This is a genomic window from Campylobacter concisus (genome assembly GCF_050447485.1).
GTDB classification, from domain to species: domain Bacteria; phylum Campylobacterota; class Campylobacteria; order Campylobacterales; family Campylobacteraceae; genus Campylobacter_A; species Campylobacter_A concisus_BQ.
Window position 1 is genome coordinate 1,551,824 of the sequence record NZ_JALMFY010000001.1, and the last position, 115,343, is coordinate 1,667,166.

Sequence of the window (115,343 nt, forward strand, 5' to 3'; positions counted from 1 at the left end):
TCAAGTAGCAGCAGCTGCAAAAGCAGCATCTAACTGGTATACATTTGGCTTTAGCGTAGGAGTAGCAGCTAGTGTAAATGGCCACAAATCAAAATCAAACTCAAATGAAGTAATCTCTAATCCGTCAAATTTAATGGCAAATAACATCAAGATACTAACTCCAAATGATACAACTATTACTGGTTCAAATTTAAGCGCTAATAATCTAATAGATATAAATACAAACAACTTAAACATAAACTCTAGCAAAAATACCTATACATCAGGAAGTAAAGACAAAAGCATAGGTGGAACTATGAGATATACTATGTATGGTGGTGGCGGCGGAAGTGCTGGGCTTAACTACTCTACTAGCAGCAGCGACACTGAAAGCCTAACAAACAACAACTCTCATCTTTACTCAGCTAAAGATATGAATATAAATACAGCTAATGACGCAACCATCAAAGGAGCAAATTTAAGAGCTGATGAGAGATTAAATTTAAAAGTAGGAAATAACCTAAGCTTAGAGAGCGTAAGAGATAAGTATGCTCACAACGAAAGAGGATATAGTGTAGGTGTTGGCATAGGATTTAGCGCAGATAAGTCACCAAACTCAAGCTTTGCTAATCCATCTAGCACAAAGACAACTAGCTCTAATGCAAATTTCTCTAGATCAAGATCAAATACTATAACTAAACAAACCGTACTCTCATCCATAACAGCAAATGAGCTAAACGTAGAGGTAGGTAAAAACACTCATCTAAAAGGATCACTTCTAGCAGCAGGAGAGTATGATAAAGATAATACCTTTATAGATAACCACAACCTAAATTTAAAGACAAATACCCTAAGCTATGAGAACCTATCAAATACAAGCTATAACAAAGGAACAAACTTTAGTATAGGTGCTAACTATATATTAGAAGATAAAAACAATAAAGATAGCAAATCAAATAACAATCAAGAAGATAAATTTACAGGTCTTAAATCAATAGATCTATCTAACCATAGAAATCTAAGCTACACACTATCTAAAAACCTAGCAACTCTAGGTAGTGGCAACATAGAGATAGCAAATAAAGAGAACTCTGATGATCTAACAAGACTAAATAGAGATACCACTAAACTAACAAAAGATCTAGTAAATACTAGCATAAGCTCAAATGTAGATGCTAGTATGGATTTAAGGGTGCTGACTAAGAGTGGGCAAAAGGATATCAAGGATGAGTTTAATACAGCCACTGCCATAACAAAAGCACTAAATGCCATTATAGAAACAGGCGAGTTTAACTTTAACAGTGAAGTAAAAGAAAATGTTGCACAGTATGAAGCTGGAAAACTATTAGGCAAGGAGCTTGCTCAAAAACTAATAGATGATAGTGTTACCATAGAAGAAAAAGAGGCCTTAGGAAATAAATTTATACAGCTATTTGCAAGTATGTCAGGTCTTGATCTAGATGGCATATCTTTAAGAATAATTGATGATAAATTCGCAAAAGGAAAAGACGATGAAAAATTTCTAGGACATTTTAATAGTGGCTCAATAATACTAAATTTAGCTCACATTAAAAATGTTGATCAGTTTGTGAGCACTCTAGGTCATGAGTTAAAACATGCTATGGATTATAAAGCTGGCAAATTTATACCAGGAGATAGTAAGCAAGATAGATATGCAAAACTAAAAGAAGATAGTTTTAGTGACTATCTAAGTAAAGCTCTAAATTTACAAGATAGTGGCATCAATACCAAAGATGCAGCGATAAACTATATTAAAAATCAAAGTAGCTTAAATACCCTTCTTTTAAATTCTTATATGTTTAATGGACTAGATAAGAGTAAGGGGGATAATAGACAATTTAGTCAGCCAGAAATAGACTGGCTAAAGGCTAATGGCAATAATTTCGCCAACTTCATTAGAGAGAGAACAGGTATAGACATTTCTCAAGATGAAGCCATTTCAAGACTTTCAGTGCAAGCACTAAAGCAAAGTGATAATGTTTGGTCTTTGATGTTTAATAAAGATGATGCCTTAGCAAAAGAGTTTTTGACAAAATCTGACAACAAAGAGGGTCTATTTGTTGTTGATAAATTTGATAATAGAAATAATAGATTAAATTTAGATGTAGCTATTAATAATATAGATTTTTACAATAAATATATTCATCCAAACATAGACTCTTTACCGCTAGAAACAGTTAAAAATAGTATATTAAACTTGGCATCTAATGCAGATAAAATACCAAGCAACTTGCAAAACTGGTATAAAGATCAGACTTTTACCGCCGCTAGCTTGCGTGACGGTGCTATATCTTTAGCAAAAGATATAGCAGTAAACGGAGTAAGTGGCGTAAGAAATATGTACTATAATATATTTAACAACGATAAAAAGATTTTAGAAAAAGTTTATGACTATAATGGCATAAGCGATGATATAGCATTAATATCAGGATTTGATACATCTAGTTTGACTGGTGTAGCAGCAATAGGAAAAGAAGTGGGTGTTGGTCTTGGAAAAGGGGCTGTATATGTAGCTAATGGTCTAAAAGCTCCATTTGTAGAGATGGAAAAGAGAGTGGCTGCAAAAGTAGTAGCCAATACCCCAAAAGGTGGAACATTAGGTAGTGATGGTATACTAAGACACAATGGCAAAGAGTATGTAGCTCGCAGTCTTGATCTATCAGGAAATAAAGTGATATATGAACAAGTAATAAACAAAAAAGGCACTGGAAATTTTAAAACTACCAACGATAAAGGTTACTTCATAACAGCCAGTAAGCCAAAACAAATAACTGAAGGTGTCAGTTATCAGTTTGGAAATTTTATTTATGATCCAAAGACTTGGGCGTACGGTGTTGCTTTAGAAGAGATAGTTAATGGGTATCTATCTCCAGAGCCACCAACGAATGGATTTCAAGCAATTGGCGGTGGCATATATAAATTTATAGAAATGCACAACAAATGAATTATTTAATAGGCTTTATTATTTTTATCGAAGGAGTATCTATTATGATAGATCCTGCCCCATCAATAAATCCTTTTGGTATACCAAAAGGAGATACTATCCCTTATGGTTTAAATATACCAGCAGGATTGCTCATGATATTACTTGGTATTTTTTTTATATACAGGGAAATAAAAAGAGATTAACAGGATAAGTAGAGGTATTTTTGTTAACCCACCTGCAGAACTATACTCTCAACTTAAAGATAGATCAAAAGATGTGGATAAAGATAGAATTCTTATAAAGGCTGGAGTTGGTGGACTTATAGGTTATGGAGCGAGTCACATGGGAAAAATAGGAGAAAAAATACCAAGAGGTAGGGACGGTAATTACAAGACCATACTGGAGAATACAGCAGGAGCAGCCATGGGTCTTATGCAGGCCGAAGTAGATAATAGGCAATAAAACAATGAAGAAATTCTTTAAAAAACTATTTTTTACACTTGTTGTCGCTATAATATTCGGTCTTGTTCTAAATGGCTTTTTGCATATATTAAAATACTTTTTCGGAGAAATTTATTATATAGATGCACTAGGTTTTATCTTGGTATGTTTTTATGGATTTTTTGCAATAAAAAATGATATTAAAAAAAGCGACCTTACCAAGAAGAACCTAGAAAATATAGAGATAAAGTATGGAAGTGTGGCGTTATTTTACACGATCGTAATTCTTCTAATTTGGTTGATGCTAATTTGTATAAGATATTTCTAAAAAAGAATTTTAAAACAATGGACGTCACAATAGGTGGCGTCTCTTTGGTACAAGCTATATTTGTATTTATAATGTGGGTTGGTTACAATGCAACAAGAGGATAAGCATAAAATTTGGCGATGGAGATTTACAGACTGTAGCAGAAGTAGAAACAAATTTTCTTACTACAACAGGACAAGCTATTGCAGATAGTGTAGAAAGCAAAAAAGATAAAGCAAAAAAAGCAGATAAGCAATGAAGAAGAATTGGATTGTATTTTTTTGGTCAATAGCATTTTTTATAGTAGGTGCTATTTGCATAATAATCCTAAAACTTCTCTTTGGAGAATACTACGGTGATGTTATTTTTGCTGGGATAATCTTGACCAATATATATTACATAATTAAAAACGGTATAAAAAAGAGTGACTTTAGGAAAAAGAATTTTAAAACAATGGACGTCACAATAGGTGGCGTCTCTTTGGTACAAGCTATATTTGTATTTATAATGTGGGTTGGTTACAATGCAACAAGAGGATAAACATAAAAGTTGGTATAGTATCTTGTTACAGGAACGGGTCAAGCAGTAGCCGATAGTATAAAAAGCAAAAATGACAAAGATAAAAAAGATAACAAAAAGTGAAAAAATTTCTAATTATTTTTTTTGGTAGCATATTATGTCTCGGCTTTATAGTAATCCTAAAACTTCTCTTTGGAGAATACTATATTGATGCCATGGCTGTATTGCTAATATTTGCCAATGTATGTTTTATAATAAAAAATGGTATAAAAAAGAGCGATTTTAAAAAAGAATATATACAAAAAATGGAAATAAAAAGAGGTGGTGTTGCTTTAATCCACTCCTTTTTAGTTTTTGTATTTTGGCTTCTTTACAATGCCACAAGAGGATAAATATAAAAGTTGGCGTTTTTGGATAAAACAACGTTTAAATCTGTTAAATTTAAGCAAGAGTTAAATGCAAAAATCCAAATGACATCAACAAAGCTAAACCTAAATTCTTTAGAATTTCTCGATTAAAAAGCCATAGGGAGAAATTTAGGGAATGGATATGATAGTAAATAAAAATGATAAGCAGCACCATCTAACAAAAGGGCATTTGGTACAAAAAGTATGAAACAAATGAACTATTTAATAGGTTTTGTTATTTTTGCCGAAGGGCTGTCTAACCTAGTGGATCCGGCCCCGCCGATAAATATTTTTGGTCTGCCAAAAGGAGATGTTATCCCTTATGGTCTAAATATACCAGTCGGATCGATCATGGCGTTACTTGGCTTGCTTTTTATATATAGGGAGTTAAAAAAGTAGTTGAGGAGCTGTAAATTTGACCCTTGTTGGCTTAAAGGCAATGAAAAATGAGTAATTTCTTTATATCTATTGGATTTTTGATAACTGCTATTCAAATTTTTACTAGCAAGAAAATAGCAAGAGCATATGATAGTACCGACTACTCTTTGATGGGAGATTTCTACTTGCTTTCTGGTGTGACGGCATTAGCGGGCGCCATATTATTTTTTTGGCTTGGATATAGGTCTATTAAATTTAAAAATATCAAGAAAGAATTTGAAGACAAATGGTGTAATAGCTGTGGCAAAATCATTAAAGTCAGCAAAGATGTCTCTTGGTGCCCAGATTGTGGCAAGTCACTAACTAAATTTAACGACAAGCACGGTAAAAAAGCATCTAAAGTATAGCGTTCTTTCATCGGCTATGTAAATTCCATATAAATTCATTTAAAAATTTAGGCGATATTACCAAGATAGGAAGTAATATGGAGAAAAGTCAAAGAATAGCTGCGGGTTGTATATCATTTGTAGAGCTTGTTTTGTGTATGATCTATGGGAAGTACTATATTAGAGGTTGGAGCGAAGCTAACCTTCTTTCGGTCTCCTTTTTTATTTGTGTTTTTGTATATTGCGCTATGCCCTTTTTCATCAAAGGTAATATTGCAAGTTCATTAATTAAATTTGATATTTTGTCAACAATTACACTTTTTTTAATATATTTGCTTGGTTTTAAATTTATCTATGATAGTTTTGAAGGATACATACGATATATTGCTATTTTTATACTTATTATAGTTATAAAGACATCGCTTAAAATATTTAATAAAAATGGGCAAAAAGATGAATGATAGGCTAAGATACATGATCATCCTGGGGTATTTTTTAGTTATATACTCTGGGATTATCATGGCGTATCTTGGCTATTCCTATAAGATTTCTCTACTATTATTTTGTTTATTTAATTTAATTGTTTTCTTAAAAATATTTTATATTATAAATTTTAGAGATGAGCCATTAAAAATTGTTACAGTTTTTCTTAGCATACTCTTGTTTGCTGTTTTTATGGTTATTTTTGTATTTGTGGAAAGACTGATAATGAATGCAATTTTGTGCGGTATGGATGGGTATGGGTATTTGCGTAGACATGGCTATATAGATTGTAGTTGTGCAGGTCTATCACCAGGTGATCATCTTTTTTGGGATGTTTTGTCAACTTTGTATTATCCGATATACATATTTATATTCATCAAACCTTTTGTAGGATATTTAAAAAAGAGCACACAAATATCTAAAAAAACATTATAAAATCAAAATTTATATAGAAATAGTAGAAAGTTAAAGCAAGAAAGTAGATAAAAATGAAAAATAATTTATTAATACTTTTAAAAGTTTGGCTACTACTATTTTTTGTCTATCTTATTTTTAGGATATTTATTTATTTTTTTTGGTGAACAAAGGCTGTATATGTTGATTTTGTGCCCTATTTTGTTTAACGGATATTATGTGATAAAAAATGGCATTAAAAGAAGTGACATAACTTTGTATAAATAAAAAACGATCAAGTAAAAAATAATGGATTTGTAGCATTTGTATGGTTTGTTTTTTGCATTTTTGTATTAGTGTTTTGGATAGTTGTTAAGTGAAATAGGTCAAATAATTTTTGTATTAGCATGGAATTTGGTAATATTTATATCGTATTTTGAGCAATTGCTATCATCCAAAGGGGATATAATGACCAGAAAATACAAGGTTCTACAAGTTTGCAAATTTTCATTGGGCAAACTGTGGTTTTCGTAATGTAGTAAAGATAAGACTATTGGTGGCAATGGTAATGAATGAGTTTTTCAGTGCTTTCTGGCGAGAATTTCAATATAAAATTGTAGATTTGATCGTATATTTGGCTAATCAGTACTCAATTGTTGCTTGGATCATCTTATATCTTATTGGTTTACCTGTGCTGTATTTTAGTTTCAAGTTTATTCGTCATAGCTTTATAATTTATAGCAGAAATAAAAGTATAAAAATTTTAAAAACAAATATTTTACTTTTAATTTCTATTGTTATTGTTTTTTACTTTCTCATTAAATTTACAATTTATAAATCAGATGGCTATTTAATCTATTTGTGTATTTTTTCATGGATTTCTGCTGTTGGTGTGATTATTTGGATTTTGTGGCCTGAAAAATTTGTGGAAAATAAACCACAAAATAGAAAACCAAAAAAACAAAAGAAGTCAAAAGTTAAATTTGAAAAAAAGAATTCGCTTAATTTTACAAATGTAAAGTTAAAGAATAAACAATGCAGCAGTGGTGATGATACGGTGGCATGATCCATTAATTAAAAACTATATAATAAGACTGATTGAGCCTATAAAAAAGAAAAGATGCTAGTTTAAAATCATTATGAAGTTACGCAAGATTGGCTTTTGGCTGTTGGGAAAAACGCATTGCAACGATCAGGTATAAAAACTATCTCAAAACAGGAATTTAAGAAAGCTAGCGATTTAAGCATGATAAATTATGCGCGATGGGGAGAAGATTTTATTACAAGTTATGCCCCGACTAGGATACCAGAAGCTATTGGGCTGGCATTGGTGGCTGGATTGCTTCTGACCCAAGAGAACAGATAAAAGATACTTATTATTTTTTTAAAAAAGGCATAATAAATACTATAAATTCAATACAAGAAATTAATACAAAAGAGAGAAAGTAGTGGATAGAATTTTTGCGTTTTTTGTGGGTGTTATGTGTTTTTTGCATGTGTTTAGTCTGCTTGTTAATCAAAGCGTAAAGATAGGTGAAAAATTTATTGATTTTAGAAATATGGGGGATTGGTATCTTCTATCAGTACTTGCATTTTTTATTTTAGGCTGTATTGGATTTTATTTTGCCTTGCGTTCCACAAAAAACATCAAAAAATACCCAGAGTATTTAGTATGCCTTAAATGTAAAACTACTTGGTGGTTTGGGCATTTACGCGATAAAAGTAAATGCAATTTTTGTGGTGGCGAGGTGATGGATGCAAATAAATATGGTGACTATATAAGAAAACTAGAATTTTTAGAAAAAAGGAAAAAAGGACCCAAAAGAAGAAGCATTAGAAATAAACGAAAAAAAGATAAAGGCAATGTTGATGATTGATGTAAATTTACGAGTAAATAGGCTTAAGTCATGATTAAAATACGGATCGTGATAGCAATATTTTTTACATTGTTATCATCTTTAAATTTATATAAACTATTAACAGACGAAGGCTATAAAGGAGGAAAAGTATATGTAGTATCAACTGCGCAGTCTATAATCATGCAGATAGTTTTAATTATTTTGTTGATCACATATACGATATATTTGATAAGGTTAAATTCTAAAATACCAGAATTTACAAAGTGCCCAAAGTGTAAAAATAGTTATAATTACGCTAATACTAAAAATGGCAAATGCCCTAAATGTAATGTTGAAACAATAGAAGTTGAAAAATATTATAGACAGTTTCCAGATGAGTTGAAAAATTTAGAAAAAGATAAAAGTGTTTAGACATTCTCTTGCTTTGGGCAGTAGGAGCTGGCTTGTGTGGAGTTTATAAAGAGTGGAAAAACGACAAATGAGAACTAAGATTTTTTTGATTTTTATATCTATTAGTTCATATATTTACGCTTTTAGTTTTTTGGAATTTAATTATATTTCATATCGTGGATTTAAATATTACTTTTCAAATGATGTTGAAAAATTTATATTTTTTGCGTTATTTTTTATATTTGCGAGTTTTTGTATTTTTGGTATTTTTTATAAAGAGAAGCCTAAATGAATAAAATGTTGCAAAAAGATATAAGTAGATCGCATGCATGGGAACAAATAGGCAAAATAGAACCTAGATATTAAATTTGCAAAAGATTGTTTAATGATAATATAGTCTTTGTTTAACAGGAGTAACAATAAGTGACTTATTCTTTTGATAATATAGCAATATAAAAAAATACTTGGAATAGAAAATGAACACTAAATTTGAATTTATCTTTTTAGGTTGTATTTTTCTTTTGGAAGCCATTTGGGCTTTATTTGGTGGCAAAATTTATTTTAGGTTTCATGGTTGGCAAACAATTGATGAAAAAAATATTTTTGGATTTTTCATTGTTGGGTTATTTTTTATATGTTTAGGATTTTTCTACAAATCCAAAGAATAAGTCAAATTTAAAGATGCAAATTTAGAAAACAGCAAAAACAATAACAACAAATTCAAGGAATAACTATGTTTTATAAATTTTTGCTATGGATTTATTGGCTTTGGATTTTTATTTATGTCTATTAGAATATTTGTAAATAAAAAATTCGAAAGATTTGCAATAGAGCATGATTTTTCTAGTTTGGGTGATACTTATTTTATTCCAGCTATTATTAGCTTGGCAGCTAGTTTTGCATTTTTTTATCTTGCCTTCCGTTCCACAAAAAACATCAAAAAATACCCAATTACAAAAATGTCCGAGTAATGCAAATTTTTATTTTATAACACCAAAATCCAAAAAGAGAAATCAAAAAAAGAAAATCAAGAATTTGCTAAAGGTTAAAAATGTAAAATTAAAGGATAAAAGCAAAAGTTGGCGGATTTTGAACTAATTGACAAGGTTTGGAGTAAATCCATTTTTCAGCTTACAAAGTGACAGGATAACAAGTGGACTTAATATCTATTTTTTTAATATCAAATTTAGTGCTTTATTTAATACTATATATAAGTAAGCGATTTATGCTAAATTTCATATATAAATTTCTGAGATTTTTATCTATTTTATGTATTTTTATAGGTTTTGCCATACTTGTTTATTTTGCTTGCTATATTGTCTATTATCACAACAATTGGTCAGAAACAAGCACCGGAATATTAATGGCTATGATAGTTGTTTTTTTTATGAATATGATCTGGCCAGCCATTATATTGATAGATTGGCAAAATAACCCTAAGCACTTTTCTGGCTATTATCAACTATTTTTGAATATATTTCTGATAGTTACTGTTTTTTTGATGGGAGATAACGTTGGCTTTTAATAATATTGGTCTAATTTGCGGATCTGTCGCAAGTTTTATATTTTTGATTTTTTGGCTAAAAGAGTCTAAAAACAAGGGCAGAAAGTTTATTATTAGGTATTTTTTCGTTTTTCTTGGTGCTATAATGATCATCCTGACAAATTTTATAAACATTCCTCAATTTTTTGCATACGACCTAGGTGATAGAAATTTACTCTATATCGCATTTGCTTGTTTATGTCTTCAGCTCATAGTTGATATTTGCTATCTTGCTTGTTCTTTTTTTTGTAAATTTAAACAAATTGATGTGTGAATATAAATAATACTTTTATGAGTCTTAAGCTGGTGGATTCGAGGGGCAATAACAAAAATAGAAATTCTGGAACAAGCGGAGAGTCTTTAAAGTAGGCTAAAAAAGATGTAAAAATTAGTTATTACTCAAAGTGCTAGAAATTTACATCAACAAAATACTGGCGATTTATGTAGTCTTATGCTGGTAGCATATTGATAATAAAGGTAGGCATTTGGGAGAGGCTAATGGGTAGGGGTGCAAAAAGTGAAATCTAAACCAGAATCTAATATTTGTGTTATTTATTATAATAAATTTGATGATAGTTCTGTAAAATCTATCCCTATTGAAAATTGTACGTTAAATGATATTGAGAATGTTTTATTAAATGTATATCCATATGAAAAACATATCCAATTAGATGAAAATGGGAATGAATACCTAAGTGGAGCCTACGATATAACGCCAGAGATAAACAAGATACTGTTTGAAAAATTTGGTATTAAAATAGATATAGAAAATTTCAGTTGCCAATTAGAAGAAGAATATGAGTAAAATGAGTTAAATATGACTACTAATATTTATGTAAAAATACTAAATGAAGATATACCTGTTTGGCGTCCAGTCAAAGCAGTTTATTTAAAGGAAAATATCTTTAAGATAGTAGATAAGACCGATTTTGAAAAACTTGATGAGATGCTAGAATTTAGTTTTGATGATACTGTTGTATGCAAAAATAGCAATGGCAATTTTTATGCTGTAAAACTATATTCATAAAAGGAGTTAGTATTGGCGATTTGGCAATGTGATTTTTACATTTTACCGAGTAACAGCGATGAGGCGGTTTTAAATTTAAAAACATTTGATGATTCTATCCTTTGGCATAAAGTATCAGTTAATAAAGAAATTTTTAATAGTGTTGCTTCTATTTTGCCACAAGTAAAATCATGGTCGGACAGCTTGGACATTTATGGCAATCTAGAGGATAGCTGCCTGCAGATCTCTTTTGACAACAATGGATTGGTAGATGGGGCATTGCTGCGTATAAATTTCACTAGTGAATATAAGGATATTTTAAAATTTATCATATCGTTCTGTGTCAAAAATGATTTTGAGATACTAACTAGCGATCTTCAAAAACTGCCACTTTTATATTCACAAATAGATCAATATATTTCGGGTTCTAAACAAAAAGAAAAATTTATGAAGTTGCAGAAGCTTATTTAATTGATTTTAAGTAGCAAAGAAGGCAAGGTACTAAGAAAATGAAGCTTAAGGATATTTCAAATTTAGCGACTACTGGCTCATAAAGTAATGTAAAAACGAAAAGACAATGACAAAGGAGGTATGGTACAGTGTGGTTACAGATAAGATTTTTATTTATTATCTTATTTTTGTCGGGATGCGGTATTGTTACGAGTGTAGATGATGACAATAAAGAATCTAAAATTTTGAGTATAGATCAATGGATAGACAAAAGATGCGTCAGCATGGGTTATTATTTAATACAAAATCAAAGGAGATAAAATGGAAATAAAAAAATTAATCATGTTTGCTTTGTTAGCATTTGTTTTTACAGCTTGCGCTGAAAAAGAATATATATGTCAAGACCATGAAAAAGATGGTGCAGTATGTGGATATAGACCATAAGTGGCCATAAATATTTAGAAAGGTAGAATTTAAATTTATAGGACGGGCTCAACAAATCCTTGTTTGTATAGAGAACTAGATAAAAAGTAGGTGCTAAGTTATCTAAGCGAATTATATTAAAAATATGGCGACAAATACGAAATAGTGGATGATTTGCGTTAAAATAAGCTTTTAAATTATGATTAATAAATCTCATAATAGATACAATAACAAGATTTCATTATCAGAATAAAAGGAACTCTAATGAAAAATTTAAAACTTATTGTTATATCCACATTACTAATCACATCAAACCTCTACTCAAGTGAAAAAATTCAGCCTAGCTTTGATTGCTCTAAAGCTAAAACAAGAGTAGAAAAGCTAATATGTTCTGATGAAGATATATCAAGAGTAGATAGAGATATGCAAAAAGCTTATGATCTAATGATGGGTAAATATGACCTTGCTTATATGAATGAAGAAGCTAAAGAGGAGATAAAGCCATATTTAGAAAAGCTAAAACAAAGTCAGATCGACTGGGTTAAGTATAGAGATAGGTATTGCAATACAAAAAAAGATGAAAAAGAATTTAATAGCTGTGTCTTTAGTAGATATGTTAATAGAATACAATCTATAGTACCAAGATACGATTGGAGAACAGGTTTTTCAATAAATGATAAAAATAGCACAAATGATCTATGCTATAACTACTTTACTCAAAAATTCTGGATGGACTCCCCAAAGCCCGTAAATAAAGATAATCCACCTTATGGAGAAGATAAAGAGTTTTATGAGAAATTTCTAATCGATGCTCTTGATGAAGATGTTGCAAAAAGAGAGCTAAACACCACCAAGAACTACTACTACACTAAGCTTGACTTTGCTCCAGTTGGAAGCTTTATCATGTGCGTAGGCATAGGCGGAGAAGAAAAAGATATATATGATCTAAGAAGTAAAACATATAAGCCTTATTGCAGACAGTCTAGTTTGCAGTTTAGTGATTTTTTGGATGGTGAGTATATAAGACCTGGGAAAAAACCAGAGTCTGGACTTAAATTTAAAGAGGTAGAAGAGACCAAGGAAGAGTTTAAAAGAAGAGGCTTAGACTATAAAAAGGATGATAACTTTTCAACAGAGGTCTATAAAAAAGCAATAAAGAATGATGCAGATAGTTTTAGTAATGCAATATATAGTACCGATAAAAGCTATGATGCAAACATACTTTCAGATGGGATGGTAAGAATAATATATGCTTCAAATTTAGAGTGGGAAAAAAGAAAGGAAAAATTTGGAGAGTATACATATTCCAATGGTCATTCCAATTCGCCAGCTTTTATAGTTGCTGATAAATTCTTTTTTAGAGTTTATATGGATAAATACGGAAATTATCTGGTTTGTAGAATGCCTATCCAAAGCAGGTTTAAAGATAGAAATGATACTAAGCTTATAAGAGAGTATCTTGAGCAGTTTAAGGAGTTTTAATGAAAAATTTTATAGTTATGTCAATACTACTAATCTCGTCACATCTTTACTCAAACGATCGTATCCAGCCTAGCTTTGATTGCTCTAAAGCTAAAACAAGAGTAGAAAAGCTAATATGTTCTGATGAAGATATATCAAGAGTAGATAGAGATATGCAAAAAGCTTATGATCTAATGATGGGTAAATATGACCTTGCTTATATGAATGAAGAAGCTAAAGAGGAGATAAAGCCATATTTAGAAAAGCTAAAACAAAGTCAGATCGACTGGGTTAAGTATAGAGATAGGTATTGCAATACAAAAAAAGATGAAAAAGAATTTAATAGCTGTGTCTTTAGTAGATATGTTAATAGAATACAATCTATAGTACCAAGATACGATTGGAGAACAGGTTTTTCAATAAATGATAAAAATAGCACAAATGATCTATGCTATAACTACTTTACTCAAAAATTCTGGATGGACTCCCCAAAGCCCGTAAATAAAGATAATCCACCTTATGGAGAAGATAAAGAGTTTTATGAGAAATTTCTAATCGATGCTCTTGATGAAGATGTTGCAAAAAGAGAGCTAAACACCACCAAGAACTACTACTACACTAAGCTTGACTTTGCTCCAGTTGGAAGCTTTATCATGTGCGTAGGCATAGGCGGAGAAGAAAAAGATATATATGATCTAAGAAGTAAAACATATAAGCCTTATTGCAGACAGTCTAGTTTGCAGTTTAGTGATTTTTTGGATGGTGAGTATATAAGACCTGGGAAAAAACCAGAGTCTGGACTTAAATTTAAAGAGGTAGAAGAGACCAAGGAGGAGTTTAAAAAGAGAGGATTAGACTATTTTGTAAAGGAAAATTATGCTGATTTTGCAACAGAAGTCTATAAAAAGACAATAAAAAATGATATAGGTGGCTTTAGTAATAGAATATATGCTACCGATAAAAGCTATGATGCAAATATACTTTCAGATGGAATGGTAAGAATACTATATGCTTCAAATTTACATGGAAAAGAGAGAAAAGATAAATTTGGAGAATATATAGATTCAAGTAATTTTCCTAATGTGCTAACTTTTATGGTAGCTGATAAATTTTTCTTTAGGGTTTATGCTGCGGAAGGTAGTGGAAATCGTTTAGTTTGTAGAATGCCTATCCAAAGCAGATTTAAAGATAGAAATGATACTAAGCTTATAAGAGAGTATCTTGATCAGTTCAAGGAGTTTTAATGCCAATCAATGAGAGAAATGCTAGTAATTTTAAAAATGAGCTAGGAGATACATTAGAAAAAGCTGAAGGCTTTAGAGAAAAACTATATTATGATGGTAAAAATATTGCCACCATAGGTTGTGGTTTTAATGTGACCTTAAAAGAGATACTAAAAAAGTTTGTGACGAGATCTACTCTGATCCTAAGATGAGTGAAGAAGAATTTACTGGGTTACTTAATACCATTAATGGAGTAGGGGTAAAAACTGATGAAAATTTAAGATCTAAGGTATCAGAATATCTAGAGGGTATAAAAACAGAAGATAAAAAGAGCACGAAATTTGGAAAATTTGAGCTAGATGATGATCAAATCATTAATATATTGCCAGAGGTTGTTGAAATATTTAGAGATGGTCTAAATAAAAAACTAGCTTATACCTCTATAAGCCCGCAAGAGAGTAAAATAGATAAATATAGCATAGGTAGTAAAGAATATATAGCTCTAATGAGCATGACATATAATAATCCAAGCCTTGTAGGAGACGGTCTAAAAGCTCACTTAAGAGCTAAAAACCGCTTTGGAGCTTGGTATGAGATAAGGTATAAGAGTAATGGTGATAATGAGATAGGCATAGCCAAACGAAGATTTATAGAGTCGAATGAATTTGGACTTTTTGAAAGTAATGCTAACAATAATGCGGTTAAGCAAAATACCCTAATAGACATAAGCATAAACGCAATATCCTTTGAAGAGTGTTTGGATCTATTCTCTCTTTTAAATGTAGCAAAGATAAAAGATAAAGATGAGCCATCTATAACCTATCTACAAAACGCTATAGCTTATGAGACTACTAAGGAATTTAAAGGTAATAGAACTATAGCTGGCTACTCAAGTGGTAATGCTGACTTTAACGAACACTACAGAAAATACAACACTATCTTGCAATTTTTCGCAGATAAGATAAATGCCCTTTTAAAAGATGTCACCCAAAAGAGCTTTAAACTAGAAGATATCTATGTGATCACCACAAAAGATGATAATAGCCATAATATCTCAAGGATAAATAAGCTCTTAAAGATAAGAGCAGAAAATGGTGAGTTTAGGCCTGAAGCTAAGAGAAATATCTTGCTTATATATCCAACAGCTTCAGCTCTTCCTGTAATGCCTATCCAACCAAAAAACACAACCTTTACTATCGTCTTAGCGGATAATACATCGCTTGATTGTTCAAATTTAAATCCAAATGGAAATAGTAGTGAGAGCGAGATAGTGCTTATGGACTATAAGCAAGACGTAAGAGAGCCTAATAAAAACTCAAGAGATGAAGAGATAAGCTTTATAAAGCCTTCTACAAATGGTGAAACCATCATCTACAAAAATACTAACGACATTTTCATATCACAAGATGAGGGATACGCCTTTAATAGTGGCAATGTAATAACTCTTAACTTCTTTGAAAAAATGAGCTTTAATCTCTTAAATTTCGCCAAAGAAAACAGCTATAGTATAAGAAGCGACAAGGCTTCAAGTATGTTTGATATAAAGCTAAGGCTACCAGATACTACTGATAGTATCTCAACTAAAAGCGAAGGAAATTTCCACTTAGTGGTCACTAATCTAATCATAGAAGATGAAGAGGGCAAAAGCTGTGATATAAAAGAGGTATATCTTCATAATGGTGAAGATAAAAGGGTCTATCCCTCTTACTACCTAAAGAAAAACGATGATAAAGACGCAGATAGTAATAGTAGCTCTAAAAACTCATATACGGCTAAATTTAGAATAAATATAAATTTAGACAAAAACTCTTCAGGCTTTAAAAAGACTTCAAAATTTATCATAGCTACATTTGATCTAAGCAAAAGGTATGACACTGGCGAGATACATGCCAAAGAAGATACTGCTGTTGTAACTTTGGCTAGTAAAGATAAAAAAGATGGGGGTGCTGAGTTTAACATCAAAGTATCTACGGTCGTTTATCAAAAAAATATAACTGAGATAAGGTTAAATACCTTAGAAAACACTAGCGCTACAAATCTAACCACAAATGATACTTTAAATTTAGAGGCTGTTTATCTACCAAATAAGGGAGATGATGACTACAAAGAGGTAAGCTGGGCATATAAGGTGATAAGAGAGGATAAATATAATAGTGAGGTTATGGTAGATAAGGTAGCAGGGGCGATAAATTTAAGCGAAGAGAAATTTAAAGGTAAAAAGATCACCTTTAGCCCAAAAGATGATATAAAAGATAAAGAGTTACTAAAAAGACTAAATCATGGCAACCATATCATAATGTTTTTTGCCTATCTAAGATTACCTGCGTTTAAGACTAAATTTGGAAAGACACATATTAGAGTAGATATAAAAGCACCTATCTATTTAAAATACTCTAATGGCAAGCTTTGTATATATGAGTTTGGGCATACTGATGCCACTATGTGCTTTGATACAAGCTTGTCTGGCGGTATCTTTGATAAAGAGAGCAAAGATGAGAAAGTAGAGCATATGCCTAAAGGAACGTACTATATAAACTCGAATTTAAGCAGTGGTGATATAGATATATATGAAGATGATAAGCTAAGTGAGACATGCTACCAAAGCATAGATGGCAAAGATAGATCATATATAGAGCCATGCAAAATTTATGCAAGAGATAGCAATATACAAAGAGCATCATCTATAAAAAGCGGAATAAATTTGATAGATAGTGAGAATAAAAACAGATTTATCCAAAAATTTAACGAAGTAAAACAAAGAGTTGGACTAGATAGTAAAGAGGTTAAGTTAGAGGTTGAGTAAGGAGCTATATTCTAGTTTTATATTTTGGCATTTGTAATAACAGACAAGCAAATTAGCTAAATTTTAGCTATCTCTTAATGTATTTGCTACTACTTTCCATTCGCATTTGAGCTTTTCAAAGCTAAATTTAGCATTTGCAGGGCTGGTTGATGGTAGTTTTGTTACCTCGTTTTTTGTCGCTTTTATGATCTCATCTTCTAAGTATTTTTTACAAATTTCATAAGCTTTGCCGCCGTTTGCGAATACCTGTGCTATGCGCGCGCCGCTAAAAATCGGCTCTAAATTTACAGGTATGATCTTGCTCATTTTTGCGTCGCTTGAGCCCTCTATCTCGCATGATATCGCCGCGTCATATATCGCGATGTGATGAGAAAGTAAAAATTTTATCTTTTCGTCCGTACTTTCTGGCACGGCAGCGTTTAAAATCGCAGCTAACACCCTCCAAAAGCGGTTTTGCGGATTTGTATAGTAAAAGCCAAATTTACGAGATATGACAGAGGGAAATGAGCCTAGGATCAAAATTTTAGAGTTTTTATCAAAGATTGGCTTAAAAGGGTGTGTTTGGCTCATATTTTACCTTTTAAATTTATGGGTAATTTTAGATAATGATATATAAAATTTGCTTTAGAAGTTAAATTTAAGGAGCTGCAGTGCCTTGGTGCAAGATGAGGTTTTTCGATAAGGGTTGGATAAGTGGCGATCTAGACGATGATGGGTTTGAAAAGAGGATAGAGGATTATGGCTCGTATATAAGGTCTTTTTATGGCGAGCTAAAGACGCTTGAGAGAATTTTTGTAGATATAAATTTTAGTGACGCAAAGATAGTATCTTTTGCCCTTATGAAAAGCGGCGCTAGGGTTAAATTTTACATCGGAGACTTGCAAAATGGCTACTACGAGCTAAGTGCCCTTTTTAAAAATTTTCATATAGATGATAGCGCTCTTGGAGAGATCATAGCCAGTGAAGTGGCTTTTGTGGAGAAGAAATTTTATTTTTCATATATGATGGGCGATCTTAAGGAGCGTCATTTTGCCTTTGACGAGATATTCAGTATTAAATTTAAAAAGATTTCAAGCAAGATGTATTCTAGCTGCTAGAGTAAATTTTAGGTGCAAAAGCACCTAAAATTTAATTGATTTCGTCGCTAAAGTCTGCTAGGCTAAGGCGTTTTAGCTGGCGGTAGCGTCTTTGCGCGTCGGCCTTGTTTTTAGCTAATAGCTCGTCTGCATGCTCAGGGTTGGTTTTCTTAAGCGAGTTGTAGCGAACTTCGTTTAGCAAAAACTCTTCATAAAGTGACCAATCAGGCTCTTTTGAAGTGATTTTAAGCGGATTTTGTCCCTCTTTTAAAAGGCGCGGATCGTATAGGTATGTCGGCCAGTATCCGCATTTTGTAGCGAGTTCGCCCTGGCCGCCTGACTGTGACAAGCCGCCTTTGATGCCGTGAGCGATGCACGGAGAGTAGGCGATGATGAGGCTTGGGCCATCATACGCTTCAGCCGCTGCGATCGCTTTTATCACGTTTGCTTGGCTTGCGTTTGAGTTGATCTGCGCTACGAAAATGTTGCCGTAAGTCATCGCGATGTAGCCAAGGTCCTTTTTCTGAGCTGGCTTGCCACTGGCTGTAAACTGCGCTATCGAGCCTGCGCGGCTTGATTTTGAGCTTTGGCCGCCAGTGTTTGAATAAACTTCGGTGTCAAGCACTAGCACATTTACGTTCTCGCCGCTTGCTAGCACGTGGTCAAGTCCGCCAAAGCCGATGTCATACGCCCAGCCGTCGCCGCCGATGATCCATTGGGACTTTTTGACTAGGAATTTCTTAAGCTCTAAAATTTCTTTAACGCCTGGCGCGCTTAAATTTTGCTCTAAAATAGGCAATAAATTTTTCGTGATCTCTTGTGTTTTTTCGCCATCATTTTTGAAATTTATCCAGTCGTTGTAAAGCGCTGAAAGTGCGTTTGGCACGCTATCTATATTGTTTCTCATTATATCTTCAATGCGGTGGCGCATAGTCTCCATCGCTACGTTCATACCCATGCCAAACTCGGCGTTATCTTCAAATAGCGAATTTGCCCACGCAACGCCCTTGCCTTCGTCATTTGTGGTGTATGGAGTAGATGGGGCTGAGCCGCCATATATTGAGCTACAACCAGTCGCGTTTGCCACGATCATACGCTCGCCAAAGAGCCTTGTAATAAGCGTGATATACGGAGTTTCGCCACATCCCGGGCAAGCGCCGTGGAATTCAAAGAGCGGCTTAGCAAAGCCAACGCCTTTAACGCTCTCTTTGTTCATGAGATCGTCTTTATAAGCGACCTTTTTAAATAGATAATCAGCGTTTTCTTGTTCGTTTTTGCCTAGCTCTTCTTCAAGCGGCACCATGACGAGCGATTTTTCTTTGCTTGGGCAGTTTTGCGCGCACAGCTCGCAGCCGGTGCAGTCTAGCGGGCTTACTTGGATTTTATATTTTAGTCCCTTGACCTCTTTGCCTTTGGCTTCTAAATTGTGCTCTTTTACGCCATCTGGGGCTGCGCTAAGCTCGTTTTCGTCTATCAAAAATGGCCTGATGACAGCGTGTGGGCAGACAAATGCGCACTGGTTGCACTGGATGCAGTTTTGCTCGATCCATTTTGGTACCATGACGCCAACGCCGCGTTTCTCGTAAGCCGTCGTGCCAGCTTCAAAGTGTCCGTCCTCGTATCCTATGAAGGCTGAGACTGGTAGGCTATCACCGCGAGCCGCATTTATCGGTTTTACGACGTTTTCGATGAAGCTGTTGCCGATGTATTTTTCATCTTTTTGTTCATCATCTGCTAAATTTGTCCACGCAGGATCGACTGGCACTTTTATGAGCCCATTTGCGCCAACGTCGATAGCGTTGTAGTTCATCTGCACGATCGCTTCGCCCTTTTTAGCGTAGGCTTTGTGAGCGTACTCTTTCATGTATTTTTGCGCATCTTCAAATGGTATGATGTCAGCAAGCTTGAAAAATGCCGACTGCATTATGGTATTTGTGCGGTTTTTAAGACCGATGTCGTGCGCTAGTTTGGTTGCGTTTATGATGTAGAAATTTATATTTTTGCTAGCTAAAATTTTCTTAACTTTATTTGGCAGCTTCGCTATGGTCTGCTCTGCGTCCCAGATAGAGTTTAATAAAAATGTGCCGTTTTCTCTGATGCCATCAATTACATCGTAAATTTCAAGATATGCCGCGACTGAGCAAGCCACAAAGTGCGGGTTTGAGACGAGATAAGTCGAGCGGATCGGCTTTTTGCCAAAGCGAAGGTGCGAGCGTGTGTAGCCGCCTGATTTTTTACTATCGTAGGCAAAATATGCCTGCGCGTAAAGGTCGGTTTTATCGCCGATGATCTTTATCGAGTTTTTGTTTGCGCCCACGGTGCCATCAGCGCCAAGGCCGTAAAATAAGCACTCTTTAACGCTCTCGTCGCTTAGTGAAATTTTCTCTCCAGTTGGTAGCGACGTAAATGTCACGTCATCGACGATACCAACCGTAAAGCCGTCTTTTGGCTCGTTTTGGTTTAAATTTTCAAATACAGCTAGCATCTGCGCAGGATCGACGTCCTTTGAGCTTAGGCCGTATCTGCCGCCAACTATGACTGGTGCGTCCTTTTGGCCGTAAAACGCTGCTTTTATATCAAGATATAGTGGCTCGCCAAGGCTGCCAGGCTCTTTTGTGCGGTCAAGGACGGCTATTTTTTTCACGCTCTTTGGCATCACGTCAAATAGGTACTTTATGCTAAATGGGCGGTACAAATGCACCTTGATGATGCCCACCTTTTCGCCTTTTGCGTTTAGATAGTCCACGACCTCTTCAAGAGTTTGCGTCACTGAGCCCATAGCCACGATGACGCGTGTCGCTTCCGGGTCGCCGTAGTAGTTAAACGGCTTGTAGTCACGGCCAGTGATCTTTGAAATTTCAGCTAGGTAGTTTGCTACGATATCTGGCACTGTGTCATAGAAGCGGTTGCTTAGCTCTCGTGTTTGAAAATATATATCGTCATTTTGCGCTGTGCCACGAGTTTTTGGGCTCTCTGGATTTAGTGCATTGTCTCTAAATTTCTGCAACGCTTCGCGGTCTAGCAGTCTATCAAAGTGCGCGTAGTCAAGCACCTCGACCTTTTGAATTTCATGGCTCGTTCTAAAGCCGTCAAAGAAGTGTAAAAATGGCACTCTGCCCTTAATCGCTGCTAAATGCGCCACGCCAGCGATATCCATCACCTCTTGCACTGAGCCGCTTGCTAGCATAGCAAAGCCAGTTTGACGACAGGCATAGATGTCTTGGTGGTCGCCAAATATTGAAAGAGCCTGCGCTGCTAGAGAGCGAGCTGAGACGTGGATGACGCCAGGGAGGAGCTGGCCTGCGATCTTATACATATTTGGGATTTTTAAAAGTAGGCCTTGAGAAGCTGTGTAGGTCGTAGTTAGCGCACCAACTTGTAGCGAGCCATGCACCGTGCCAGCTGCGCCGCCTTCGCTTTGCATTTCGACCACTTTTACTGGCATACCAAATAAATTTTTCTTGCCCTGCGCTGCCCAAAGGTCAGTGTAGTCAGCCATAGGCGAGCTAGGAGTGATAGGGTAAATTCCAGCTACTTCGGTAAATGCGTATGACGCGTAAGCTGCGGCCTCGTTTCCGTCCATAGTTTTCATTATTTTTGACATATTTCCGCCTTAAAATTATCTTAAAAATGGCTTTATTATAAGGAAATAATCCAAAATTTGTCATTAATCTCTATCATTAAAAAATTAAAATTTATAAATAACTAAGATGTAAGTCAAATTTTAATATTGTAGAGGCAAAGTAAAAAGGATAAAATTTTGATAAATGTCCATAAAATAGCCTATCTAAGGGTTATAGCACTAGCTTTTGCAGCTTTTATATTTAACACGACAGAATTTGTCCCAGTGCCGCTTTTAAGCGATATGGCGAAGGATTTTGGCATGAGTACGGCTGATACTGGGCTCATCATCACGATATATGCGTGGAGTGTGACGATACTCTCGCTACCATTTATGCTTTTAACTGCAAATTTAGAGCGAAGGTCACTACTTTTAAAGGTTTTTATCATTTTTGTCGCTTCTCACGCACTTTGCGCGGTTGCTTGGAATTTCACGGTTTTAGTCATAGCTCGCGTGCTAATAGCCATCTCACACGCCGTATTTTGGTCGATCACCGCCTCGCTTGCCGTCAGGGTCGCACCTATCAATAAAAGCTCGCAAGCTCTGGGACTTTTGGCACTTGGCACATCGATGGCGATGATACTTGGCTTGCCACTTGGCAGGATTTTAGGCGATAGCTTGGGCTGGCGTGTCACATTTGGGCTGATAGGGATCTTTGCTGTGGGGGTTGGCGCTTGGCTATATAAAATTTTGCCACTTTTGCCTAGCAAAAACTCAGGCTCGCTAAAAAGCCTACCAGAGTTAGCAAGAAATGGCTTTTTGATGGTGATATTTTTGCTAACTGCTATCGTTATCAGCGCGCATTTTAGCACCTATAGCTACATCGAGCCGTTTGCTAAAGACATAAGCGGTTTTGATGGTAAATTTATCACCATATTTTTGCTTTTGTTTGGCGTCGCTGGCATCGTAGCAAGCGTGCTTTTCTCTAAATTTTATAAGCTCATACCAAATGCTTTTACAGCTATCTCAATAGCGATCATTTTAGCCTGCTTGCTGGAACTAAATTTGATCGCTATAAACGAGAGCTTGATGCTTGTGCTTGCCTTTATCTGGGGGCTTGGCATAGCTGGGATAAATATGAGCTTTCAGATAAAGGTGCTAAGCTTAGCCTCAAACGCCACAGACGCTGCGATGGCGATATACTCGGCTATTTACAATATCGGCATAGGAGCTGGCGCACTCATAGGACATCAGACGATAGTTCGCCTTGGAGAGCAAAATATCGGCAACGTTGGTAGCCTTTTTGCAGCGGTTGGGCTTGTCATCTTTCTCGTTGCGGCGGTTAAATTTAAAAAGGCTAATTAAATTTAGCCTTTTTAAACAACCAAAAACGTTACAAATTTCTACAAATAAGTGATAATAAATATCATAACTAAGAATAATTTTAGCTAAGCTTTTTTATAATCGTTATCAGAAAACGAATAAATTTTAGGAGCTTGTTATGTCAGTTTTAGTTATCGGAGCAGATGAGATCACGCCTATTAAGGCTGTTTTGCATGATTTGGGGGCTGAGAAGATAGAGCACTGGGACGCTAGAAACGAAAACCGCGTAAATCGCAAGCCGATCCCACAAGACACCGAGTGCGTGGTGATGCTCACTAGCTTTTTAAATCACAACACGATGAAGACCATTAAAACTCAAGCAAAAAAGAGAAATATCCCTATCGTTTGTGCTAAAAGAAGCGTTAGTTGCGTATTTTGCGAGTATTGTAAGGTCTTTGGCCTAGATAAGGAATTTGGATGCAAAGAATAATCGATGAAGTTCGGGTTTTTATCAGATATTGGCGAAATAACTCCAAGTATTTTTGCAAAGCTTGACAAGCTTTCACGTGCGAAAATTTTCATCGCACTTTATAATGTTGGCGTTGAGGGCGAGCTAAAGATCCCGCTTTCTTACGCTAAATTTCTAAATTTCAAAGATATTTTTGAGGCTAGGATAAATTTCTTGCTGCGTGAGAAATTTTTAAATTTCAAACCAGTTGATAGCTTTTGCATGCCTTCAAACATCATCATAAATGCTTATTTGAAAAATGACTTTAAAGCGTTGAAATTTGTAGCGAAAGAGCCAAAGATGGCAGCTGCAAAGATGATAAAGATGCTTTATAAAAGCGGGAAATTTGAGTTTTTCATTGACGCAGGGCAGATGTTTTGCCAGTTTGTTTATGATAAAATACGCCTCCGCCATCAGGACAAAGAGGTCGTGCTAAACGGCGGCGTCATCTCGGTCAAAAAAAATGGCAAAAATTTACTCAGCGTCATGCCAAGCTTTAAAAGGGTGAGCTTTGATGATATGAGAAATTTAAACGACGACATCGATGCAGCCGTTTGCGCGCTTGGTAGTGAGTGCGAGATGGTTTATATCGTCTGCCCTAGAAATGAGGAATTTAGGCGGCATGTTGAGGTTAGGCACTGCTTTGCAAGAGGGTGCATAAAGCTCGTGCCTTATACGATTATTAGTAAAATTTTTTAAAAAGGATAAAAATGATAGGTATAGTTTATGGAAGTAGCATGGGAAATACCGAAGATGCAGCAAAGCTTATAAGCGAGGGTTTGGGGCTTGAAAACGAGCTTTTAAACGTCTCTGATGTGGACGCAGCAAAGATAAATAGCTTTGATAAGCTCATCCTTGGCACATCGACCTGGGGCAGTGGCGATCTTCAAGATGACTGGGACGCGTTTGACTTTAAAGCGTTAAATTTAAGCGGTAAAACGGTCGCTGTTTTTGGTATGGGCGATAGCGAGAGCTACTCAGATGAGTACTGTAACGGCATGGCAAAGCTTTACGATGAGGTCGTAAAAGCAGGTGCAAAAGTAGTGGGCGAGGTTAGCACTGATGGATATACATTTGATGGCTCTGATGCCGTAAGAAATGGTAAATTTGTAGGTCTAGCGCTTGATGCTGATAACCAAAGTGACAAGACTGAGGGTAGAATTTCAGCTTGGATCGAGCAGATAAAACCATACTTTGCATAGTTAAATTTAGCTAGATCTTCTAGCTAAATTTATATATCCATAGCCGAGATGAAGCTTTTTATCCTCTCATTTTGGCTGTTAAAAAACTCATCTACCAAGCCATCAAACGCAATCACTCCTTTATCCAAAAACAAAATTCTATCAGCTATCTTTCTAGCAAAATTCATATTATGAGTGACGATGATCATAGACTTTTTCTCTTTTGCAAGAGATAAGATGACCTTTAAAACTTCAGCCTCAAGCTCTGGATCTAGCGCACTTGTAGGCTCATCAAGTAGCAAAAAGTATGGATTTACAGCTAGTGCTCTAGCGATGGCTACACGCTGCGCTTGTCCGCCTGAGAGCCTGTTTGGATAGGTATCTTCTTTGTGGCTAAGCCCCACTTTAGCTAAAAGCTCTTTTGCCTCTTTTATCGCCTCGTTTTTATCCTTTTTTTGAACGTAGATCGGAGCTTCTGTGACATTTTGAAGCGCTGTTAGGTGCGGGAAGAGGTTGAAGCTTTGAAAGACCATGCCTGTTTTTTTGCGAATTTCTAAAAGCTCTTTTGAGCTAAGCTTCTCTTTAAAATTTACACTCCTATCATCTACCTCTAAAGTGCCACTTTGTGGGATCTCAAGTAAATTTATACATCTAAGAAGCGTTGATTTGCCACAACCAGATGAGCCAACTATCACGGTCGTTTGCCCCTCTTTAAAGCTTGTGTTTATGTTATCTAGCACCAAATGATCGCCGTAAGATTTGCTTATATTTTTAAAATTTATAGCCATTAGACATACCTTGAGACAGCTTTTTCAAGCCTTGATTGAAGATAGGTTAAAAGTGTGCAAACTACTAGATAGATGAGTGCTGCTAGGATGTAGAGGATGAGTGGCTCAAAGGTCCTTGCTGCGATCCTTTGAGCGACCATAAACATATCTACCATCGTTATAGAAGCTGCTAGTGAAGTGTCCTTAACAAGGCCTATAAATGTGTTTGAAAGCGGAGGGAGTGAGATCCTCACTGCTTGAGGCGCGATGATGCGCTTTAAAATTTGATAGTGCGTCATGCCAAGCGATGTGGCAGCCTCCCACTGACCTTTTGGCACAGAAAGTATGGCAGCCCTTACAGACTCAGACGCATAAGCGCCCACGTTTAGGCTAAATGCGATAGTAGCAGCACTCCAAGTATCAAGCGTGACACCGATGCTAGGAAGTCCGTAAAATACGATGAAAAGCTGCACAAGAAGCGGCGTGCCACGAAATATCCAAACATAGGTGGCAAATATAAATTTTAAAATTTTTATACTTGAAAGCCTTGCTACTGCTGTGATAATGGCGATGACAAGCCCTAGCGAAAACGAGAGCAAAGTAAGTGGGATCGTCACTTTTAAAAGTGCGATGATCATCGGTAGCGTCGAGCTTGAAACAAGCTCGATCACTCTATCTAAATTTTCCATTTTTGCCTTAGCTATTCCTTATTTTTGAAGATATAAAAAAACATACATAAAATTATTATGAAAAATATAATTGGTAGATATATGTTGAAAGCTTCTAGATTACTCTCTGAACCAAATAATGGCAATATGCCTTTTGCTTTTTCTAAAAATTCAACGCTTAATAAATTTAGATAATCATTCCAAACACTTAGAAGCGCAATGAATTGAAATAAAGTTATAAATAAGAGTATCTTATTTTGTCTTTGCTCCATTTTGGAGCTTTTCTTGGTGTAAATTCTTGCTAGATAATCTTTAAAATAGACAACATATTCGTTTGAAGTTTTGATCATATTTTCTATATTCCATTTTTCTTCTATTGCGTGGTAAATTTTACTATCAGCTTCAATAGAAAGTTTAAATTTTTGATTAAAAATATTTAGATTTTCAATTTTATTTATTATTGCATCGATTTTATCGCTGTATTCTGATATTTTTGATATAGAGTTATCTTTTAAAATATTGTCATTGTAAAACTCGAGTATTAAATTTATCTGTTTAGATAAATAAAACCAAAGGTATTGCATTTGAAATTGTATTGGTATGTATCTGTATTTATCTTTTTGATTTTGTAATATTATCGTATGAAAGCGACCATTGAAAAAGTATAAATTATCATGTTTTGAATTTACTGATTTTATTTTTATAGGAGAACTATAGTTTTGATTTCTTTCAGCTAATGAATTTAAATTTAATAAATAATTTGAGTATTTTTCGAACTCTTTATCATTTAAGTTTTCTAAGATAGCTACATTTGTTATATTTCCGCTATTATTTAGTATTTTAAGGCTATCTACACTATCTTTGAGGTTAAAATTTGCATCTATAAATTTTTTTGCCTCTTTGATCAGGTTGTTTTGTAAATTTAAGATAATAGACGGCAGATATGAGCTATTGGTTTCTTTAACGAAGATATTGCGAATACAATTATAAAAATCTAATTTGTCTTGTTCATGTCTAGTGACATTTTCTATATTATTTAGTGGCAAAACAAAGTCTATCTCGTGCACTATACAAAATTGAAATAGCCTGTAGTCAAACATTAAATATGCTTGCAAACCATTGTCATCTATAAAATCAGATATATTAAATTTATCATTGATATTAAAATGATCATTTTTTAATTCTTCTTTTAAAGCTTTAGAATTTATAAGCTGGTTATCTAAAATTATAAATGAACTATATAGATTAAAAAGCTCATCCATAGTTTGTTTCCAACAAGGTGCTTTAATATTTTCATATTTTTTAAAATTTTCAATATTTATCTTTGTATCAAAAAGCTTTATTAATGTTTGTGTGTTGATTTCTATTGGTTGAATAATTGTGGTTTTAATATGTATCACAAAAACCCTTTTTCTTTGTCGTCAAGGTATTCTTTTTTTAATGGTTCTTTGTTGTAGTCTATAACTATTTCATCATTTTTATTTATTTGTTTTATTGTTTCTATGCGAATTGGATTGTATTTTATCTCTACATTTGGCACGCTTGAGTGATTTATATAGCTATATTTTGTCCTAAATGCTCGCACAAGTAATGTTTTATTGCTAAGAGCATTCCACTCCATAAAAATATAGTTTTGATATTTTCCTAAATTTATATTCTTTGCTATTTCATCATAGTGATCCCAACTCATTACTTGTCCATCTAAAAAGCAAAGTATTGTGCCACTATCTAAATTTTTATTAGCAAAAAGTCCAAATCCGTGAATTTTACTTTCAGAAATATACGTAAAATTTATATTGTCAATTATGGTTTCATCTATAAAGCCTATGTCTTTTGTTACATCTGTATCTTTTTCGCTCAAAATTTCTCCTAGTTCTCAAAAAGTAAAGCCAATAAAAATATTGGCTTTAAAATTATTTTGAAATATCTTTTCCAAAATATTTCATCGAAATTTCGCTTATCTTGCCTTCGGCTTTTAGCTCATCAAGCGCTTTGTTTATCGCTTCTAGTAGCTCGGTGTTGCCCTTTTTAAGAAGTGTAGCTGTTGGCATCGGCTCGTTACTAGTGTATGCGATCTTGAGCGGTGCATTTGGGCGTTGTTTGATGTAGTCAAAAAATGTGACATTGTCATTTATCGTATCGTCAGCTCTTTTTGAGATGATAAGCTCCACGCCTTTGCTAAAGCCATCAGCTACGACCACTGTTGCGCCGTTTTTCTCGGCTATCGCTGCCCAGTTGCTAGTTGCAGAGTGCACGCTTTTTTTGCCCTTTAGATCAGCAAAACTTTTGATATCGTTATTGTCTTTATGTACGACTATTACAGGATATGGCATGGTGTAAGGCACGCTCATGTCATACTTTTTCTTTCTATCTTCGTTTATACTAACTTGATTAAACACCACGTCTGCTTTGCCAGCGTCAAATGCTGCTAGCATCGCGTCCCATGGAGCTGTTAGAAACTCTATCTTTAAATTTAGCTTCTTTGCTACAGCTTTTGCGATATCTACGTCATAACCTACTAGCTCGCCCTTTTCGTCATAAAATGAGTAAGGTGAGTAAGTGCCTTCAGTTGCAACTATAAGCTCGCCTTTTTTGATAGTTGAAGCATTTAAATTTAAAGCTAAAAAAGCACCTGCGATAAAGCCAAAAATGGGCTTAAAATTCATTGATTCTCCTTATTTAGAAATGTCTTTGCCGAAGTATTTAAGCGAAATTTCGCTTAAAACTCCTTCTTTGCTAAGCTCATTTAGGGCATTATTTATCTTATTTAGTAGCTCTTTGTTACCTTTTTTAACAATCGCAGCCGTATACATCGGCTCGTCGCCAGCTTCGATGATCTTTATAGGGGCATTTGGATGTTGTTTAATGTAGTCATAAAACATCACCGCATCATCTATCGTATCATCTGCTCTTTTTGTGATGATCAAATTTATCTGATCGCTCAAACTATCGGCCACAACTAGCTTGGCGCCATACTTTTCAACGGTTGGTATCCACATGCTATTTACTGAATGCACGCTTCTTTTTCCTTTTAGATCAGCAAAGCTTTTGATGTCGTTATTATCTTTATGCACGACGATGGCCGAGTAAGAGAGCATATATGGCACGCTGTAGTCATACTTTTTCTTTCGCTCATCGGTTATGCTAACTTGGTTAAATACCACGTCAGCCTTGCCAGCATCAAATGCCGCAAGCATCGCATCCCATGAAGCTTCGATAAATTTTGGCTTTACGCCTAGTTTTTTAGCCACAGCTCTTGCTATATCTACGTCATAGCCCATTAACTCATCTTTTTCATTGTGAAATGAAAATGGCGAATAAACACCCTCGGTCGCTATCCTTATGACGCCATCTTTCTTGATCTGCTCGTAAGAATTTGCCGAGGCAGAATTTAAAGAGAATAAGCAGGCAACTACGAAGGTTGCACCAAATTTAAAAGCACTAGAAAATTTCATACAAAACTCCTTATAGAAAAAATAAAATCAATAATGGAATTTGCAAAAAAAAGAAAATTTTTTAAGATTTATGCAAATGTCAGTCGCAACTGCGACCTATATGATATTTTGGCGCTATTTTATCACAAAAATAAAATAGCGGCGCCTCACTCCGCTAAAAGTGAGACCGCTAGAGCTTTAACGCCCTTAAAATCAACCTTTCCGCTTGCAAGTGTTGGTATATCATCAACGATGAATATATAGCTTGGCATCATGATCGGAGCTAAGTTGCTCTCTTTTAAAATTTGCTCGATATTCTCAGGCTCTGTGCCGCTTTTTACTAAAAGTGCGATCGCTTCGCCCTTTTTGCTATCTGGCACGTTTGCGCTGCTAAAAACAACATCGCTACCAAGCACTTTTGCAAGCTCTTCTTCGACGCTTCCAAGGCTTATCATCTCGCCGCCAATTTTAGCAAATCTCGAGTATCTATCGACGATAAAGACAAAGCCGTTTTCGTCTATGTGGCCTTTATCGCCAGTTTTATAGTATCTTACGCCATCAATGTGCGTGATGACCTCGCTTGTCTTGGCCTCGTCGTTTAGATAGCCCTTCATCACCTGCGAGCCGCCGATCACGATGAGTCCGTCTGTGCCAGTTTCTAGCTCTTCAAGCGTCTCTGGGTCGATTATTTTTATGATAGTGCCAGGTAGAGGCATGCCAACGCTGCCAGGTCTATTAAATGTAAGCTCTTTTAGGCTCTCTTTTTCTAGGATATTTGGCATATTTACAGCCGCCACCGGCGCCGTTTCGGTCGCGCCATATCCTTCATAAATTTCTATGCCAAATTTGAGCCTAAACTCGTCTTTTATCTCAGGTTTTAGCTTTTCAGCCCCAGCTACGACCATTCTGGCACTTTGAAACATCAGTGGATGAAGCTTTTTGTTTCTTGTGTAGAGCCTAAAGAACGTTGAGGTGCCAAAGATGATGCTAGCGCTGTGTCTTGCAGCCATTTTGCCGATAGTCGCTCCGTCTGTTGGGTCAGGCACACTTACCATTTTTATGCCCTCGCAAAGCGGCATGAGTGTGGTGACTGTTAGGCCAAATGAGTGAAATACTGGGAGTGAGTTTAAGATGACGTCATCTTTTTTGAAATTTAGAAGTTCGCTTATTTGCTTAATGTTTGCAAGTAAATTTTTGTGGCTTAGCTCGATGCCTTTTGGCTCGCCCTCGCTGCCGCTACTAAATAAAATGGTAGCCGTATCTTCTAAGCTTACACGCTTAAAATAGCAAAGCTTAATGAGCCAAGTTGGAGCAAAAAACGCCGTTAAAAGCGCTAAAAATTTCTCTTTTTTTGAGACACTAGCTGAGAGATCTTCTGCAAATTTAGCCTTGCCACTCATCGCATCTTTTAGATCAAAACCCTTAAGTGCGAGCTTTTCAAGAAATTTGCTAGATGTGATCACTGTGTTTATATTTGCCTTTCTTAGGGCGTGATTTAGCGAGGTCTCATTTAGCGTGTAGTTTAAATTTACGCTCACTTTGCCCATTGCAAGAAGCGCCATATTTACGATGGCTGCGATGCTTGAGCTAGGTAGCAAGATACCTATATTTTTCTCATCTTTTAGCTCGCGCTTGAAAATTTTGATAAAGACTAAAACAGCTGTTATAAATTTCAAGTTGCTTAAATTTAGTCCAGTGCTGTCACTCACACACTCTTTAAATTTACTCTCTTTTGCGTTGTTTAGCCACTCGCTCATTAGTGGTTTTTGTCTTGAGATAAAGTTCTCCCACGATGAGAAGCTAAGCTCAAGCACCTTTTGCTTCATCTTTGCAGCGTTTATAAATGTGGTTATTGGTTTGCCAAAGGCGACGATGATGTCGCGTCTGCCGTTTTTAGAAGTGAGGTCTTTGTAAAATTTACTAGCTCTTGAAAAGCTCGAACCCCAAAGGCCACGAAGATAAAATGGCACGATGCAAATTTCTTCTATATCTCTGATGATAAGCTCAAATCCCTTTTGAAACTCATTTATCTGGCCGTTGTAGCTGATGTGTCCCTCTGGGAAAAGTGCGACCACTTCGCCGTTTTTTAGGCACTCACGCACAAGCTCGATCGACTCTTTGCTAGCGCCTGCGCCTATTGGGATCACTTTAAAAAATTTAAAAATTTGCTTTAGATACCATTTGTTATAGATCGTTCTATACATGACAAATCTTATGCCCCTTGGGCTTGCAGCTTGCAGCACGAGCCAGTCGATCCAGCTGATGTGATTACCAAGAAGTAGTGCGCCGCCACTTTGCGGTAAATTTTGAAGTCCTTCAACGAAAAAGCGGTACTTTGTCTTTAAAAATGGCAGTAAAAGTAGCCTTGTAAAGAGATGTGGAAGCTGTAAAATGGCGTAAAAACTGCCAATCAAGCAAACAAGCGCTGTAAAGACAAAGAGCCCAGTGGTTGAAATTTCAAAATAAACTAATCCTATGCCAATGGCTAAAAATAGCAGCATTGAGACGTTTTGCAAGAAGTTGTTTGCCGCCATTATCTTGCCAGTGCTCTTTTGCGGGGCAAAGTACTGGATCATCGCATTTAGTGGCACTATGAAAATTCCGCCAAAAAAGCCAAATGCAAATGAACTAAGGCTTACTACACCGATATTTGAGCCAAAAGCAAAAAATAATAGCGAGAAAAATATACCAATAGCGCCCATCGGCACGATACCAAGCTCGATGTGTAGCTTTGACATAGAGCCAGCCACGTATGAGCCAAATGCGATACCTATGGCGCTTACTGCGAGTATGGCCTGCACCGCTAGAGAGCTATCGTCATTGAAAACCGCCTTGTAGTGAGCTGGGAAGGCTGCTATGATGATCTGAGAAATTCCCCAAAATATGCTAAGTCCAGCGATGCTTAGCCAGATATTTTTATCTGATCTTGCCTCTTTTAAATTTTCTCTTAAGTAGCTAAGGCTGATGTATCTTTTAAGCTCAAATTCTCCGCTTTGTTCGTTCGTTTCGCTGATATAAGGTAGCTTGTAGGCAAAAAATGCTTCAAGTGCGCTAAATACGACCAAAAAGATGCCGATAGGATAGACACTTTTTAAAATTTCTTCTGAGTTTTCGCCTTGGATGTATAAATTTTCAAATATAAATGAAAACAAAAATGAGCTAACAAGTATCGCTACGATGGTAAGTGCTTGGATGACGCCGTTTGCTGTGCCAAGTCGCTCAGGACCGACGAGGGCTTTGATGATGCCATATTTTGCAGGCGAGTAGATCGCGCTTTGAGCAGCTAGTATGAGTGTGAGCGCAAATGCCACGCCAAAAGCGCCCAAAAGGTAGCTAATAAGCACCGCAACGCTGATAACAACGCCAAAGACGGCGCAAATTCTAATAACCTTTGTCTTTGCAAATTTGTCATTTATAAAGCTTGAAGGCGAAAATAAAAATATAAATGGAAGCAAGATCATCGCATTTATAACGGCTGTTAGGATAAAAAGCGTGTCGCCTGAGTAGGTCTTTAAAAGGACGTTTTGAATTGTTATTTTGTGCGCCAGATCGACACTTGCGTTTAAAAACGCGATCGCAAGGTAGGGCAAAAAGCCAGTGACTTTTAGTAAATTCCTCATGAATAAAGCCTTTTTGGATTTAAAATTTTGTAAATCTAACAGCAAAATATTTAAAATATCATTAATAAAAAACTCTAACCATAAATTTTGTGATGAAATTTCTTTGAAAAAATTTAAATTTTATATGCTTTTTGATAAAATCTGCCCATCAAAAATAAGGAAAAATTTATCATGGACTATGAAATCATCGTCGTTGGCGGCGGACATGCTGGCATTGAGGCGAGTCTTGCGGCTGCTAGAATGGGCAAACAAACTTTACTGATCACAATATTAGCCGAGCAAATAGGCGCTGCAAGCTGCAACCCAGCCATCGGAGGCCTTGCAAAAGGGCATCTTGTAAAAGAGATCGACGCGCTTGGCGGTCAAATGGGGCTTACAACTGATGCTGTTGGTATCCAGTTTCGTGTGCTAAATGAGAGCAAAGGCCCAGCAGTACGTGGTAGTCGCGCTCAGATCGATATGGATAGATACCGCGTTTATATGAGAAATTTGCTTTTAAACACTCCAAATTTAGAAATTTCTCAAGAGATCGCCACTGAAATTTTAAGCGAAAATGGCGAAGTAACTGGCGTTAAAACCCACCTAAACAACATCTATAACGCAAAAAAGGTGATAATTACAACTGGCACATTTTTAAACGGGCTAATCCACGTTGGATTTAACAAACTTGAAGCTGGTCGCGTGGGTGAGCTAAGCGCAAAGGATCTAAGCTCTAGCCTAAGAGAGCTTGGGCTAAATTTAGGCAGGTTAAAGACTGGAACATGCCCAAGGATCGACGCAAAAACGATAAATTTTGAAATTTTAGAAAAGCAAGATGGCGACGCAAAGCCAGTTGCATTTAGCTTTAGAACTAAAAATTTCTCCCCAACGCAGCTGCCGTGCTACATCGCCTATACAAACGAAACCACCCATGAGATAATCCGCTCAAATTTCGACAAAGCACCACTTTTTACAGGTCAGATCGAGGGTATCGGACCAAGATATTGTCCTAGTATCGAGGATAAGATAAACCGCTTTGGCGACCGCGACAGACACCACCTTTTCATCGAGCCTCAGACCCTTGAAGCGACAGAGTACTACATAAATGGCTTTTCAACGAGTCTGCCTTATGAGGTGCAAGTGCAGATGCTCCGCTCTGTAAAGGGTTTTGAAAACGCCAAAATCGTAAGGCACGGATACGCCATTGAATACGACTACGTCGAGCCAACACAGCTAAAACATAGCCTTGAGACAAAAAAAGTAAAAGGGCTATACTTGGCTGGGCAGATAAACGGCACGACTGGATACGAGGAGGCCGGGGCTCAGGGGCTAATGGCTGGTATAAATGCAGCGCTTTCACTGGATAACAAAGAGCCGCTTATCTTGCGCCGTGATGAGGCGTATATCGGCGTTTTGATAGACGACCTTGTGACAAAGGGGACAAAAGAGCCATATAGGATGTTTACGAGTAGGGCGGAGTATCGCTTGCTTTTGCGTGAGGAAAATGCCATTTTAAGGCTTGGCGGATATGGGCATGAGCTTGGACTGCTTGATGATGAGACTTTTAACGAGATCAAAAATATAAAAAGAAATTTAAAAGAGGGGTTGGAGTTTTTAAACAGCACTCAGATCACGCCAAGCAAGGCAAATTTAGAGCTTTTAGTAAGTCTTGATGAAGAGCCGATCAGCCAAAACGTGAGCCTTCAAAAGATAGTTGCTAGAAAGAGCTTTACGGCTGAAAAACTAAGAAAGCTTGATGAGAGATTTGCCACACTTGATGATGCGAGCATGGATCAAATTTTAACCGAGTGCAAGTATCAGCACTACATCGGCGAGCAAAAAAATCAGATCGAAAAAATGAAAGATATGATGGATGTAAAAATTCCTGAAAATTTCGACTTTAGAAGTATAAGCGGTCTTAGCAACGAGGTGGTCGAAAAGCTTGAGAAATTTGCCCCGCCAACGCTCTTTGCGGCGAGTGAAATTTCAGGTATCACGCCAGCAGCTATCGATATCTTGCATATCTACATAAAGATGAGCGAGAAAAAGGCTTAAATTTAAGCCTTTTATGGTTTTAAAGTTTAACTAGCGTTTAAAACTTAAAACAAAGTCACTCGTTTTTAGTAGTTGCTATTTATAATTTTTTAAGTTTAATAAATTTTATTATTAAAATTTTCTATTTTTCAAGCGCTAAAATAGAAAATTTTTTTATCTTAACGTTTGGGCATTAGATCAAATTTCTCTTTTATAAAAAGCTTGAAGTCGCGATATACAGGCGTTTTTAGATAAATTTATTTCAAATTTTAGTGTAAAAAAAGCTTAAATTCACTTTATTTTTACAAACTATATTATGAGATTATAGTTTTTTAATTTTTTGGGAGTATAATCGTTTAAATTTTATTTATAGAAAGGAAATTAATGTCAGTAAAGCAAGAAAGACGAAGCTTTATCGGCCTTGCGTTTGGTGCAGTGGCAGCTGTGGGTGGCGCGATGTCACTAGTTGCCATGAAAAAGACCTGGGATCCGCTCCCTAGCGTAAAAGCTGCTGGTTTTACAACTGTTGATCTAAGCCCGATCAAAGATGGCGAGATGAGACAGGTTGAGTGGCGTAAAAAGCCTATCTTCATCCTCAAAAAAAGTCCAGATATGGCTAAAAACGACAAGAGAGATGTAGTCGTTGGAGATGCGAGATATGTAGTTCTTATCGGACTTTGCACACACCTAGGATGTATCCCTGAGTACAAGTCTAGCAAGCAAATTTTTGTCTGTGCCTGTCATGGCGGCGAATTTAACGTCGATGGCATACAGACATACGGACCTCCACCAAGACCGCTTGATATCCCACCATTTAAGATAGATGGAACCAAGCTAGTTCTAGGCGAAACAAGCCCAGAATATGAAAAATTAGTAGCTAAAGCTTAGGAGGTTAGCGATGTCTTTATCTCATAAATCAACTGGCGTTATTGACTGGCTTGACCAGCGCCTAGCTTTTACAAAACTTATGAAGGTTCTAGTTAGCGAATACTGGATCCCAAAAAATATAAATTTCCTTTGGGCGATGGGCGTTATCCTAACGACACTTTTCTTACTTTTGATCATCACTGGCTTTTTGCTTATGATGTATTATAAACCAGACATACATTTAGCCTTTGATAGCGTAAATTACACTATCATGCAAGAGGTCGAGTACGGCTGGCTGTGGCGTCATATCCACGCGATTTCAGCATCGACTATCTTTCTTATCATGTATATCCACTTGCTTACTGGACTTTACTATGGCTCATACAAAAGAGGCAGAGAGGTCATTTGGGTAAGTGGTATGGTGCTTTTTATCTGTTTTTCAGCAGAGGCATTTAGCGGCTATATGCTCCCATGGGGTCAGATGAGCTATTGGGCGGCTACTGTTATCACTCAGCTCTTTGGTGGCGTGCCGGTTATTGGCGATGCTTTGGTTGAGTGGATCAGAGGAGACTATGCAGTTGGCGACTCAACGCTTACAAGATTTTTCATGCTTCACGTCTGCTTGCTACCACTTGTGACTATCGTTGTTTTGGTTATTCACTTCTACTCATTAAGAGTTCCTCACGTAAATAACCTAACAAGTGAAGATATCGACTTTGAAGTAGAGGCGCAAGAGTATCTACACGGCGACAGAGCAAAAGCTAAAGTTATACCATTTTGGCCAGGATTTTTGGCAAAAGACTTCATGTATGTATCATTTTTCATGATCTTTGTCATATATCTTGTTTGCTATCACTTCAACTTTGCGATGGATCCTATCAACTTTGAGCCAGCAAATCCACTAAAAACTCCACCACACATCTATCCAGAGTGGTACTTCTTGTGGCAATATGAAATTTTACGTGGCTTTTTCTTTGATATAGCTGGAATTTCAGCTTATAACATCGGTCTTATCGCATTTGCCTTTGCAGGCGTTGCGTTTATGCTTATACCACTTTTTGATAGAAGCGACCTTGTAGCTCCAGCTCACAAAAGACCACTATTTTTCGTATGGTTTTGGGTGCTAGTTGCAGACCTTATCGTCTTATCTATATATGGCAAGCTCCCAACAGGCGGCATCAACGACTGGATAGGATTTTACGCTTCACTGCTATTTTTAGTGCTATTTATAATCGCACTTCCAGTTATCACAATACTTGAAAGAAAAAGGGGCTAATCATGAAAGAGCTTAAAATTTTTGCCATCGTTGTTATCCTTTCAGGTATTTTATACTGGGGTATCGAGCCTTACGCTCACACAAAGCTTCATCCGCACACTGCAAATGCCGAGTACAACTTCTCAAAAGAAGATACTGACTACGCAAAGCACTTTTTAGAGCAGAAAAAAGAGGCGCTTGAGGCTGCAAAAGCTAGTGGTAATAAAGCTAGTATAGAAGCAGCTACAAAAGATGTTGAGACGGCACAAAAAATTCTTGATGACTATACAGCTTTTTGGGCTGATATAAATTCGATCGATCTTGCAAAGGGTGATGCTGCAAAAGGCGCTGAGACATTTGGCGCAGCTGGATGTACAGGATGTCACGGCATCGAAGCAGCCGGCACGCCAGCTAGTATGGACGCTGAGACAGCTAGCCAAAGCTTTGGCGTAGTGCCACCAGATCTTAGCACGGCTGGTAAAATTTATGACGAGAGATTTTTAGCTGCACTTATCAAAAATCCAACTATGGCTGTAAAACTATCTCATAAATTTAATGACGAGCATCCTTATCCGATGACTGCATTTATGGGTGCTGGCGGCGATATAAATGCTGAGGTTGCTGACATAATTGCTTATCTTAAAAAGGTTGCGGCTGAAGCAGACGCAAAGAGTAAGATCACAGACGAGAAAGTCTTTGCTGATGCATGCCAAAGATGCCACGATATGAAGTATGATAAAAAGTATGCTTTCAGCAACAAAGTAAGCCTTGCAGCTTATATGGGCTCAAATCCACCTGATCTATCTATGATGATCCGCTCAAAGGGTGCTGACTACTTGCATAAATTTATAAACGATACTCAAAAGATGCTCCCAGGCACTGCGATGCCTAGAGTTGGCTTAAACAAAGCTACTGAAGACGACATAGTATCTTACATAGAAAAAGTAGGAGACAGCAAAAAGGCTGAGCGCGAGAGCACAGGACTTTATGTCATGATCTACTTCTTCATCTTAGGAATTTTTGCTTGGCTTTGGAAACGCAAAGTCTGGAGCGAACTCCATTAAAATTTAAGAGCCTTTTTGGCTCTTAAATTCTTTCTAGTAAATTTACATATATAAATAGGTATGTGTTTTTTAAATTTATTCTTTTACAAATTTAATCAAGCTGTTTTGAAAATTTTAAAATTTGCTTAACACCTATCTAATTTAACAAAGCAATTCTGCAAATTTTAAAACTTTACTCACTCGCCTTAGCAGACTACTAAATTTAGGTTGCACTACGTTTAGCACTAAATTTAGAGCCGTGATATGCCAGCTCTAATTTTAAAATTTGCCTGACACTTGCCAGATAATAAACCGCATGCGACGCAAAGATCGAGTCCCCTTGTCTCCCTTTTGATAAAAACAAAACTTTAAATTTATAAAAATCTATATTTGTAAATTTTAAACTTTCATTCACTCGCAAGAATTGACTATTAAAATTTGGCTTCGCTTATAGCTTAGCTCAAATTTTAGAGCCGAAATTACTCGCTCATGAAATTTTAAAATTTTCCTTTATCTATTGACTAGCTTTAAATTTATAGGCTAAAAACATTTGAGAAATTTGCTGGAATTTTGCGCATTAATGGCGTTATACGTGCAGTTTGTAAGAAAAGATGTGCTTAACAAAAGATGCGGCAAATGTGAGAATATTAATAACTAGCAAGTGGGTAAATTTGTATTTTTTAGCAAATTTACTCAGTAAAAACACATAAATTTACACAAAATAGCCAAATTTAGCTCGCCGTAAAATCACACTAAACGGCTAAATTTCTTTAGCGATCTTGCTCATTTTGTTTATCAGCTCTTCGCGTTCGCTTGATTTTAGGTTGCCGTATTGAAGCTTTGTCATCATCTGCATGAAGTCAAATTGCTTAAACATCTGCGCGTCGCTCTTTAGCTCTTTTTCAAGCTTCTCGTAGATCTTTTCCGTCTCTTTGTTGGCTTTTTCTAAATTTTGCAAAAAGCTTCCAGTTGCGCTTGCATCAAGGTCGTTTTTTGCCGCCTTGTCGATGGCATTTTTTAAATTTGATAAATTTTCAGAAATTTTCATCTGCACTTCCTTTTGGATTTTAAAATTTAGAGCAAATTTTATTCCTAAATTTCATCCCACCACTTTTTGCTAGGTGGATTTTGTGCGGTGAAAACCTCTCCGATCATCGGTGTGGCGTAGTTTAGCTCAAGTTTTGTCGCTGCCTTTTCAAAACGCTTGATCGGCTCATCCCAAGCGTGATAAGAAAGATCAAATTTGCCCCAATGCACCGGCACGCCAAGCTTAGCTCTAAGATCTTTTAGCGCTTGCGCTGACTCCTCTGGCTTCATATGCACGTAGGGCCAGCCATCGCTGTAAGCACCATTTTCTATAAATACTAGATCAAATCTGCCAAATTTCTCATTTATCATCTTAAAATGCTCGCCGTATCCGCCATCTCCGCTAAAATAAAAACTAAAGCTAGCCTCCTCTACCGCCCAGCCGCCCCAAAGCGTGCCGTTTCTTTTAAATGTGCGCCCGCTAAAGTGCCTTGAAGGGCAAAAAGTGAAGTTTAAATTTCCTATTTTTTGATCACCAAACCAGTCAAATTCGTAAATTTTATCTTCATCTACGCCCCATTTTACGAGGTGGGCCTTGACGCCAAGTGGTACTAGAAATTTGGCTATTCTATCCTTTAGCTCAAGGATCGTTTTATAGTCAAGATGGTCGTAGTGATCGTGCGAGATGAGGGCGATGTCGATCACCTTTGGGTAGTCGCTGGCGGTTATGGCATGCTCGTAGGCAAAGGGCTTGCCGCCAACTGGCAGCGGAAATGCTCGGTGCAAAACTGGGTCCGTGATGATGGTTTTGCCATCAAGCTTGCAGATGAGGCTAACGTGCCCAAGCCAGATAAACTCGCCGTTTTTGAGGGCATTTGCGTTAAATTTTAAATTTGGCAAAGGGCGCTTTGGCAGCTTGCCCTTTGGTGGAAAGAGCGCTTGGATAGCGAAATTTAGCATAGATGCTTGCGAACTTTTCTTTACTAGATCGATCGTTGGCTCTAAATTTACAAAAACTTTGCCGTTAAAATTTGGCGATGCTTCCATGAGTTTTTGACTCTTAACATCTGGTCTGCCGCCAAAAACAGGGGCAAATTTCATAAAAGCAAAAACTGAAGCGATAAATAAAACTATGACTATAAAAATTTCCATCAATAACCTTTTTGAATTTAAAGGTTGGATTATATTTTATATTTTTAAATTTCAGTTTCATTTAATTAACCCAAGCTTAAAAAACTAATTTTTAAATTTAAACTTAATTAAGATAATTTTACTCTTTTTACTAATTATCCGTTATGAAATATTAATCTTTTTTGATTAATCACACGATAATAACGCCATTTAATAGCATATCTTAAACTAATATAAAATAAAAATTTAATTTCAAAAATACAAAATTTGTCAGATAGCTGACGGAATTTAATCGCCAGAAGTTATAGAATTGTTTCAAAAATTTCAGGAAGGAGCGTTTGAGATGTTAAATAAAAATTTAACTATCTCTATTCATGTGATTAACAATCACTCTATTAGTGAGCAGGGCGGTCTTGCCTTGTTTTTTAGGAGGAATTTATGAAAAAACATAAATTTGTGATTGCCGATTCTAAACGCTGCATAGGATGTGCGACCTGTATGGCTGCATGTTTTAAAAGTGCTTATGAACGCGGCAAACTATCACGTGCAAGGCTAAGCGTCTTAAGAGAAGCTAGCGGTGTTATGCCGACTCAGTGCAGACAATGCGACGATGGCCCTTGCGCAAATGTATGCCCAACTGGAGCGTTGCGATTTAATGATAATTGCATCGAGCTTCACGAGGAAATTTGTATAGGTTGCAAGATGTGCACGATCGCTTGCCCTTATGGTGCGATAAGCTCAAGTGCAGAGCTTATGCCTTCAGTAAATTACGCTGTCGAGCCAAAATACTATCTTGAAGTAGAGTCACAATCAGGCGCAAAAAACATCGCAGTAAAATGTGATATGTGCTTTGGCCGTGAAAATGGACCAGCTTGCGTTGATGTATGCCCAACAAGCGCTCTTATAATGGTAGATCCAGAAGAGGGCAAACATAAGCTTGGCAAGAGGATAGACTACGATGCAGCGAATAAATTTGCTACTAAAATTTTAAACGGACAAGGAGCATAAGATGACTACGGTTTATATGCTATTTCTTGTAAGTGCCGTCGTTAGTATCTTGCTCTACTGCGCTCCAAAAGCCGCTGTTAAAGTTGGTTTTGGACTAAGTGCTATAAGCTGCTTTTATGCGATGTGTCACTTCGTTGCAAATATGGGAGTAAGTGATAGCTTTACTCTTATGGATGGCTTTTTGTATTCGCCAAAATTTGCGCTAAATCCACTTGGAAATTTCTTCAGCTTTGTCGTTGTTTTCATCGGATTTGCAAGTAGTGTTTATGGTATGAGCTATGCAGAAGAGTACATAAAAAAAGCAAATGTTGGTGTGTTTGCATGTTTGTTTAACACATTTATCCTTTCAATGCTTCTAGTAATCAGCGCTGATAATGTATTTTGCTTTGTTGTTTTATGGGAGCTTATGACTCTTGTATCATCATTTCTTATCATCGTCAATGACGGTAAAAATACACTTAAAGCGGTTATGGTATATCTTGGTATCGCACAAATCGGTGCATTTTGTATAACCTGTGGCTTGCTTATCACAGCTTACTATGCAGGAAGCTTTGAATTTAGCGCATTTATGGGTGTTAAGATGCCATTTGGCGCTTCTGCTGCTGTATTTATACTATTCTTGGTTGGCTTTGGTAGTAAGGCTGGTATGTGGCCATTCCACGTTTGGCTTCCGCAAGCTCACCCAGCAGCACCATCAAACGTTTCAGCCCTTATGTCAGGCGTTATGATTAAAGTTGCTCTATTTACACTAGTTAAATTTACACTTTACCTACCACTTAGCACATATTTTGGTCTTACAATACTCGCTCTTGGTGCAGCTAGCTCACTATTTGGTGTTTTATACGCTCTTTGCCAACACGACTTCAAAGCCTTGCTTGCTTATCACTCAGTTGAGAACATAGGCATCATCTTACTAGGTCTTGGTACTGGTATTTACGGCGTTGCAGCTGGAAATTTAACACTTGCAGCAGTAGGTTTTCTAGCAGGTTGCTACCACGTAGTTAACCACGCTATATTTAAAGGTCTGCTTTTCCTTTGCGCTGGTTCGGTCATCCACGCTACTCATACACAAAATATGGACATCCTTGGTGGCCTTGCTAAAAAGATGCCATGGACAAGCCTTGGTATGTTTATAGGTATCATGGGTATCGCAGCTTTACCTCCAGTAAATGGCTTTGTTTCAGAGTGGTTTACATATCAAGGTATGCTTCAAGGCGCGATGGGAGAAGGAACATTAGTTAGATACGCATTTACACTTGGTGTTGTAGCTCTTGCGCTAACAGGCGTTTTGGTTGGTATGCACCTTAAACTTTACGCTGTTATCTTTGCAGGTACTCCAAGAGATCAAAAAATTTGGGAAAATGCTAAAGAGAGTCCAATAGGCATGGTTCTTGGTATGATCATCCTAATGATAGGCTGCGTTGGCTTTGGTCTTGGCGCAAACTACATAGTTGATTACATCATGCAAGCTGTAAATTCTATCGCTATAAGCGACTATAAAGCTAGCCTTGGTGCTATAAATGTAACTTCACCTATGGGTAGCATGATCTCAACTCCACTTATCGCTTTAGTCCTATGTGCAACTATGATTTTGCCATTTATCATCCTTGCTGTTATGAAAGCAAACAGAGATAAACCACGCGAAACTGATCCTTGGGCTTGTGGCTTTAAATATAGCTCACGTATGCAAATGACAGGTGGTCCATTCACTGGCGACCTTAGAAAAATTATGCAATGGCTATTTAGAGCTGATAAAAAAGTAGTTACTAGAAATTATTTTGACGCGGTTGAGTATCACAACCATCCAAAAGATATTTGGTGGGGAATGTTTTATGAGCCAGTCATTAAATGGTGTGTGAAATTTGCTGATAAGCTAGGTATCGTTCAAAGTGGTTATACAAATGTATATGCACTTTATATCTTGCTATATCTTTGTGTCATACTTGCTGTGGGCTACTTTTTAGTTTAGGAGACGAAAATGCAAACTATACTTTTAATGATATTTCAAGTAGTCGTTATCGTTTTGGTAGCTCCTTTGTTTGATGGTATGGCAAGAAAACTTAGAGCTAAACTTCAATCAAAACAAGGTAGCGATTTCTTTCAAACATATCGCGACATTATAAAGCTTTTTAGAAGAGGAAGAACCGTCCCTGAGTGCTCACACTGGGTATTTAGATGGGCTCCATTTTTCCTTTTTGCAACTTCAGCTGCAGTGCTAGCTGCTATACCTATCACTTATAGCAAAGATACTGTATTTGGAGCTTACTCAGATATATTTGTTATCCTCTATCTTGGTGCGCTACTTAGATTTGTATTTGGTGCAGCTTCAATGGATAGCGGCAACCCATTTGCAGCGACAGGTGGCGGCAGAGAGCAAATGCTTGGTGTTTATGTTGAGCCAGTTATGATTATGTGCTTAATCGTAGTTATGCTTGCAGCTAAAACATCAAATTTAGTTGAGATCCAAGAGATGGTAAGAACTGGCGTTATCGGATATCAAATTCCAAGTTTTGCCGTTGCTTCTATCGCATTTTTGTGGTGTATGTATGTTGAGACTGGTAGAAAGCCATTTGACTTAGCTGAAGCAGAACAAGAGCTTCAAGAGGGTGTTCTTGGTGAGTACGCTGGTAGCGACCTTGGCTTAGTTCAAGCATCACTTATATTAAAACAGTTTGCTATGATTGGACTTTTCCTAAGCATATTTGAGCCATGGAATTTTAGCAATCCTTTCTTAGCTATTATCGTTTTTGTGATAAAAACTGGAGTATTTTACGTCGCAGCTGTATTTATAGACAACTTTGGACCACGCTTTAAAATGACTTCATCTTTACGCAAAAATGCTCTTGGTGCACTTGCTATTTCGTTTGTTGCACTAACACTTTATGTAGTAGGAGCGTGAGATGCAAACACTAGATATATTAGCCATTTGCATGATCGTAACTTCGCTTGCGGTTTTTGGTCTTAGAAGCTTGAAACTCTCAATCATCGCTTATGCGATAGAGACACTACTTTTAGTTAGTATATTTTTCTTGCTATCTGAGAAATTTAACGCTGAGCAGCTAAAAACTTGGGCGATCGTTGCGTTTTTTACCAAAGTTCTTTTCGTGCCAGGAATTTTGTTCTGGCTTATCAAAAAACTTGGCGTAGTTAGCGAAGATGAGCCAGTTGGTGGATTTTTTGTAAGTCCTGTTATTGCTATGGGATTTTCTCTAGCTCTTTCAATGAGTATCCACCCTATATTTTTAAAATTCTCTCTTATCAAAGAAGAGATTATGTTAATCGCTGCTGGAACAGTATTTATGATGGGAATTTTTGGCTTTATGCTAAGAAACTCATTTATAAAACAAATTCTAGCTTACTGCTTGTTTGAAAACGGTATCCACCTAAGCCTTGCTCTAATGGCTTACAACTCACATGAGCTAGTTGAGCTTGGAATTTTAACAGATGCGATATTTGCTGTTATAATTATGAGCGTTCTAGCGATTAGATTTTATAAAGCTTATGATAGCTTAGATACTTCTAAAGCTTCAAATTTAAGGGGTTAGAGATGGATAGTTTAGCTTTAATACTTATCTTACCGCTCCTTGGTGCTTTGATCTTGTTTTTAAGTCCTAAAAACTATGCAGTACTTAGCGGACTTCATGTCTTGTTTTCTGCTGCGACATCAGTGGCTTTACTTAACAATGTTCTTAAAGTTTTAAGTGGCGGAACTTTTTATAGTTTTGATAAATTTTTATTCTTAGATAGCTTAGGCTGTGTTTTCTTGGTGCTTATCGCCGTAACTGGATTTATAGTAAATTTCTACTCTATCCATTACATGAGATGGGAACTTGAAGATGGACACATCCACTTAAGTGATCTTAAAAAATACTACGCACTAAGCCATGTATTTATCTTTACAATGACTTTAAGCGTTATTTGCAACAACGTTGCGTTTATGTGGGCAGCTATCGAGGCTACAACACTAGCTTCTGTATTTTTGGTTGCTATACACAAAGATCAAAAATCAACAGAGAGTGGTTATAAATACATCGTTCTTTGTTCAATCGGTCTAGCATTTGCTCTTTATGCAACTGTTCTTCTATACTCAGCTACATATAGCACACTAGGAGACGGCGAGGCTTCTATGCAGTTTTCAAGCATAATGGCTAACGCTAAAAATTTAAATCCAGATGCAGCAAAACTTATCTTTGTGTTTGCGCTAATTGGTTTTGGTACAAAAGCTGGTCTAGCTCCAACTCACACTTGGTTGCCAGACGTTCACGCTGAAGGTCCAGCACCTATCTCAGCATTGCTATCAGGTGTACTTTTAAAATGTGCGATGCTTGCACTTTTAAGATACTACGCTATTGCAGCTCAAGCAGTTGGATTTAGCTTTGTTGAAGGCGTAATGATCGTTTCAGGAACTATCACTCTATTTGTAGCGGGATTTTTCCTAATCAGACAACACAACGTAAAAAGAATGTTTGCATATCACTCAATAGTTCACATGGGTGTTATCGCATTTGCACTTGGTGTTGGTGGTAAATTTGGTCTATTTGCAGCGATATTCCACTGCTTAGCTCACAGCTTCACAAAAGCTTTGGCTTTCTGCTCAACAGGTAACATAGCAAGAATTTACGGCCACAAAGATATGAGTAAGATGGGCGGCATGGTTAAGATCGCACCTATTACAACTATTATGTTTGGTGCAGCTGTATGCTCACTAGTTGGTGTTCCAGCATTTGCTATATTTGTTAGCGAATATAACGTCTTTGTTGGAGCTATCACAAGTGGTCAATACATCGCAGTTGCGCTATTTGCTATTGCACTTGCAGTTATTTTCATAGCTGACTTTGCGCACTTTAACATGGCAAGCTTTGGCGAGCCAAAAGGTGTGGTTGTTCATAATAAAGAGATGAGTTTATTTGAAAATTTACCTCTTATAGCACTCTGTGCCCTTATCATGATCTTTGGCGTATGGCACGTAGATAGCTTTTATACGCTAGTAAATAACGGTGTTAATATAATGATGGGAGCTTTAAAATGAGAGGCGATAAATTTGTTGAAATCCTAAAAACAAAGGTAAAAATTTTAGAAGTAACTCGTCAAGCAGACGATCAGATCACAGTTTTAGTTGATAGAAACGATCTTCCACTAGCTGTTAAAACACTTTATTATGATATCGGTGGCTTTATAAGCACTATGATACCAAACGACGAGCGCCAGATAAATGGCTGCTATGCGCTTTACTATGCTATCTCAATGGAAGGTGGCAAGATGACTGAGGCGGACGACTTTGCAGCTGAAGATAAGTGCTTTATCACAGTTAAAACTCTTATCCCAGGAAGCGATCCGACATTTCCATCAGTTACTCCGCTCGTACCAGCTTGTGTTTGGTATGAAAGAGAAGCTTATGATATGTTTGGTCTAGTAGCTGAGGGTCTGCCTGATAAAAGACGTCTAGTTTTAAGTGATGACTGGCCAGACGGACTTCACCCACTTAGAAAAGATGCTATGGACTACCGCTACCGCCCTGATCCGGTTGATCACAGAGATGAGCCTGATGCGGAGTTTTTATTCCCAACAGGTGATGCAGTAGTTGATGTGCCACTTGGACCACTACACGTTACATCTGATGAGCCAGGTCACTTTAGACTTTTCTGTGATGGCGACGAGATCATCGACGCTGACTACCGCTTATTCTATCAACACCGCGGTATGGAGAAGCTAGCTGAAAACAGAATGAACTATGATCAAATGGGATATCTTGCAGAGCGCGTTTGCGGAATTTGCGGTTATGCTCACGCTATCGCTTGTATCGAAGCAGCAGAAAAAGCTATAAAGCTTGAAATCCCACTAAGAGCTCAAGCTATACGCGTCATCTGTCTTGAGATCGAGCGTCTTCACAGCCACCTTTTAAATATCGGTCTAGCTTGTGAGGTCACTGGTAACTACAACGCATTCATGCATATCTTTAGGGTGCGTGAATACTCTATGGAGCTAGCTCAACTTGTAACTGGCGGACGTAAAACATACGGCAACGTCGTTATGGGCGGCTTAAGACGTGATATGACAAACCATGAGATCAAAAAAGGCTTAGAGATCATCAACAAACTTGACATTCAAATTTCAGAAATTTGGGATGCAGTTTTGGAAGATAAACGCCAAATCGGACGCTGGAAAGGTGTAGGTATCTTGGACCGCCAAATAGCACGTGACTTTAGCCCAGTTGGTCCAAATATGAGAGGCTCTGGCTTTAAACGTGATAACCGCTATGATCACCCATACGACTTCTTCAAACAGATAGAATTTGAAGTAGCAGTTGAGCATGGTTGCGACGTTTTTGCTCGTGAGATGGTTAGATATAAAGAGCTAAAAAGCTCTATCCACATCATCCGCCAATGCTTTGAGATGATGCCTCAAACTCCGATCATGATCGATCCTGTGACTATGATCAAACCTGAGAATTTCGCACTTGGTCACGATGAAGCACCACGTGGTGAGAACGTTCACTGGATCATGCAAGGTAGCGCTCAAAAAGTATATCGCTGGAGATGTAGGGCTGCGACATATAACAACTGGCCAAGCCTAAGGTATCAATTTAGAGGAAACAACATAAGTGACGCTGCGCTTATCGTTTGCTCACTTGACCCTTGCTACTCATGCACCGAGCGTGTTACTTTGGTTGATGTAAGGACTAAAAAAAGTAAAATTTTAACAGAAAAAGACCTTAAAAAATTCTGTCAAGATGGCGGGGTTAGTAAGAAGGATTTAAGATGATGAAGTTATTTGACATCACAGAAAAATATGGAAAGGCGACATATGCCTATCCATTTGAGCCATATATTGTGCCTGAGAATTTCCGCGGTCAGCCAGACTATACGTACGATCTTTGCATAGGTTGTGCAGCTTGCGGTATCGCTTGTCCTAGTAACGCAATAGAGCTTAAGATGAACGATGAGCAAACAAGACTTGTTTGGCAGTTTGACTGTGGTCGTTGCATATTCTGCGGACGCTGCGATGAGGTTTGCCCAACTGGAGCTGTAAGACTTAGCGATAGCTTTGAGCTTGCGGTTAAATTTGACAAGAGTGCTCTTATACAAAGAGGCGAGCTTGAGATGCAAACTTGCAAATGCTGCGGCAAGCCATTTACGCCAAAAAGGCTTATAAATTTCACTCTTGAAAAGCTTGGCACAGCAAATTTACTCCCAGGCAGACTTGAAGAGGCAAAAGAGTACCTTTTTATCTGCCCAGAGTGCAAGAAAAATCAATCTGCTGAGAGGCTAACAAAAGGCGTTGAGGAGGCTATAAAATGAGTCTATATCAAGTCCCAGAGGACATAAAAACAGCAAATGACCTAACTGCAAAGTTAGAGCATTTAAAAAATATCAAAAGAAGCTTTAGCGTTTATAGGATCGACTGCGGAAGCTGCAACGGTTGTGAGATCGAAATTTTCGCTGCTATCACTCCGATGTGGGATCCAGAGCGCTTTGGTTTTAAGCTTGTGGCAAACCCAAGACACGCTGATATCTTGCTTTGCTCAGGACCAGTCACAAGACAGATGTATTACCCACTTCTTCGTGCTTATGAGGCAGCTCCAGATCCTAAGATCGTAGTTGCTTTTGGCGCTTGTGGTAGCACAGGTGGAATTTTCCACGATGCTTACAGCGTTTGGGGTGGTATAGATAAGATAATCCCAGTTGATGTCTATATCCCAGGATGCCCTCCACACCCAGCAAGTGTTATTTATGGTCTTGGCATGGCTCTTGGCATCATCGATCAAAAATTGCACAAAAAAAGCTATGAAAATGACAGCACTACGCCTCCACCAGTTGAGAAGTCAGTAATGGGCGATATCTTGTTTGAACGCGACTTGCAGGCTGAGAGTAAAAGGCTAATGAGCTATATCTTTGGTAGGACATTATTTGAAAAATATATGGACGCTATCAAAGCCTCAAGAGATATCCACAACCCAGAGCTTGCACGTGAAGCGGTTATAGCAGCTATCAAAAAAGAAGATGACCCTAGATATGCTGAGTGTATGGCACTTTTGCATAACGACATCTATCTAAAATACGCAAAAGCTGGTAAAAATTTTGCGATCGATGTTGATAGCGAGGTTTGGAGTAAAAGATGATACAAGTTTATAAGCTTACAAAAAGGCATATGGACGACAACGAGAAGCTTCCACGCGAGCTAAAGGAGATAAAAATTTTCTCCACTTGCGTGGGACACGGCGTTGGTACGATTGATTTTAGCGAGAAGATCTTAGAGCTAAGCGATGAGGAATTTGACGAGATGATCAAAAACTCAGGCGAATATGTGAAATTTAAGATCGGAAATTTAAGCAAGTATTTTGAAGTTGAAATTTTTGCTGAGCATATCGCTAGACTCTTGCCACAGCTTTGTGAGTGTAAGCTTAAAGAAATTTTGGCAAATTTAAAAGAGGGATATATCGTGCTTAGGAAGGACTTTTGATGAAAAAGGCCATCCTTTGCATCGGTAATCCTATGCGTGGCGATGATGATGTGGGCAATGAAGTCGGTCGCATCGTAGAGCAGGAGCTAAAAGAGTGGAAGGTCTTTTTTGGGCAAGATGTGCCTGAGAATGAATTTTCAGCTATTAGAGATTTTGCACCTGACATTTTGATAGTAGTTGATGCGATGAGCGGCTTTGATGAGGATAAGATAGAGTTTTTTGACCTAAGTGACGATAGAGACTATATCTACTCAACCCACAACCTCCCAACGCCAGTACTTTTAAGCTATTTGCGTAAAATTTGTCCAAAGACGCTTTTTCTTGGCATTAGTGTCTTGCTTGAAAATGTCCTTGATTTTGAGGAGGGGCTAAGCGAGCAGGCTAAAAAAAGTGCCAGAAAAGCTTTTTTAAGAATTGTAGAGATTGATAAAAATTTAGTTGGTTAAATTTAGTAAGAGCTAAATTTAATCTGGGGTTTGCTAAAGATAAATTTGATCATTTTGGATTTGAAATTTAGTGTAAAACTAATTTTTAAACATTAAATTTTGACGCTAAAATGTCTATCTTTGGCACTACTTCTTTGCTTTATATTTGTTATAGATCAAAGAAGGTCAAATAAAAAGGAGACGTGATGTTAAATCCGGCAGAAACCGCTCAAGCGGTGTCAAGTTCTATGGAGCATAAAGCTCATACGCCACTTGTAAGCATTATATTCCTTGCTATTATGGCTGGAGCTGCTATTGCAATGGGTGATATTTTTTGGGCTCACTCAACAGTTGGTATGGCTGAAAAACAGTCTATCGGTCTTTCAAACTTCATCGGTGGTATCACATTTAGTTGCGGCCTCATGATGGTTGTATTTTATGGTGGTCACCTATTTACTAGCTCTGTTTTAAGTGGTGTTAGTGCGTATGATGGCAAATTGCCACTTGGCAAAACCATAAGCTACTGGGTAATTGTTTGGATATTTAACTTCGTTGGTGGCGCATTGATCGCTTATATGTACTACTACTCAGGCTTGCCATTAAAATACGACGGCTACATCTTGCAACACTTTGTACCAGCAGCTATTGGCAAGATCACAGCACCATTTCATGAGCTATTTCTTCGTGGTATCTTTTGTAACGTCTTTGTTTGTATGTCTATCTGGACTGCGACAAGCGAGAGCAACCTATCTGGTAAATTCTTTGCCATTATGTGGATGATCGGCGCATTCGTTGCTTGCTCAATGGAACACTGCGTTGCAAATATGTTCATCATCACTGAAGCTATCATCTCTAAAGCTCACTACATAGCAGCAAGCGGTGGCGATATCAACGCTGCAGCAGCTTTACTTCACACTACAGCTGATAAGCTAGATGTCATCAACTGGACAAATTTCTTAAGCAAAAACTTGCTTCCAGTTACACTTGGCAACATCTGCGGTGGTCTTTTCTTTGTTGGTCTTGTTGGCTTCATGGCTAATAAATTTGATATGAAGAAAAAAGCTTAAAACTAACTTTTAGTCTTTGCTTTTATGGCAAAGGCTAAATTTTAAATTTCTCTCTTTCTTACCTTAAAAGTTTCAAAAAAATCTCTTATTTTTTATCTAAAAAATGTCACACTCATCTTAAATTTATCGTTTTAACTCCCCCTTATTTGAAAATTTGTGACATTTTGGAGTTTAAAACATCCTGGCTAATAAATTTAGAGCAATAATAAAGCTAAAATTTAATATAATCCCACGAAAAAAGGAGAGCTTATGAAAATTTTTAATGCATTTTTTACTGGCATTATATTTGTTCTTGCTCCTATTTTTACGCTATTTGTTGGAATTTACAACAACTACTTTTCATTTTATGGCATAAATGAGTATTTCAATGTGATTTTTGTGGATAACGTGCCTTTTTTGTGGCTTTTACCTGTATTTTTTATATTTGGATATTGTTTCTTTTACGCGCCATTTAGGAAAATTTTTAGAGCCTTTTATCTGCTCTTGCTCGTGCTTTGCGCACTTAGTTGGTATCCTGATTTTGGACGAAGCTTGGGCGAGGCTTATTTTATGAGTAAGCCACTTGAGATGGATCTATCTTCAAATTTACAAAACGAGCAAAAAACAAGCGGCAAAGTCCTTTATGACGGACGAAGAGAAATTTATTTTCTAAGAAGTGACAATGATAAAGTCGTTAAAATTTCAAAGTAAAGTTTTACCTTTATTTAGTTACAATGGCATAAAAATTTAAAGGTTTAAAATGCGTATAAAACTTCCACACGTACCTTATGTCTCACATAAAATAGCAATAGATCTTTTAAACTGTGGTTTTGTAAAGTTAAACAAAGGTATTGAGCCAATCGTAGCAAAAGCAAGTGAAATTTTAACTACCGACGTTCAAAAAGAAAGAGCGCTAGATGAGCGAGTAAATGAGCTTTTAGAGAAAAACGAGGACGAGATGCAAACTATGCAAATCGACCGCAAAAATATGTTTTGGCTCGTTAAAAAGAAACTTGCTGGCGAATTTGACGTCATTTTAACTCATGAAGATAGATTTAGCAATGTCGCTCACAAGATACTTGAAACTATTTGGAAGAGCGGGTTGGTTGATTATAGCGTATCTGAAAACCGCGTAAAAAACGTGATATATGGCTCGATAGATGAGTATCTAAAGAGCTATGAGAAGATAGAAGATAACGTCTATGAGATGATGCAAAACTACAAACGCAAACTTATCCCAGGAACTGACGAATACGACCTGATTTTTGAGCGTTTATATCAAGATGAGCTTAAAAAAAGAGGAATGCTTTAATGAAAGCTTATATCTACATTGAAAACGGCGTTTTTTTAGAGGCAAAGGCCTTTGGTGCTCACGGCGAGTGTGCAGGCGAGCTCGTTTTTAATACCTCTATGACTGGCTATGAGGAGATCATGAGCGATCCAAGCTATGCTGGTCAGTTTATCGTCTTTACTATGCCAGAGATCGGCATCGTTGGCATAAACGAAGATGATATGGAGAGCCTTAGAATTCACGCAAGCGGCGTAATAATGAGAAGCTACAACGAGACTCCGTCAAACTACCGCTCGCAAAAATCTTTGGGTAAATTTTTTGAAGAGCATGGCAAATTTGGTGTTTATGACGTAGATACTAGATATCTAACAAAGATGCTACGTGATGAAGGCGCTTTGATGGCATACATCTCAACGCAGATAAGCGACAAAGATGAGCTAAAACGCAGGCTAGAAAGTAGCGGACGCATAGAAAATATAAACTATGTAAAAACAGTGAGCGCAATGGATGAGTACGAGCATAAAAAAGGCGCTTGGGATAGAAATTTAAAATCATATAAACCGCTAAAAAGTATCGGCAAAAAGATAGCTGTTTTTGACTTTGGAGTAAAGAGAAATATCCTAAATGAGCTATGCGAAACTGGACTTGAGGTTATCGTCGTACCACACGATACTAAGGCTGAGGTTTTGATAGAGAAATTTAAAAATGGCGAGATAAACGGGGTATTTTTATCAAATGGCCCAGGTGAGCCAAAGAATTTAAAGGCTGAGATCGCCGAGATCAAAAAGATGATAGAGGCTAAGATCCCGATATTTGGCATCTGCCTTGGTCATCAGCTGCTTTCAAATGCCTTTGGATACGAGACATATAAACTTAAATTTGGTCAGCACGGAGCAAATCATCCAGTCTTAAATTTAGAGACAAAAGCGATCGAGATAACAACGCAAAATCACAACTATAACGTACCAGAGAGCATCGCTGAAGTAGCGGTTGTGACACATAGAAATTTGTTTGACAACACGATCGAGGGCGTAAGATACAAGGACTATCCGATCTTCTCGGTGCAACATCACCCAGAAGCAAGCAGTGGTCCTAACGAGAGCAAATATATATTTAAGCAGTTTTTAGAAATTTTATAATGCAAGATATAAGCCTCTACACGATCATCGCGGTTGCTTTTATGAGCAGCTTTAGTCATTGTGTCGGGATGTGTAGCGGGTTTTTGGGCTTGCAAGCTCTATTTTTTAAAGGCAAAAGTAAGAGTAAAATTTTAATGCTAAGCACGCTTTATAACCTAGCTAGAATTTTTGCTTATGTGGCTTTGGGAGCACTGTTTGGCGCTTTTGGAGCAGCCATTAGTTTTGGTGTGCAAGCAAGAGGTGTTATATTTTTCATAGTTGGCCTAGTGATCGCATTTATTGGCATCGCATTGCTTTTTAGGGGCGAGCTTTTAAAATTTATAGAGAGCGAAAAAGCACTTAAATTTATAGTAAAAATGGCAAAAACAAGCGTGCAAAAGAGAAATTTAGCAAATTTCTTGCTGCTTGGCTTTTTAAATGGCTTGCTTCCTTGTGGAGTGGTCTATTATTTTTTAGCGCTTGGAGTTTTAAGCGCAAATGCAGCCGATGCGTCGCTCATAATGCTTATCTTTGGGCTTTGCACATTGCCAGCGATGCTGTTAGCTAGTTTTGTTTTTGGTTTGCTAAGAGAGAAATTTAAAGAGATCATGTTTAAGCTCTCAGCTTGCATAATGATCTTAAACGGACTTTATCTATCATTTTTAGGATATAGAGCAAATGCCTAGTTTAAATTTAGATGAAAATTTTCTATCAAGTAGCGAGGGTATGAGGATTGTTAAGCTCGCGATGATGGGCGAGATGATGGCAAATATAACCCATCAGTGGAAGCAGCCGCTAAATGAGCTAAGCTTAGTTTTATATAAGATGAAAAAGCTCGCAGGCAGCGAAGACGGCGAATTTATTGGCTCTTATGAGAGGGCTATGCAGATCATAAAGTATATGTCAGAAACTACTGATGAGTTTAGCTCGTTTTTAAACCCAAACACACTTTCGCAAGAATTTAGCCTAGCAGATGCAGCTAGAGCATCGATACAGATCGTAAAAGGCGTGATGAAAAAAGATGGCATTCGTATAGAGCTTGAAGTTCTAGGCGATTCTAAAATTTATGGCCACAAAAACAGACTTATGCAAGTCATTATAAATTTACTAAATAACGCAAAAGATGCACTAAATTTAAAAAATATAGAAGATAAAAATATAAAAATAAAGATTGATAATGACGAAAAATTTGCTTACCTAAGCGTAGAAGATAATGGTGGTGGCATAGATAAAAATGTGATAGATGAGATATTTAAGCCATATTTTACCACCAAAGAAAATGCCAAAGGTACTGGCTTAGGACTTTATATGTCAAAGCAAATAATCGATCAATTTAACGCAGAAATAACAGCGGGCAACAGCGACAATGGGGCCTGTTTTTTAATAAAGTTACCACACAAAGGAGAGATAGATGAATAAAATTTTAAAGAACCTAACGGTTTTGCTTGTCGAAGATGATAGCGATAGCAAAAAGATCATGCACGATGTGCTAAGTGACAATTTTGAGAAAGTTTTTACTGCTCAAAATGGCGATGAAGGTTTGAAAAAATTTAAAAAATACAACCCAAATATGGTAATTACAGATGTATTTATGCCAATTAGCGATGGACTTGATATGACAAGATATATCAAGGAAATTTCTAAAGACACACCTGTCATCGTCCTAAGTGCGCATAGCGAAAAAGAGACTTTGTTAAAGGCGATCGATGTTGGTGTTGATAAGTATCTTATAAAACCTATCATGGCAGATGATCTTTTAAAAACTATAGAAAATGTCGCAAAAAGCAAGATAGAAACTGCAAATATCATCCAAGTCGCAAACGGATATAGCTTTAATAAGATCAAGCGTGTACTTATCAGAGATGGCGTTGAAATTTCGCTTACTAAAAAAGAGCTTGCATTTATCTCACTTTTGATAAAAAGACTTGGTACGCTTGTGCTTCACGATGAGATCAAAAGCGTCGTTTGGGTTGGCGAGAGCGTTACTGAGGCAGCTATTAGAACCTTTGTTAAGCGCGTTAGAGACAAAGTTGGCAATAATTTTATAAAAAATGTCCCAGGACTTGGTTACAAAATAGACAGAAGACTTTCCTAGTTAATGAGAATTTATATTAATTAAGTTTTTTTATAGTCCTTATACTCTAAAATAACGAATCATTAATATAAATTTAACTAGGAGGATATTTTATGCGACCATCTCAGCTACTACACTATGATTATAGTGTAGCAAAGCTATTTATGTTTGCCACGATACTCTTTGGTATCATAGGCATGGTTGTTGGCGTAGTTATAGCTTTTCAAATGGCCTGTCCAGAGCTTAACTACATAGCCGGCGAATATTCGGCGTTTGGGAGGTTGCGTCCTCTTCATACTAATGGTATCATCTTTGGCTTTATGCTATCTGGCATATTTGCCACTTGGTACTACATCGGACAGCGTGTTTTAAAGGTCTCGATGAGCGAGTCGCCATTTTTGATGTTTATCGGCAAGCTTCATTTTTGGCTATATATGCTTGTTATGATTTTAGCTGTTGTTACGCTTTTTATGGGCGAAAGCACAGCGAAAGAGTACGCCGAGCTTGAGTGGCCACTAGATATCGCAGTAGTCGTTGTTTGGGTGCTTTGGGGCGTTAGTATATTTGGCCTCATCGGTATCCGCCGCGAAAAGACGCTTTATATCTCAGTTTGGTACTACATCGCTACATTTTTAGGCGTTGCGATGCTATATCTCTTTAACAATATGGAAGTTCCAACAAGACTTGTTAGCGGATATGGCTCATGGCTACACTCTGTCTCTATGTATGCTGGCTCAAACGACGCTTTGGTTCAGTGGTGGTACGGCCACAACGCAGTTGCATTCGTCTTTACAGTGGCTATCATCGCTCAAATTTATTATTTCTTGCCAAAAGAGAGCGGCCAGCCGATATTTTCATATAAATTATCGCTATTTTCATTCTGGGGTCTGATGTTTATCTACCTTTGGGCTGGCGGACACCACCTCATATACTCTGCTACGCCTGATTGGATGCAGACTATGGGCTCAGTCTTTTCTATCGTTTTGATCCTGCCTTCATGGGGTTCAGCGATAAACATCCTTCTTACGATGAAGGGCGAGTGGGCGCAGCTTAGAGAGAGTCCGCTTATTAAATTTATGGTTCTAGCTTCTACATTTTATATGTTCTCGACACTTGAAGGACCGATACTTTCTATCAAGTCTGTAAATGCTCTAGCACACTTTACCGACTGGGTACCAGGACACGTTCACGACGGCGCACTTGGCTGGGTTGGCTTTATGATCATGGCGGCACTTTATCACATGACACCACGTGTGTTTAAGCGTGAAATTTACTCAAAGTCGCTAATGGAAGCTCAGTTTTGGATACAAACAACAGGTATCGTTTTATACTTTGCTTCTATGTGGATCGCTGGTATCACACAAGGTATGATGTGGAGAGCGACTGATAGCTACGGAAATTTACTCTACTCGTTCATAGACACGGTAGTTGTGCTTATCCCATACTACTATATAAGGGCTATTGGCGGACTTCTTTATCTAGTTGGCTTCTTGATGTTTGCTTATAACATCTACAAATCAACTTCTGCTAAAGCTATCTTAGCAGAGCCAAAAAGCGCTTCGCCAATGGGCGGCGGGGCAAAAGCTAGCGCGGAGGTGATGTGATGTTTGCTTGGTTAGAAAAAAATCCATTCTTTTTTGCAGTTTGTGTATTTGTCGTCATCGCTTACGCTGGCATAGTTGAAATTTTGCCAGACTTTGCAAACAGAGCTAGACCGCTTGAGGGTACAAAGCCTTACACCGTCTTAGAGCTAGCTGGCAAAAACATCTATATGCAAAATGGCTGCAACACTTGCCACTCTCAAATGATCCGTCCGTTTAAAGCTGAGACTGATAGATACGGCATGTATTCGCTAAGTGGTGAGTTTGCATACGATCGTCCGCACCTTTGGGGCTCAAAAAGAACAGGTCCAGATCTTATGCGTGTGGGCAACTATAGAACGACTGACTGGCATGAAAATCACATGCTAAATCCAGCCTCAGTAGTGCCAGGCTCGATCATGCCAGCATATCCATTTTTGTTTAAGAAAAATGCTGATATAGAGACTGCTTACGCTGAAGCGCTAACGGTTAAAAAGGTCTTTAACACGCCTTATGACGAAAAAGATATGCCAGCACTTGGCACGTTAGAGCAGACAAATGCTAACGTCAAGGCCGAGGCTGCAGCTATCGTTGAAAATATGAAAGATGAGCAGGTAAAAAGTGCTTTTGCAAAAGGTGAAATTCGCCAGATCGTAGCACTCATCGCTTATCTAAATAGCCTAAAGTAGGAGCGAGAGATGGAAAACATTAGAGAGTTTCAAGCTTATGGCTATTTTTTCTTAACAGCATTTTTGGCGATCACTTTGTACGCCTACTTTTTTCATCTATATAAGAGTGAAAAAACTGGCAGAAGAAACTACGAGAAGTACTCAAAGCTCGCACTTAACGATGAGATCGGTGGCGAAATTTTAGAGCGTAAGGCTACAAAGGAGAGCGTATGCAATGGCTAAATTTAGAAGATAATGTAAATTTACTAGCTCTTATAGGAGCGGCTCTAATCATCGTGCTTACCATCGTTGTGGCTGGCAGGTACGTGGGGCAGATGAAGGTTAAAAAAGATGATAGCGTTGAACTTAGCGAGCATAACTGGGACGGCATAGGTGAGTACAAAAACCCTGTCCCACTTGGCTGGGCGGTTGTCTTTTTACTAGCGTTAGTTTGGGCGGTTTGGTACTATTTACTAGGCTATCCTTTAAATTCTTACTCACAAATCGGCGAGTATAATAAAGAGGTCAAAGAAGCAAACGCTAAATTTGAAAAAGAGTATGCAAATCCAAGCAAAGAGACGCTTCACGCTATGGGCGAGAGCATATATCTCGTGCAGTGCTCAGCATGTCACGGCATCACAGGCGATGGCATAGGTGGCAAGGCTGCAAATTTACAAATTTGGGGTAGCGAAAAAGGCATAGTCGAGACTATACTAAATGGCTCAAAGGGGCTTGATTATCCTATGGGTGAGATGCCAGCGGGCTTAGCTGACGCTGATGGCGCAAAGGCGATTGCAGCATACGTAGCTAAAGAGATAAGCGCGATAAAAAGCACTAAAAATAAAAATTTAGTAGCCACTGGCAAAGAGCTTTATGCTGCATGTGCGGCGTGTCACGGCGAAGATGGCAAGGGCATGGATGGCATGTCGGTTGATCTTAGCAAATATGGCTCGGCTAGCTTTGTGGCTGACGTGCTAAATCGCGGCAAAAAAGGAGCGATCGGCACTATGCCTAAATTTAATGATGGCAGGCTAAACGAGATCCAGCAAAGCGCAGTTGGCGAGTACGTCATATCGCTATCAAAGGGCGAATAATGGAAAATAATAATAGAAACATCTTTGCCTTAAACGGCATTAGCGGGTTTTTAATAGCGGTGGTGCTTTTGCTCTCTATCCTAGCGGTGCTTACATACATTGGCATCGGCTTGCAAAAAGAGGTCGCGACCAAGCCTTACTCACTCAAAGATGCAGCTAGTATCGAGATGAAGAGCGTAGATAACGCTAAACACGTCATTGTAAAGGAGAAGTGATGCTAGGCATAATAGAAAAAGCCATTATCCTGCTAATAATCGTTGCAGGCGCCATTTGCGCGTGGTCAGTGCTTACACCAAATCACCTCTTTGTAGGCTAAATTTGAAGAAATTTGCACTCATTTTTATCATTTTGCTCTGGCAAAATTTGGCTTGGGGTGCAAATTTCGTTATCAATGATGATGGAATTTTAAGCCAAAAAGTGAGCCAAAAACTAAATGAGATAGGAGACGAGCTTTATCAAAAAAGCGGCATAAATTTAGTAGTTGGCGTATATAAAGATGGCGAGCTTGGCATGCTTTTTAAAGAGCAAAATTTAAGCTCGCCTTTTGTCTTCTTGGCGCTCATAAAAGATAAGCAAAAGGTTGAAATTTTTAGCGATACAAACACTTCAAAGCTCTTTAATAAGGAGCAAATTTTAAGCGTAAGTCCAGAATCAGGCACGATCATCCCCATTTTAGTCTCAAAAAATGGCAAAGATGTCTATAATGCCGCCATCTTAAACGGCTACGCTGATATCGCCGAGCAGATCGCTGGGAGCTTAAATTTAAAGCTAGAAAGTGGTATTGGCAGCTCAAACAAAACGACCTTAAATTTCTTGCGAATTTTCATCTACGGCTTGATCGCATTTTTCGTTCTCATCATCTTTTATAAAAAGGTAAAAAATGGCTAAAAAGAGCTTTTGGCCTTACGGCATCGTGCTTAGTATAGTGGCTATCATCTTAGCTTGCGCCGCAACCATCGTTGTTGCGATAAACAACCCAGTCGAGATGGATAGTGCTTATATGCAAAGTCACCAAAGCGTCGATGAAAACATCACTTTTATAAAAGAGAGTGAGGCTAGATTTGATAAGAAATTTGAGCTTAAATTCGAGCCAGAATTTAAAGGCTTGCATGGCAAATTTAAATTTCTTTTAACGCCAAAAAACGGCGAAATTTCAAGTCTTAGCTATGAAATTTTACTCACTCGCCCACAAACAAACAAAGATAACAAAACATTAAACGCCTCATGGCAAGAAAATGAGCTTGTAAGCGAGAGCGTTAGCCTAAAAGAGGGCAGGTGGCAGCTACTTTTAAGGCTTAGCGACAAGCAAGATACGAGATATTATAAATTTGATTTTAACGCTACAAAATAGACTAAATTTGTACCCAAAAGTTTTTTAGCCAAAGTCAAAACCAAATAAATTTACCCACAAATTCGCTAAATGCCAGCTCAGAGCTCTTTAAAGCCAAAATTTAAGCCCAAACGCTTGCCAGTTTTAACATACTCTTTAAATTTATAGATTAGAGGCGACCAATTTTTAGTATCGATCTTTTCATCTTTTAGTAAATTTTCATCCACAAATATGCCAACTATCTTGCAAGTGACGATGCAAAGCCACTCTTTTATCTCGCACTTTTCTACGATCGTTTTTATCTGTATCTAGCACTCTTTTATGCGCGCGCTTTGGTTTTTGGCGCTAAATTTAAGCAATATAAACCCCGCGGCACCCGAAACTACCGAACCTAGCAAGATAGCGAGCTTGTCGGTGTAGGCAAAGGCGTCCGTGTCGTTGTAGGCTAGGCCGTTAACGAAAAGGCTCATCGTAAATCCTACGCCGCAAAGCACGGCGATGCCGTAAAGCTGGATGAAATTTGACCCCTCGGGCAGCTTGGCTAGCTTAAATTTGATCGCTAAAAAGCTAAATCCAAATACTCCGATTTGCTTGCCGACGAAAAGCCCCAGCGCCGTGCCTAGCGCGACCGGAGACAAAATCTCGTCCAGTCCGACGCCTCGCAGTGAGATGCCTGCGTTTACGAAGGCAAATATCGGCAGCACGCCAAACGCTACCCAGCCGTGCAGGTCGTGCTCGATGCTTTTTAGCATAGATTTGCCCGGCTCGTCTTTAAAGCTAAGCGGTATGAAAAAGGCCGCCACGACGCCGGCAAGCGTGGCGTGAACGCCTGATTTTAGCACCGCTACCCACATCACCGCGCCTACGATCAGATACGCCGCCTTGCTCTTTACGCCGAGTCTGTTTAGCACGAAAAGCGCGGCTAGACAAACGCTCGCGACCGCAAGCATTTGGGCGCTAAGCTCGCTCGTGTAAAATAGCGCGATAATCACGATCGCGCAAAGGTCGTCGACGATCGCTAGCGTCATGAGGAAAATTTTTAAACTAGTCGGTACGCGAGGCCCGAGTAGGCTCAAAATCCCCAGAGCAAACGCGATATCCGTCGCCGTCGGTATCGCCCAGCCGCCAAGCGCGAAGGAGTCGTGCTTCGTAAAAAGATAGAAGATAACCGCGGGCACTATCAGGCCACCTGCCGCGCCGATCGCTGGCAGCGCGATTTGCGACGGATTTTTTAGCTCGCCCTCCAGCACCTCGCGCTTTAGCTCAAGTCCGATGAGAAAGAAAAATACCGCCATCAACCCGTCGTTCACCCACAAGATCAGGGGTTTGCTTAGTCCGTATTCGCCGAAGCTCATGGTAAATTTGGTATTTAAAAATTCGTTGTAAAAATCGCTCAAAAACGTATTTTGACACAGTAGCGCCGCGACCGTAGCGATCATCAGCAAAATCCCGCCGCTGGCTTCGTGTTTTAAAAACTCTTTTATTCCGCCCATTTTGCTTCCTTTTTATAAAATTTGGCGATTATAGCGTATTTTTACGCTCGCATAAAATTCGGGCGAATTTGGCTATAATCAAGTCAAATTTAAAGGTAAATTTAGTAGACACGTCGCTAAAATTTGCCATGCCGCGCTTGCGGGAGCGGGACGCTTGCGCACGGTTTTTATAGATTAAGGAGCGAAAATGAATGAAATTTTAGATATATGTAAGCGTGCAAAGGTTGTTTGTGGCGAGCTTTTGAGACTTGATAGCAGGGCTAAATTTGAAATTTTAAACGCCGTGGCGGACGAGCTGCTAGCGCAAAAAGAGGCTATAAAAGCGGCAAACGCCAAAGACCTTGCAAACGGCGAGAAATCGGGCCTTAGCTTGGCGTTGCTTGATCGTTTGCGACTAACGGATGCCCGCATCGAGGCTATGGCGAAGGGTGTGCGCGAGGTGGCGGGCTTTGCCGAGGTCGTAGGCGAAAATTTAGGCGGCTGGAGCCATCCAAACGGCATGCAAATCAGCCGCATTCGCGTGCCGCTGGGGGTGCTCGGTATCATCTCGCTCTTTTTGATCTTTTGTAGTAGCAAGCAGGACAGGAAAGCCGTAGTAAAAGCCAGATCTGTTTAACTCTTTATGCATTTTTGCTCCTTTTTTAGATTGTATCCCCCAGTAGTTTAAGGCTTAAAATTTTAATGAATTTAGAAAAATTTTCAAAGCTTATCTTAAGTGAAAAAAAGCGCTCTTTTATCAGCTTTTGGCTATCATTTTTTTAAAAATTTAAGAGAGTAAAATGCGCAATCTAAATCAACTTTTCGTCTTTACAAACTCGCGTAAGATCAGGGAATTTAACGCTGGTTTTAATGACGAGCTAATCCCAAAAAGTCTAAGCATCGCAGAGTTTTATAAAAAGGCTGTTTTTGTAAATGGCCGCTTTGAGTGCGATAGCACCTACTCTTTAGTGCTTATGAACAGAGCCTGTGCCAGCGTCAAAGAGGCAAACTCGGTGCTTAAAATTCCAACTGAGTTTTTTGAGTTTTTAAAAAACAACGACTATCTTTTTTCGTTTTTTAAAGAGCTTGCCATCAGCAAAAAGAGCATTGAAGAGATTAAATTTAACGACATTTACGCTGATTTTGAGGAGCATCTAAGCATACTTGAAGCGGTTTTAAAAGAGTATGAGAGCTTGCTTGACAAAGAAGATCTTTATGATGATATAACCCTGCCAAAAATTTACTCCATAAATGAAGCTTACATAAGAAGTTTTAGTGAAATTTCACTGCATATTGACGGCATTTTAAGCGAGTTTGAGTGGGAAATTTTAGAAAAAATTTCAAAACTAACTACGCTAAAAATTATCTTTCAAACTAGCATTTTTAATAAAAAACTTATCGAAAAGATAAGGCAAATCTCAGCCATTAGCGAGTTTGAAAACTATAAAAAATATGAGCTAAATTTAAACACAAACGAGCTAACTTGCCTAGAAAATATCACAAAATTTGAGCCAGTTTTAGTGAGAAATTTCGCCACAAGAAGCTTGCAGTGCGCTTACGCTATGGCAAAGGCGAGTGAGTTTGTGCGTGAGGGCATAAAGCCTGAAAATATCGCTGTCATCTTGCCAGATGAGGGCTTTAGCGAGATTTTAAGGCTTCATGATAGTGCTAAAATTTTCAACTACGCCATGGGCGAGAGCTTTAAAAATACAAAATTTTATGAAGCGCTTTACTACATCACAAGAGCGATCAACGAAGAGGCAAGTCCAGTTTTTGATCAAAGCAAGTGTGAGAGCTACGAGGAGCTTGGCTTTATTTTGAGCGAATTTGGCGTGAGTGAGCAGCTTTTTGAGAAATTTAAGGCTAGCTATTTTGAGCTGTGCGAATTTGCTAAATTTAAAGAGCTAATAGATGAGCTTTTGGTGCTTGAAAATGAGCCAAGATGCGAAGAGAAGCTCGCACTTGAGCTTTTTAGGATGGAGAATTTATGCAGGTATTTTAGCTTTAGCTTAAAGCAGCTAAGTGAAATTTTCTTGCTAAATATCTTGCGCCTAAGCATTGACGACGTGGGCGGTGGAAAGATCAGCGTCATGGGCATGCTAGAGAGCCGTGGGATGAAATTTGATGGCGTCATCATAGTTGATTTTAACGACAACTTCATCCCCGCAAGAAGCGCAAATGAGATGTTTTTAAACTCAAAAGTGAGGCAAAAAGCGGGGCTTATAAGCTATGTGGAGCGTGAAAATTTGCAGAGATTTTACTACGAAAGCCTCATAAATAACGCCAAAAAAGTGGCGATAAGCTGCTGTGTAAATGAAGAGAGCATACCTTCAAGATTTTTAAAAAATTTCAAAACGATAAAAGATGAGAAATTTAGTGACGAGGCCTATTTGAAGCTATTTTTAAAGGGAGAGGCGAGCTTAAATTTAAAGGATGATGAGGTTATTTTAGAGCATGATTTTTTCATAAATCCACTCTCGTTTTCGACGCTAAATTTATTTCTAACCTGCCCAAGAAAATACTACTACACAAAGATAGCTGGCATAAAGCCTGCAAAAGGCGTAGCAAAAGAGCTTGGCACAAAACAAGGCAATAGCGTTCATAGCGCACTTTTTGAGTATTACACGAGCGAATTTTATAAGCAAAATAACACCTTTGATCTAGCCGTTTTTAAAGAGATGCTAGCAAAGCAAAATCTTACGCCACTTGAGTTTGAAATTTGGACGCATAAATTTAAAGAGTATGAAATTTATGAAAACGCTCGTTTTAGGGCTGGTTTTAGAGTGCTTGAGTGCGAAAAAGAGGTGCAAAGCGAGTTTTGTGGCGTGCAGATAAAGGGATTTATCGATAGGATCGATGCGGACGCAAACGGTGACGTGCTTATACTTGATTACAAAACGGGCGAAGCAAATGTAAATTCGCTCCAGCTTGCCTTTTACGAAGCGCTTTACGGCGGAGAGGTACGAAGTGCCTACTATGCCCTAAAAAACGAGCCTAGCTTACTATTCCCTAAAAAAAGCGTAGAGGATCTAAGCGGCGAGATAGAAAAGCTAAAAACTATAAACAAAACCAAGATAAATTTTGAAAGAAAGAGCGGTGCTTGCGCATTTTGCGAATACGTCACACTTTGTAGGAGGGAGTTATGAAAAATTTTTTAGCCCTAAAGGCAAGCGCTGGAAGCGGTAAGACCTTTGCGCTGAGCGTTCGCTACATCGCTTTGGTGCTTCGAGGCGAAAATATAAACGAAATCGTCGCTCTAACTTTTACAAAAAAGGCAGCAAACGAGATGAAAGAGCGCATAATAGCCACTTTTTTGGACTTGCAAAACAAAAAAGGCGAGCTTGAAGCGGTGTGCTCGGAGCTTGATATAAGCCAAGATGAGGCGATAAAAAGGCGAGATGAGAGGCTTAGCGTCTTTTTGCAAAGTGAGCTAAAAATTTATACATTTGATGCGTTTTTCTCTGGGATTTTGAAGAAATTTAGCCAAAATTTAGGGCTTAGTCCAGACTATAGCGTGCAAGATAGCCTGCAAGATCTGGCGTGGAAAAAATTTGTAAAAGAGGCGAGCAAGGATAAAAAGCTTCTTAGTGAGCTAGCACTTATGATGATCATCTCAAGCCAAAAAGAGGCTAGCTTTTCGCAGACTTTGGCGAAATTTTATGAAAGCTTTGGTGGCGAGCTAAAAGATAGTGGCGCAAGCTATCCAGATGATAGCAAGGTAAGGGCGGCGCAAAGAGCGATAAATGAGCATATAGCCTTGCAAAATGGCGCTAGCGATGTGGCTAAAAAGACATTTGGCGAGCAAAATTTATTTGAGCTATTTAAGAGTAAGGTTTTTGCTAGAGAAAGCCTAGACTACCGCACTTTTAACAAAATTTATACCCCAGAGCTTGATAGGCTTTTTTGTGAGTTAAAAGAGGCAGTGAAAAACTACATCTTAGAGGTCGAAAAGTATAGGCTAAGTGGCTTTAGCAAGCTATTAAAGCTTTATAAGGCTTCAAATTTAGAGCTAAACAAAGAGATAAATGCGCTAAGTTTTGCTGATATAAACAAGCTGGTTTTTAAGCTTTTGGTGCAAAGCTTAGACAAAGAGGCGCTTTATTTTAGGCTTGATGGCAGGATAAATCACCTCTTAGTCGATGAGTTTCAAGATACAAACGTGATCCAGTACGAGATCATCTTGCCGCTAATCGCTGAAATAGTCTCTGGATACGGACAAAACGGGCTTGGAAGCTTCTTTTACGTGGGCGATACTAAGCAGAGCATCTATAAATTTAGAGGCGGTAAAAAGGAGCTTTTTGACAAGCTTGGAGATGATTTTAGCCAGATAGATATAGAAAATTTACCAAGTAACTACCGCAGTTTAAAGGCTTTGGTGAAATTTAATAACGCTGTTTTTGAAGAAATTTATCATAGATATGGGCTTGGTTTTGAGCCGCAAGAGCCAGCCAAAAAAGATGAGACGCTAAGCTACGAGGTAGGCGGTGAGTGTGCATACTTTGAAGTAGAAAAAGATGACTACGGCTACTTGCGTGTGCTAAGCGATGAAGATATCGCAGGTGCGGTCGTTTCGCAGACAAAAGAGCTTTTAAAAGCTGGCGTAAATGCAAGCGAGATAACCGTGCTTTGCTGGAAAAATAGCGACATCAGCCTCATCTCAGAAGTGCTTAGTCGCGCAGGGATAAAAAGCGTCAATGAAGGCACTTTGGAGCTAAAAAGAACGCCACTTGTTGCAGCGATCATCGAGTATGCGAAATTTTGCCTATTTAAAGAAGAAATTTATGAGAAAAATGTAAAAGCGCTAGTAAATGCAAATGTCAAAAAACTAAATATAAAGCCTGAAGAGAGCGCTACAAATAGCCTATTTTACTTAGCTAAAAATTTAGGCATAAGCATGGCAGACGTCGATATCTTGAGGCTGTTTGAGCTAAGCGCGGGGTATAAAAATTTAAGTGATTTTATATTTAACCTTGAAAACTTTAGCTCTAAAATCAGTCCAAAAAGTAGCGACGGCGTGAGAGTGATGACCGTGCATAAGTCAAAGGGGCTAGAATTCGCTCACGTCATAGTTTGCGACATGATGGGCAAGGGCAGGGGAGATGACTCAAATTTCATAACCGAATACAGCGAAAAAGGCGAGTGGATTGTAAAGAGTAAAATTTCAGGCAGAGAGAATTTTGATATCGACTATGCAAGCGTTTTAGAGCAGATGAAAGAGCTTGAAAAACAAGAAAATATCAATAAAATTTACGTCGCTTTCACAAGAGCCACAAAGTCGCTCATCATCATCAAGCAAGCCGTCCCAAGTGGAAGTAGCCCAAGCTTTTTTTCATTTTACACAAAAAGCGACAAGAGCGAAGCAAATGACTATCTTGATCTAAAAGAGTTTAGCTTTGGCAAAATTTTACCTAGCAAAAGCGAGCAAAAAGAGACAAAAAATGATGAAAAAATGCCTGAAATTTTAAAGATAGAGAGGCAAGAGATTGAGGCAAAAGAGCAAAAGACGAGCGGGAAAAATTTAAACGCGATATATTTTGGCCTTGCGTTTCACTATCTGCTTGAGATGAGCGAAAAATTTGATGAAATTTCACTAGAAAAAGCTAAAAATTTGATGCTAAATAAATTTCATAAATTTTTGCCGCTTGAAGTCCTTGAAGATGCCCTTACTAGGGCAAAAATGCTTATAAGTGAGCCAAAATTTATAGAGTGCATAAAAGACAAAGAAATTTATAAAGAGCAACCATTTAAAGTAAAAAATGAGTTAAAACAGATGGATCTTTTTTGCTTTAATGAGCGTGAAATTTGCGTGATTGATTATAAAACGACAGATAAAAATATAGAAGAGAACAAAAAACAGGTAAAAGAGTATAAAGATGCGCTCGCTAAATTTTATGAAAAACATAGTATAATCGCCGTCATCTTCTATGCACTTGAAGGCAAAATTTCATATATTGAAGTTTAAACGCTACTTAATTTAAGCTTTATTAAAGCATTGTTTAAATACAATCACAACTCAAAAATTAACTTGGCAAAGGTAAGAAAATGACAAAAATAACAAAGCCAAACGAAGTTAAGCGAGACTGGATCGTAGTTGATGCAGCCGGTAAGCGCTTTGGTAGATTGCTAACTGAGGTAGCAACTATACTTCGCGGCAAAAACAAACCATGCTTCACGCCAAACGTAGATTGTGGCGACTATGTTATCATCATAAATGCTTCTAAAGTAGAATTTACTGGTAATAACAAAGCTGAAGATAAACTTTATCACAGACACTCAGGATATTTTGGCAGCGTAAAGAGCGAGAAATTTGGCGATTTGATAGCAAATAAGCCAGAAAAACTATTTAAATTAGCTGTTCGTGGCATGCTTCCAAAGACAAAACTTGGAAGAGAGATGATAAAAAAACTAAAAGTTTATGCTGGCAGTGAGCATCCTCATACGGCACAAATAGCTAAAAAAGAAGGAAAATAATTATGGCAAAAGTTTATGCAACTGGTAAAAGAAAAACTGCCGTAGCAAAGGTTTGGATAAAAGCCGGAAGCGGTAAAATCGTAGTAAATGGTATGGATCTTAACACTTGGCTTGGCGGTCACGAGGCTATCAAGCTTAAAGTTATTCAACCACTTTTAGTAACAAAACAAGAGAGTTTAATAGACGTAGTAGCTATAACTTTAGGTGGCGGTTATTCAGCACAAGCTGAGGCTTTAAGACACGGCATTTCACGTGCTTTAGCTGACATGGATGCTGATTTTAGAGCAGCTCTTAAACCAAAAGGCTTGCTAACTAGAGATTCTCGTGTTGTTGAACGTAAGAAATTTGGTAGAAGAAAGGCTAGAAGAAGCCCACAATTCTCTAAACGTTAATGGTTTTTTGCAAGTGCTTTTGCATTTGCAAAATTTAGGTTATGTAAATTTCAGATTTACATTAAGAATTTGGTTATAATTTAAAGTTGATTTATTTTTATTTAGGTAAAATTATAGTCAACATTAAAAATCCCTATTTGAAAGGAATTCTATTATGAAAAAGATTGCTTTAGCTATGGTTGCCGCAACAGCGGTTTTTGCGTCTAACGCAGCATACAACTATGAGATCACTCCAACTATCGGTGGTGTTCATCCAGAAGGAAATCTACGTGTAAAAGACCACAATTTTGTTGGTATTAGAGCGGCTAGAAACCTTGAAGATTTCTTCTTTGATCAAGTCGAACTTGGTGTTGATTACTCTCAAAAACTAAAAGAGAGAACAGGTAACGTTGTAAGAGAGGGTAGAGCTCTTAGATACCACGCTAACCTTGTAAAAAATATCGTTGACTTTGGACCAGTTAGCCTATACGGTTTAATCGGTGCTGGTTATGAAGATGTTCCAGCTATTTTTGTTAAAAACGAAGATGGAGGCTTTGGTCAATATGGTCTTGGTTTAAGATACCAAGTAACTGATAGATTTGCTCTTAAAGCAGAGGCAAGAGACGCTATCAAATTTGAGCACGCTGATCACAACCTATTCTATTCACTAGGCTTTGGCATCGGTCTTGATTCAAAAGCAGCTCCAGTTGTAGCAGCAGCTCCAGCAGCTCCAGCAGCAGCTCCAGCTCCAGTTCTTGATGATGACAATGACGGCGTGCCAAATGATATCGATCAATGCCCTAACACTCCAGCTGGTGTAGTTGTTGACGAAAGAGGATGTGAGAAAGTTATCGTTCTTAGAGATCTAGATGTTAACTTCGCATTTGATAGTTACAAAGTTGGACCAAAATATGCAGCTGAGATCAAAAAAGTAGCTGACTTTATGGGCGAACACCCAGATTATAAAGTTGTACTTGCTGGTCACACTGATAGCGTAGGTGCAGAAGCTTACAACCAAAAACTATCTGAGAAAAGAGCAAAAGCAGTGGCTGAGGTTCTTGCTGGTTACGGTGTAGAAAAAGCTAAAATTTCTACAGTTGGTTACGGCGAACTTAAACCAATCGCTACAAACAAAACTAAAGAAGGTCGCGCTGAAAACAGACGTGTTGAAGCTACTTTCAACAAATAATTTTACTATTTAAAATTACTTCTTTAGGGCTTGGCTTCGGCTGAGCCCTTTTTTATTTCTGCGGAGAATATCATGAAAAAAACTATACTTTTTGACTTAGACGGCACACTTATAGACTCTACTTCTGCTATTTTAAAAGGTTTTGATGCTGCGTTTTTAGCTCACGACAAGAAAGAGCCTGATCATGATGCACTAAAATCTCTAGTAGGATATCCGCTTGAAATAATGTTTGAAAAACTTGGTGCCAAGAAGAATTTAATAGGTGAATATGTAAAAGAGTATAAAGCTTGCTACGAGAAGATTTATTTAGATGAGACTGTGCTTTTACCGCATGCTATGAATGCTTTAAAAGAAGCTAGCATGTTTGCTGATGTTGGTGTTGTTACGACAAAGACATCAAAATTTTCTATCATTTTGTTAGAGCATTTAGGCGTTATGAAATTTATAAAAACGGTTGTCGGACGAGATGATGTAGTAAATCCAAAACCAGATCCAGAACCTATAAATTTGGCTTTAAAGAGACTAGACAAAGAAAAAGATAATGCCTTTATGATTGGCGATACCATCATGGATCTAAAGGCTGCTAAAGCTGCTCTTATAACTGGCGTTGGCCTTACATGCGGATATGGTAAAGAGTCTGATTTAAGGCAGTTTAGCGAGCATATATTTGCAAATCCACTTGAGGCTGTTAGCTTTATCAAAGAAGCTTAATAGTGAAAGTTTATTAAAGTACTTGGGTCTGATACTATTTAAACATAAATTTATTCATAAATTTTTTGTTTTTAACTTATTACAAAATACTTTAGATGGATCAAAAAGATTTTTCTAATTTCATATCAAAAATGTCTGCTACTATTTTATTAATCTAAATAATTCTTGCTTTTAGTAATATTTGTTGTTTTTGGCAAATTTGCTAACAAAATATGTAATTAAAATGCTTGTATTAGAATTTACTAAATAGAGATTTTGTAGGCATTGAAAAAGATCAGGAATTTATAGATATCGCACTTAACCGAAGCTGGCGTGGAGGCTGAGTTTGTCTATAAGATAAGCGAGGGCAGACCAAATGTCGAAGATAGGCTAAAAAACGGCGATATAGCGCTTGTTATAAATACAAGCGATACAAAATCAAGCGTGGATGACGGCAAAAAGATACGCCAAAATGTACTTAGATTTAAAATTTCATATTTTACAACCATCCGTGCAGCACTTGCAGCTGCCAAGTCGCTAAGCACAGTTCAAACTGGCAAAGCACTCGAGGTAAAAAGCCTGCAAGAGTATCTAAGCGAGAGATAGTAAATTTAGTGGCAGTTTTGGCTGCCACTAGCTAAATTTCACTCTGATTTTTAGCTATTTTTTAAAGCACTAGCCACCTTTAGAGCACTTGCAAAGGCAAAGTGCAAGTTGTATCCGCCAAGCATACCGGTGATATCTAAAACTTCACCTATAAAATAAAGTCCTTTTACGCTTTTGCTCTCTAAATTTTCATCTAAAAAATTAGTCTTTACGCCACCTTTTGTAACTTCAGCCCTTTCAAAGCCAAATGTCCCAGCTGGAGCAAATTCATAGGCAAAAAGCCTTTTTATAATGCTCTTTTCATCATCACTAAATTCATAATAAGCTCTATCTTTTAAGCTAAAATTTCTTAAAAACTCCAGCACAAATCTCTTTGGCAAAGGCAAAACCGAGCTGAGCTGTTTTTTACCATTTACTAAATTTTTCTCACTAAATTTAGGCAAAAAATTTATGCAAATTCGCCCCTTTTGCCAAAAGAGTGAAGCGTTTAGTATCGCCGGACCACTTATGCCCCTATGCGTAAAAAGCACATCGCCACTAAATTTATGGCTCTCATTTTTGGTATTTATCACTACATCTGCGCTTAGACTAACGCCACTAAGCTCTTTAAACCAAAACTCATCTTTTTGCACGCTAAAGCCAACTAGAGCTGGGGCAGGCATTGAGAGTTCAAGGCCAAATTCGCTAGCTATTTTATAGCCAACATCGCTTGCGCCAAGGGCTTTGTAGCTTAGTCCGCCACTTGCGATGACCAAATTTCTAGCTCTAAATTTCTCATCTCTTGTTGAAATTTCAAAAATTTCATCTACTTTTTTAGCGCCAAGAACCCCTTTGTTATAAAAAATATCTGCATTTTGCCTTTTTAAAAGCAGGCTCAAAACGCTCTTTGCACCGCTATCACAGAAAAATTGATTTTGCTTTTGCTCGCTAAATTTAAGCTCACTAAAAAATTTCAAAACCTGATCAGAGCTTAGTGCCTTTAAAATTTGCTCTATAAATTTCTGCTCGCCAAGGTAGTTTTTAGCGCTTACGAAGCGGTTTGTGATGTTGCATCTGCCGCCCCCGCTTGCCAAGATCTTTTTGCCAGCGCTGCTGTTTTTTTCTAAAATGGCAACCTTTTTGCCCTTTAAATTTGCCCCTAAAAAGAGCCCGCTAGCGCCAGCACCAACGATGATGACGTCGTAGATCAAAACTTCAAGCTCTCTTTTAAGGCCGCCTCGCTTGTTAGGCGAGAGTCAAATTTGATCACTTGATTTTTCTCATTTTTGTAATAATCCACCACGCCTTTTTGGCTGTTTAGAAGCTCTAAATTCAAGCTCGCTTCTGGGCTTAGGTAGATATTTTTAAAAATCCTTGGATCGCTTAGGCTAAAGAGCAAAACAAGCCAGATCACGCAAAGCACCACGCAAATGATGGCAAGCACTTTAAAGTCAAAGGTGTGCATGATGTATCCGCCAAACGCGCCCCCAACGAAGCTGCCAAAGTAGCCAAATGAGTTAAAGATGCCAAGAGCAGTGCCTTTTTGTGAGGATTTTACAAATTTGGTCGCGGTTGATTGCATGATGGGCTCGTGAAGGTTAAAACCTATAAAAAATATCGCGATGCCAACCACAAAGATAAATTTCGTAAAGCTAAGGGCAAAAGTGGCGTAGGTTAGGGCAAAAAGCAGCGTGCCAGCTATCAAGATGACCTTGCTAAGCCCCTTGCCATCGCCCAGCGCGCCAGCTAACCCCATAGCCAAAAAGCCAAGCACAGCACCAAGCGTATAGACCTTGTAAAGCTCGCTGCTCTCATAGCCATACTCTTTTACTAAAACGATCGGGATCACCAAAAATGCGATGCTTGTGAGCATCTTTTGCATGAAAGAGGTGAAATTTATGATCATATAGTCTTTTTGTAAAAATAGCTTGCCAAATGGCACCTTCTGGGCCTTTGCGCTCACTTTTATCTCTTTTGGCACGACGGTGTAGAGCAGCACGACGCAAAGCAAGCTAAGTGCGGCGCTTAGATAAAAGAGGCTTGAAAGCCCGTAGTCTTTGGCAAGAAGCGGTCCAAGCACCATCGAAAGCGTAAAACTAAGCCCTATAAAAGCGCCCATTATCGCCATGGCTTTTGAGCGATTTTCTTCAGCCACAAAGTCGCTTATCATCGCTGTTGCCACGGCTCCTACAGCCCCCACACCTTGTAAAAACCTGCCAAAAAGCATCGTGTAAATTTCACTTGCCAGCGCGCAGACGATAGAGCCAACCACAAAGATCAAAAGCCCGATGGTTAGGGCTTTTTTGCGACCGATCTTATCTGAAAGAGCGCCAAAAGGCACTTGAAATATCATCTGTGAGATCGCATAGACGCCTACTATTAGCCCAACTAAAAATTCGTTTGCGCCCTCTAAATTTAGGGCATAAAGGCTAAGCACCGGTAGGACTATAAAAAGTCCAAAAAATCTGCTAGCTACGATAAAAGATAGTGGCAAAACGCTTTTTAACATAAATTTTCCCTTATTTTTAAAAGGACTAAGTTTATCATTTTAATACTAATTTAAATTTAAAAATTTAATCTACTTTTTTGTAAAATACGCCCAAAAATCAAGGAGTTTTGCGATGAAAATCGTGCTTGCGACATCAAATTTAGACAAAGTAAAAGAGATAAAAGAGTTTTTAAAAGGCTATGAAATTTACGCTCTAAGCGAGGTTGTAAAGCCATTTGAGATAGTTGAAGATGGCAGTAGCTTTCAAGAAAACGCACTCATAAAGTCAAAAGCTGTCTTTGAAAAGCTTAAAGAGCTTGGGCTTGAGGGCGAATTTATCTCGCTTAGCGATGATAGTGGCATTAGCGTGGACGCACTTGGTGGCGAGCCAGGGATTTACTCTGCACGCTACTCAGACATCGACGAAAGCGGCCAAATGGCTGCTAAAAACGCCACGGACGCAAGCAACAGAGCAAAGCTCATCAGCAAGCTAAACGCTCTAAATTTACAAAGCTCACTGGCTCACTACACCGCTTGTATCGCTATTAGCTCAAAATTTGGCGACTACACGGCGCATGGCTTTATGTATGGCGAGGCGATAAACGAGGAGCGCGGCACAAACGGCTTTGGCTACGACGCACTCTTTATCCCAGATGGCTTTACTAGGACGCTTGGCGAGCTAGATAACGAGACAAAGCTTAAAATTTCTCACCGCTCAAAGGGGCTGGAGCTTGCAAATTTCGTACTAAAGAGCCTAAAGAAAAACTACAAATAAGAGCAGTTTATGAAGAAAATTTTACTTTTTATATTTCTTGCTTTTGGTATTTTGGCGGCGAGCGAGTATAGGGCGCTTGAGCATAAAAGCATAGTTTATAAAGATGAAAATGGCAATGGAAAGATCGACTACATCGCACTTTTTAAGGCAACGGACGAGCTATATATCTATGCAAGAGCATATCCTTTGAAATTTAAAGACGAAGAGCAAAAGAAGGCGGCGTTTAACGACCTTTTGAAGGTGGAAAAAATTTTTGATTTTATGGATAGTGAGGGCTTTAGTAAGAGCTTAGGCGGGCAAGAAGGTGAGTATTTTAAAATTTGCCAAGCTAGACTCCATGTGATGAAGCATAACTTTGACGTGCAGGGCGAGGCTACAAAGGCGGACGAAATTTATGGCGAGCTTATAAATTTGATGCCAGATAATGGGGAAATTTATGCTGAATTTGCTGATTTTTTAGCAAATTCTAACCGCCTAGAGCTTGCAGAGCAAAACTACGATAAAGCTCTAATTTTAGGCGTAAAAAGGGCAAATTTAGGTCTTGCGTTAGTAAAGCTTGCTAGGATGGATCAAAAGGCGCGCTGCCACACTTAGAAGAGTATCTAAAAAGCTACGCAGACGATGAGTTTGCCAAGATGCTAGCAAGCTCTATAAAAGAGGGCACGCTAAAGGTAGAGCCCTAGTTAAGCTCCTTTAGTCCCTTCTTTGCGCGCTCCAAAAGACCAAGCGCGCGAGGGTTTTGCTCCTTGCCTTTTAAAATTTCAAATACTTCTTTGTAATTTTTGGTAGCTTCGTCCTTTTGCTCAAGCTTTACTAGGTCGTTAGCGACTTCTATCAACAGCTCTGATCGCACAAGCTCGTTGCCACTTAACTCTGGTGTGATATCAAGCAAATTTAACGCTAAAATGTGGTTTTCGTAGGCTTTTGCAAAGTCATTTTTCATGTAGTAGGCGTTACCGATGGACTTTATGCAAAGCAGCTCGTCGCGCATCGGCGTATTTGAGTTGGTATCATAAATTTTTTGAGCTTCTTGAAAATTAGCAAGCGCTTCGTCATATTTGCCTAGCGCCTTTTTTGCCCCGCCTATGTTTTGATAAGAGCGAGCTAATAGCAGTTTGTCACTAACGTTTGCCGCAAGCTCAAGCGCTCTTTGTGAGAGCTCCAGTGCCTTTTGTGGCTCTTTATTTACTAGGCAAATGCTGCCGCCATTTATTAGCGAAGTGATCGCTTGCTCGGTGTTGCCAGTCTTTAGACATGCCTCGGTTGCTTGCTCGGCTAAATTTATAGCGCGAGCTAAATTTCTATCGCTTTTGTAAAACTCATTTACGCTCTCTTGCACCAGCTCGTCGCAGCTACTTGCAAAGAGGCAAATAGGCGCTAAAAATGGCAAAATTTTCTTCATCTTTTTACCTTTAAAATTTGGCTCATTTTACCTTTTGAAGCTAGAAATTTATATTAACTTTGCTAAAATCACTAAAATTTTAAGGAGCCAAAAATGTCAAATATCTTAATCATCGGAGCAGGCGGCGTTAGCCAAGTCGCAACTGTAAAATGTGCGATGAACTCGGACGTTTTTACAAATATCACCCTAGCAAGCCGCACAAAAAGCAAGTGCGACGCAATCGCTAAATTTATAAAAGATCGCCTTGGCGTGCAGATAAACACCGCGCAAATCGACGCTGATGACACAGCTGCCGTGGTGGAGCTCATCAAACAAACAAAGGCTGATTTGCTTCTAAACGTCGCGCTGCCGTATCAGGACCTAACTCTCATGGATGCTTGCGTAAAGGCTGGCATACCTTACATCGACACCGCAAACTACGAGCACCCAGACACTGCAAAATTTGAGTATAAGCTTCAGTGGGCGAAGGATGGTGACTTCAAAAACGCTGGCACCATGGCGCTTCTTGGCTCTGGCTTTGACCCAGGCGTGACAAACGTATTTTGTGCCTATGCACAGCAAAATTTATTTGACGAGATCCATGAGATCGACATCCTAGACTGCAACGCTGGCGATCACGGCTATCCATTTGCGACAAATTTTAACCCAGAGATAAATTTGCGCGAAGTTAGCGCAAATGGTCGCTACTGGGAGGCTGGCAAGTGGATCGAGACAAAGCCTATGCAGATCATGTTTAAGTGGGACTACCCAAAAGTTGGCGTCAAGGACAGCTATCTGCTCTACCACGAGGAGCTTGAAAGCTTAGTAAAAAACATCAAAGGACTAAAGAGAATTCGCTTTTTCATGACATTCGGGCAGAGCTACCTAACTCACATGAAGTGCCTAGAAAACGTGGGAATGCTGCGCATAGACGAGGTCGAGCATAACGGCATGAAAATCGTGCCGATCCAGTTTTTAAAGACGCTTTTGCCTGACCCTGCAAGCCTTGGTCCTCGTACAAAAGGCAAAACAAACATCGGCTGCGTGATACGTGGGCTAAAAGATGGCAAAGAGCGCCAAGTCTATATCTACAACGTCTGCGACCACGAGGCTTGCTACGCTGAGACCGGCGCACAGGCTGTTAGCTACACCACGGGCGTGCCAGCGATGATCGGCTCGCTAATGGTCGCAAAAGGCATCTGGAGCGGAAAAGGCGTCTTTAATATGGAGAATTTTGACGCAAAACCTTTCATGGACGAGCTAAATAAGCAGGGGTTGCCGTGGGAGGTAATCGAAATGAAGCCAGGAGAGAGATATGAAGTTTAAAGTATGGATTTTATTCAAGAACTTTTAAATAAAATTTTAAATTACCTCAAGGTTAAAATTAAAAGCCTTGAGGCTAGGTTCTATCTTTTTGGAATTTCGGTAATAGTTTTTTCAACTATTTTAATACTCAATCGCCAAAACAATATTATTACTTTAGTTATACTGTATATAGGCATAATACTATTTTGCCTAGGTTTTATGTTTTGGTGCTATAGCTTATTAAAAAAGAGATGGATTATAAATACAGCAAAAATATTTTTGATATTATTAAATATACCAACTTATTTAATATCAGAATTTTTGTCCAGATTTATAATTGCCCAAACTCTAAATTTGCCAGTAAAAGACTTTGAGCTAACATTAAAAGCATTAACATCAATTTTTTATATACCAGTAGGAGTTTTTCTTTCTTGTTTTATTTTAATGATGTTTGCCTTTCTAGTAATGTTTTTCGGAATGTTAGCGGAGACGATAACTAGTAGTTTACCTAAATTTAAATACAAATTTAAATTTATATATCTTTGTAGACTTTTTGGGGTAATTTCAATCGTATCTATTATAAATTCGGTTTCTGGGAACATCATTATTCAAAATACCCCACTTATAATAAAAACTATAAAAAATATAGCTTTTTATGGAGATTATCAGGAAATGAGAAAATATCCTACTATAAAAGAAGGAGAGCGTGTGATTTTGCACGAAAACGGAGTAATATCAGTTGCAAGCAAGATAAACAATGAGATTATAATAGATGTAAGAAAAATCGAGTAACAAGCTATTTTTGTAGACCTAAAATTATTCTGAGTTAATTAAAAATTTTATAAAATAAAATTATTGACTGTGTTATTTGCTAACCTAGATAATTAAAGATAATCTTTAATATAAAAAGAGAAAATGGAAGGTTGTTGTTTAATTTGGTCTAGAGAGGGACAGTAAGTCCTGTCGAAAATAATAATTTAAAACCAAAGTGAAAGACATATCAGTATTGTATTTTAACGAAATATATAACTCCTCACTGTGTAAACTTTTAAAGGAAGGATTGTGAAACAAAATAAAATATACGAGTATGATGTCGCACTCTCATTTGCTGGAGAAAATAGAGAGTATGTAGAAGAGGTTGCTATTTTTCTTAAAAACTTTGGTGTAAAAGTATTTTATGATGATTTTAAACAAGATGAAATTTGGGGGAAAAAATTTATTTGAATACCTTCAAGATATTTATCAAAATAAGGCTAAATACACAATAGTTTTTATTTCCAATCAATATAAAAATAAAAAGTGGACTAGACATGAATATCGATCTGCTCAAGTAAGAACACTAAACGAAATAGAGCAAGAATATATACTTCCTGTTAAATTTGATGATACAGAATTGCCTGGTCTTAATGAAAATTTGGCATATATAAGCGCCAAAAACAAAACACCAAAGGAGATAGTGAATTTTTTTATTAATAAGATTGGATTAATTTCTAATCAAAGATGGTGGGGTAGCTGGGAGCGAGATAGTATTGTTCTTAGCAACACAGGTTCTTTATTTATAAAAGACGTAAAACAAAATGGTTTTATTTTTGATTTAATGGTTCAAAATGGAGCATATTTGGGTATATTGGAAGATGAATATGCTAAATTTACATCAAAAAATGAAGCTGTGTTTGAAGAAGATGAAAATAAAATTAAATTTATGAAAACAAAAGAAGGAATTCAAATAGATCCTATAAATTGTCAAAATTTATGTGGCATGGGTGCATATTTTGACGGTATTTATAGGTTTCAAAAGGATATTTTTACTTTTTATGATGACGTCATAGATGATTTTGTTTTATCAAAAATATATGCATTAATCACTAAAGATAAAAAACATGATTTAGAAAATTATAATCCAAAGTCCAAATGGGATGATTTTTTAAAATGCTTCGGCAATGATACACATATCGATAATCTCGACAATTTCAAAGCAACTATAATTGAAACATATGCTCCAGGATTTTATAGTGATTATGCTGCGATTTTAATGATAAATGATAATAAAGAAATTTGGGGAGCTTTTTCTGATGTAGATAAGATATATTACTTTACAACAGAACAAAGATACAAAAATAAAATTCCAAAAACCATAGAAAATTGGGCAATTCGTTTTAAGACATCTAATATAATTTATTTAGATTGAAATAAATTATATTATTGAAGTATGTTTTTCATTTTTAGTATGAACGGCATCATCGCCTCTTGCTTAAACGCAGCCGCTCTTAATTAAGTCGCTCAAGAGATGAAAGGCAGAGCAAATGCTCTCATTGGCTCACTGCAATATGGAAGCGGTATTGTCTCATCAGCCATGCTGGCACTCTTTGCGACCACGACGCCACTTATCATGTCAGCCATCATCTTTGTCTTTATATTTTTGTGCTGGCTAGCTGCCTATCTAAACAAATAAAACTACCAAAAGGGCTTAAATGCCCTTTAAATTTAAAGCTATTTCACCTATAATAAAACCAAAATTTAAAAGGAAATTTCAGTGCTAACGATAGAAAATTTATATATTTTGGTGGCAGCTCTTGCGCTTCTTTGCGTGATACTAGTAGCTTTTTTGATAAGTGCAAATTTGCAAAAGACAAAGCAAAGAGAAGCTTTGGAAAATTTACAAGATGAGCTAAAAGATAGCGAGCGGCTAAATATCGAGCAAAGAGCAAAGCTTGAAGCAAATAGTGACAAGATAGATGAGCTAGCTAAAAATTTAGACGAGTATAAAATTTCGCTCAGACAAAAAGATGAAAAAGAGGACGAGCTAGAGCGTGAGCTAAGGCGCCTAAACGAGGAGCTTGGCAGTCAGACAAAGATGGCTGAGATGGCAAGGTCGCTATCTTTAAATTTACAAAACGAGCTTGGCGCAAAAGAGGACGAGCTAAAAAGATCAAGCGAGAGCGAAAACGAGCTAAAACGCGCTATCGTCGCTCTAAAAAGCGAGATCGAGGCCAAAGAAAACATCCTAAAATCGCAAGAAGAGAATTTAAACAAGGCAAAAAGTGAGCTTAATTTAAAAGAGATTAATTTAAAAAAATCTTATGAACTAGAAAATGAGTTAAGGTGTGAAATAATTTCTCTAAAAAGCAAGGTGGAGATAAAAGAAAAAAGCCTAATATCACAAGAAGAAAATTTAAATAAAGTGCAAAATGAACTTGACTTTAAAGATAATGAATTTAAAAAATCTCATAAACGTGTTAATGAACTAGAGTGTGAGCTTGTCGCTCTAAAAAGCGAGATCGAGGCCAAAGAAAACATCCTAAAATCGCAAGAAGAGAATTTAAAAAAGGTAAAAAATGAGCTAAATTTAGAGTTTGCAAACCTTGCAAATAAGATATTTGAAGAAAAAAGTGCAAATTTCTCAAAAAACAGCAAAGAGTCGCTTGAGCTCTTGCTAACGCCACTTGGCGAGAAGATAATAAGCTTTGAAAAGAGGGTAAATGACGCCCATAGCGACTCGCAAAAGAGCGCAGGAGAGCTTAGTGCGCAGCTAAAAGAGGTGGTCGAGCTTGGCAAAAATATGTCAAAAGAGGCAAACTCGCTAAGCACGGCACTAAAAGGCAGCAACAAGGTCCTTGGCAACTGGGGCGAGATGCAGCTTGAGCGCACACTGGAGGCTGCTGGACTAGAAAAGGGCACGCACTACGTGACGCAAGAGAGTTTTGACGTGAGCGGCAAAAAGCTCATACCTGACTTTGTTATAAATTTCCCAGACGACAAGCAGATGATAATAGACAGCAAAGTCTCACTCCATGCCTACGAAAAGGCGGTTGCGGCGGCTGACCCGGCGCAGAGCAAGCTAGCTCTTGGCGAGCACATCGCCTCAATAAAAAAGCACATCGACGAGCTAGCTAAAAAAGACTACTCATCGCTTGTCAAAAGCCCTGATTTTGTGCTGATGTTTGTGCCAGTTGAGCCGGCATTTTTGGAGGCTTTGAAATTTGATCCGAATTTGTTTAACTACGGCTATGAGAAAAAAGTGGTGCTAGTCTCGCACACGACGCTCATGCCGCTACTTCGTGTGGTGGCAAATTTATGGCGCATGGAAAATGGCAACAAAGAGGCGAAGGAAATTTTAAAAAGCGCAAATGAAATTTATGAGAAATTTTGCACCGTCGCTGAGAAACTAAATAGGCTTGGAAACTCGGTGAGATCGGTAAATGATAACTTCAACGAGGTCGTTAAAAGCGTGAGCGGACAAGGTGGGCTTGATAGCAGGCTGGAGAAATTTAAAAAGATCGCTATAAATCCCAAAGATACGCAGATAAAGGAGCTTGAAGCAAGACCTAGAGAGATCTTGCTAGCTAGCTCTAAAGAGTAAATTTGGAGCCTTTAAATTTAGTGGTGCATGTGCATATTAGTTGAGTTGTCATCACTCATATTTTGCATCATCATATTCATATGCATCTCACCCATATTTTGCATCATCTTGTGGTGATCGTGCATTGGCATATCTGCTGGCATGTTCATTGGCATATTCATATGCATACCCATCTCACCGTTTTCAGCCTTGTAGCCAGTTATGGTAGGATCAACCATGCCAAATATCATTGCGACGTGTCCGACGATCAAGAAGAAGATAAGCAGACAAAAATGAAGCTTTAGCTTTGCCTTTTGGCTTGCGTTTTTATAGATCAAATTTAGCTCTAAAAGCGCGATGCCAAGAAGTGGGATGACGCCGATAAGATATGAGTAGATAGCGATGACATCGGCATATCCGCGCCATTTTATACTTGGATAAATTTTTGCTAAAAAGTAGATCACAAGAGCTGTAAAATAGACCCCAAGCACTATGCCAACAAATTTGCTAACGGCCTTAAAGCCAGTGTTTTTGCCGCTATCCATGTGATACATCGTGAAAAACTCCATCGCCACTAAAAGCTCCGCAAGCCCCATAGGTATCACCATGTAGAGGATTAGATTGTAGGGTTGATTGAGCGATAAAAGCTCCATGTAGTGTGTCATTACCATTGTAAATCCTTTGTAAAAATTTAAAGAAATTTACTACCGAAGGGTTAAGATAGTTAAAAAATATTGAGAATAGTTGTGAGATCTAAGCGGATGTTAAATTTACTCCTAGCTAGGCTAAGAGTAAATTTAAGCTAGTCTTTAAACTCGTGTGAGATGACTGGGGAGAATTCCTCCCAGTGAAGCTTGGTTTTAATAGTTGGCATCTTGCTTTGAAATGGCTCTTTTTTAAGAGCTGCCATAGCGACGCTATCGCCTTGTGGCTTAGCAGGTGCTTCTACGCTTAAAACGGCTCTTTCAAGCTCGATGAAGTCTTTTAAGATGAGCGCATAGGAGCGGAAGAAATTTGCATTTTTATGAGCTAAAAGTAGCGAGCCAAACTCATCTACAAATAAATTTAAAGTCTCGCTAAAAAGCTTGTCGCTGATATTTTTTGCGCCTTTAAATTCGTCATTTAAAAACGTAGCCATCGCCAAAAATATAAAGCCAACGTAGTCCTCGCTGTCTTTGCAAAGCTCCTTATCACGCCTATATGGGCTAAGGTTTAGGCAGTGTATCACCCTAAGTCTAGCAGCTCCGTTATCTCTGCCCTCTTCATAAAATGAGGCGCTTAAAGGGATATTTGTAAAGCCAAAAAGAACTTCATTTTGCTCATTTACAAGCTCTTTAAAGCTAAATTTTTCTAAATTTGCAAATGCCTCTGCGCTTTGCTCGCTTAGAGGATTTTGCGCTAGGTAGCTTAGCTGCTCCTTCCACCTAGCAAATCCATCATCACTGGTGTGAAAAAAGAGTGGATAAGCTAAAAATTCGTAAAAATATGCCCTTGCTTTTGTGATGTTCTTATCCATTTAATAAATCCTCTCTCATCGCGTTTAGTTGGGCTTGCACCATGATCTTTGCCTTGCAGTCAGCACAGCAGTAAAGTGACTTGATCTTGGCTCTGTCGTTGCCAAAACGTGGCTGCATGATCGCTGCGATCTTCTCGACTGCTTTTTTAGTCGCAAACTCTTTTCCGCACTCCACGCAGGCAAAAAGCTCATCATGCGCAAGCTCGCTATAAACGAAGCTCTCAGGCTTAAGTGCTAGCTTGCCAACCTCAAGCGAGATGGTATTTTTCTCAGCGCAGCTTAGCTCGCAGTAGCCACAGGCGGTGCAGACGCTTGGGTTAAATAAAATCGAATTTGTCTTCTTATCAGCCACCAAAGCGCTTACGTTACAAGCTCCAACACAACTAAGGCAGAGTGTGCAAGTTTCAGCGTTTATCGTGACTTCGCCATATCTTATCATCTCGCCGCTTTTTACCGCGCCAAGATCATCACCACCCACGATAAACTCAAGCCTTTTGGCAAAAATTTCTCTCTTTGGCAGTGCGTATTCATTGATCGAGTGCTGAGAGCCGTCTATTAGTTTTGCTTTTTTAAGCGCTATTTCAAGCTCAGCCTTGTCTTTTGCGTGGTGTATCGCTTGCTCTTTAAATTTAAGCTCATAAATTTGATTTAAGATGCTAATGGCGTCCTTTTCGCCCTTGCCAAGGCTCTTGCTATATAAAATCACACTTGCGCCACTTTCTTGAAGAAGTGTTAAAAAGTGCGTTTGGCTTAGCAGATGTGGGGCTAGGATGACAAAAGGTAGGACATTTTGCGGTAGGCTAATGCTAAGCTCTTCTAAATTTATCTCTTCAGATACGATGAGAGCGACCTTATCTTTGTAAAGCTTAGCGATAGTGGCAAACGAGCTTTGTGGCATCAAAGTAGAGTCTAGCGAGCCGCTAGGGCAGACGCTGATGCAGTTTCCGCAGTTTGTGCAATCTATCGCTGAAAAGACAAGGTGCTTTGTCTCGTCCTCTTTTAAGATAGCAACCGTTGGGCAAACCTCAGCGCAACGACCGCAAATTTCAGTCCTGCGCTCGTGATACTGACAGATTGAAGAGTCGTACTGCGTAAAGCTTTTGTATCTAAATTTTGGGCTTTTTGCATTTAAAATTTCAAGCACTTTTTCATCTTTTAGCCCTGAAATTTCGTAGCAGCCGCTTTGCTTTAGCATATAGTCCCTTGCGTTTTCAACTAAGAAAAAGTCGCAATCAACCTCAAATTCATCATTTGCTCTAAGCACCAAAACGCTTAGCTCGCCAGCAGCGCCATATATAAATTTAACCTCAAAGTGCGTGAGCTCGATCACTTTGTAGCCATTTTCTTTTAGTAAATTTGCTAGCTCTTCGCGGCCTGAGTTGCTTACTATCACGACATTTTTGCCGACCTCTTTTTCGTAATCCACATCCTTTGCCATGTCAAAGGCGCTAGCTCTTGCCTCGTAGAGTAAAAGTGTATTTTTGGCTTTTTCTAAGACGCTTGCGGTGGTATTTTTAAGGTAGAAATTTATCTCATGTGCGATAATGTTTGCCTTTAGCTTTGGAGAGTTTGAGACCAGATAGTCGCCATTTTCGTTGTTGATCTCTATCTGCTCATTTAGCATCAAAGCATCGTCAAAATCGTTATAAAAGCCAAATTCTTTCATTGTTTCTCCTATTATCAAAAACGGGCTTATTCTAATATTAATGGGATTAATAGACTCTGAAATTTATATACTCTTTTTTTGCTCTAAGTTTTAATTTATAATATTTTTATGTTAAAATCACGCCTTGGTAAAACTAACTTACTAGGAGCGCAAATTGAACGATTTAAGAAATATCCCACAAGTTGATAAGATCATAAAAAACGAAGCATTTTCGGGGCTTGATACGAGTTTAGTCACTATGCTTGCAAGGCAAATTTTAGATGAGGTTAGAGCTAAAATTTTAAATGAAAATGCAAGCTTTAGCGGCGAAGAGATAATAAATTTGATCCTAGATGAGTACTATAAATTTAATGAAGCTAGCCTTCAAAGAGTGCTAAATTTAACCGGTGTGACCATACATACAAACCTCGCTAGAAGCGTTATCGATAAAGAAATTTTAAAGCGGGCAACGCCTGTTATCACTGGATACTCAAACCTTGAATACAACTTAAAAACAGGCAGCCGCGGCAACAGATACGACTACGTTGGCTCGCTAATAGCAAGAGCTTTTGGCTTTGAAGACGCCATCGTTGTAAATAACAACGCAAGCGCTGTATTTTTGGTGCTAAACACCTTTGCAAAGGGCAGAGAAGTGGTCGTTAGCAGAGGCGAGCTAGTCGAGATCGGCGGCAGTTTTAGAGTGCCAGAGGTGATGGCAAATGCAGGTTGTATCTTAAAAGAGGTCGGCACTACAAATAAAACTAGGCTAAGAGACTACGAAGAGGCGATCAGTGACGAGACGGCGATGCTTGTGAAGGTTCATCGCTCAAATTTTGACATCGTTGGTTTTAGCGAAGAGACCACGGCGAACGAGCTTAGCGAGCTAGCAAGCAGACAAAATTTGATAGATTATTTTGATCTTGGCAGTGGATTTTACGGAAATTTACCATTTAATCTTGACAAAAACGAGCCAGATCTAAAAAATTTAAAAGATGTTTCGCTAGTTAGCTTTAGCGGTGATAAGCTGCTTGGCGCGGTGCAGTGCGGCATAATTGTCGGCAAAAAAGAGCTCATCGCAAAGCTTAGAAAAAACCAGCTTTTAAGGATGCTTCGCGTCGATAAAGTGACCATCTCGCTTTTGGCCGAGAGCATGAAAGCCTATCTAAACAAAGAATTTGAGCTAATCACAACGCAAAAACTGCTTCACAAAAGCGTAAAAGAGCTTGAAAACTTAGCAAATTTTATAAATAAAAGCCTAAAAACACCGCTTGAAATAGTGCGCACACAAACCTTTGTGGGAGGTGGGGCGATGCCAAATAAAAAGATCCCAAGCGTGGCTTTGGCATTTAGCGGTGATGCAAATTTAAATGAGCTAAAATTTAGGCAAAAAAAGGTGATCGGACGCATAGAAAATGACAAATTTATGCTAGATCTTAGATCGCTTCTTGATGATGACGTAGAGACGCTAATAAAAATAATAAATGAAACGGAAGAAAAATGAGTTTAATAATAGGAACAGCAGGGCATATCGACCACGGAAAAACCGCGCTTATAAAGGAGCTAAACGGCTTTGAGGGGGATAATCTTGAAGAGGAGAAAAAGCGTGGTATAACGATCGATCTAAGCTTTTCAAATTTAAGCAAAAATGATGAAAATATCGCGTTTATCGACGTGCCAGGACATGAAAATCTCATAAAAACGATGATAAGTGGCGCGTATGGCTTTGATGCGTGCTTGTTTGTGGTGGCGGCAAATGACGGACTCATGCCTCAAAGCTTGGAGCACCTTGAAATTTTAAATCTCCTTGGTGTGAAATCCGTGATCGTAGCGCTTACAAAGTGTGATCTCGTAGATGAGGCCACCATAAATTTAAGAAAAAAAGAGATAAGAGATGAAATTTCTAAATTTAAAAACCTGCAAATTTTAGAAATTTTTGCCGTTAGCATAAAGGATAAGGCGAGCATCGATGAGCTTAGAAACTACATCTTTACGCTAAGAGCCAAAAAGCGCGATGAGGAGGGTGTTTTTAGATATTACATCGATAGGGTGTTTAGCCTAAAAGGTATCGGAAATGTCGTAACTGGCACTGTGATAGAGGGAAGCGTTAGTAAAAACGAGAAGCTTTTTAACTACGACGCTGGCAAAGAGGTGCTAGTAAGAAGCGTGCAAAGCCACGATAAATTCGTTGATAGCGCTGGAGTTAGCAGCCGCGTGGCGCTTAATCTAACTGGCATAGAGCTTAGTGAGCTAAAAAAGGGTCAGCTACTTAGCAAAAAGGGCTTTTTTAGGGGATTTAGAGAGGTTGATGCGGTCGTAACTGCTAAAAATCTCATCCACTCTCAAAGCGTAACTTTTTGCGTGGGCGCTAAAAACGTGCCTGCAAAGGTGCTAATCCTTAGCCAAAAAGATGATAGCTACTTTGTGAGCTTTAAATTTCAAAGCGATATGTTTTTGAAATTTGACGAGGCCTTTGTACTCATATCAGATGCGCGCGTGATAGGTGGCGGCAGGGTGCTAAACCCAGTGCTTGAGCCGCTAAAAAAGGCTGGCAAAATTCTCTTTTTAGCCTCGCTTTTAAAGCATGATTTTGTTGAAGCTTTTTCTATCCTAAAAGAGGCTCACAAAAATGGCTTTGGTATCATCTCTTCTTACCAAAGATTTGGTCTAAATCACGAAGAGGCCGTAGCCGTGGCTAAAAAAGTCTCAAGCGTCTTTGTCGATGAAAAGGCTTTAAATATCTACGATCTAAGCGCGGTTGAGCGGATAAAATCAGCCATTAAATTTATGATAGAAAAGAATGAATTTGCTGTATTTTCAGCTCAAAGTATCAGCCTAAAACTTGCTTGGGCTAGCCAAAATTTAGCCCAAAAAGCGCTTGATGAGCTTGAAAGTGCAAATTTGATCGCCAAAGATAGCGGTGTCTATACCAAAAAAGGCGTTGATATAAGCAAACTAAAAGTTAGGCTTGAAGAGAAAATTTATGAAATTTTAGAAAGTGGCAAGCTAGCCCCAACGGCGCCATATAATATATATGATGATCTAGAGATCGATAGAGTTAGTGGCGATAATGCCCTTAAAAAACTTACCGCAATGGGCAGGGTCATAAGGCTAGAGCATAACCTTTTTATCACTAGAAATTCACTAAAAATGGCACTTGATAAGCTAAAAGAGATCATAAAAAATCAAGGCTTTGTAAATGTCATAAACGCCAAGGATGCGCTAAATTTAAGTAGAAAATATATAATCGCCTACCTTGAGCAGCTCGATCTTGAGTGTGACATAATGAAGCAAGGAAATGATAGGGTTTTTCGCAGTTAGTATTCATTTACAAAAAGCAAATATAATCCGCCAAATTTTTAAAAAGGATAAAAATGAAAAAAGTGATCTTAGCCTCAATCATTGCGGCAACTAGCCTAATGGCAGCAAGCGATAAGCAAATAGAGGACTTCTACTCTCAAATGGTTGATAGTAGCGTAAAAGTAAAGGTAGCTGATCGTCATAAAGTGGCAGGCGACATCGAAGCTGTCGTGGTAAAACTAAGCAAAGATGGCAACTCACAAGATGAGATCGTTTTTACAAAAGGTGACTTCATCTTCCCAGACGTGATCGATCTAAAAGAGCAAAAATCATACCTTGCTGAAGTGAAAAAAGAGGTTATCGCAAAGGGAATTTCTAAAATTTATAAAGATGAAGACAAGGCAAACATCATCGTTCTTGGTAGCGACCCTAAAAAGCCAACTATCATAATGTTTTCAGACCCAGAGTGCCCATACTGCAGAGCAGAGCTAGCAAAGATCGAGACAACACTAAAAGATAGTAACGTAGAGATCGTCCTAACTCCAGTGCATGACATCTCATCACTTCAAAAAAGCTCACTAATCTACAAAGATGCAAAAGCTGCTAAGAGTGACAGTGATAAGGTTAAAATTTTAAGAAAATACTACGCTGAAGACTACAATGTAGATGATAAGAGCGTTAGCAAAGAAGATGTCGCAAAGATCGATAATCTGCGCAAAAAATATTTTGCAGCTGGCGTTAGATCAGTACCATTTATCGTAAATAAAAGCGATCTAAAATAACATTTTCTAGGGAGCTCTCCCTAGAATTTCTACTACAAATAAATTTTATAAATTTAAAGTATATTTAACTATATTTTTAATAAATACTTAACATTCTTAATTAAACTTTTATATTTACTTTGCTTAACTTAGAAATATGCTAAATTTACATAGTTTAACTTTAGGGTCACGAAAGCCCTAAACTAGGCTATTTTGCATATTCATAGAATTTAAAATATGCAAATTTAAAAGATCAATGAACCAAATTTCTCAAAAATTTTTGAGGCATAAGGAGGAAAAATGCAAGGATCAAGAAGAGATTTTCTCAAAAAATCTCTAAAAGTCGGTGCTGCCGGCGGAGTACTCGCAGTCTCAGCCGTAGCAAAAGTGACTAGTGATGACTTGGCTCCTGATGACAATGGCGTTGTCGTAGGCAAGTCAAACAAAAAAGAGGTGCTTTATAAAAAAAGCAAAAACTGGGAAACCTACTATAAAATCGCATACTAAGGGAGAAAACCATGAGTGATGCACGTATAGGAAGACGTTCATTTTTGAAGCTAGCCGCACTTGGTGCTGGCACCACAATGGCTTTTGGACAAAATGATACGATAAGACACGCTAGCGCAGAGGAGATAAAAGATCCTTTCCCTGGCTCAAAAAAGGTTAGAACTATTTGTTCTATATGCTCAGCAGGCTGTGGCATCGAGGCTGAGGTACAAGATGGTGTTTGGGTTCGTCAAGATATGGCGATGTTTCACCCGATATCTCAAGGCTCACACTGCTCAAAAGGTATCGATCAGATCGACCTTACACACAGCAAACAACGCATCAAATATCCTATGAAAAAGGTTGATGGCAAATGGCAGAGAATTTCATGGGATCAAGCTGTAAATGAGATCGGCGATAAGATGCTTCAGATCCGCAAAGAAGATGGTCCTGATAGCGTTATATTCTTAGGTTCTGCGAAATTTAACAACGAACAAGCATATTACTTTAGAAAATTTGCTGCGTTTTGGGGCACAAACAGCAACGACCACGTAGCAAGAATTTGACATAGCGCAACAGTCGCCGGTGTGGCGAATACTTGGGGTTATGGCGCGATGACAAACCACTTTGGAGATATGGCTGCAAATTCGAAATGTATATTTATAATAGGTGCAAATCCAGCTGTGGCAAACCCAGTTGGCGGCATGAAGCACACTTTGCAAGCAAAAGATAGAAACAACGCAAGGGTGATCGTAGCTGATCCAAATTTTACAAAATCAGCTGCACACGCTGACCTTTATCTAAGACAAAGATCAGGCACTGATATAGCGCTTGTTTATGGACTTATCCACATCATCTTAAAAAATGGCTGGGAAGATAAAGAATTTATAAAAAATAGAACTTACGGCATCGACGAGATAGCAAAAGAGGCTGAGCACTGGACACCAGAGGTCACATCTGACGTTACAGGCGTGCCAGTTGATAAGCTGATAGAGGCTGCAAATATCCTAGCTCACACAAAACCAGGCACAGTGGTCTGGGCTCTTGGCATCACACAGCACTCAGTTGGTAGCTCAAATACGAGAATTTTACCTATCCTTCAACTAATCCTAGGCAACATGGGCAAACCAGGTGGCGGCTGTAACATCATCCGTGGTCACGACAACGTTCAAGGCTCAACCGACATGTGTAACCTCTCAGATAGCTTGCCGATGTATTACGGACTAACTGACGCGGCTTGGAAGTATTACTGCCAAGGCTGGGGTGTTGATTATGACGAGTTTGTAAAACGCTTTGCAGTCTCAACCAAAGAGCCAAAACAAGGCGGCACACCAGTTAAAAACACTGTTTTTGAAGAGTATTATTATCACGATCCTAAAAATCCAGAGGATAGAAACTGGAGAAATGAAAAAGGCTGGTCGCTTTCAAAATGGTGGCAAGGCGTCTTAAAAGAGGAAAATACATTTAGCAGTGGCGCATTGAGAGTTCTTTGGGTTCAAGGAACTGGCCTTACATCTATGGCGCACCTAGCTAAAATTCAAGAAGCAGCTTCAAAGCTAGATATGATCGTAGTTGCTGAGCCATTTGTAAATGAAATTTCTATCCTTTCAGATAGAAAAGATGGCGTTTATATCTTGCCAGTGGCAACTGCCTTTGAAAACGAAGGTCACCTAAACGCTACAAACCGCTCAGGTCAGTGGAGAACAAAAGTCGTTGATCCACTTTACGAGAGCAAGGGCGATCACGAAGTAATGTTTGCATTTGCTAAGAAATTTGGCTTTTACGATGAGTACGTAAAAGGCATGAAGATGGCTGTTGTAGATAGAGAGCTAAAACAATTAAAAGATGACTTTGTATGGCCAGATGATGCGACAAATGAGATAGCAAGGGTTGGAAATTCTATCGGTTATGGCGGCAGAACTGCTGAGATGTTTAGACGTCACCAAGCAAACTGGGATAAATTTGACCCAGATACGCTAATAGGTCTTGGTGGCGAAGTAAAAGGTGAGTACTACGGCAAGCCATGGCCAGCATGGGATGAAAAACACCCTGGCACACCGATACTTTACGATATGAGCAAGTCTTATGCAGAGGGCGGCTCTGGCTTTAGAAACCGTTTTGGCTTAGAGCATAACGGCGTTAGCCAGCTAGCTAGCGAAGAGGCAACTTTAGTTGGCTCAGCCATAAAAGGTGGCTACCCGCAAATCACAAAAGATAATATAGAAAAAGTCCTGGGCATCACTCTAACTGAAGAAGAGAGAGCTAAGATAGGACCAAGCTGGAGCATGGACTACAGCGGTATCATCTTAGAAAAATGCCGTGAAAAAGGGGTCGTGCCGTATGGTAACGCAAGGGCTAGAGCTATCGTTTGGGAATTTCTTGATCCTATCCCAAAACATAGAGAGCCTATCCACTCACCACGCTGGGATCTTGTCCAAAAGTATCCGACATTTGATGATCAAGCTAGAAATTTCCGTGTTTCTACTAAATTTAAGTCAGAGCAACAAGCAAAAGACTGGTCAAAAGAGTTTCCTATCGTATTTAGCACGCAACGCGTCGTAAATTTAAGTGGTGCGGGAATGATCGAAAGAACAAGTAAATATCTCTCAGCCATCACACCTGAGATGTTTGCTAACGTCCATCCTGAGCTTGCTTTAAAATACGGCATAAAAGATCGCGATATGATGTGGATCCACAGCCCACAAGGCACGAAGATCAAAGTAAGATGCTACCACAGCTATATGGTAACTCCAGATAGAATTTGTATGCCTTATAACTTCGCTGGCGTTATGCAAGGTGTCGATCTCTCAGCTCGCTACCCAGAGGGCACTAAGCCTTATGTCATCGGCGAGAGCTTTAACACAGTTACAAACTACGGATTTGACCCTGTTACTCAAATTTCAGAATTTAACGCAGGTCTTTGCCGCATAGAAAAAGCTGAAGAGAACACCTTTAAAACATCGTTTTATCACGAGTATGGCGAAAGAGACGCCCTAGGTAAAGAGTAAGGAGAGAAAAATGGCAAGAATGAAATTTTTTGTAGATACTAATAGATGTATCAGCTGCTTTGGATGTCAAGTCGCCTGCTCTTCTGCTCACGAGCTTCCAGTGGGAATTTATAGAAGAAAGGTTATCACGCTTCACGATGGTATCGAGGGCAAAGAGGTCTCAACTACTATCGCATGCCAGCACTGCACTGACGCACCTTGCGAGCAAGTTTGTCCAGTTGATTGCTTCTACATTAGAGCTGATGGCATCGTGCTTCATGATAAACACAAGTGCATAGGCTGTGGATACTGCTTATATGCTTGTCCATTTGGTGCGCCGCAGTTCCCTAAAGACGGGGCATTTGGCGTAAAAGGCGTAATGGATAAATGCACTATGTGCGCAGGTGGTCCAGAGCCAACTAACTCACATGAGGAGAGAGAGCTTTACGGTCAAAATAGAATGGCTGAGGGCAAAGTGCCTATGTGTGCGGCTATCTGCTCTACAAACGCGCTTTTAGTTGGCGACGCTGCTGAGGTTTCAAATGTATATCGTAAGCGTGTTATGCTAAGAAATACCGGACTAAACATCTAAGATCCAAAAGGAGGGCGCTTGCTCTCCTTTTAAATTTATAAAATTTAAATTATTTTTATGATTTTTATAATCTAAAATTTCATCAATAATTTTTCTTATCTATTGAAATTAGCAAAAATATATAACTTTTTTATCTCGATATGAAATTTTGATATAACCCTCTAAAGCCCTAAATTTACGTAAAGTTGATTATTAGATTGTAAAAAATATTATTTATACTTTCAATTTACATTCTTTTATGATAATCGTTTTTATTTTAATCAAAGTAAAGTATTGGTAATATTTCACTTTAAAATAATCTCACAGGTGGTTTAATTAATGAATAAAATTTTTAAATTTATGCTTATCATGCTACTGCCTATCTGGCTTGTAGCAAAAAATGACGACTACACACAAGTCGCAGCTCAGATAAAAGAGTCATTACAAAAAGTAATAACAGAGTATAGAGCTGGCAACGTCGAGCAAGCAGTTAGCGATACTCAAAATGCTTATTTTGGTCTGTTTGAAGATGTCGAAGCTGGCATCAGAATAAATTTAGGTCAGAAAAAAGCTTACTCTATGGAGAAGCAGTTTGGCGAGATCAGAAAGGCGATAAAAGCTGGCGAAGCACCAGATGACGTGCAAAAAAGAATAGATCAGATAAATAGCGAAATCGCTGAAGTTTTGCCAGTTATTTTAAATGGACATAAGCTTGTTGGTGAGTACTCAGACAGCCCAGCACAAGCTGCTACAAGTGGCTATGACACTTCTAAATTTATCCCTGAGTGGAAGGTGGCATTTGAAAATTTATCGGCTACTTTAGATAAAGCCATAGCAAGCTACGAGAGCGATAAACAAGATGATGCTAAAAATTCTATCCAAGATGCTAAATTTAATGATTATAGAAACACTCAACTTGAAATCGCCGTTCGCCAATATATAGAAAATGGCAAAAGCATAGATGCTGACATCCAAAGAAAGATGGGTGAAGCAATAAGTGGCATCGCAAATGGCATAACAAAAGATGATTTTAAAACAAAGCTAGAAGAGATCAAAAAGCTAACTTATGACGCTGTCTCAAAACTCCCAGCTGAGACAGTAAAACTAGCAAAAGTTGATATGAGTAGTGCAGCATCTGGTGATAGCAGTGAAGATAGTGGCACAGACTACACTCAAACTGTTAAAAACATAAATGACAAAATTCAAGCAGCCATTGCGCTTTACAAAGGTGGCAATAGCGCTAAAGCTATGGGCGATATACAAGATATCTACTTTGATGAGTTTGAAGGTAGCGGCATGGAGAACAAAGTAGGTGCGATAGATGTAAATTTAAAAACAGCTATCGAAGCTACATTTGGCAACCTTGTAGCCCTTATGAAATCAGGCGCAGACGAAAAAACACTTGAAGAGAGTGCAAGCAAGATGTCATCTCAGCTAGCAGCTGCACTTGAGAAAACTAGCGGTTCAAGCTCACCTTGGACGCTATTTATCTGGGCTCTAACTATCATCTTAAGAGAGGGTTTTGAGGCTCTTATCATCGTTGCAGCCGTCGTTGCATATCTTGTAAAAACTGGCAATGCAAAATCTATGGGCAAGGTAGTATATAGCTCAGTTGGCGTGGCTGTCATCTTAAGCTTTGTCATGGCTTGGATAATGAACGTCATCTTTGGCGAGGCAGCAGGTCAAAAAAGAGAGCTTATGGAAGGCATCACGATGCTTGTTGCAGTGGGACTTCTATTTTATGTTGGCTTCTGGCTTCTTTCAAATGCTGGCGCTAAAAAATGGAACGACTACATCAAATCTCACTTATCTGAGTCTATCTCAAGTGGCTCAAGCACGATGCTTTGGTGGACTGTATTTTTAGCGGTATTTAGAGAGGGCGCTGAGACAGTGCTATTTTATCAAGCGCTTATCTTTGACGCAAAAGACTCAGCTGGCTACTCAATGATCGCAGCTGGCTTTGTCGTAGGTCTTATCGTTCTTTTGATAGTCTATTTCTTATTTAAAATTTTCGCTATTAAAATTCCTATTAAGCCATTTTTTATATTTACATCAGCGATTATCTTTTACATGTCGATCGTCTTTGTTGGCAAGGGCGTTGGCGAGCTAGTTGAGGGCAAAATTTTCATCCCAACTATCATAAAAGGACTAAATTTCCCTGACTGGATGAGAGACTGGCTAGGACTTATGCCATATTACGAGAGTTTAATACCTCAAATCATTATGGTGCTTGCCCTAATTATAGGCATCGTTATCATGAAATCAAAACAAAATAAAAACTAATCTTATATAAAGGAGAGGATATGAATAAAATTCTTAGTTCAGCTCTAGCACTTAGCCTAGCAGCTGGTTTTGCACTTGCTGGAGAGCACCCAATCGGCGAGCCTGTAGAGGCTAATGGCATGGAGATAGCTGCAGTTTATCTTGAGCCAATCGACATGGAGCCAAAAGGCGTTGATCTAGCTCCAAGCTTAGCTGATCTTCACTTAGAAGCTGACATCCACGCTGTAAAAGGCAACAAAAACGGCTTTGGCGAAGGCGAGTGGATCCCATACCTAAAGATCAACTATGAGCTAAAAAACCTTGATAATGGTAAAACTAAAAAAGGTACATTTATGCCAATGGTTGCAAGCGATGGCCCACACTACGGCGCTAACGTAAAAATGGATACAGGTGTTGGTAACTATGAGCTTAAATTCCACATCGACAATCCAGAAAAACAAGGCTTTGGTCGCCACGCTGACAAAGAGACTGGTGTTGGTAAATGGTTTGAGCCTTTCACAACAACTTATAAATTTCAATGGACAGGTGGTCCTGTTAAATAATCACTTTGGGGCGTTCTCGCCCCTTTTTAAAAATTCTCATAGGGTTTAGTTATGTCAATTTACTTCTATCAGGTCTTTTTAGCCCTCCTTGGATTTACGCTTTTTGCTGCCTTAAATAACAATGGCAAAAGTTTAAAAACGATCTTTTTACCGTCATTTCTTGGCGTTGTTGCTGGTGTGCTTATCTTTAAAGCTGCTCGTCATGCGCTTGTTGATGACCAGTTTAAAATTTTCATAGATTCTGTGACACTGGTTTTTTTACTAATTAGCATTTTATGGATATTTTTCGAGCTTAAGATAGCAAAAATCGTAACATTTTTTATTTTAGGCATCGGCTTTGGCTTTGGCTATAGCTCAAGTAGCGCTTTGTTCCCGTTATTTGGCGGCGAGCTGCTTGACACGCTTTCAGTCATTAGCTTCTTTTTGATGATCTTTGCGATGATCTTGATACTATTTTTATTTTTCTTCATTTCAAATTTAAAAGCAAGCATCCCATCATCAATAGCTAAAATTTTAGCTCTTATCACATTAGTATTTTTGCTAGTTGATAGAAGCTCACAAACTGCACTCGAGCTTTTACGTGCAGGCGCTTTAAAGATAAGTAGCGAGTTAAATTCTCAAATTTTATCTATCAGCGCAAAAGGCATCTACGTCACAGAATTTAGTGCCTATTTTTACATAGCAGTGATCCTTCTTTTATGCATCATCGCGCTTTGCTTTGTGCCAAAGAGTATCGATAAAAGTACGTTTGGCTCCATCAAATACCGCTTTACAAAAGCCATTAGGGAAAATGTCTTTGACAATGCAAAATTTGCATTTTGCAGCGTTTTAATAGCGCTTGGATTTTCACTTTATTTTGATCTTTACGCATCTCGCCCACCTCAAATTTCAGAGCCGGTCTTGGTTGAGCCAGTGGGAGATAAATTTATATTTGATGTTGATATGCTAAAAGATAACGAACTTCACAGATTTGCCTACATCACAGATGAGGGCAAGCAGATAAGATTTTTCTTGCTAAACCGTTTTAGCGACCGCCCATCTCCAGTCATCGTCTTTGACTCGTGCATGATCTGCGGCGACATGGGCTATATCAAGAAAGGAAACGACCTTATCTGCATCTCTTGTAACGTCAGAATTTTCTTACCGTCAGTTGGCAAAGAGGGCGGTTGTAACCCGATCCCTATGGCATTTACCTTTGATGGTAAAAATATCATAGTTGATTACAAAACGATCGTCGCAGGGGCAAACTACTTTAGCAAGGTCGTCGAAAAGATGGTGCTTGACCCAGTTAGTCGCAAAAAGGTGAGCAATCTTGATTCAAGATCATATTTATACTACGGACGCACATATTTCTTTGAGAGCAACGAAACTCAGGCGAAATTTGAAGCAAATCCAGAAAAATATGTAGAAACAAATGGAACGTTAAAATGAAAAATATGCAACTAAGAATGATAAAAAGCTCGATCACGGGCTCAAAGGTGCAAAAGACGATGGCGTTTATCACCATCTTGCTAGCTGCTCTTTTGATAGCTTGCATGCTAAATATCACGCTTAAAATCGGCGATCAAGTGGCAAGCGAGCTTAGAGGCTATGGCTCAAATATCGTCGTTTTACCACGCGGTGAGAGCCTAAGCATCGAGATAGAGGGTAAAAATTTCACCCCACTAAAATCACAAAATTTACTCCCAGAGGCTGATATTTACAAGATAAAAGAGATCTTTTGGAGAAATAACATCGTTGCCTTTGCGCCGTTTCTAGAGACAAAGGTCAAAGATGAAAAAGGTAATGAATTTAGCTTTGAGGGAACATATTTTGACAAAAATATTGGACTAAAAGATGAGCCAGAATTTAGCACAGGCGTTAAGAGCTTGTATGGGTTTTGGGGTGTTGAGGGCGTTTGGCCAAAAGATGAGAGCATGGATGAAATTTTAGTAGGAGATGAGCTTGCAAAGGCTAAAAATTTAAAAGTTGGCGACAAGCTTAGCCTTGTGGGCAAAAATGGCACAAGAGAGGTTAGCGTAGTTGGCATCTTAAAGGGTGCAGGCGACGAGACGCATAAGCTAATAGGCTCGCTCAAACTTGCTGGCGATCTCTCAGGTCACGCTGGCTCATATACAAAAGCTGAGGTCTCAGCCATGACGATCCCAGAAAATGACCTATCGCTAAAAGCAAGAAGAAATTTAGACAACCTTGATAGCGCAGAGTATGACAAATGGTACTGCTCAGCTTATGCAGGATCGATCGCATTTCAGATAGAAGAAAATTTACCAAACGTTAGCGCAAAAGCAAGCCTTCAAGTAAGCGATGCTGAGAGTAATATCGTAAAGAAAATTCAAAGCCTAATGGGCATCGTTAGTATCATCGCCCTTGTGGTCTCAGCTATTGGCATAACGTCGCTAATGACAAGTGAAATTTACCGCCGAAAAAAAGAGATCGGCCTTTTAAAAGCCATAGGCGCAAGCAACTTTGAAATTTACGCCCTTTTTGCTAGCGAGAGCCTTGTGGTTGCCTTTTTTGCAGGCATCACAGGAGCATTTTTAGGATATGCGCTAAGCTACGTGATGTCTTACATTATCTTTTCTCACGGCATAGGCATAGCATGGATCGTGCTGCCAATTAGCGTGGCATTTGCCTTGCTTATCTCAGTCGTTGGCTCGCTAATGCCAATGAGAAATGTCATAAATTTACTACCTGCGGAGGTGCTATATGACCGCAAATAGCAAATTCTTTTACAACCTGATCTACAAAAGCCTAAAAAATGGCTCATCAAGGGTTATGGTCATCGTGATCTCGATCTTGCTTGGAGCGTGCGTGTGTGCGGCATTTGTCAATGTCTATCTGGACATCGACTCAAAGGTCTCACGCGAGCTAAAAACTTATGGTGCAAATATGATCTTTGCTCCAAAAGATATGGCGACAAGTGATGATATGAGTGAAAAAACTTATAATGAAATGATCGCTAAAGTGCCAAAAGATAAGCTTCTTGGCGAGAGCGGTTATCTCTTTGCTCAGGCAAATATCGGTCCGACAAACGCCATCGTCATGGGGACAAAATTTAGCAATCTAAAAAAGGTAAAGCCGTTTTTGGATGTTAGAGATGGAACTATGATAAATGTCGATTTTGACGATAAAAACGTGCTAATAGGCGTCGATCTTGCTCGTCAAGCTGGCTTTAAAGCAGGCGATGATATAGAAATTCGTGCCATTGGCTCAAATGAGAGCATAAATGTAAAGATAAAAGGCGTAGTGGCAAGTGGCGACAAAGAGGACGCTCTTTTGATCACGTCACTATCTTTGGCTCAAAAAATTTCAAACAAAGTTGGCAAGATAAACTATGCTGAAGCTGTTGTGCTTGGAAATTTTGACGAGATAACATCGCTTGCAAAAACTATAAGTAACGATGAAATAGTCGCAAAACCAGTGGCAAAGGTCTCAAAGTCTGAGGGCTATATCTTAGAAAAGATCAAACTTCTAATGGCGCTTGTCAGCCTTGTCATCTTGCTCATTACTTCAATGTGCGTAAATACAACGCTTAGTGCTATCTTGCTCTCTCGATCACGTGAGATCGCACTTCTTAGAGCCATAGGTGCAAGCAAAAAAGACGTGCTAAGGCTGTTTGGCTTTGAAACATTTGTGACAGCGCTCATCTCAGCGTTAGTTGGAGCGTTTTTAGGTTATCTACTAGCTCAAATTTTAGGTTATGCGATATTTGATTCTAGTATTGATTTTAGAATTCTAAGCATCCCAGTAGCTGTGGTCATATCACTTCTTTTTGCAGCGATCGCAGCGTTTTACCCGATTAAGCGGGCACTTAATAACAAAATGGCAGATACACTAAGAGGAGAATGATATGCAAAATGCACTAGAACTTAAAAATATTTGTAAAATTTTTGGCGATGTAAAAGCACTTGATGATATAAGTTTTGAGGTTAAAAAGGGCGAGTGGGTCAGCGTCATGGGACCAAGCGGTAGTGGTAAGAGTACTCTTGTAAATATCCTTTCTCTAATGGATACTCCAAGTAGTGGCGTTTATATGCTTGGCGGCGATGATGCGAGCAACCTAAATGCCGATGATACGCTTAAATTTAGACGTGAAAAGATCGGACTTGTCTTTCAGCAGTTTCACCTAGTGCCATATCTTAGCGCACTTGAAAACGTGATGATAGCGCAGTATTATCACAGCTCAGTTGATGAAGAGGATGCTAAAAAAGCCCTTGAGGCAGTTGGCCTCTCTCACAGGCTAACGCACAGACCAAGTCAGCTAAGTGGTGGCGAGCAACAACGCCTTTGTATCGCGCGCTCGCTCATAAACGACCCTGAAATTTTAATAGCAGATGAGCCAACTGGTAACCTTGATGAGGCAAATGAGAGGATCATACTTGATCTATTTTGTAAGCTAAGAAAAGATGGCAAGACGATACTTCTAGTCACGCACAATCCAGATCTAGGCGAATATGGCGATAAGATCGTCTATCTAAGACACGGCAAACTAGAGAATATCCGCACTATCGAAAATCCAAAGGTGCCAAATGCGATATAAAATTTTACTTTTATGTCTAGTCTCAGCCCTAGTTTTGGGCTGCGTCAAGCAGTATGAGAAGCACCACATCACGCTAAACGACTCAAGTGGCATTGATACGCAGTTTTTTCCTACTGAGAAGCGCCTAAAGATAGGCGATAAGCCTTATATGCTCTTTTTCTTTGGCACGGACTGCGGGGTGTGTAAGGCTGCGATCCCTGATCTAAACGCACTTGAAAAAGAGTATGGCAAAGAGGTTCAGTTTATTGGCATTTTAGGACCTAGCAAGGGCTTTGATAAAGATATCGAGCTTTTAAAAGAACACAACATCACCTTTAAAACTACAAGTGACAAGGTTTCGGTGGATTACTTCAGCAAGGCAGTTGGTGGCGTTATGGGCGTGCCGGTTATCTATTTTTTTGATAAAGATGGTAAGATGCGATCAAAATTTATCGGTCTTACACCAAAAAGTGTGCTTGAAGGTGCTATAAGATCGCTCTTATAGGAGTGAAGATGAGAAATTTATTTTTATTTGTCCTGGCGTTATTTTTTGTCGGATGTGCTAGCAGTACGCCAAATATCTCGGTAAAAACGAGCGATCCGATCTTTTTTACACTTGGTGAAGCAAACAAAAGCGTCTATGTAAATTTTAAAAATAGCGCGACTGGACAAGATGTAAATGCTGAAATTTTAAGCGAATTTACAAAGGCTGGCTTTAGAAATGAGCCAAATATCAAAAATGCTGACTTCATCATCCTTGGCGACGTGCAAAGCTTTTCTAGGACAACCAAAAGAGATCCTAGATTTTCAATGGGTATGGGATATGGCTTTGGCAGACCAAGTTTTGGCTTTGGCTACTCGATGTTTTTCCCATTTGGTTATGATGATTATGATGACGACTTTAGCACAAACAGCTATGCTTACTACATGCAAGTAAGCGTGCTAGTGCGCCCAAAAGATGGTGGCGAGAAAGCGACAAATATCTCGCTCATGCAAGCTGGCAATGTCTATTCGCCAAGCTACATCTGGCCATTTTTCAAAGAGCGCCTAGCAAAACAGATCGTTAGCTTTTTTTATAACGTCTCACAAAGGTAGAGGAATTTAGCAAAATTTAAAAGGAGTTAAGATGCTAGTTGATGGAAGCTACGAAATTTTATCTTGTGATGATGTGGAGCTTGGCATAAAAAGAAGCTCTGCTTTGTCTTTTTATGCCTGTTATGACGATGTCAAGGAGGCAAAAGCACTTCTAGTCATCATCCCTGGGCTTGGAGAGGACTCTGACTCTGGCTATAGAACTCATCTTATGAAGACCATGGTAGAGAGCTATGATGTGGCTTGTATTAGTGTGGATTATCACTGTATAGGCAATCGCCCACAGCTTGGGGCAAAATTTGGACTTGATGATCTAGATCGCGCAATACTAATAAAAGAACTGGCAAAGATCGGTATAACTTTACCTATTGATTTAAAAATAGTTGACAACTATGATAAAACCTCTGTTTTACTTAAAAGTCTTAGTGAGGAGATCACTATTCGAAAAGAGAACGGAGTCTTGCCAGGTGATTTTAGTTTAGATATCAGTATGACTATGCTGCCGACAAAAAACGAATATCAAAATTTTGGCGTTATGCAGGCAATGGATGTGCTAAATGCCGTTCTTTATACAAAAAAATATATAAATAGTGCCAAATTTGAACATCTGCCAGTGATAATGGTAGGCAGCTCGCATGGTGGATATTTGGCACATATGTGCGCTAAGATAGCTCCGTGGCTAGTTGATGCTGTGATAGATAATAGCTCATATGCAAAATTTTTATGGCGACTTATTGGTTTTGGTAAAGAGATTGATTTTACTAGTTATCCTTGTTTTAGCACTGACACTTTGTATCAAAATTTATGTCTTTATTTTTTTGATAAGACCTACTGGACACCTAATGAGAAATCACCATATTATTTTATCGACGCAAGAGAAGAGATAAGAAATATCCTAAATTTAGATCATTTAAATGTTCAAAACAACTATAAAAAGCCAGTTTATGTTAGCTACCACTGCATTTATGACAAAGAAGTAGCCCCCGCAAAGGATAAAATTGAGCTTTACGAGGCTCTTAAAAAGCTTAAATTTGACGCGACGCTTCATATGATAAAAGATGAGAGTGAGGTTGATGGCAAATTTATAAAGTCTCTAACTCACGGCATGGGGATGTCTTATAAACTGCTTTTGCAAAGAGAGCTTCCTGGCGTTATGAAGAAAATCTTGTCTAAAAAAGATAAAAAAGATAAGAACAATGAAAGATGCATAGAGTATAAATGCGGCAATTTGCTTTATAAATTTAGTGAAGTCTCAGATCAGATAAGGCTTGAGGTTGCTAATATTTAAATTTAGAGCCGTTTTTATCTAAAGCTAGAGGCTAAATTTAAGCTCCTAGCTTTAAATTTCTTTAGTTATCTATCATAAAATCATAAAATTCGTTGTTATATCCTACGTTTCCTGCTTTGCTGTATTGTATAAGTGCTGCTTTTATGTTATCAATTTGCTGATACATAAAGCCAAGGGCGGCTCTGTTTTCAACAGCGCTTGGATCATTTAGCTTTGTAAGCTCCAAAAGTGCGATCGCATTTGCTATTTTGTTCGCTCCAGTGGCAGCCACAGAGGCTAAAAATAGCGTTCCAGCGTCATTTATCTTAAACTCGTCTATGACTTCGTTATAAAGCTTATAGCTCTCGTCAAAGTCATTTGTAAAGATATCCACGTATGCTAGAGTTTGGATCAAATTTATATTCTTTGGCGCGCTCTTTAGCTCGGCTCTTAGCCTATCGCGCTCCCTTGTTAGCAAGCCTGAGATCTGAAGTAGCTTAATGTACTGCTTTTTGATGATATCAGCGCCGTGATAAAAGGCATTTGAGTCGAAATTTTTATCGTTAAAGTAAATTTGTATCGCTTTTGCGTACTCTTTGATGTTTTGATCTTTGTTTTTAGAGATGAAATTTAAGATATTTGCGATGATGTCGTTTGGCAAGATTTTCATGAGTTCATCAGCTTTTTTTGACATTAGCTCATCGTTGTTTGAAATTTTAGCGGTGATGATATCAAAGGCTAAATTTAGCGTCGTAGGCTCTTTTGGCTCTTCAAGCCACCTTATCATCGCACTTTGGTTGCCGCTAACTAGGCTTAAAAGCGAGGCGTATAAATTTACAGGCTTTAAGCTCTTGTCGTTTTCTAAATTTTCACCGATCTCTTCAACTAGTTTTGGATTTAAATTTCTATTTATATCCATGCAGATCGCACCAAAGATGCCTGAAAGATGGTTATTTACATCCTGATGGTAGCTTGCTATAAAGTGCTTTGCAGCAAGGCTAAAATTTCCAAGCTGAGCGTAGCTAAGAGCTAGGTTATACTGCAAGATAGAGTGGTTTGGATAGGCTTTGGCTAGCTCTTCAAAGTCCTTGTTTGCCTCTTTTAATCGGTAGTTAAGTGCCTTTGCGATGGCCTCGCTAAGTTTGGCATTGACCTTTGAGGCGGCGGCACTTTGGCTAAGGTAGTCGTTTGCCGCTGAGGTGTCATCTAAAAAGACGCTAACTCCGCCTTTTCTTATCTGCTCGATGCTTTGTTTCGCGTCAAAGACCTTATACGGCGCAAAGTAAAATAGCGTCTCGTAGCGCCTTGTTCTGTCAAAAAACATATCGTCGCTAAAGTGCGCCTGAGCTAGGCTGACGTCAAAGAGATCTGGCTTTAGTATGGTCTTTATCTTGTAAATTTTGCTTGGCATCGAGGCGTTGTAGTCATAAACGTCTTTGATAAATGCCGCTGCGTCGCCATAATCAGCAGTCTTTAGATCGATTAGCGCCTCAGTCATCTTGATAAGATCGATATTTGGCGTATTTTTAGAAGCCTTTGTTAGATGGTCCCTTGCCTTGTCGTATTTGCCAAGCCTTGCATAAAGCTGTGCTAGTGTAAAATCAGCCTTAAAGGCCTTTTGCTCTTCTAGCTTTGCTATGGCTTTCTCGTCATCTCCAAGAAGCGATAAAATTTTGGCGCTCAGGTAGGCATACTCGCCCTTGTAGTCATCTGTGCTAGGGTGAGAGAGAGCTTGCAACGCCTCGTAGTAATTACCCTTGTAATAATTAACCAGTGCATAGTAGTAGCTGTAAAGTGGCGAGCTGTTTTCATACTGCAAAAAGGAGTCGGCAAGCCCTATGTAGTAGTTGAAATTTTTGGTGTTATTTAGCTCAAGTGAGCAAACAGCGGCGTTTATGGCGCTAACTGCGGTGTTTTCTCGGTCAGTTATCGCTTTGTTAAACGAGATGATCGCCTCGTCACATTTTTCTTGTTTCATCTGTGAAACGCCGAGGTTGTAGTTTGAAAGTGACTGGTTATAAACAGCTATGTTTTCATAAATTTTTAATGCTTCAAATTTATTGCCACGCTCATAAAGCTGGTTTGCCTTGTTTATCATCTCATCGATCTTTGAAGCGCCAAAATTTTGCGTTTGGTAGTTGTTTTCTATATTTTTTACGATAGCTGTAGTGTCTATCTCCTCTTTTTTATCTTTTTTTAGCAAGACGATTAGCAAAACAGCGATCAAGATGACAAGCACCAAAGCAGCCACACCTATGATGATAAAGAGCTTTTTCTTGCTCTTTTTTACTGGTATCGGCTCTGGGATGCTCTCATCTTGAAGCACGCCCTCATTTGCGATGCTCTCAAGAGAGACGATCTCTTCAGGCGCCTCGGTTTTTGCCTCCTCAGGCGCTTGCTCTGCTTGCTCGCCAGGTGGTTTTAGAACTACAACCTCGTCATCAGCCACTATATATACCTTTTAAGAACTTCTGGAATTTCGATAGTGCCATCAGCCTTTTGGTAGTTCTCCATTATCGCTATTAGCGTCCTGCCAACTGCCAGACTTGAGCCATTTAGGGTATTTACAAGCATATTTTTCTTGCCATCTTTAAAGCGAATTTTCGCTCTTCTTGCTTGAAAATCACGAGTGTTAGAGATAGAGCTTATCTCGCGGTATTTGCCCTGACCTGGTAGCCAAACCTCAAGATCTACCGTCTTTGCTGCGCTAAAGCCTAGATCGCCGCTGCAAAGAAGCATGTGGCGGTGAGGCAGCCCAAGGCTAGTTAGTAGGTCGCTCGCACAAGATATCATCTCAGCAAGCACGCCCTCGCTTTGATCAGGTTTTGTGATGCTTACGAGCTCGACCTTTTCAAACTGGTGCTGACGGATCATGCCTCTGGTGTCACGTCCTGCTGAGCCTGCCTCTTGGCGGAAGCATGCTGAGTAGCAAGTCATCTTTATAGGTAACTGCTCGGCTTCAATAATGGTGTCATTGTATAAATTTGTCACAGGCACTTCGCTTGTTGGGATGAGATAGAGGTCTTCGTCGCGCACCTTGTAAAGATCCTCTTCAAATTTAGGTAGCTGACCAGTGCCAAAAAGCGTGTTTGAGCTTACTAGATAAGGGACATTTACAAGCTCAAAGCCGCGCGCGCTGTTAAAGTCGATCATGTAATTAACAAGCGCTCTACTAAGCCTTGCTCCCATGCCGCGAAGCACGGTAAAGCGAGATCCTGAGAGCTTTGCGCCTCTTTCAAAGTCAAGCCAGCCAAGGCTCTCGCCTAGCTCCCAGTGCTCTTTTGGCGTAAAGTCAAATTTAGTTGGCTCAAGCACCGTTTTTATGCAGACATTATCGTCCTCGTCCTTGCCAAATGGCACATCATCGTCAGTGATATTTGGCACGTTAAATGAAATTTGCTCAAGCTTTTCTTCATATTGTTTAACGATCTCATCAGCGTCAGCAAGGGCAGCTTTGTTTAAATTTAGCTCACTCTTAAGCTCGCTCACGTCCTCGCCGGCTCTTGCTTTTACGCCAAGCTCTTTGCTCTTTGCGTTTTGGATCGCTTGGAAATTTTCAAGCGCTTTGCGCTTTTGCTTTAGCTCGTTAAAAGTGTGCAAAAGCTCGTCTAGCAAGCTAGCTTTAACGTTTTTGCCCTCTAGTTTTTTTACGAATTCATCGTAGTTTGTCTCAAGTAGTTTTAAATTTATCATTATCCTCTCCTTAAACCATAAACATAACTTTTGCAAGCAGGACGATTAGCACCGCAAGCGTAAGTGCGATAGGGTGGATGTTGCCAAGTGGGCTAGGGCGCTTAAATATAAATTTGCAGCTTAAATTTACTATTACCGCAGCCACGATTACCATCGCTAAGAAAAATTTGATCATAAAAGCTTTATTACCGATCCAATTGCTTATCATTATGCCACCAGTTAGAACTAAAAGTAGCAGACAAATAGGCATGATCCTAACAGCTACCGAGCCGATGGCTTGCTTTGCCTTTTGCGCAAGCTCTGGTGGCATCTTTTTACTCGCCGCTCTTAAGATGATCACATCAAAAAATAGGTAGCCAACAAATATGATCGCACAAAAAAGATGGACTATCTGTGCGTATGGGTATAAATTTTGCATTTTTTTCCTTATCTGTAAATTCCAACTGCTTCACGCACTTTTTCTATCGTTTCGTGAGCTATATTTTGAGCTTTTTTAGCGCCTAGATCTAAAATTTTAGCCACCTCGTCAGGATTATTTTGATAGTGCTCAAATTTCTCTCTTGCATCTTTAAAATAGTCCCAAACAAGCTCGTTTAGATAGGCTTTAAAGTGTCCGTGACCCTCGCCGCCACGCTCATATCTTGCCTGCAAGTCGCGCTGTCCGTTCTCGTCTAAAAATAGCTTTGCGATATTATAAACGTTGCAGTTTTGCCACTGCTTTGGCTCTTCAAGCGGCGTGCCGTCAGTTACGATGCTAGAAATTTGCTTTTTAAGCGTCTTGGCATCTGCGAAGATATCGATCGTATTGCCATAGCTCTTACTCATCTTTTCGCCGTTTGTGCCAGGCACGGTAGCGACATTTTCATCGATCTTTGCTTCAGGCAGAGTGAAAATCTCGCCATGTTCGTTGTTAAATTTGATCGCAATATCACGCGCGATTTCTACGTGCTGGATCTGGTCCTTGCCCACAGGCACGACCTGCGCGTTATAAAGCAAGATATCAGCCGCCATCAAAACTGGATAGCTAAAGAGTCCGTGGTGCGAGCTAAGGCCCTTTGCGACCTTGTCTTTGTAGCTGTGCGCGCGCTCAAGTAGGCCCATAGGCGTGTGCTGGCTTAGTACCCAGTAAAGCTCAAGCACCTCTTTAACGTCACTTTGCACCCAGAAAATGCTCTTATTTGGGTCGATCCCAAGCGCCAAAAAGGCACACGCAGCGTCAAAGGTGTTTTGCTTTAGCGCCTTTGCCTCGCTAAGACTAGTCATCGCGTGGTAGTTTGCTATAAACATAAACATCTCGTTTTGCTCTTGCATATCAACCATCTGCTTTATCGAGGCAAAATAGTTGCCTAAATGCAGCTTTCCGCTTGGTTGGAGGCCGGTTAATACTCTCATCTTATCCTTTCAAATTTTGGCATCGTTTTTTGAGCGTCTTTAAATGAGTTTGTAAATTTTAATCATCGACAGGCTAAATTGCCTAGTCTTGATTAAAATTTGACTGCACAACATTTAAATTTATCTCAAAATACTTCGCCAAAATGCTTTTTCTAAATTTTAACGTTACATTAGATTTTTGTATCTAATCTAATCTTAAAATTTAACTCGGCAGAAAACAAAATTTCGCTTCGCCTAAACAAAAAAATCTTTGCCAAAACGTTTAAATTTTAACATCACGTTAGACTTTGTGTATCTAGCCTGATCTTGAAATTTATCGTTGCAATCAGCCCACGCCACTTTGCAACTAAACTTTTAAAAGTATCCTTATCTCTTTTACGATCTGCTTTGGAGTTTTGCCCTCCACTTCAACGATATAATCAGCCTTTTTTTCATAGAGCTTCTCTCGCTCCAAATGCAGCGCCTCGGCCTTTTTTAGGTCACTTAAAAGCGGGCGTTTGGCGAGTTTTTTCTCGCTATTTTTGCTATTTTTTAGCCTCTGCATGATCGCATCAAAGCTTGCTTTTAGATAGATCACGGTGCCTATTTTGTTTAAATTTTTAACCTTTGCAAAGCCCCCACCTGTCGAGATGATCGCATTTTTGACATTTGTGGCTAGAAATTTGGCAAGATCTTTTTCAAGCCGTCTAAAATGCTCTTCGCCAAATTCATCAAAGATAGCCTTTATCTTCATATTTTGTGAGCTCTCTAGCAAGTCGTCGCAGTCAAGGTTCATCGTCTTTAGCGCCTTGCTTAGCGCCCTTGCGGTTGTGCCCTTGCCAACGCCCATAAACCCTATCAAAACGATATTATTGTTCTTTGTCTTCATCACTCTCTCCACGTTTTTTAGGGATTAGCACGATAGGCACGCCAGCTAGACTAAAGCTCTCTCTAAGCTTGTTTGTTAGGTAGCGTTTGTAGCTAAAGTGCAGGCATTTTGGGCGGTTCATTATGAGCGCTATCATGATAGGTGCTGTTTTAAACTGCACTGCGTAGTAAATTTTCACGACCCTACCTTTATCTCGTGGCAGCGGGTGCGCTTTGGTCGCTTCGCCGATCACTTCATTTAGCTTTGATGTTTGAATTTTTTGGGTGTAGTTTTTGTAAATTTCAACTATGAGTGGGTAAATTTTATGCACTCTTTTGCCGCCAAGTGCCGAAACGCTGATAATCGGCGCGTATGAGAGAAATTTAAACCTATCTTTTATCTCTTTGCAAAGCTCGTCAAATTCTTCACTGCTTTTGTCCCATTTGTTTAGCACGATGATGACGCCAAGCTCAAATTTAGAGGCGATGCCAGCGATACGCTCGTCAAGCTCGGTTAGTGGCTCAGAGCTATCTAGCACTAGTAGCGCCACGTCTGTCTCTTCTAAAATTTTCTCAGTTCTATTTAGCGCGTATCTCTCGATGCCCTCGATCTTGCCACGCTTTCTGATACCAGCAGTATCGACAAACTCAAAAACCCTGCCATCATGCTCGTAAATTTCATTGACCGGATCTATCGTAGTGCCTGCCACGTCGCTAACGACGGCACGGCTCTCTTTTACAAGGGCGTTTAGAAGTGAGCTTTTGCCGACATTTACACGGCCTATGATGCCAACTCTTATGTTTTTGCTCTCGTAGTCTATCTCGTCGCTTAGCTCGCCCTCGTCGTTATAGTTTTCTAAAAAATCATCAAAATCATCGCTCGTATCGGCCTTTATCTGCACTTTCTCTTCTAAGTGTTTTGCCAGCCAGATGCTAAGCTCATCAACTCCAGTGTTGTGGCTTACTGAAATTCCAAATGAGTTTTTTGCACCAAAACTTACAAATTCCCACTCTCTTTGCTCGTCTTTTTTGCTGTCGATTTTATTTATGACTAGAGCGATTGGTAAATTTAGCTTGCTAAGCTCGTAAAAAATGGCTCTATCTTCGTCATCTGGCATCATTTTGCCATCGACCATGTATAAGATAACGTCTGAGTTTTTAGCCTCTGCCAAGGTCTTTGCTTTGACGTTTTTAAAAAGCTCGCTGCTATCATCAAGCCCGCCGCTGTCGATTAATATACACTCTTTGCCCTCAACTTCGATCTTAGCTTTGTTTGTATCTCTTGTGGTGCCGCTAACGTCGCTTGTTATGGCGATACGTCTTCTTGCTAAGCGGTTAAAAAGTGAGCTTTTGCCGACATTTGGCTTGCCTACTAATATTACTTTTTGCAAATTTTGTCCTTTTTATGATGGCTGATTATACAAATTTTTCTCTTATATAAAGTATAAAATTACGCTTAAAAGCGCCGAAATAAAAGAAAAAATCAACCAAAATTTAAGCCATTTTTTATTAAAATGAGTGCTTTAAATTTAGAGGTTTTGCGATGTTAAAAAGGTTTTATATTTCACATCTTGGCATTTTTTATATGCTCTTTGCTTGCTTTATGTTTGCCGTGACTGGCGCATTTGCAAAGTATCTGAGCAAAGATATGCCTTCTATAGAGGTTGTATTTTTTAGAAATTTGATCGGACTTTTCATCGTCATCTACGCCATCTATAAATTTCCATTTAAACAAACTGGTGGGCACTTTTTCTTGCTGATGTTTCGCGGTTTTGTGGGCACGGTGGCGCTTTTTGCCTTTTTTTATAATGTCGCGCATGTAAATTTAGCCACAGCCTTTACCTTTCAAAAGACAAATCCAATCTTCACAGCCATTCTCGCAGCTATCGTGTTTAAGGAGCGGCTAAGCTCGCTTGGCTGGTTTGCTGTATTTTTAGGATTTGGCGGAATTTTGCTTGTTATCCAGCCAAATTTAGGTATCAATAAAACCGATATCATCGGCATTTGGAGCGGCCTTGGAGCGGCTATTGCCTACACAAGCGTCAAGGAGCTAAACAAGAGCTACGGTACAAATGTCATCGTGCTAAGCTTTATGCTTTGGGGCTCGTTTTTGCCGCTTATTTGCATGGGGATGGCTGAGTTTTTTACTTATGAGCCTCTGGATTTTTTATTTTCTAAATTTGCTATGCCAAGCTGGCACAACGTCGTGTTTATCTTGCTCATGGGGCTTAGCGGCTACTATTTTCAGGCGTTTATGACAAAGGCATTTGCAGTTGGCAAAAAGGCTGGTGTGATCGCCGCGGTTAGCTACGCTGACGTCATTTTTACGCTTATAATTGGCTATTTTATGGGCGATGCGTTGCCAAATCACTTGGCACTTTTAGGCATCTTGCTAGTTGTGGTGAGTGGAATTTTAGTTGTTAAAGAAAAATAAAGGAGAAAATATGATCTTAATCGCTGGACCTTGCGTGATAGAGAGCAAGGAGCTTGTTTTTGAAGTGGCAAAAAGGCTAGTTAAATTTAATGAAAATCCAAAGCTTGATTTTTACTTTAAGTCGAGTTTTGACAAGGCAAATCGCACGAGCATTAGTTCATTTCGCGGTCCTGGGTTAGAAAAAGGTTGTGAAATTTTAACTGAGGTGAAAAAAGAATTTGGCTTTAAAATTTTAACCGATATCCACGAGAGCTATCAAGCGACGCCAGTTGGTGAAGTGGCTGATGTGCTGCAGATCCCTGCATTTTTGTGCCGCCAAACTGACCTGCTCGTGGCAGCTGCAAAGACAAAAGCAGTCATAAATATCAAAAAAGGGCAGTTTTTAGCGGCGTCTGCTATGAAACACTCTGTTAAAAAGGTGCTTGAGACAAGGGGTGTGAGTGGCGACGGATACGATGTCGCAAAGGCAAATGGCGTCTGGCTAACGGAGCGTGGAAGCACCTTTGGATATGGAAATTTAGTCGTTGATATGAGAAATTTGGTGATGATGAGAGAATTTGCGCCAGTCATCTTTGACGCTACCCACAGCGTGCAGATGCCAAGCGCACTTGGCGAAAAAAGCGGCGGAGATGCTAGGTTTGTGCCGTATCTTGCAAGGGCAGCAGCTAGCGTTGGGGTGGATGGATTTTTCTACGAGACGCATATAAATCCTTGCGAGGCGCTATGTGACGGGCCAAATATGCTAAATTTAGACGAGCTTGAAAAAGTCGTAAATGACACGCTAAAGATAGAGGAAATTTTAAATTTTTAAACTAAGGAGAGAGATGAAAAGGATTTTAGCGCTACTTTTAGGAGTGTTGTTTTTAGTAGGTTGTGGCTCAGCTCAGCCAAAGGTGCCACTTGCTGGTAAGTATAAATTTGAGGGCATTAGCTACACTCATGTGCAGCGCCACGAGCCGACAAAATTTTTATACCAAAGCCCAAAAATGATCGAGAAAAAATATAATAAGCAAATTTTTGGGGCGCTTACAAAAGAAAATTTGCTAGATCCAAATTCTAGCGACGAGCTAAAGATCAAGATAACTCACCGCAGGGAATTTATAGGCGAAGCGACCTTTGCTAAGAGCGATAGGATGGGCAATATCTACCTTACTTACGAGGTAGAAGTCGTTAGAAATGGCGAAATTTTGAGACATTATAGCTCTAGCGAGCTAAGATTTAACCCTGGGGTCTTTGGAAATTTAAAGGGGCTAGTTGGACAAAATAACGATGATAGCTTTGAAAATAAGGCGATTAGCGCAAATGTAAAAGAGATCGTTGATACCATAAAAGGCATGAAGTAAATTTATGTCAAATAGAGGATTTTTGTGGATATTGCTTGGCGCGGTGGCTGAGTGTGGCTGGGCGTATGGGCTAAAACACGCGTCAAATTTAAGTGAATTTTTGCTTACGACGCTGCTTGTAAGCATAAGTTTTGTCTCGTTTATGAAGGCTTTAAAGTATCTGCCTGTAAGTATCTCTTATGCTGTATTTGTGGGCTTTGGGACAGTTTTTATCGTCATAGCTGAGATCGTTAGCGACTACGTGGCAAGCGGGATCATGCCAAATTTCATTAGGCTATTTTTCATAGCGACGCTCATTTTAGGCGTGCTTGGGCTAAAAGGCATAAAAGAATGATCCATTTTTTAGCGCTTTTACTAGCTGGATGTTGTGAGGTCTCTGGCGTCTTTTTTATCACGAAATTTTCAAAAAGCGCAGGCGTAAAAAAGTGGGCAAATTTCATCCTTTTGCTTGGAAATTTCGCCCTTTCTCTAACGCTACTTAGCTATGCGATGCAAACTATCGCTATGTCGGTGGCGTATGCGATCTGGACAGGCATCGGAGCGATCGGAGCAGTAGTGATGGGCGTAGTTTTTGAAGGTGAGAAGATAAATTTTAAAAAAGCCTTGTTTTTAGCGCTCATCATCTTTAGCGTCATCATGCTAAAGATAGTTTGACTAAGGGTCTATTTTTAAACAAGCTTTTGCTAAACTTGCATAAAAAATAAAGGAGAAAAGATGAAAATAATCGAGGGAAATTTAGCCCTAAAAGGCAACGAAAAGATAGCGATCATCAACGCAAGGTTTAACCACATCATCACAGACCGCTTGGTAGAGGGCGCAAAAGATGCATTTTTACGTCACGGCGGCGACGAGAAAAATTTAACTTTAGTGCTAGTCCCTGGCGCATTTGAGATACCTATGGCACTTGAAAAGGTGCTTGCAAGCGGTAAATTTGACGCGGTTTGCTGTGTGGGAGCGGTGATAAGAGGCGCGACCCCACACTTTGACTACGTAAGCGCTGAGACCACCAAAGGCATCGCAAACGTAACGCTAAAATACGCAAAACCAGTCACATTTGGCGTGCTAACAGTAGATAACATCGAGCAAGCGATCGAGCGAGCTGGCAGCAAGGCTGGAAACAAGGGCTTTGAAGCGATGACAGGCGTTATAGAGATGCTAAATTTATACAAAAAGCTAGGAGAGTAAAATGGCAACGCGTCATCAAGTGAGACAAGCCATAGTTTCGCTACTTTACTCAAACGAGATAAACCCCGTAACTGCGGAGTTTGAAGAGGAATTTTTAGAAGAGAAAAAGATAAGAAATGAGCGCAAAAACGAGGCGCAACAGACCTTTAAAGAGGTGCTAGCAAACAAAGAAAAACTAGATGAAATTTTAAAGCCACACCTAAAAGATGGCGACTTTAGCAAGGTTGGCGCAACTGAGCTTGCCATTCTTAGACTTGGGCTTTATGAGATGAAATTTAGCCAAACTGATAAAGCCGTCATCATAAATGAGGCGATCGAGCTTGCAAAGGAGCTTGGAAGCGACCAGGCGCCAAAATTTATAAACGGCGTGCTAGATAAGATAAAGGGCGATCTATGAGGCTCTGCGTCGCTCTTGATATGGCGAGCAAGGATGAAAATTTAGCCCTCGTGCGTGAGCTAAAAGGGCTTGATCTTTGGCTGAAAGTGGGGCTTAGAAGCTATCTTAGAGACGGAGCTAAATTTATAGAGGAGCTAAAAGGGGCAGGGGAGTTTAAAATTTTCCTTGATCTAAAGCTCTATGACATCCCAAACACGATGGCGGACGCCGCTGAAGTCGTCTCAAAGATAGGCGTGGATATGATAAACGTGCACGCAAGCGCTGGCGAGAGAGCTATGAAGACCGTCATGGAGCGTCTTAGCTCGCTGCAAAATCGCCCTTTAGTGCTTGCTGTATCAGCACTTACTAGCTTTAGCGAGAGTGAATTTGAAGCGGTTTATAACGATAATATTTCTCGCTCGGTTAGGAAATTTAGTCAGATGAGCTTTGAAGCAGGGCTTGATGGCATGGTCTGCTCGGTCTTTGAAAGCAAGCTCATAAAAGACGTGACAAATCAAAATTTCATCACGCTTTGCCCTGGTGTTAGGCCTTTTGGCGAGAGCGCGGGCGATCAAAAGAGGATTGCAAATTTGGTTAGCGCAAAGCAAGAGGGTAGCGACTTTATCGTCGTTGGCAGACCGATCTACGAAAATGCAAATCCAAGAGAAATTTGCGAGAGAATTTTGGAGCAAATTTAAAATTTAAAGCGTACAAATTTTTTAACTCTGACCCTTTTATGATTTTTTAAAAGGGTGCATTTTTATACACCCTAAAAATTTATAAATTTATTCTCCATTGATAATAAATCCAGCCCAGTAATATGGGTGTAAATTTTGTTTTATCATATCTATTTTTGAGTTTTTGAGTAGAACATTATAGTTTGGTTGGTTTTTGTCTTTAAGCCCTTCATAAAAGGTACTCATAAGATTTACAGTTTGCTTATCATCAACTTTCCATAAGCTCATCATTACATTTTTTGCGCCAGCTTGGATAAATGTTTTTGGTAAAGCAGCGACCGCACTTGTATCTTTTGAGTCTACTACGCCAGTTTCGCAAGCTGAAAGTACTACCATATC

At 38.7% G+C, this 115,343-nt stretch carries 116 protein-coding genes and 3 pseudogenes (2 of these 119 running past the window's edge); 93 read left to right on the plus strand and 26 right to left on the minus strand.

What is annotated here, in order from left to right:
- The 20 genes from MTT29_RS07840 to MTT29_RS07935 form a co-directional block, all read left to right on the plus strand.
- Positions 1–2,944: the end of a hemagglutinin repeat-containing protein gene (locus MTT29_RS07840; RefSeq protein WP_429800266.1), read on the plus strand. The gene continues 4,100 nt to the left of window position 1, outside the view; the window shows 2,944 of its 7,044 coding nt (coding positions 4,101–7,044); its start codon lies beyond the left edge, outside the window; its stop codon occupies positions 2,942–2,944.
- Between the two features lie 44 nt (positions 2,945–2,988).
- Positions 2,989–3,129 (plus strand): hypothetical protein, encoded by a 141-nt coding sequence (locus MTT29_RS07845; RefSeq protein ID WP_155759001.1) that lies wholly within the window; start codon positions 2,989–2,991, stop codon positions 3,127–3,129.
- A gap of 73 nt (positions 3,130–3,202) precedes the next feature.
- On the plus strand, positions 3,203–3,388 hold the full coding sequence (locus MTT29_RS07850; RefSeq protein WP_103570473.1) for a hypothetical protein: 186 nt from the start codon (positions 3,203–3,205) through the stop codon (positions 3,386–3,388).
- A gap of 541 nt (positions 3,389–3,929) precedes the next feature.
- Positions 3,930–4,214 carry a hypothetical protein gene (locus MTT29_RS07855; RefSeq protein WP_429800267.1) on the plus strand — a complete coding sequence of 95 codons (285 nt, stop codon included), beginning with the start codon at positions 3,930–3,932 and terminating at the stop codon, positions 4,212–4,214.
- 98 nt (positions 4,215–4,312) lie between these two features.
- Positions 4,313–4,585 carry a hypothetical protein gene (locus MTT29_RS07860; RefSeq protein WP_429800268.1) on the plus strand — a complete coding sequence of 91 codons (273 nt, stop codon included), beginning with the start codon at positions 4,313–4,315 and terminating at the stop codon, positions 4,583–4,585.
- Between the two features lie 228 nt (positions 4,586–4,813).
- The gene (locus tag MTT29_RS07865) at positions 4,814–4,999 is read left to right on the plus strand and encodes a hypothetical protein (protein ID WP_429800269.1); all 186 of its coding nucleotides are present in this window, start codon (positions 4,814–4,816) and stop codon (positions 4,997–4,999) included.
- Between the two features lie 47 nt (positions 5,000–5,046).
- Positions 5,047–5,385 carry a DUF2614 family zinc ribbon-containing protein gene (locus MTT29_RS07870; protein WP_429800270.1) on the plus strand — a complete coding sequence of 113 codons (339 nt, stop codon included), beginning with the start codon at positions 5,047–5,049 and terminating at the stop codon, positions 5,383–5,385.
- A 77-nt stretch (positions 5,386–5,462) separates the two neighbouring features.
- Positions 5,463–5,825: a hypothetical protein gene (locus MTT29_RS07875; protein WP_429800271.1), complete on the plus strand. Its 363-nt coding sequence runs from the start codon at positions 5,463–5,465 to the stop codon at positions 5,823–5,825.
- Between the two features lie 971 nt (positions 5,826–6,796).
- A complete protein-coding gene (locus MTT29_RS07880) occupies positions 6,797–7,306 on the plus strand; it encodes a hypothetical protein (RefSeq protein WP_429800272.1) in 510 nt (169 codons plus the stop codon).
- A 382-nt stretch (positions 7,307–7,688) separates the two neighbouring features.
- Positions 7,689–8,117 (plus strand): hypothetical protein, encoded by a 429-nt coding sequence (locus MTT29_RS07885; protein WP_429800273.1) that lies wholly within the window; start codon positions 7,689–7,691, stop codon positions 8,115–8,117.
- Positions 8,118–8,165: 48 nt separating this feature from the next.
- Positions 8,166–8,510: a hypothetical protein gene (locus MTT29_RS07890; RefSeq protein ID WP_429800274.1), complete on the plus strand. Its 345-nt coding sequence runs from the start codon at positions 8,166–8,168 to the stop codon at positions 8,508–8,510.
- Between the two features lie 455 nt (positions 8,511–8,965).
- Positions 8,966–9,157, plus strand: coding sequence for a hypothetical protein (locus MTT29_RS07895; protein WP_429800275.1), 192 nt, complete (start codon positions 8,966–8,968; stop codon positions 9,155–9,157).
- A gap of 1,383 nt (positions 9,158–10,540) precedes the next feature.
- Positions 10,541–10,837, plus strand: a complete 297-nt coding sequence (locus MTT29_RS07900) for a hypothetical protein (protein WP_429800276.1) — start codon at positions 10,541–10,543, stop codon at positions 10,835–10,837.
- Positions 10,838–10,849: 12 nt separating this feature from the next.
- A complete protein-coding gene (locus tag MTT29_RS07905; RefSeq protein ID WP_429800277.1) occupies positions 10,850–11,059 on the plus strand; it encodes a hypothetical protein in 210 nt (69 codons plus the stop codon).
- Between the two features lie 12 nt (positions 11,060–11,071).
- Positions 11,072–11,509 (plus strand): hypothetical protein, encoded by a 438-nt coding sequence (locus MTT29_RS07910; protein ID WP_429800278.1) that lies wholly within the window; start codon positions 11,072–11,074, stop codon positions 11,507–11,509.
- 300 nt (positions 11,510–11,809) lie between these two features.
- Positions 11,810–11,932: a hypothetical protein gene (locus tag MTT29_RS07915; RefSeq protein ID WP_257784944.1), complete on the plus strand. Its 123-nt coding sequence runs from the start codon at positions 11,810–11,812 to the stop codon at positions 11,930–11,932.
- A 243-nt stretch (positions 11,933–12,175) separates the two neighbouring features.
- Positions 12,176–13,393: a lysozyme inhibitor LprI family protein gene (locus tag MTT29_RS07920; RefSeq protein ID WP_429800279.1), complete on the plus strand. Its 1,218-nt coding sequence runs from the start codon at positions 12,176–12,178 to the stop codon at positions 13,391–13,393.
- Positions 13,393–14,616 carry a lysozyme inhibitor LprI family protein gene (locus MTT29_RS07925; protein WP_429800280.1) on the plus strand — a complete coding sequence of 408 codons (1,224 nt, stop codon included), beginning with the start codon at positions 13,393–13,395 and terminating at the stop codon, positions 14,614–14,616. The genes MTT29_RS07920 and MTT29_RS07925 overlap by 1 nt, the downstream gene beginning before the upstream one ends.
- Positions 14,616–14,807, plus strand: coding sequence for a hypothetical protein (locus MTT29_RS07930; protein WP_429800281.1), 192 nt, complete (start codon positions 14,616–14,618; stop codon positions 14,805–14,807). Before MTT29_RS07925 ends, MTT29_RS07930 begins: the two co-directional genes overlap by 1 nt.
- Positions 14,804–17,398 (plus strand): hypothetical protein, encoded by a 2,595-nt coding sequence (locus tag MTT29_RS07935; protein ID WP_429800282.1) that lies wholly within the window; start codon positions 14,804–14,806, stop codon positions 17,396–17,398. Before MTT29_RS07930 ends, MTT29_RS07935 begins: the two co-directional genes overlap by 4 nt.
- Before the next feature lie 63 nt (positions 17,399–17,461).
- Here MTT29_RS07935 and MTT29_RS07940 read toward each other — a convergent pair whose 3' ends face one another.
- A complete protein-coding gene (locus MTT29_RS07940; protein WP_429800283.1) occupies positions 17,462–17,968 on the minus strand; it encodes a DNA-deoxyinosine glycosylase in 507 nt (168 codons plus the stop codon).
- An 80-nt stretch (positions 17,969–18,048) separates the two neighbouring features.
- Between MTT29_RS07940 and MTT29_RS07945 the strand changes: the two genes are divergently transcribed.
- On the plus strand, positions 18,049–18,495 hold the full coding sequence (locus MTT29_RS07945) for a hypothetical protein (protein WP_429800284.1): 447 nt from the start codon (positions 18,049–18,051) through the stop codon (positions 18,493–18,495).
- Between the two features lie 31 nt (positions 18,496–18,526).
- Here the strand turns inward: MTT29_RS07945 and nifJ are convergent, their stop codons facing one another.
- On the minus strand, positions 18,527–22,078 hold the full coding sequence (gene nifJ / locus MTT29_RS07950; RefSeq protein WP_429800285.1) for a pyruvate:ferredoxin (flavodoxin) oxidoreductase: 3,552 nt from the start codon (positions 22,076–22,078) through the stop codon (positions 18,527–18,529).
- A 156-nt stretch (positions 22,079–22,234) separates the two neighbouring features.
- On the opposite strand from nifJ, the gene MTT29_RS07955 reads away from it, so the two are divergent.
- The 4 genes from MTT29_RS07955 (at position 22,235) to fldA (ending at position 25,069) form a co-directional block, all read left to right on the plus strand.
- A complete protein-coding gene (locus MTT29_RS07955; RefSeq protein ID WP_429800286.1) occupies positions 22,235–23,401 on the plus strand; it encodes a sugar transporter in 1,167 nt (388 codons plus the stop codon).
- Positions 23,402–23,537: 136 nt separating this feature from the next.
- Positions 23,538–23,849, plus strand: coding sequence for a DUF2325 domain-containing protein (locus MTT29_RS07960; RefSeq protein ID WP_002939277.1), 312 nt, complete (start codon positions 23,538–23,540; stop codon positions 23,847–23,849).
- Positions 23,850–23,852: 3 nt separating this feature from the next.
- Positions 23,853–24,566, plus strand: coding sequence for a hypothetical protein (locus MTT29_RS07965; RefSeq protein ID WP_429800287.1), 714 nt, complete (start codon positions 23,853–23,855; stop codon positions 24,564–24,566).
- A gap of 11 nt (positions 24,567–24,577) precedes the next feature.
- Positions 24,578–25,069: a flavodoxin FldA gene (gene fldA / locus MTT29_RS07970; RefSeq protein ID WP_103573842.1), complete on the plus strand. Its 492-nt coding sequence runs from the start codon at positions 24,578–24,580 to the stop codon at positions 25,067–25,069.
- Positions 25,070–25,098: 29 nt separating this feature from the next.
- On the opposite strand, the gene MTT29_RS07975 is transcribed toward fldA, so the two are convergent.
- The 7 genes from MTT29_RS07975 to MTT29_RS08005 form a co-directional block, all read right to left on the minus strand.
- Positions 25,099–25,836 carry an amino acid ABC transporter ATP-binding protein gene (locus tag MTT29_RS07975; protein WP_021089416.1) on the minus strand — a complete coding sequence of 246 codons (738 nt, stop codon included), beginning with the start codon at positions 25,834–25,836 and terminating at the stop codon, positions 25,099–25,101.
- Positions 25,836–26,504: an amino acid ABC transporter permease gene (locus tag MTT29_RS07980; protein ID WP_429800288.1), complete on the minus strand. Its 669-nt coding sequence runs from the start codon at positions 26,502–26,504 to the stop codon at positions 25,836–25,838. Before MTT29_RS07980 ends, MTT29_RS07975 begins: the two co-directional genes overlap by 1 nt.
- A gap of 11 nt (positions 26,505–26,515) precedes the next feature.
- Positions 26,516–27,883, minus strand: a complete 1,368-nt coding sequence (locus tag MTT29_RS07985; RefSeq protein WP_429800289.1) for a hypothetical protein — start codon at positions 27,881–27,883, stop codon at positions 26,516–26,518.
- Entirely contained in the window at positions 27,880–28,344 is a 465-nt protein-coding gene (locus MTT29_RS07990) for an SET domain-containing protein-lysine N-methyltransferase (protein WP_429800290.1), read from the minus strand. Before MTT29_RS07990 ends, MTT29_RS07985 begins: the two co-directional genes overlap by 4 nt.
- A 52-nt stretch (positions 28,345–28,396) precedes the next feature.
- Positions 28,397–29,149 (minus strand): amino acid ABC transporter substrate-binding protein, encoded by a 753-nt coding sequence (locus MTT29_RS07995; protein ID WP_429800291.1) that lies wholly within the window; start codon positions 29,147–29,149, stop codon positions 28,397–28,399.
- A gap of 9 nt (positions 29,150–29,158) precedes the next feature.
- The gene (locus MTT29_RS08000; protein WP_429800292.1) at positions 29,159–29,938 is read right to left on the minus strand and encodes an amino acid ABC transporter substrate-binding protein; all 780 of its coding nucleotides are present in this window, start codon (positions 29,936–29,938) and stop codon (positions 29,159–29,161) included.
- A 146-nt stretch (positions 29,939–30,084) separates the two neighbouring features.
- Positions 30,085–33,537, minus strand: a complete 3,453-nt coding sequence (locus tag MTT29_RS08005) for an acyl-[ACP]--phospholipid O-acyltransferase (protein WP_429800293.1) — start codon at positions 33,535–33,537, stop codon at positions 30,085–30,087.
- A 171-nt stretch (positions 33,538–33,708) separates the two neighbouring features.
- Here MTT29_RS08005 and mnmG point away from each other — a divergent pair, with 171 nt between their 5' ends.
- The 4 genes from mnmG to MTT29_RS08025 all read left to right on the plus strand — a co-directional run bounded on the left by mnmG (position 33,709) and on the right by MTT29_RS08025 (position 38,736).
- On the plus strand, positions 33,709–35,571 hold the full coding sequence (gene mnmG / locus MTT29_RS08010; protein WP_429800294.1) for a tRNA uridine-5-carboxymethylaminomethyl(34) synthesis enzyme MnmG: 1,863 nt from the start codon (positions 33,709–33,711) through the stop codon (positions 35,569–35,571).
- Between the two features lie 363 nt (positions 35,572–35,934).
- A complete protein-coding gene (petA, locus tag MTT29_RS08015) occupies positions 35,935–36,438 on the plus strand; it encodes a ubiquinol-cytochrome c reductase iron-sulfur subunit (RefSeq protein ID WP_103567972.1) in 504 nt (167 codons plus the stop codon).
- Positions 36,439–36,448: 10 nt separating this feature from the next.
- Positions 36,449–37,693 (plus strand): cytochrome b, encoded by a 1,245-nt coding sequence (locus tag MTT29_RS08020; protein ID WP_148787715.1) that lies wholly within the window; start codon positions 36,449–36,451, stop codon positions 37,691–37,693.
- 2 nt (positions 37,694–37,695) lie between these two features.
- A complete protein-coding gene (locus tag MTT29_RS08025; protein WP_429800295.1) occupies positions 37,696–38,736 on the plus strand; it encodes a c-type cytochrome in 1,041 nt (346 codons plus the stop codon).
- 739 nt (positions 38,737–39,475) lie between these two features.
- On the opposite strand, the gene MTT29_RS08030 is transcribed toward MTT29_RS08025, so the two are convergent.
- Positions 39,476–39,763 (minus strand): hypothetical protein, encoded by a 288-nt coding sequence (locus MTT29_RS08030; protein ID WP_087581727.1) that lies wholly within the window; start codon positions 39,761–39,763, stop codon positions 39,476–39,478.
- Positions 39,764–39,807: 44 nt separating this feature from the next.
- Positions 39,808–40,893 (minus strand): MBL fold metallo-hydrolase, encoded by a 1,086-nt coding sequence (locus MTT29_RS08035; RefSeq protein ID WP_429800296.1) that lies wholly within the window; start codon positions 40,891–40,893, stop codon positions 39,808–39,810.
- Positions 40,894–41,310: 417 nt separating this feature from the next.
- Here MTT29_RS08035 and MTT29_RS08040 point away from each other — a divergent pair, with 417 nt between their 5' ends.
- The 24 genes from MTT29_RS08040 (at position 41,311) to MTT29_RS08155 (ending at position 60,987) form a co-directional block, all read left to right on the plus strand.
- Positions 41,311–41,880 carry a 4Fe-4S dicluster domain-containing protein gene (locus MTT29_RS08040; RefSeq protein WP_009294859.1) on the plus strand — a complete coding sequence of 190 codons (570 nt, stop codon included), beginning with the start codon at positions 41,311–41,313 and terminating at the stop codon, positions 41,878–41,880.
- A gap of 1 nt (position 41,881) precedes the next feature.
- A complete protein-coding gene (locus MTT29_RS08045; protein ID WP_429800297.1) occupies positions 41,882–43,849 on the plus strand; it encodes a proton-conducting transporter membrane subunit in 1,968 nt (655 codons plus the stop codon).
- 9 nt (positions 43,850–43,858) lie between these two features.
- A complete protein-coding gene (locus MTT29_RS08050) occupies positions 43,859–44,779 on the plus strand; it encodes a respiratory chain complex I subunit 1 family protein (RefSeq protein WP_002939300.1) in 921 nt (306 codons plus the stop codon).
- A gap of 1 nt (position 44,780) precedes the next feature.
- Positions 44,781–45,425 carry a hydrogenase 4 membrane subunit gene (hyfE, locus tag MTT29_RS08055; protein WP_012001181.1) on the plus strand — a complete coding sequence of 215 codons (645 nt, stop codon included), beginning with the start codon at positions 44,781–44,783 and terminating at the stop codon, positions 45,423–45,425.
- A gap of 2 nt (positions 45,426–45,427) precedes the next feature.
- The gene (locus tag MTT29_RS08060) at positions 45,428–46,909 is read left to right on the plus strand and encodes a hydrogenase 4 subunit F (RefSeq protein WP_103606718.1); all 1,482 of its coding nucleotides are present in this window, start codon (positions 45,428–45,430) and stop codon (positions 46,907–46,909) included.
- A complete protein-coding gene (locus MTT29_RS08065) occupies positions 46,906–48,642 on the plus strand; it encodes an NADH-quinone oxidoreductase subunit C (protein ID WP_429800298.1) in 1,737 nt (578 codons plus the stop codon). Before MTT29_RS08060 ends, MTT29_RS08065 begins: the two co-directional genes overlap by 4 nt.
- Complete coding sequence (locus tag MTT29_RS08070; RefSeq protein ID WP_002939210.1) at positions 48,639–49,178, plus strand: formate hydrogenlyase complex iron-sulfur subunit; 540 nt, start codon at positions 48,639–48,641, stop codon at positions 49,176–49,178. The genes MTT29_RS08065 and MTT29_RS08070 overlap by 4 nt, the downstream gene beginning before the upstream one ends.
- Positions 49,175–49,999, plus strand: coding sequence for an NADH-quinone oxidoreductase subunit B family protein (locus MTT29_RS08075; protein ID WP_429800299.1), 825 nt, complete (start codon positions 49,175–49,177; stop codon positions 49,997–49,999). The genes MTT29_RS08070 and MTT29_RS08075 overlap by 4 nt, the downstream gene beginning before the upstream one ends.
- The gene (locus tag MTT29_RS08080; protein WP_002939326.1) at positions 49,996–50,340 is read left to right on the plus strand and encodes a formate hydrogenlyase maturation HycH family protein; all 345 of its coding nucleotides are present in this window, start codon (positions 49,996–49,998) and stop codon (positions 50,338–50,340) included. Before MTT29_RS08075 ends, MTT29_RS08080 begins: the two co-directional genes overlap by 4 nt.
- Positions 50,340–50,786, plus strand: coding sequence for a hydrogenase 3 maturation endopeptidase HyCI (locus tag MTT29_RS08085; RefSeq protein WP_002939334.1), 447 nt, complete (start codon positions 50,340–50,342; stop codon positions 50,784–50,786). Before MTT29_RS08080 ends, MTT29_RS08085 begins: the two co-directional genes overlap by 1 nt.
- Positions 50,787–50,971: 185 nt before the next feature.
- Positions 50,972–51,832: a formate/nitrite transporter family protein gene (locus MTT29_RS08090; RefSeq protein WP_103567768.1), complete on the plus strand. Its 861-nt coding sequence runs from the start codon at positions 50,972–50,974 to the stop codon at positions 51,830–51,832.
- A gap of 249 nt (positions 51,833–52,081) precedes the next feature.
- Positions 52,082–52,522, plus strand: coding sequence for a hypothetical protein (locus MTT29_RS08095; RefSeq protein ID WP_021092865.1), 441 nt, complete (start codon positions 52,082–52,084; stop codon positions 52,520–52,522).
- A gap of 49 nt (positions 52,523–52,571) precedes the next feature.
- Positions 52,572–53,123, plus strand: coding sequence for a DUF507 family protein (locus MTT29_RS08100; RefSeq protein ID WP_429800300.1), 552 nt, complete (start codon positions 52,572–52,574; stop codon positions 53,121–53,123).
- Positions 53,123–54,241 carry a glutamine-hydrolyzing carbamoyl-phosphate synthase small subunit gene (carA, locus tag MTT29_RS08105; protein WP_429800301.1) on the plus strand — a complete coding sequence of 373 codons (1,119 nt, stop codon included), beginning with the start codon at positions 53,123–53,125 and terminating at the stop codon, positions 54,239–54,241. The genes MTT29_RS08100 and carA overlap by 1 nt, the downstream gene beginning before the upstream one ends.
- Entirely contained in the window at positions 54,241–54,906 is a 666-nt protein-coding gene (locus tag MTT29_RS08110; protein WP_429800302.1) for a sulfite exporter TauE/SafE family protein, read from the plus strand. The genes carA and MTT29_RS08110 overlap by 1 nt, the downstream gene beginning before the upstream one ends.
- Complete coding sequence (locus MTT29_RS08115; protein WP_429800303.1) at positions 54,899–55,639, plus strand: sensor histidine kinase; 741 nt, start codon at positions 54,899–54,901, stop codon at positions 55,637–55,639. Before MTT29_RS08110 ends, MTT29_RS08115 begins: the two co-directional genes overlap by 8 nt.
- The gene (locus MTT29_RS08120; RefSeq protein ID WP_012001191.1) at positions 55,632–56,315 is read left to right on the plus strand and encodes a response regulator transcription factor; all 684 of its coding nucleotides are present in this window, start codon (positions 55,632–55,634) and stop codon (positions 56,313–56,315) included. Before MTT29_RS08115 ends, MTT29_RS08120 begins: the two co-directional genes overlap by 8 nt.
- Positions 56,316–56,407: 92 nt before the next feature.
- The gene (ccoN, locus tag MTT29_RS08125; RefSeq protein WP_009294848.1) at positions 56,408–57,898 is read left to right on the plus strand and encodes a cytochrome-c oxidase, cbb3-type subunit I; all 1,491 of its coding nucleotides are present in this window, start codon (positions 56,408–56,410) and stop codon (positions 57,896–57,898) included.
- Positions 57,898–58,563: a cytochrome-c oxidase, cbb3-type subunit II gene (gene ccoO / locus MTT29_RS08130; protein WP_103558642.1), complete on the plus strand. Its 666-nt coding sequence runs from the start codon at positions 57,898–57,900 to the stop codon at positions 58,561–58,563. The genes ccoN and ccoO overlap by 1 nt, the downstream gene beginning before the upstream one ends.
- A 9-nt stretch (positions 58,564–58,572) precedes the next feature.
- On the plus strand, positions 58,573–58,785 hold the full coding sequence (locus MTT29_RS08135) for a cytochrome c oxidase, cbb3-type, CcoQ subunit (RefSeq protein ID WP_002939259.1): 213 nt from the start codon (positions 58,573–58,575) through the stop codon (positions 58,783–58,785).
- The gene (locus MTT29_RS08140) at positions 58,773–59,636 is read left to right on the plus strand and encodes a cbb3-type cytochrome c oxidase N-terminal domain-containing protein (RefSeq protein WP_429800304.1); all 864 of its coding nucleotides are present in this window, start codon (positions 58,773–58,775) and stop codon (positions 59,634–59,636) included. The genes MTT29_RS08135 and MTT29_RS08140 overlap by 13 nt, the downstream gene beginning before the upstream one ends.
- Positions 59,636–59,851, plus strand: a complete 216-nt coding sequence (locus MTT29_RS08145; protein ID WP_012001194.1) for a DUF4006 family protein — start codon at positions 59,636–59,638, stop codon at positions 59,849–59,851. Before MTT29_RS08140 ends, MTT29_RS08145 begins: the two co-directional genes overlap by 1 nt.
- 103 nt (positions 59,852–59,954) lie before the next feature.
- Positions 59,955–60,524: a hypothetical protein gene (locus tag MTT29_RS08150; RefSeq protein ID WP_103558638.1), complete on the plus strand. Its 570-nt coding sequence runs from the start codon at positions 59,955–59,957 to the stop codon at positions 60,522–60,524.
- Positions 60,517–60,987 carry a FixH family protein gene (locus tag MTT29_RS08155; protein ID WP_429800305.1) on the plus strand — a complete coding sequence of 157 codons (471 nt, stop codon included), beginning with the start codon at positions 60,517–60,519 and terminating at the stop codon, positions 60,985–60,987. The genes MTT29_RS08150 and MTT29_RS08155 overlap by 8 nt, the downstream gene beginning before the upstream one ends.
- 77 nt (positions 60,988–61,064) lie before the next feature.
- Here the strand turns inward: MTT29_RS08155 and MTT29_RS08160 are convergent, their stop codons facing one another.
- Together MTT29_RS08160 and nhaA are read right to left on the minus strand one after the other, a co-directional pair.
- Complete coding sequence (locus tag MTT29_RS08160; protein WP_275586093.1) at positions 61,065–61,193, minus strand: hypothetical protein; 129 nt, start codon at positions 61,191–61,193, stop codon at positions 61,065–61,067.
- A gap of 81 nt (positions 61,194–61,274) precedes the next feature.
- Positions 61,275–62,459, minus strand: coding sequence for a Na+/H+ antiporter NhaA (gene nhaA, locus MTT29_RS08165; RefSeq protein ID WP_298036316.1), 1,185 nt, complete (start codon positions 62,457–62,459; stop codon positions 61,275–61,277).
- Between the two features lie 187 nt (positions 62,460–62,646).
- Between nhaA and proA the strand changes: the two are divergent.
- From proA to MTT29_RS08205, 8 genes and pseudogenes are all read left to right on the plus strand, one after another.
- Positions 62,647–63,006 (plus strand): annotated as a pseudogene (proA, locus tag MTT29_RS08170) (glutamate-5-semialdehyde dehydrogenase); the annotation flags it as partial.
- Between the two features lie 232 nt (positions 63,007–63,238).
- A complete protein-coding gene (locus MTT29_RS08175) occupies positions 63,239–65,584 on the plus strand; it encodes a PD-(D/E)XK nuclease family protein (RefSeq protein ID WP_429800306.1) in 2,346 nt (781 codons plus the stop codon).
- A complete protein-coding gene (locus MTT29_RS08180) occupies positions 65,581–68,400 on the plus strand; it encodes a RecB-like helicase (protein WP_429800307.1) in 2,820 nt (939 codons plus the stop codon). Before MTT29_RS08175 ends, MTT29_RS08180 begins: the two co-directional genes overlap by 4 nt.
- 80 nt (positions 68,401–68,480) lie before the next feature.
- Positions 68,481–68,909 carry a 50S ribosomal protein L13 gene (rplM, locus tag MTT29_RS08185; RefSeq protein WP_002939292.1) on the plus strand — a complete coding sequence of 143 codons (429 nt, stop codon included), beginning with the start codon at positions 68,481–68,483 and terminating at the stop codon, positions 68,907–68,909.
- 2 nt (positions 68,910–68,911) lie between these two features.
- A complete protein-coding gene (gene rpsI / locus MTT29_RS08190) occupies positions 68,912–69,301 on the plus strand; it encodes a 30S ribosomal protein S9 (protein ID WP_103592816.1) in 390 nt (129 codons plus the stop codon).
- A gap of 154 nt (positions 69,302–69,455) precedes the next feature.
- A complete protein-coding gene (locus MTT29_RS08195; protein ID WP_103567781.1) occupies positions 69,456–70,469 on the plus strand; it encodes an OmpA family protein in 1,014 nt (337 codons plus the stop codon).
- Between the two features lie 72 nt (positions 70,470–70,541).
- Positions 70,542–71,180, plus strand: coding sequence for an HAD family hydrolase (locus MTT29_RS08200; RefSeq protein ID WP_429800308.1), 639 nt, complete (start codon positions 70,542–70,544; stop codon positions 71,178–71,180).
- Positions 71,181–71,477: 297 nt separating this feature from the next.
- Positions 71,478–71,765: pseudogene (locus MTT29_RS08205) on the plus strand (hypothetical protein); the annotation flags it as partial.
- A gap of 50 nt (positions 71,766–71,815) precedes the next feature.
- Here the strand turns inward: MTT29_RS08205 and MTT29_RS08210 are convergent.
- Both MTT29_RS08210 and MTT29_RS08215 read right to left on the minus strand, forming a co-directional pair.
- A complete protein-coding gene (locus tag MTT29_RS08210; RefSeq protein WP_429800309.1) occupies positions 71,816–72,955 on the minus strand; it encodes an NAD(P)/FAD-dependent oxidoreductase in 1,140 nt (379 codons plus the stop codon).
- Positions 72,952–74,253 carry an MFS transporter gene (locus tag MTT29_RS08215; protein ID WP_103616585.1) on the minus strand — a complete coding sequence of 434 codons (1,302 nt, stop codon included), beginning with the start codon at positions 74,251–74,253 and terminating at the stop codon, positions 72,952–72,954. The genes MTT29_RS08210 and MTT29_RS08215 overlap by 4 nt, the downstream gene beginning before the upstream one ends.
- 112 nt (positions 74,254–74,365) lie before the next feature.
- Between MTT29_RS08215 and MTT29_RS08220 the strand changes: the two genes are divergently transcribed.
- Positions 74,366–75,007 carry a non-canonical purine NTP pyrophosphatase gene (locus MTT29_RS08220; RefSeq protein WP_103616584.1) on the plus strand — a complete coding sequence of 214 codons (642 nt, stop codon included), beginning with the start codon at positions 74,366–74,368 and terminating at the stop codon, positions 75,005–75,007.
- A 9-nt stretch (positions 75,008–75,016) separates the two neighbouring features.
- Positions 75,017–75,601, plus strand: coding sequence for a hypothetical protein (locus MTT29_RS08225; RefSeq protein WP_429800310.1), 585 nt, complete (start codon positions 75,017–75,019; stop codon positions 75,599–75,601).
- An 85-nt stretch (positions 75,602–75,686) separates the two neighbouring features.
- Here MTT29_RS08225 and MTT29_RS08230 read toward each other — a convergent pair whose 3' ends face one another.
- Entirely contained in the window at positions 75,687–76,409 is a 723-nt protein-coding gene (locus tag MTT29_RS08230; protein WP_429800311.1) for a tetratricopeptide repeat protein, read from the minus strand.
- 93 nt (positions 76,410–76,502) lie between these two features.
- Between MTT29_RS08230 and MTT29_RS08235 the strand changes: the two genes are divergently transcribed.
- The 6 genes from MTT29_RS08235 to rmuC all read left to right on the plus strand — a co-directional run bounded on the left by MTT29_RS08235 (position 76,503) and on the right by rmuC (position 82,053).
- A complete protein-coding gene (locus MTT29_RS08235) occupies positions 76,503–77,714 on the plus strand; it encodes a saccharopine dehydrogenase family protein (RefSeq protein WP_021086069.1) in 1,212 nt (403 codons plus the stop codon).
- Positions 77,715–77,717: 3 nt separating this feature from the next.
- Positions 77,718–78,485 (plus strand): hypothetical protein, encoded by a 768-nt coding sequence (locus MTT29_RS08240; RefSeq protein ID WP_429800312.1) that lies wholly within the window; start codon positions 77,718–77,720, stop codon positions 78,483–78,485.
- 270 nt (positions 78,486–78,755) lie between these two features.
- The gene (locus MTT29_RS08245; RefSeq protein WP_429800313.1) at positions 78,756–78,917 is read left to right on the plus strand and encodes a hypothetical protein; all 162 of its coding nucleotides are present in this window, start codon (positions 78,756–78,758) and stop codon (positions 78,915–78,917) included.
- Positions 78,871–79,881 (plus strand): TIR domain-containing protein, encoded by a 1,011-nt coding sequence (locus tag MTT29_RS08250; protein WP_429800314.1) that lies wholly within the window; start codon positions 78,871–78,873, stop codon positions 79,879–79,881. Before MTT29_RS08245 ends, MTT29_RS08250 begins: the two co-directional genes overlap by 47 nt.
- A gap of 99 nt (positions 79,882–79,980) precedes the next feature.
- Positions 79,981–80,145, plus strand: a complete 165-nt coding sequence (locus MTT29_RS08255; RefSeq protein WP_223227425.1) for a hypothetical protein — start codon at positions 79,981–79,983, stop codon at positions 80,143–80,145.
- An 81-nt stretch (positions 80,146–80,226) separates the two neighbouring features.
- Positions 80,227–82,053: a DNA recombination protein RmuC gene (rmuC, locus tag MTT29_RS08260; RefSeq protein ID WP_223227426.1), complete on the plus strand. Its 1,827-nt coding sequence runs from the start codon at positions 80,227–80,229 to the stop codon at positions 82,051–82,053.
- Positions 82,054–82,070: 17 nt separating this feature from the next.
- On the opposite strand, the gene MTT29_RS08265 is transcribed toward rmuC, so the two are convergent.
- The 3 genes from MTT29_RS08265 to MTT29_RS08275 all read right to left on the minus strand — a co-directional run bounded on the left by MTT29_RS08265 (position 82,071) and on the right by MTT29_RS08275 (position 85,214).
- Positions 82,071–82,703, minus strand: coding sequence for a DUF6803 family protein (locus tag MTT29_RS08265; protein ID WP_429800315.1), 633 nt, complete (start codon positions 82,701–82,703; stop codon positions 82,071–82,073).
- A 131-nt stretch (positions 82,704–82,834) separates the two neighbouring features.
- Positions 82,835–83,548: a TorD/DmsD family molecular chaperone gene (locus tag MTT29_RS08270; RefSeq protein WP_103571917.1), complete on the minus strand. Its 714-nt coding sequence runs from the start codon at positions 83,546–83,548 to the stop codon at positions 82,835–82,837.
- Positions 83,541–85,214, minus strand: a complete 1,674-nt coding sequence (locus tag MTT29_RS08275) for a 4Fe-4S dicluster domain-containing protein (protein WP_103571918.1) — start codon at positions 85,212–85,214, stop codon at positions 83,541–83,543. Before MTT29_RS08275 ends, MTT29_RS08270 begins: the two co-directional genes overlap by 8 nt.
- Positions 85,215–85,368: 154 nt before the next feature.
- Between MTT29_RS08275 and selA the strand changes: the two genes are divergently transcribed.
- From selA to MTT29_RS08355, 16 genes and pseudogenes are all read left to right on the plus strand, one after another.
- Positions 85,369–86,694 (plus strand): L-seryl-tRNA(Sec) selenium transferase, encoded by a 1,326-nt coding sequence (selA, locus tag MTT29_RS08280; RefSeq protein WP_103571919.1) that lies wholly within the window; start codon positions 85,369–85,371, stop codon positions 86,692–86,694.
- Complete coding sequence (gene selB / locus MTT29_RS08285) at positions 86,691–88,511, plus strand: selenocysteine-specific translation elongation factor (RefSeq protein WP_103571920.1); 1,821 nt, start codon at positions 86,691–86,693, stop codon at positions 88,509–88,511. Before selA ends, selB begins: the two co-directional genes overlap by 4 nt.
- A 53-nt stretch (positions 88,512–88,564) precedes the next feature.
- Positions 88,565–89,272 carry a thioredoxin domain-containing protein gene (locus tag MTT29_RS08290; RefSeq protein WP_004317675.1) on the plus strand — a complete coding sequence of 236 codons (708 nt, stop codon included), beginning with the start codon at positions 88,565–88,567 and terminating at the stop codon, positions 89,270–89,272.
- Positions 89,273–89,551: 279 nt separating this feature from the next.
- Positions 89,552–89,758: a twin-arginine translocation signal domain-containing protein gene (locus MTT29_RS08295; protein ID WP_009294906.1), complete on the plus strand. Its 207-nt coding sequence runs from the start codon at positions 89,552–89,554 to the stop codon at positions 89,756–89,758.
- Positions 89,759–89,835: 77 nt separating this feature from the next.
- Positions 89,836–90,030, plus strand: a pseudogene (locus tag MTT29_RS08300) (hypothetical protein); the annotation flags it as partial.
- A gap of 48 nt (positions 90,031–90,078) precedes the next feature.
- Positions 90,079–92,745, plus strand: coding sequence for a formate dehydrogenase subunit alpha (locus MTT29_RS08305; RefSeq protein WP_429800469.1), 2,667 nt, complete (start codon positions 90,079–90,081; stop codon positions 92,743–92,745).
- A gap of 10 nt (positions 92,746–92,755) precedes the next feature.
- Complete coding sequence (gene fdh3B / locus MTT29_RS08310) at positions 92,756–93,316, plus strand: formate dehydrogenase FDH3 subunit beta (protein ID WP_149723990.1); 561 nt, start codon at positions 92,756–92,758, stop codon at positions 93,314–93,316.
- A 318-nt stretch (positions 93,317–93,634) separates the two neighbouring features.
- Positions 93,635–95,578, plus strand: coding sequence for an FTR1 family iron permease (locus tag MTT29_RS08315; protein ID WP_429800316.1), 1,944 nt, complete (start codon positions 93,635–93,637; stop codon positions 95,576–95,578).
- Between the two features lie 20 nt (positions 95,579–95,598).
- Entirely contained in the window at positions 95,599–96,120 is a 522-nt protein-coding gene (locus MTT29_RS08320; protein WP_009294901.1) for an iron transporter, read from the plus strand.
- Between the two features lie 51 nt (positions 96,121–96,171).
- Complete coding sequence (locus MTT29_RS08325) at positions 96,172–97,551, plus strand: Fe-S-containing protein (RefSeq protein WP_103620870.1); 1,380 nt, start codon at positions 96,172–96,174, stop codon at positions 97,549–97,551.
- Positions 97,548–98,840 (plus strand): ABC transporter permease, encoded by a 1,293-nt coding sequence (locus MTT29_RS08330; RefSeq protein WP_429800317.1) that lies wholly within the window; start codon positions 97,548–97,550, stop codon positions 98,838–98,840. The genes MTT29_RS08325 and MTT29_RS08330 overlap by 4 nt, the downstream gene beginning before the upstream one ends.
- The gene (locus MTT29_RS08335; protein WP_009294898.1) at positions 98,827–99,969 is read left to right on the plus strand and encodes an ABC transporter permease; all 1,143 of its coding nucleotides are present in this window, start codon (positions 98,827–98,829) and stop codon (positions 99,967–99,969) included. Before MTT29_RS08330 ends, MTT29_RS08335 begins: the two co-directional genes overlap by 14 nt.
- 1 nt (position 99,970) lies before the next feature.
- Positions 99,971–100,660, plus strand: coding sequence for an ABC transporter ATP-binding protein (locus MTT29_RS08340; protein ID WP_103576199.1), 690 nt, complete (start codon positions 99,971–99,973; stop codon positions 100,658–100,660).
- Positions 100,650–101,144, plus strand: a complete 495-nt coding sequence (locus tag MTT29_RS08345) for a TlpA family protein disulfide reductase (RefSeq protein ID WP_021084538.1) — start codon at positions 100,650–100,652, stop codon at positions 101,142–101,144. The genes MTT29_RS08340 and MTT29_RS08345 overlap by 11 nt, the downstream gene beginning before the upstream one ends.
- Before the next feature lie 8 nt (positions 101,145–101,152).
- Positions 101,153–101,734: a hypothetical protein gene (locus tag MTT29_RS08350; protein WP_429800318.1), complete on the plus strand. Its 582-nt coding sequence runs from the start codon at positions 101,153–101,155 to the stop codon at positions 101,732–101,734.
- A gap of 31 nt (positions 101,735–101,765) precedes the next feature.
- Positions 101,766–103,019: a DUF2920 family protein gene (locus tag MTT29_RS08355; protein ID WP_429800319.1), complete on the plus strand. Its 1,254-nt coding sequence runs from the start codon at positions 101,766–101,768 to the stop codon at positions 103,017–103,019.
- A 61-nt stretch (positions 103,020–103,080) separates the two neighbouring features.
- Here the strand turns inward: MTT29_RS08355 and MTT29_RS08360 are convergent, their stop codons facing one another.
- The 6 genes from MTT29_RS08360 to der form a co-directional block, all read right to left on the minus strand.
- Positions 103,081–105,447, minus strand: coding sequence for a tetratricopeptide repeat protein (locus tag MTT29_RS08360; RefSeq protein WP_429800320.1), 2,367 nt, complete (start codon positions 105,445–105,447; stop codon positions 103,081–103,083).
- A complete protein-coding gene (gene serS / locus MTT29_RS08365) occupies positions 105,447–106,691 on the minus strand; it encodes a serine--tRNA ligase (protein ID WP_429800321.1) in 1,245 nt (414 codons plus the stop codon). Before serS ends, MTT29_RS08360 begins: the two co-directional genes overlap by 1 nt.
- A 10-nt stretch (positions 106,692–106,701) precedes the next feature.
- Positions 106,702–107,109, minus strand: coding sequence for a copper resistance protein CopD (locus MTT29_RS08370; RefSeq protein WP_149716020.1), 408 nt, complete (start codon positions 107,107–107,109; stop codon positions 106,702–106,704).
- A gap of 8 nt (positions 107,110–107,117) precedes the next feature.
- Positions 107,118–108,083: a tryptophan--tRNA ligase gene (gene trpS, locus MTT29_RS08375; protein ID WP_149716021.1), complete on the minus strand. Its 966-nt coding sequence runs from the start codon at positions 108,081–108,083 to the stop codon at positions 107,118–107,120.
- 346 nt (positions 108,084–108,429) lie between these two features.
- A complete protein-coding gene (locus MTT29_RS08380) occupies positions 108,430–108,951 on the minus strand; it encodes a shikimate kinase (RefSeq protein ID WP_021088274.1) in 522 nt (173 codons plus the stop codon).
- Positions 108,932–110,320 carry a ribosome biogenesis GTPase Der gene (gene der / locus MTT29_RS08385; RefSeq protein ID WP_429800322.1) on the minus strand — a complete coding sequence of 463 codons (1,389 nt, stop codon included), beginning with the start codon at positions 110,318–110,320 and terminating at the stop codon, positions 108,932–108,934. The genes MTT29_RS08380 and der overlap by 20 nt, the downstream gene beginning before the upstream one ends.
- A 152-nt stretch (positions 110,321–110,472) precedes the next feature.
- Here der and MTT29_RS08390 point away from each other — a divergent pair, with 152 nt between their 5' ends.
- Genes MTT29_RS08390 through pyrF form a run of 8 tightly spaced genes read left to right on the plus strand, consistent with a single transcriptional unit; the run spans position 110,473 to position 114,965 of the window.
- The gene (locus tag MTT29_RS08390; protein WP_103575350.1) at positions 110,473–111,363 is read left to right on the plus strand and encodes a DMT family transporter; all 891 of its coding nucleotides are present in this window, start codon (positions 110,473–110,475) and stop codon (positions 111,361–111,363) included.
- Positions 111,364–111,373: 10 nt separating this feature from the next.
- The gene (gene kdsA / locus MTT29_RS08395; RefSeq protein WP_429800323.1) at positions 111,374–112,174 is read left to right on the plus strand and encodes a 3-deoxy-8-phosphooctulonate synthase; all 801 of its coding nucleotides are present in this window, start codon (positions 111,374–111,376) and stop codon (positions 112,172–112,174) included.
- A gap of 13 nt (positions 112,175–112,187) precedes the next feature.
- Entirely contained in the window at positions 112,188–112,706 is a 519-nt protein-coding gene (locus MTT29_RS08400; protein ID WP_429800324.1) for a hypothetical protein, read from the plus strand.
- A 4-nt stretch (positions 112,707–112,710) separates the two neighbouring features.
- A complete protein-coding gene (locus MTT29_RS08405) occupies positions 112,711–113,040 on the plus strand; it encodes a DMT family transporter (RefSeq protein ID WP_103630819.1) in 330 nt (109 codons plus the stop codon).
- Entirely contained in the window at positions 113,037–113,360 is a 324-nt protein-coding gene (locus MTT29_RS08410; RefSeq protein ID WP_429800325.1) for a DMT family transporter, read from the plus strand. The genes MTT29_RS08405 and MTT29_RS08410 overlap by 4 nt, the downstream gene beginning before the upstream one ends.
- A gap of 60 nt (positions 113,361–113,420) precedes the next feature.
- Positions 113,421–113,891: a 6,7-dimethyl-8-ribityllumazine synthase gene (ribH, locus tag MTT29_RS08415; RefSeq protein ID WP_021084559.1), complete on the plus strand. Its 471-nt coding sequence runs from the start codon at positions 113,421–113,423 to the stop codon at positions 113,889–113,891.
- A 1-nt stretch (position 113,892) separates the two neighbouring features.
- A complete protein-coding gene (gene nusB / locus MTT29_RS08420) occupies positions 113,893–114,288 on the plus strand; it encodes a transcription antitermination factor NusB (RefSeq protein ID WP_004317696.1) in 396 nt (131 codons plus the stop codon).
- Positions 114,285–114,965: an orotidine-5'-phosphate decarboxylase gene (gene pyrF / locus MTT29_RS08425; protein ID WP_103639144.1), complete on the plus strand. Its 681-nt coding sequence runs from the start codon at positions 114,285–114,287 to the stop codon at positions 114,963–114,965. Before nusB ends, pyrF begins: the two co-directional genes overlap by 4 nt.
- An 87-nt stretch (positions 114,966–115,052) precedes the next feature.
- Here the strand turns inward: pyrF and MTT29_RS08430 are convergent, their stop codons facing one another.
- On the minus strand, positions 115,053–115,343 hold the 3' end of the coding sequence (locus tag MTT29_RS08430; protein ID WP_103639143.1) for a CHAT domain-containing protein. The gene runs 2,298 nt beyond the window's last position; the window shows 291 of its 2,589 coding nt (coding positions 2,299–2,589); the start codon falls outside the window, past its right edge; its stop codon occupies positions 115,053–115,055.

Coding starts and splice junctions, on each gene's coding strand:
- MTT29_RS08335 (WP_009294898.1), top strand. CDS start 98,827: ATGACCGCAAATAGCAAATTCTTTTACAACCTGATCTACAAAAGCCTA.
- pyrF (WP_103639144.1), top strand. CDS start 114,285: ATGAGGCTCTGCGTCGCTCTTGATATGGCGAGCAAGGATGAAAATTTA.
- MTT29_RS08155 (WP_429800305.1), top strand. CDS start 60,517: ATGGCTAAAAAGAGCTTTTGGCCTTACGGCATCGTGCTTAGTATAGTG.
- carA (WP_429800301.1), top strand. CDS start 53,123: ATGAAAGCTTATATCTACATTGAAAACGGCGTTTTTTTAGAGGCAAAG.
- MTT29_RS08265 (WP_429800315.1), bottom strand. CDS start 82,703: ATGGTAATGACACACTACATGGAGCTTTTATCGCTCAATCAACCCTAC.
- rpsI (WP_103592816.1), top strand. CDS start 68,912: ATGGCAAAAGTTTATGCAACTGGTAAAAGAAAAACTGCCGTAGCAAAG.
- MTT29_RS08075 (WP_429800299.1), top strand. CDS start 49,175: ATGAGTCTATATCAAGTCCCAGAGGACATAAAAACAGCAAATGACCTA.
- MTT29_RS08235 (WP_021086069.1), top strand. CDS start 76,503: ATGTCAAATATCTTAATCATCGGAGCAGGCGGCGTTAGCCAAGTCGCA.
- MTT29_RS08370 (WP_149716020.1), bottom strand. CDS start 107,109: ATGCAAAATTTATACCCATACGCACAGATAGTCCATCTTTTTTGTGCG.
- MTT29_RS08400 (WP_429800324.1), top strand. CDS start 112,188: ATGAAAAGGATTTTAGCGCTACTTTTAGGAGTGTTGTTTTTAGTAGGT.
- MTT29_RS08355 (WP_429800319.1), top strand. CDS start 101,766: ATGCTAGTTGATGGAAGCTACGAAATTTTATCTTGTGATGATGTGGAG.
- MTT29_RS08030 (WP_087581727.1), bottom strand. CDS start 39,763: ATGAAAATTTCTGAAAATTTATCAAATTTAAAAAATGCCATCGACAAG.
- MTT29_RS08140 (WP_429800304.1), top strand. CDS start 58,773: ATGCAATGGCTAAATTTAGAAGATAATGTAAATTTACTAGCTCTTATA.
- MTT29_RS07865 (WP_429800269.1), top strand. CDS start 4,814: ATGAACTATTTAATAGGTTTTGTTATTTTTGCCGAAGGGCTGTCTAAC.
- MTT29_RS07960 (WP_002939277.1), top strand. CDS start 23,538: ATGTCAGTTTTAGTTATCGGAGCAGATGAGATCACGCCTATTAAGGCT.
- MTT29_RS08345 (WP_021084538.1), top strand. CDS start 100,650: ATGCGATATAAAATTTTACTTTTATGTCTAGTCTCAGCCCTAGTTTTG.
- petA (WP_103567972.1), top strand. CDS start 35,935: ATGTCAGTAAAGCAAGAAAGACGAAGCTTTATCGGCCTTGCGTTTGGT.
- MTT29_RS08025 (WP_429800295.1), top strand. CDS start 37,696: ATGAAAGAGCTTAAAATTTTTGCCATCGTTGTTATCCTTTCAGGTATT.
- MTT29_RS08035 (WP_429800296.1), bottom strand. CDS start 40,893: ATGGAAATTTTTATAGTCATAGTTTTATTTATCGCTTCAGTTTTTGCT.
- hyfE (WP_012001181.1), top strand. CDS start 44,781: ATGCAAACACTAGATATATTAGCCATTTGCATGATCGTAACTTCGCTT.
- MTT29_RS08060 (WP_103606718.1), top strand. CDS start 45,428: ATGGATAGTTTAGCTTTAATACTTATCTTACCGCTCCTTGGTGCTTTG.
- nifJ (WP_429800285.1), bottom strand. CDS start 22,078: ATGTCAAAAATAATGAAAACTATGGACGGAAACGAGGCCGCAGCTTAC.
- nhaA (WP_298036316.1), bottom strand. CDS start 62,459: ATGGGCGGAATAAAAGAGTTTTTAAAACACGAAGCCAGCGGCGGGATT.
- MTT29_RS07870 (WP_429800270.1), top strand. CDS start 5,047: ATGAGTAATTTCTTTATATCTATTGGATTTTTGATAACTGCTATTCAA.
- MTT29_RS08410 (WP_429800325.1), top strand. CDS start 113,037: ATGATCCATTTTTTAGCGCTTTTACTAGCTGGATGTTGTGAGGTCTCT.
- MTT29_RS07920 (WP_429800279.1), top strand. CDS start 12,176: ATGAAAAATTTAAAACTTATTGTTATATCCACATTACTAATCACATCA.
- MTT29_RS08180 (WP_429800307.1), top strand. CDS start 65,581: ATGAAAAATTTTTTAGCCCTAAAGGCAAGCGCTGGAAGCGGTAAGACC.
- MTT29_RS08175 (WP_429800306.1), top strand. CDS start 63,239: ATGCGCAATCTAAATCAACTTTTCGTCTTTACAAACTCGCGTAAGATC.
- MTT29_RS07875 (WP_429800271.1), top strand. CDS start 5,463: ATGGAGAAAAGTCAAAGAATAGCTGCGGGTTGTATATCATTTGTAGAG.
- MTT29_RS08080 (WP_002939326.1), top strand. CDS start 49,996: ATGATACAAGTTTATAAGCTTACAAAAAGGCATATGGACGACAACGAG.
- fdh3B (WP_149723990.1), top strand. CDS start 92,756: ATGGCAAGAATGAAATTTTTTGTAGATACTAATAGATGTATCAGCTGC.
- MTT29_RS08315 (WP_429800316.1), top strand. CDS start 93,635: ATGAATAAAATTTTTAAATTTATGCTTATCATGCTACTGCCTATCTGG.
- MTT29_RS07940 (WP_429800283.1), bottom strand. CDS start 17,968: ATGAGCCAAACACACCCTTTTAAGCCAATCTTTGATAAAAACTCTAAA.
- trpS (WP_149716021.1), bottom strand. CDS start 108,083: ATGAGAGTATTAACCGGCCTCCAACCAAGCGGAAAGCTGCATTTAGGC.
- MTT29_RS08270 (WP_103571917.1), bottom strand. CDS start 83,548: ATGGATAAGAACATCACAAAAGCAAGGGCATATTTTTACGAATTTTTA.
- MTT29_RS08255 (WP_223227425.1), top strand. CDS start 79,981: ATGAAAGGCAGAGCAAATGCTCTCATTGGCTCACTGCAATATGGAAGC.
- MTT29_RS08090 (WP_103567768.1), top strand. CDS start 50,972: ATGTTAAATCCGGCAGAAACCGCTCAAGCGGTGTCAAGTTCTATGGAG.
- mnmG (WP_429800294.1), top strand. CDS start 33,709: ATGGACTATGAAATCATCGTCGTTGGCGGCGGACATGCTGGCATTGAG.
- MTT29_RS08200 (WP_429800308.1), top strand. CDS start 70,542: ATGAAAAAAACTATACTTTTTGACTTAGACGGCACACTTATAGACTCT.
- MTT29_RS08380 (WP_021088274.1), bottom strand. CDS start 108,951: ATGAAGACAAAGAACAATAATATCGTTTTGATAGGGTTTATGGGCGTT.
- serS (WP_429800321.1), bottom strand. CDS start 106,691: ATGATAAATTTAAAACTACTTGAGACAAACTACGATGAATTCGTAAAA.
- MTT29_RS08085 (WP_002939334.1), top strand. CDS start 50,340: ATGAAAAAGGCCATCCTTTGCATCGGTAATCCTATGCGTGGCGATGAT.
- MTT29_RS08100 (WP_429800300.1), top strand. CDS start 52,572: ATGCGTATAAAACTTCCACACGTACCTTATGTCTCACATAAAATAGCA.
- ccoO (WP_103558642.1), top strand. CDS start 57,898: ATGTTTGCTTGGTTAGAAAAAAATCCATTCTTTTTTGCAGTTTGTGTA.
- MTT29_RS08120 (WP_012001191.1), top strand. CDS start 55,632: ATGAATAAAATTTTAAAGAACCTAACGGTTTTGCTTGTCGAAGATGAT.
- MTT29_RS08250 (WP_429800314.1), top strand. CDS start 78,871: ATGATGATTTTAAACAAGATGAAATTTGGGGGAAAAAATTTATTTGAA.
- MTT29_RS08240 (WP_429800312.1), top strand. CDS start 77,718: ATGGATTTTATTCAAGAACTTTTAAATAAAATTTTAAATTACCTCAAG.
- MTT29_RS08350 (WP_429800318.1), top strand. CDS start 101,153: ATGAGAAATTTATTTTTATTTGTCCTGGCGTTATTTTTTGTCGGATGT.
- MTT29_RS08230 (WP_429800311.1), bottom strand. CDS start 76,409: ATGAAGAAAATTTTGCCATTTTTAGCGCCTATTTGCCTCTTTGCAAGT.
- MTT29_RS08005 (WP_429800293.1), bottom strand. CDS start 33,537: ATGAGGAATTTACTAAAAGTCACTGGCTTTTTGCCCTACCTTGCGATC.
- MTT29_RS08070 (WP_002939210.1), top strand. CDS start 48,639: ATGATGAAGTTATTTGACATCACAGAAAAATATGGAAAGGCGACATAT.
- MTT29_RS07905 (WP_429800277.1), top strand. CDS start 10,850: ATGACTACTAATATTTATGTAAAAATACTAAATGAAGATATACCTGTT.
- MTT29_RS07965 (WP_429800287.1), top strand. CDS start 23,853: ATGAAGTTCGGGTTTTTATCAGATATTGGCGAAATAACTCCAAGTATT.
- MTT29_RS07915 (WP_257784944.1), top strand. CDS start 11,810: ATGGAAATAAAAAAATTAATCATGTTTGCTTTGTTAGCATTTGTTTTT.
- MTT29_RS07930 (WP_429800281.1), top strand. CDS start 14,616: ATGCCAATCAATGAGAGAAATGCTAGTAATTTTAAAAATGAGCTAGGA.
- nusB (WP_004317696.1), top strand. CDS start 113,893: ATGGCAACGCGTCATCAAGTGAGACAAGCCATAGTTTCGCTACTTTAC.
- MTT29_RS07895 (WP_429800275.1), top strand. CDS start 8,966: ATGAACACTAAATTTGAATTTATCTTTTTAGGTTGTATTTTTCTTTTG.
- MTT29_RS08325 (WP_103620870.1), top strand. CDS start 96,172: ATGTCAATTTACTTCTATCAGGTCTTTTTAGCCCTCCTTGGATTTACG.
- MTT29_RS08215 (WP_103616585.1), bottom strand. CDS start 74,253: ATGTTAAAAAGCGTTTTGCCACTATCTTTTATCGTAGCTAGCAGATTT.
- MTT29_RS07975 (WP_021089416.1), bottom strand. CDS start 25,836: ATGGCTATAAATTTTAAAAATATAAGCAAATCTTACGGCGATCATTTG.
- rplM (WP_002939292.1), top strand. CDS start 68,481: ATGACAAAAATAACAAAGCCAAACGAAGTTAAGCGAGACTGGATCGTA.
- MTT29_RS08225 (WP_429800310.1), top strand. CDS start 75,017: ATGAAGAAAATTTTACTTTTTATATTTCTTGCTTTTGGTATTTTGGCG.
- MTT29_RS08295 (WP_009294906.1), top strand. CDS start 89,552: ATGCAAGGATCAAGAAGAGATTTTCTCAAAAAATCTCTAAAAGTCGGT.
- MTT29_RS07925 (WP_429800280.1), top strand. CDS start 13,393: ATGAAAAATTTTATAGTTATGTCAATACTACTAATCTCGTCACATCTT.
- kdsA (WP_429800323.1), top strand. CDS start 111,374: ATGATCTTAATCGCTGGACCTTGCGTGATAGAGAGCAAGGAGCTTGTT.
- MTT29_RS08195 (WP_103567781.1), top strand. CDS start 69,456: ATGAAAAAGATTGCTTTAGCTATGGTTGCCGCAACAGCGGTTTTTGCG.
- MTT29_RS08330 (WP_429800317.1), top strand. CDS start 97,548: ATGAAAAATATGCAACTAAGAATGATAAAAAGCTCGATCACGGGCTCA.
- MTT29_RS08115 (WP_429800303.1), top strand. CDS start 54,899: ATGCCTAGTTTAAATTTAGATGAAAATTTTCTATCAAGTAGCGAGGGT.
- MTT29_RS08095 (WP_021092865.1), top strand. CDS start 52,082: ATGAAAATTTTTAATGCATTTTTTACTGGCATTATATTTGTTCTTGCT.
- MTT29_RS08145 (WP_012001194.1), top strand. CDS start 59,636: ATGGAAAATAATAATAGAAACATCTTTGCCTTAAACGGCATTAGCGGG.
- MTT29_RS08065 (WP_429800298.1), top strand. CDS start 46,906: ATGAGAGGCGATAAATTTGTTGAAATCCTAAAAACAAAGGTAAAAATT.
- MTT29_RS07980 (WP_429800288.1), bottom strand. CDS start 26,504: ATGGAAAATTTAGATAGAGTGATCGAGCTTGTTTCAAGCTCGACGCTA.
- MTT29_RS08040 (WP_009294859.1), top strand. CDS start 41,311: ATGAAAAAACATAAATTTGTGATTGCCGATTCTAAACGCTGCATAGGA.
- ribH (WP_021084559.1), top strand. CDS start 113,421: ATGAAAATAATCGAGGGAAATTTAGCCCTAAAAGGCAACGAAAAGATA.
- MTT29_RS08320 (WP_009294901.1), top strand. CDS start 95,599: ATGAATAAAATTCTTAGTTCAGCTCTAGCACTTAGCCTAGCAGCTGGT.
- MTT29_RS08000 (WP_429800292.1), bottom strand. CDS start 29,938: ATGAAATTTTCTAGTGCTTTTAAATTTGGTGCAACCTTCGTAGTTGCC.
- selB (WP_103571920.1), top strand. CDS start 86,691: ATGAGTTTAATAATAGGAACAGCAGGGCATATCGACCACGGAAAAACC.
- MTT29_RS08110 (WP_429800302.1), top strand. CDS start 54,241: ATGCAAGATATAAGCCTCTACACGATCATCGCGGTTGCTTTTATGAGC.
- MTT29_RS08220 (WP_103616584.1), top strand. CDS start 74,366: ATGAAAATCGTGCTTGCGACATCAAATTTAGACAAAGTAAAAGAGATA.
- MTT29_RS08050 (WP_002939300.1), top strand. CDS start 43,859: ATGCAAACTATACTTTTAATGATATTTCAAGTAGTCGTTATCGTTTTG.
- MTT29_RS08405 (WP_103630819.1), top strand. CDS start 112,711: ATGTCAAATAGAGGATTTTTGTGGATATTGCTTGGCGCGGTGGCTGAG.
- MTT29_RS07995 (WP_429800291.1), bottom strand. CDS start 29,149: ATGAATTTTAAGCCCATTTTTGGCTTTATCGCAGGTGCTTTTTTAGCT.
- ccoN (WP_009294848.1), top strand. CDS start 56,408: ATGCGACCATCTCAGCTACTACACTATGATTATAGTGTAGCAAAGCTA.
- MTT29_RS08135 (WP_002939259.1), top strand. CDS start 58,573: ATGGAAAACATTAGAGAGTTTCAAGCTTATGGCTATTTTTTCTTAACA.
- fldA (WP_103573842.1), top strand. CDS start 24,578: ATGATAGGTATAGTTTATGGAAGTAGCATGGGAAATACCGAAGATGCA.
- MTT29_RS08390 (WP_103575350.1), top strand. CDS start 110,473: ATGTTAAAAAGGTTTTATATTTCACATCTTGGCATTTTTTATATGCTC.
- MTT29_RS08275 (WP_103571918.1), bottom strand. CDS start 85,214: ATGAAAGAATTTGGCTTTTATAACGATTTTGACGATGCTTTGATGCTA.
- MTT29_RS08290 (WP_004317675.1), top strand. CDS start 88,565: ATGAAAAAAGTGATCTTAGCCTCAATCATTGCGGCAACTAGCCTAATG.
- MTT29_RS07855 (WP_429800267.1), top strand. CDS start 3,930: ATGAAGAAGAATTGGATTGTATTTTTTTGGTCAATAGCATTTTTTATA.
- MTT29_RS08340 (WP_103576199.1), top strand. CDS start 99,971: ATGCAAAATGCACTAGAACTTAAAAATATTTGTAAAATTTTTGGCGAT.
- MTT29_RS07845 (WP_155759001.1), top strand. CDS start 2,989: ATGATAGATCCTGCCCCATCAATAAATCCTTTTGGTATACCAAAAGGA.
- MTT29_RS07935 (WP_429800282.1), top strand. CDS start 14,804: ATGAGTGAAGAAGAATTTACTGGGTTACTTAATACCATTAATGGAGTA.
- MTT29_RS08020 (WP_148787715.1), top strand. CDS start 36,449: ATGTCTTTATCTCATAAATCAACTGGCGTTATTGACTGGCTTGACCAG.
- MTT29_RS08045 (WP_429800297.1), top strand. CDS start 41,882: ATGACTACGGTTTATATGCTATTTCTTGTAAGTGCCGTCGTTAGTATC.